This window comes from Parvivirga hydrogeniphila, assembly GCF_023371205.1.
GTDB lineage: Bacteria > Actinomycetota > Coriobacteriia > Anaerosomatales > Anaerosomataceae > Parvivirga > Parvivirga hydrogeniphila.
In genome coordinates, this window is the sequence record NZ_JAMCCO010000002.1 from 187,501 (window position 1) to 302,843 (window position 115,343).

A 115,343-nucleotide genomic window follows, 5' to 3' on the forward strand; every position below is an offset into this window, starting at 1 on the left:
AACCGGTAGTACTTCACCATGAGCTCGTCAGGGATCGACATCACCTTGCCGAACATCTCGGCCGGCTCATCAGTCAGCCCGATGTAGTTGCCGTAGCTCTTGCTCATCTTCTGAACGCCGTCGGTCCCCTCGAGCAGCGGAAGCGTAAGGCACACCTGGGGGCTCATCCCGAGACGCTCCATCAGATCGCGGCCCGCGAGCAGGTTGAAGAGCTGGTCGGTGCCGCCGAGCTCGACGTCGGCCTCGATCGCCACAGAATCGTAGGCCTGCGCGACCGGATACAGCAGCTCGTGCAGCGAGATCCCGATGCCTTCCCGGTAGCGCTTCTGGAAGTCGTCGCGCTCCAGGATCCGGGCCACAGTGAACTGGCTCGTGAGCCGAAGCAGGTCTTCGAACCGCAGGCCGGCGAGCCACTCCGAATTGCGGCGCATCTCCGTGCGCTCGGGATCGAGGATCTTGAACGCCTGCTCGATGTACGTCGCAGCGTTCGCTTCGACCGCCTCGCGCGAGAGGGCCGGCCGCGTGGTGTTCCGGCCGGACGGATCGCCGATGAGCGCGGTGAAGTCGCCGATGATGAGCACGACCGTGTGACCCAGGTCCTGGAACTGCCGCAGCTTGCGCAGCGGGACCGCGTGCCCGAGGTGCAGATCGGGCGCGGTCGGATCCACGCCGAGCTTGACCCGCAGAGGCCGGCGTTCCGCCAGCTTGCGCACGAGGTCCCCTTCGGGGACGAGGTCCGCGATGCCGCTCTTGATGATGTGCAGCTGCTCGACGACGTCCAATCTGCCGCTCCTGTTCGCGAGGTGACGACCGGTTCACGGGTGACTGCCGGGGTTGGCCGCCCGGGCGTTCGACCGTCATACTAGCACGACGGAACGCGCCCCACGGGGCGCCCCGCAGCTCACGAAAGAGGCTGACACGGACATGGAATCCCCGCACGGCCGCTCCTCACGCGGGAGCAGCGACAGACCTGCCCGGCCTCGGCCACGGCCGAGACGCCGCACGGCCGAGCCCACCGTCGGCGCAGCGCGCGCTCGCTCGACGACCGCTGCGCCCCGCACGTCTTCGCGTACCGCCGAGGCTCCGCGTCGGGCCCAGGCGCCGAAGAGCGCTCGGCCGGCGCGGAACAGGGCGCGCCGCGTGACGGCATCTCGGCGGTCGTGGATCAAGCGGCTCGGTGTCGCCCTTCTCGTGCTCCTCGGGGCGGCACTCGTCGCTGCCGGCGTGACGTACGCTGCCGTGGCGCGAGAGCTTCCCGACATCGGCGCTCCGCTCAAGGGCCGCGATCAGACCACCGTCATCTACGACCGCAACGGCGAGGTCATCGCCAAACTGTTCGCGGAACAGAACCGCACCGACGTGCCGCTCGAGAAGATCCCCGCCGAGCTCAGGCAGGCGGTCATCGCCACCGAGGACCAGCGCTTCTACCAGCACAAAGGCGTGGATCCGCTCGGGATCCTGCGCGCGCTGTGGGTCGACATCACGCGGCCGAACGTCTTGCACGGCGGGTCGACCATCACGCAGCAGTACGTCAAGGTGGCGATCGTGACGCCAGAGCGGACGCTCAAGCGCAAGGTGATGGAGGCCATGCTCGCCTACCGGCTCGAACACAAGTACACGAAAGACCAGATCCTCGCGCTGTACCTGAACACGATCTACTTCGGCCACGGTGCGTACGGAGTCGAGGCGGCGGCGCAGACCTACTTCGGCAAGCACGTGAGCGACCTCGACCTCGCAGAGTGCGCGATGATCGCCGGCGTGATCAAGTCGCCCGGCCGGTACTCGCCGTTCATCGACATGGAGGCCGCCAAGCAGCGCCGCGCGACGGTGCTCTCGCAGATGGCCGACCTGGGATTCATCACCGAAGAAGCAGCTAAGAAGGCGTCGGCGTCGGACATCGGGCTTGCGGCTCACAAGAGCGCCGGCAGCGTGGCGCCGTACTTCGTCGAGTACGTGAAACAGATGCTCACGGAGAAGTACGGCGCAGACATGGTCTACCGTGGCGGGCTCACCGTGAAGACGACGCTCGATACGGCGATGCAGAAGGCGGCCGAAGGCGCGATCGCTTCGAGGCTCGACCGCGCAGACGATCCGTCCGCGGCGCTCGTCGCCATCGACCCCGCAACCGGCGAGATACGAGCGATGGTCGGCGGGCGCGACTTCGCCACGCAGCAGTTCAACGTGGCGGTGCAGGGGCTGCGGCAACCTGGGTCGGCCTTCAAGCCGTTCGTGCTGGTCACAGCGCTCGGCACAGGGATCTCGCCCGAGCAGACCTTCGAGTGCGGCCCGCGCTCCTTCACGCTCCCGAACGGCCAGACGTGGAAGGTCACGGGCGCGCCGGGAGGCAGGAAGGGACCGATGAGGCTGCGCGAGGCCACGGAGAAGTCCGTGAACTCGGTGTACGCGGCCCTGGTGCTCGAAACGGGCGCCGAGGCGGTATCGGAGACCGCCAAGTCCATGGGCATCACGACGCCCATCAAGCCGGTCCCGGCCATCGCGCTCGGCGGCCTGGACAGAGGCGTGAGCCCGCTCGAGATGGCCGCAGCGTACGGGACGCTCGCCAACGGCGGCATGCGCACGACCCCGCATGCCATCACCGAGGTGCTGGACGCGAAGGGCACGCCGCTGGAGACTGCGAAGCCTGCTTCGACGCGAGCGATCTCGGCGCAGGTCGCGTACCTCACAACCGACATCTTGAAAGGCGTCATCGCCAAAGGCACCGGCAAGGCCGCGAAGATAGGCAGACCTGCCGCCGGCAAGACGGGCACTACGCAGCAGTACCGCGACGCGTGGTTCGTGGGCTACACGCCGGACCTCGTCGCAGCGGTGTGGGTGGGCTACCCGGACGCGCAGCGCGAGATGCTCTCGGTGCACGGCCGGAAGATCACCGGCGGTTCGTTCCCGGCGGAGATCTGGACAGCGTTCATGAAGCAGGCGCTCGCCAAGACCCCGAAGCGCGACTTCGAGAAGCCTTCTGGCCTCAAGACCGCGAGAATCTGCCTCCAGTCCGGCCAGCTGGCAAGCGAGTTCTGCACGCAAACGGCCTCCGGTCTTTTCCTTGCCGATCACCTGCCCGAGAAGTGCGAGATCCACACCCAGCCGACTGAGATTCAAGTGCCGAACCTGATCGGCATTGCCAAAGAAGAGGCCCTTGCGCTGCTCAAGAAGCTCATGCTGCTGTTCAAGGTCGTCGAACGGCCGAGCTCCACGGTGCCGGTCGGGATCGTCTTCGACCAGAGCCCGAAGGCCGGAAGCGTCGGGACCACGCAGACCGTCGTGACCATCGTCGTCTCGAAGGGCCCCGAACCCAACCAGCCGCCCCAGCCGTCCTTCACCGTCGCGCCCGCGAACCCCCGCGCAGGCGAAGCCGTGACGTTCGACGCATCGGGATCGACCGACGACGGCACAATCGTGACGTACGCGTGGGAGTTCGGCGACGGCAGCCCCATCGTGAACGGCAAGACGGTGCAGCACGCGTACGCCTCGCCCGGGACCTACACCGTCACCTTGTGGGTCACGGACGACCGGGGCGCGGCCCAGAGCAAGACTGCGACCGTGCAGGTGCGCTGAGCCGACGCATCACGAGACACGCCGGAAGTAGTGCCCCGTGGTAGACGGTTCGTACAGCGTCGTCTCGCGCGCGTCCGCACCGCCGTCGATCGCTGCGCGCAGCGTGGCGATAAGCCGGCGGACCTCCTCCGGCGGCTCGACGGACGCGTCCAGGCGGACTGCCGCCACGCCGCTTTCCACCACCTCGGCGAGCACGCGCGCGAGATCGAGCGGCACCGCGTTGTAGATGTGCGAGCGGCCTGCCGCGTCGACGACGATCGGCATCTCGAATCCCTTGCGGTCGCGAAGCGCGGCTCGCCTGCTGCGCGTCGGACACGCCTCGCACGACGGAGAGCAACGGCCTGCCGCGGCGAGCACGCAGTGCTCGGCGACCATGAGCTCCAGGCGCCCCGCGAGAAGCACGCCTGCGGGAACGGGCGACCTCGTCACGACGCTGCGCACGAGCGCGCCCGGCAGCTCCGGAGACAGCCACACCCGGTGCGCGCCGAGATCGGCGAGCGTCGCGGCCGCCCACGGGTTCATCGCATTGAGCGGCCAGTCAGCTTCGGTCTGCGCTCCGGCGCGCACGAGGACGTCGAGCACCCCGAGCGTCCCAGCGAGCGCTCGGGCCGGCACGCCAGCGCGAAGCCACTCGGCGACATCGCCCTGCGGCGTCACGCGCGGGAACGCGGGCCACACCCCGCGAGGAGCGGCGAGCAGGTCCTGCGGGCGGACGACGCGCATGAACACCGCGTCCGCTCCGCCGCGAAGCGCCGCCTCGGCCTGCTCCGGCGTCCACACGACCGCGACGAGCTCAGGAGTAGCGGGCGCGGGCGCTCGTGCCGGAAGGTCAGGCGGCGTGACGCTCGCGGGAACGAGGCGCTCCCGCCACGGACGCAGGCGCGCCTCGTCCAGAGCCTCGAGCGCCTGGCGCCGCACCTGGTGCAGCACCGAGAACCCGATCCCGGCGTCGGGGTCGAGGTCGACCGCCCACGACCGCGGCCGGTACCCTGTCCCGCCCATCCGCCCGACGTGCTCGACGACGTCCTCCACGCTCACGGGGCGCGTGCGTGCCGGCTCGACGACCGGCCCTTCGGCGCGGCCTTCGTGGCCTTCGGCGCGAACGACGATGCGTACCGGCTGCCCGACTTTGAGCGCGACGTCCACGTCCACCTCAGCGACCCGCACGTCGAGGGCAGAGGCCGGCTCGAACGTCCTGCGCGCAGCGGCCGCGAGCGACGCGTTCGCGACGCGGAAGACGCGATCGCCCGGCGCGACCGGCCGTTCCACGGCCACGGTGGCGCGCTCTCCTGCTGGCGCGGCGTTCACGCGCACGCCGCGGACCTCGAGCGGACCGACCCGCTGCGCGTGCCTACCGCGCGTCGTCCAGAACTCGATCGTGTCGTCGGCGTCGAGCGAGCGCTCGAGGGCGATCGTGGCGCGCTGCCGGTCTGCAGCCACCACGCGGCCGACGGCGACGCCCCGGTTGTTCGGACGCGCGTAGGCCATCATCTCGTTGCCGGACCGCCCGTCCAGGTAGGCGTCCGTGAACCCTCGGCTGAACGCCTCCTCGAGCATCTCGAGCTCTGATGGCAGCACAGACCAGCCCTCCGGATCCTCGGCGAAGCGGTCGAGGGCGGCCCGGTATGCCGCCGTCACCACGGCGACGTACTCCGGAGCCTTGGCGCGCCCCTCGATCTTGAGCGCCGAGACGCCAGCGCGCACGAGGTCCGGCAACCGCTCGATCGCCGCGAGGTCTTTCGGCGACAGGAGGTAGCGCCCAGGCGTCGCGACGACCGTGCCGTCGATGAGCAGGTCGTACGGCAGACGGCACGGCTGCGCGCACATGCCGCGGTTCGCAGACCGGCCCCCGATGGCCGACGACAGCAAGCACTGTCCCGAGTACGAGAAGCACAGCGCGCCATGGACGAACGTCTCGACCTCGACGCCTCCGGCACGGACGATCTCGGCGATCCGGTCGAGCGGCGTCTCGCGCGCAAGGGTCACGCGAGCGAAGCCGAGGCGCTCCAGCTGACGCACCGTCGCCGGATCGTGCGCGTCGATCTGCGTGGAGGCGTGCAGGCGCACCTCCGGGAGCGATTCGCGGAGCGCACGGGCCGCCCCGAGGTCCTGGACGATCACGGCGTCCACGCCCGCCGACCACGCGTCGGCCACGAGCGCGAGGAGCTCGCCCATCTCATCTGGCATCACGAGCACGTTCGCCGTGAGGTACACGCGGACGCCTCGTGCGTGCGCGAAGTCGCACGCCCGCCGCAAGGACTCCGGATCGAAGTTCTCGGCGCCACGCCGCGCGTTGAAGCGGGGAAGCCCCAGGTACACCGCGTTCGCGCCGCCATTGACAGCGGCGATGAGCGCGCGCGGACCGCCCGCTGGAGCGAGCAGCTCGGGTATCGCCGTGTCAGGGCGTGGGACCATGGGTAGCAGTCCGGTGTCGGGAGCGCGTCGTACATTCCATCGAGATGCCTCTGCAGGGTATGGTACTCGAATGGCCGAAGCACTGCCTGGCACGGGCTCGGCTTTCCCGTCACAATGAAGCGGACGAAAGGAGGCCTATGTCGCGCAGAGCTCGACTCCGCCGGCGCTCGCAGCGCACGGCTGCCCGCACGGCGCTCACCGTGCTCGCCGTGGCGGCTGCGAGCGTGCTGTTCACGAGCGCTATCGCGGTTGCAGCTGGCGCCACGGTCGTGAGCGGCTGGCTCAAGGGTCTCCCGAGCGTCGACGACAAGAGCGCCTTCGCTGTCGCGCAGACGACGCGCATCTATTCGGCCGACGGCAAGCTGCTCGCGAACCTGTACCTCGAGAACCGCGTGGTCGTTCCACTCACGAAGATATCGCCACACCTGCAGAAGGCCATCGTGGCCGTCGAGGACGAGCGGTTCTGGACGCACCACGGCGTCGACGTCGTCGGCATCCTTCGCGCCGTCGTCGCGAACCTGCGCGCGGGAGGGGTGCAGGAGGGCGCTTCGACCATCACCCAGCAGATCGTGCGCAACACCGTGCTCGCCGACGAGCGCTTCGAGATCTCGCTCAAACGCAAGGTGCGCGAAGCGTACCTCGCCTACCAGCTCGAGAAGCGCATGTCGAAGTCCGACATCTTGAGCATGTACCTCAACACGGTCTACTTCGGTGAAGGCGCATACGGTGCGGAGTCGGCCGCGCTCGCCTTCTTCGGCAAGCACGCTTCTGACCTCACCATCGCGGAGGCGGCGCTCCTCGCGGGGCTCCCGCAAGGGCCGAGCCGGCTGAACCCGTACGACAACCCCGACGCGGCCTTGGCGCGGCGGCAGTGGGTGCTGAAGCGCATGTACGAGACTGGCGCCATCACTGCCGAGGAGTACGAGAAGGCCAAGGCAGAGAAGCTGGCGCTCAAGCGGGCCCCGGCGGTGGCGGAGACCGGGGTGTACGAGGCTCCCTACTTCGTGGCGCACGTGAAGAAGGTGCTGCAGGAGAAGTACGGGACCGCGCTCGTGTTCAAAGGCGGGCTCACGGTGTACACGACGCTCGACACCCGCATGCAGACGCTCGCCGAGAACGCGGTGCGCAACGTGCTCGACAGACCGAACGACCCTGACGCGGCGCTCGTGGCCATCGACCCGAGCAACGGGTACATCAAGGCGCTCGTCGGTGGCAAGGACTGGGCGAAGAACAAGTTCAACTTCGCGACGCAGGCGCATCGCCAGGCGGGGTCCGCGTTCAAGGTCTTCACGCTGGTGACGGCGCTTGAAGAAGGCATGCCTCCCCATCGGAAGCTGGACTCCTCGTCTCCGGCGATCATCAAGACCGGCGGCGCGCCGTGGGTGGTGAACAACGCCGAGGGGCACGGCAAAGGCTACATCACGCTGCAGGCAGCCACCGTCGGCTCCGTCAACACGTGCTACGCCCGGCTCATCAAAGAGCTCGGCGCGGAGAAGGTGGCCAAGACCGCGAAGCGCATGGGCATCGTGACGCCGCTCAAGCCGTACCTGTCCCTGACGCTCGGCGCGCAAGGCGTGACTCCGCTCGAGATGGCGTCGGCGTTCGGCACGCTTGCAGCGAGCGGCCGCCACTACCCCCCTGTCGCCGTCACGAAGATCAAAGACGCAAGCGGCAAGGTGATCTTCGAGGCGAAGCCGGAAGGCGAGCAGGTGCTCGACCGGTCGATCGCGTACGCCGCCACGAAGATCCTCAAGGGCGTCATCACCGGCGGCACGGCCACCCGCGCCCGAATCGGCCGCCCGGCCGCCGGCAAGACTGGAACCACGCAGGACTACCGCGACGCGTGGTTCGTCGGCTACACGCCTGACTTGGTGTGCTCCGTCTGGATGGGCTACACGCCCGAAAAGCCGATGCGCAACGTGCACGGCCGACGGGTGTTCGGCGGCACATTCCCCGCCCAGATCTGGCACGACTTCATGATCCAGGCGCTCAAGGACAGGCCCGTGCGCGACTTCCCGCCCGCGCCCGCCCCGAAGTACACCTGGAAGAAGGAGTGGGACGTCCCCACAACCAAGGTCCCGAACCTCCTCGGGATGACCGAGGCGGCCGCTATCAAGGCGTTGGAAGACGCCAAGTTCGTGGTGGAGGTGTCGCACGCGTACAGCGCGACCGTCCCGAAGGGCAGCGTCATCTCGCAGACACCGGCGGCCGGAACCAAGCTCGCTCCAGGCGAGACGGTGCGCATCGTGGTGAGCAAGGGGCCCGACCCGAACGCGCCGCCACCGCCTCCACCGCCGGAACCGACGAGCACCCCTGAGCCCACGACGACGCCGTGACGAGAACGGCCCCGGAGCTCCTCCGGGGCCGTTGCACGCGCACCGGCGATGCGCGCTCAGAACCTGCGCACGCGCACCATGCCGGAGATCTCGAAGACCTCGATCCCCTTGGGCTCGATCTCGTCGAGCACGAGGTTCATGCCGAGGGTGTCCGACGACACGTGACCAGCGATGACGAGCGACAGTTTGAGCTCTTCGGCGCGCTTGCGGTGCTCCTCCGAATAGTGCATGCCGACGAGCGTGCCGACGCCCGCGTGCGAGAGCCGGTCGAGCGCATCGGTCGGCCCCTCGGTGCCGCCGGTCATGTCCACGACGATCCTGCCGCAGCGCTGCGAGCCGCTGCCCTGGACGATCGCCGGACCGTAGCCTTTCTTGGCCGCGTCGGCGTACTCCGGTATCGAGCGCAGCGCCTTCACGACGTCGTCGAGCGTCTTCGGAGCGGCCTCGTCGAGGTGGCGCTGCACAAACCGGTTGACCGCGTTGTCGGCAGGCGTGTGGCACGACATCGAGGCGAACCCGAGCGCTCGCGCAGCATCGATCGCCCGGTAGTGGTTCACGGGCATGATGCGCCGCCGGATCTCCTCGGCCCGCGGCGCGATGAGCGCATCGGCTGCACCGATCGGCACGCCCTGCGCAGCCCAGAGGTCGGCCTGCATCGCCATCACCCGATGCAGATTCGCGTAGCCGGGCCCTTCGGGGTGGTGCGAGAAGATGAGGTCGATGGGCGCGCCGCGCTCCCGCAGACGGTCGGCGACGAGCACCTCGCCGACCTCCATGTCGATGCCGACGATGAGCCCGCGGATCTCGTCGTCTGGCGACCCCACGCAGATGCGGGTGTCGTCGTACGGGTTCGTCAGCCGCTCCTCGTCGAAGAACGCGCGCTCGGACTCATCGAGCTTCTCGTACTCGGCTCGCGCCGCGTCCAAGACGCGCTTGACGCCGTCCTCTCCCCGCTCGTCGTTGCGCACGCCGACCTCGATGCACGTACGGTAGATCTCGCCAAGCTTCATGGCCTCACCTTTCGTCCGAGCCCCGGCGCGCTCGGCGCCGTGGGCCTGGCCTGGCTTTCGAGACGTACTGGTTGCCGCCCAGGTAGAACCTGAGCTCCGCGTCGTGGCCCGCCGAAAGGCCGATCCGCCCGCTCGTGCGGATCTCCTCGTCGTGCGGCGGCGCGTCGTAGCAGCACAACGCCTTGTCCGGCGCGAGCGGGGCGCCGTTGTGCTCGAGGGTCACGCCGAGCGCGGCCGCCACCTTGCCCGGCCCGTCCGTGCACGCTCTGCCGCTCCTGCCCCGGCGCTCGACCATCACGTCGTGCCCGATCAGCGGCTCGATCGCGCGGACGAGCACCGCGCCCGCGGTGCCTTCCGGCTCTGTGACGAGGTTCAGCATATGATGGTTCCCGTAGGTGAAGTACACGTACGCGTGCCCCGGCGGACCGTACATCGTAGCGTTGCGACGCGTGATGCCCTTCGTCGCAGCGTGCGAGCCAGGGTCGTCCGCACCGAGGTACGCCTCGACTTCCACGATCCTCCCGCCCGTCACGCGGCCGCCGATGCGGCTCACCAGAACCTTGCCGAGCAGGTCGCGCGCGACTTCAGCGGTTGGGCGCGCGAAGAAGCTCGCCGGCAGCGGCCGTGCCGTATGCAGATCGAATCCCGCCATGGCGCTTGATTATACGGGACGGCACCGGTCAGGCGCGCCGGCGCTTCAGCGCGCCGAGCATCTCGGCGAGGGGCCTCGCGTTCAGCACATGCTCGCGCGTCGCCCATCCACGTCGCGCCTGCCATACGCCGTAGCGCACGAACGCCATCTGCGCGGCCTCGTGCGCGTCGGTGTCGATGGAGATGAGCGCCCCCGCCTCGACGGCCATCCGCACGACGCCATCATCGATGTCGAGACGGTCCGGATACGAATCGAGCTCGAGCACCGTGCCGGTCTCGGCCGCTTTCGCGACGACGGCTTCCAGATCAAGCGCGATCGGCTCGCGGCGCCTGAGGATGCGGCCGGTCAGGTGCCCGATGACGTCCACGTACGGGTTCTCCATCGCGGCCAGCACCCGGGCGGTCGAAACCTCCCGGGGCTGCCCCCACCCCGTGTGGAGCGAGGCGATGCACAGGTCGAACCGCACCAGCACGTCCGGCGGATAGTCGACCTGCCCCGCGTCGTCGATGTTGAGCTCCACGCCTTTCAGGAGCGTCGGGCCCGGCTCGTCGCCGTTGAGGCGATCGATCTCGTCCCACTGACGCTCGAGCGCGTCGATGTCCATCCCGCCCACCATCCGCAGGCCGAGCGCGTGGTCGGTCACCGCCACGTACTCGTAGCCGAGATCTCGCGCCCGCTCGCGGATCTGCCTGAGCGTCGAGCGTCCGTCTGTCGCCACCGAGTGCACGTGCAGGTCGCCGCGGATGTCGCCGACCTCGACGAGGCGAGGGAGCGTGCCTGCCTCCGCGGCCTCGATCTCGCCGGAGTCCTCCCGGATCTCCGGCGGGGGCGTTGCGAGCCCGAGCGCGCGGTACACGTCGTCTTCGGACCCGCACGGCAGCGCAGCGCCATCGGATCGACGCGCCAGGCCGTACTCGCTCACCTTGAGGCCCATCCGCTTCGCGCGCTCTCGCAGCTTCACGTTGTGCGCGGCCGAGCCCGTGAAGTGCTGCAAGGCAGCACCCCACGACTCCGGCGGCACCACGCGCACGTCCACCTCGGTGCCGCCCGCGGTGAGCAGCCGGTGGAACGCCTCGCCGCTCGCCAGGACGTCTGCGACGATGGGCATCTCCCTGAGCGCGACCGCGAGGCCGTGCGGGTCCGTGCTCGCCACTAAGATGTCGATGTCGCCCACCGTGTCCTTGCGCCTGCGGATGCTGCCTGCCGGCTCGGCGTGCACGACGCCCGGCACGGACGCGATCGCAGAGGCCACCTTCTCCGCGAGCGGTAAAGCGTCCGCGAGCAGCATCCGTTCGCCCAGCCGTCGATACCGTTCCACGCCCTCCTTGAGCGAGCGGACCGTCGCCTCGCCGAACCCCGGCAGAGCGCGGACCCTCCCGTCGTCGAGGGCACGCTCCAGCTCGTCGATGGTGCTGACGCCGAGTGCGTCGTACAGCGCCCGTGCCGTCTTCGGGCCTACGCCAGGGACCTGCATCAAGGTCACGAGCGACGGCGGCAACACGGCGGAGACCTCGTCGAGCTCGGGGAACGACCCGCGCACGAGGATCGACGAGATCGCTTTCGCAAGCTTGGCGCCGACGCCAGGGACGTCGGTGAGCCGGCCTTCGGCCGCCGTCCGCGCGATCTCCTCGGGCCACGACCGCACGTTGCGCGCCGCCGTCCGGTACGCGAGGTACCGGTACTTGTCGGCGCCAGCGATCTCGAGCAGGTCGGCCGCCTGCTCCAGGACCCGCGCGACGGCTGCGTTGTCGAGCTCGGCCACGCGGGCCTCCTAGGCCGGCGGATGCTCCGCGAGCCACCGCTCGTCGGCCGCGAGCACGGCGCTCGCGTCGGCCAGCTGCTCGCGGACGCGCTCCGGCGCCGTGCCGCCCTCGCTGGTCCTGCGCGCGACCACCTCGGCGATGTCCAGCGCCGCGACCGCGTCCTCGCCGAGGTGCGGAGACGCTGCGGCGAGCTCGGTTGCGCTCAGGTCCTGGAGCCTGCGTCCCGACCGCTCGCACTCGAGCACCAGACGGCCCACGATCTCGTGCGCCTCGCGGAAGGGGACTCCTTTCGAGGCGAGCAGATCGGCGAGGTCGGTCGCGGCCATGTAGCCGCCGAGCGCGGCCGCCGCCATGCGCTCCGTGTCCACCCGCATCGTCGCAAGCATGCCCTCGACCGCCACGAGCGCGTCCGCGTAGGTGTCGAGCGCGTCGAACAGCGGTTCTTTGTCTTCCTGCATGTCTTTGTTGTACGCGAGCGGAAGCCCTTTGAGCGTCACAAGAAGCGCCACGAGGTCGCCGATCGCACGGCCGGTCTTTCCGCGCACGAGCTCGGCGAAGTCAGGGTTCTTCTTCTGCGGCATGATGCTGGAGCCTGTCGACCAGGCATCGTCGAGGACGATGAACCCGAACTCCTCTGTGGACCACAGCACCAGCTCCTCGCACAAGCGCGACAGGTGCACCATGCCGAGCGCGCACGCGTAGATCGCGTCTGCCGCGAAGTCACGATCCGACACCGCGTCCATCGAGTTGGGGACGACCGCCGAAACGCCGAGCTCGGCAGCGACCGCACCGCGGTCGATCGGGAACGTGGTGCCCGCAAGGGCGGCCGACCCGAGGGGCAAGGCGTCGGCAGCGTCGTACGCCGCTTTCAGGCGACGGACGTCTCTGGAGAGCATCCAGAAGTACGCGAGCAGGTGGTGCGAGAACAGCACCGGCTGTGCCTTTTGCAGGTGCGTGTATCCCGGCATGACGGCGCCGAGGTGCGCCTCTGCGAGATCGACGATGGTGGAGCGCAGGCGGTTCGCGAGCGCCACGAGCTCGTGCGCGCGCCGCTTCACGAACAGCCGCACGTCGGTCGCGACCTGGTCGTTCCGCGAGCGCGCGGTGTGGAGCCGCTTGCCCGCCTCGCCGATCCGGCGCGTGAGCTCCTGCTCGATGGCCATGTGGATGTCCTCGGACGCGACGTCGAACTCGAGCCGTCCGGCCTCGATGTCCTCGCGGATCCCGATGAGGCCGCGGACGATCGCCTCGACGTCCTCGTGGGACAGCACGCCTTGCGTGCCCAGCATGCGCGCGTGCGCGATCGAGCCGGCGATGTCCTCGGCGTACAGACGCCGATCGACGGGCAGCGAGGCCCCGAACCGCTGCTGGAAGCGCTCGGGGGTCCGCTCGAAGCGCCCGCTCCAGGGGGTCGCGCCGCCTTCCGGCGCCGCGGGCATCGCCTACACCTCGCCTTCCTTGCCGACCTTGCGGCGCTGGCGCGCCCACACCTTCGTGGGAAGCCCCCACAGCTGCACGAAGCCCGCGGCGGCCTTGTGGTCGAAGGTGTCGGCCGCATCGTAGGTCGCAAGATTGTAGTCGTACAGCGAGTACGGCGAGCGCCTGCCGACCGTCACGCACGACCCCTTGTAGAACCGCAGACGCACGTCGCCCGTGACCAGCTGCTGCGTGGTGTCGATGAAGCCGTCGAGCGCCTCTTTGAGCGGCGAGTACCACATGCCGTTGTAGACGAGCTCGGCCCACTTCTGCTCGACGCCGAGCTTGTAGTGCAGAAGCTCCCGCTCGAGGCAGAGGTCCTCAAGCGCCTTGTGGGCCGTGATGAGCGTGAGCGCGCCGGGCACCTCGTATATCTCGCGGCTTTTCACGCCGACGAGCCTGTTCTCGATCATGTCGATCCGCCCGAAGCCGTGCTTGCCGGCGATCTCGTTCATGCGCACGATGATGTCGTGGAAGCTCATGGGCGTCCCGTCGAGCGCCACCGGAAGACCTTGCTCGAAGGAGATCTCCACGTACTCCGGCTCGTCGCACGCGCCGCCGCGCGAGTCGGCCGTGAGCGTGTAGATGTCCGCCGGCGGCTCGACCCACGGGTCTTCGAGCACGCCGCACTCGATGGCGCGGCCCCAGAGGTTGTCGTCGATCGAGTACGGGCTCGACTTCGTGGTGGGCACCGGGATCCCGTACCGCGCCGCGTACTCCATCTCCTGCTCCCGCGTCTTGAGCTCCCACTCGCGCACCGGCGCGATGACCTCGATGTCGGGGTCGAGCGCGGCGATGCCGACCTCGAACCGCACCTGGTCGTTGCCCTTGCCGGTGCAGCCGTGCGCTATGTAGCGCGCGCCGCAGCGGTGCGCCTCCTCGACGAGGTGCTTCACGATGATCGGGCGCGAGAGCGCGGAGAGCAGCGGGTACTTGTTCTCGTACAGCGCGTTCGCTCGCAGCGCCTTCGCCAGGAAGTCGTTGACGAACTCCTCGCGCACGTCTTTCACGATGGATTCGACCGCGCCGATGGCGAGCGCCTTGGCGCGGACCATCTCCAGGTCCTGCCGCTCCTGCCCGACGTCCACGGCAAGCGCGACGACGTCGACGCCCTTGTTCTCCATGAGCCACCGGATCGCCACCGAGGTGTCGAGCCCGCCGGAGTACGCGAGGACGCACGTGGGTCGTGTCACTGACTGACCGCCTTCCTTCTGCCAGGCCGCGCGAGACGTCGAGGTCCGCGCGACGCCGTCCGTTCCTACTGACGCTTGCCGCGGTAGCGCTCGATGCTCTCGACCACGGCCTGCGCTTCTGCGTCGCTGCGCGCGATGATGAGGATCGTGTCGTCGCCCGCGATCGAGCCGAGCACCTCGTCGAGCTCGGCCCCATCGATGGCCGCCGCCACGCCTTGCCCGGCACCCGCGGTCGTCTTGACGAGCACGAGCTGGCCGGAACGCACCACCGACACGACAAGCTCGGAGATCATCCGCTGCAGGTGCAGGTCCTCCGCCAGCACGTAGAAGCCCTCGGAAAGCTTCCGGAGCCCCATGTCCGCGATGTCGCGCGACACCGTCGCTTGCGTGCAGTCGAAGCCGTGCTGGCTCAGCCGATCGACGAGCTCGCGCTGCGTCTTGATGTGTTCCCGCCGGACGATCTTGCGGATCGCCTCTTGCCGCTGCTTGCGTTTCCGCACGTGAATCGACCACCCCTCCGTCACGAGAGCACCAGCGAGAGCCATGCCCGCTGTGCGTGCAACCTGTTCTCCGCTTCGTCGAACACCACGGACTGCGGTCCGTCGATGACCTCGTCGAGCACCTCTTCGCCCCGGTGTGCAGGCAGGCAGTGCATGAAGATCGCGTCCGGCTTGGCCAGCGCCATGAGCTCCGGCGTCACGGTGTAGCCACGGAATGCCGCCACCCGTGCGTCGTGCTCGGCCTCTTGGCCCATCGACGCCCAGGTGTCGGTGACGACGACGTCGGCGCCACGCACCGCCTCCTCAGGCGAGCGGATCACGCGGATCGAAGCTCCGGTACCGTACCGCTCAGCGAGCGCCACGGCGTCGTGCACGAAGCGCTCCTTCGGCTCGAACCCCGCAGGAGACGCCACCACCACGTCCATCCCGGCGAGCGCTCCGCCGAGCATGAGGGTGTTCGCCATGTTGTTGCCGTCGCCGACGTACGCGAGACGCAGGCCGGCAAGAGCGCCCCTGCGCTCGCGGATGGTGAGCAGATCGGCAAGCACCTGGCACGGGTGGTAGTCGTCGGTGAGCGCGTTGACGACCGGCACTGACGCGTGCAGCGCGATCTCCTCGACGTCTGCCTGCGCGAAGGTGCGGATGACGATGACGTCCACGTACCGCTCGAGGACCTTGACGGTGTCGTGGATGGTCTCGTTGCGCGAGAAGGCATCGCCGGGACCGAGCACCACCGGGTGCAGGCCCAGATCGACGCACGCGAGCTCGAACGAGACGCGCGTGCGCATCGACGGCTTCATGAAGATCAGCGCCGCCGAACGGCCCGTCATCTGCGGCGAGCGCCGCGCGTTCGCCCGTGCCCGCTTCTGCGCGTCTGCCCGGTCGAGCACCGCCGTGAGCTCCTCGGGCGTGAGCTCGCCGAGCGTCAGGAGGTCCCTGCCCATAAGACTTTGCATCACAGCCCCTTCGAAATGTCGTCCATCACGGCTGATAGTGTATCAATTTCGGATTCTGTGCATACCAGCGGAGGCAGGAAGCGGACGATATCGTCGCCGATCGGGTTCAGCAGCACCCGGCGTTCGAGCGCTGCGTCGGCGAGGGTCTTGGCGACGGGACGGGTGAGCGTCACGCCCACCATGAGCCCCGCGCCGCGGATCTCTGCGATCAGCCCGGTGCGTTCGCCGAAGCGTTCGAGCGCATCGCGCAGGTACGCGCCTGCCCTCGTGGCGTTCTCGCCCAGGCGCTCTGACGTCAGCGCATCCAGCGTGGCGAGCGCGGCCGCGCACACCACCGGACCGCCCGCGAACGTGGAGCCGTGGTCGCCGGGCGACAGCACCTCCGCGACCTGCGCGCGAGCGAGCACGGCGCCCGCCGGCAGTCCGTTGGCGAGCGCTTTCGCAAGCGTCATGACGTCCGGACGCACGCCGTACGCGCGGTGCGCGAACACAGGGCCCGTCCGATACAGGCCCGCCTGCACCTCGTCGAGGACGAGCAGCACACCGCGCTCGTCGCACAGCGACCGCACCGCTTTGAGGTACTCGACGTCGCACGGGAACACGCCGCCTTCGCCTTGGACCGGTTCGAGCAGGACCGCGCACACGTCGGGACCAAGCGCGCGCTCGAGCGCGTCGATGTCGTTGAGCGGCACGTGGGTGAAGCCGGGCACGAGCGGCTCGAACTTCGCTTGTTTGCTCGCCTGGCCCGTCGCCGAGAGCGCTCCGAACGTCCGCCCGTGGAACGACCGTTCGGCTGCGACGATGCGGAAGCACTTCTCCCCGCGCACGCTCCTACCCCACGCGCGCGCGAGCTTGATGGCCGCCTCGACGGCCTCCGTGCCGGAGTTGCACAAGAAGACGCGCGACGGCTCGCCGAACAGCGTGCACAAGCGCTCCTCCAGTTCGGCGCGGTGCTCGACGTGGTACAGGTTGCTCACGTGGACGAGCCGTTCGGCCTGCTCTCGGACCGCACGCGACACCGCCGGGTGCGCATGCCCGAGGTTCACGACGCCGATGCCGGCCACGAAGTCCAGGTACTCGGCGCCGTCCTCGTCGTACAGGCGCATCCCCGAACCGCGCACGAACAGCACCGGCTTGCGCGCGTAGGTCGGCCAGGCGTACCGAGCGTCGAGATCGACTGCGCGCGTCAGCGCTTCGCCCACTCAGCTCACCTCGCCTTCAGTCGGCGCGCCGTTGCGGGTGATCATCGTGCCCACGCCCGCATCGGTGTAGACCTCGAGGAGCAGCGCATGCGGCGTGGTCCCGTTCAGGATGTGTGCGCGCGACACGCCGCCTTCGAGGGCCCGGACGCACGCTTGCACCTTGGGCAGCATGCCCTTCTCGACCTCGCCAGCGGTGACCATCGAACGGGCCTGCTCGAGCGACAGCGCGCTGATGAGCGAGCCCTTGTCGGTGAAGTCCGCATACAGGCCGTCGACGTCGGTGAGGAAGATGATCTTCTCTGCGCCGAGCGCCGCGGCGATCTCGCCTGCAGCGGTGTCGGCGTTGATGTTGTACGACGACCCGTCCTCTCCCGCACCGACGGTCGCGACGACCGGGATGAAGCCGTCGCCGATGAGGTTGTCGACCACCGTGGTGTCGATGCCCGTGACCTCGCCGACCATGCCGAGCTCAGGGTCGAGCTGCCGGGCCCGGATGAGGTTCCCGTCGTCGCCTGAGATGCCGACGGCGTACCTGCCGTGGCTGTTGATGTCGCTCACGATGTCCTTGTTGTTCTTGCCGACCAGAACCATCTTCACGACTTCCATCGCCTCTGGCGGCGTCACCCGCAGACCGTTGCGGAACTCCACCGGCAGACCCAGGCGCTGCATGTATGCTGTGATGTCAGGGCCGCCGCCGTGCACGATCACCGGGTTGACGCCGACGAGCTTCATCAGCACGACGTCCTCGGCGATCGATGCGCGCATCGCCGGATCGGTCATCGCCGACCCGCCGTACTTCACGACGACCGTCCGGCCCCACGTGCGCTTGATCCACGGGAGCGCCTCGGTCAGGGTGAGCGCTTTGTCGAGAAGCGTCTGCATGTGTTCGTTCATGAGCGGTACTCCCCGTTGATCCGCACGTACTCGTAGGTGAGGTCGCACGTCCACACCGTCGCCGACGCCTCGCCTGCACCCAGGTCTGCGACGATCTCGACCTCCGGGCCGCTGAGCGCTCGTGCGGCCTCCTCTTCCGAGAACGGGACCGCGGTGCCGTTCTCGCAGGTGAGGACGCCAGCGAACACGATGCGGACACGCGACGGGTCGAGTGCGGCGCCCGACTTGCCGATGGCCATCGCGACCCTGCCCCAGTTGGCGTCACCGCCGAAGACCGCCGTCTTGACGAGCGGCGACTCAGCGATCGCGAAGGCGGCCCGCTTCGCGTCGCTCTCGTCGCGCGCGCCCGTGACGGTGACGGTGATGAGCTTCGTCGCGCCCTCGCCGTCGCGCGCGATCATCCGTGCGAGCTCGCCGCACACGTACTCGATCGCGACTGCGACAGGCGCGAAGCGCGCGTCGTCTGGCGTGATGGCAGCACCGCCTGCCGCCCCGCTCGCCATGAGCACGCACGTGTCGTTGGTTGAGGTGTCGGAGTCCACGGTCACCCGGTTGAACGTCACCTCGACCGCCTGGCGCAGCGCCGCATCGCAGGCGCGCGGGTCGAGCGGGGCGTCGGTGGTGATGAACGCGAGCATCGTGGCCATGTCCGGCCTGATCATGCCGCTGCCTTTCGCGACGCCGCCGACCGCGTAGGCTCTGCCGTCCACCTCGATGCGGACCGCGACCTGCTTCGGGAAGGTGTCCGTGGTCATGATCGCCTCGGCGACCGCATCGCCGCCGATCACGTCGAGGCGTTCGACGGCCTCCTTGATGCCGGCGATCACCAGATCGACCGGGAGCGGGACGCCGATCACCCCTGTGGAGGCGACGAGCACGTCTTGCGGGCCGCACCCAAGCGCGGCTGCGGCCGCCTCGGCCATCGCCTGTGCGTCAGCCCGCCCGCGCTCGCCCGTGCACGCGTTGGCGTTGCCGGCGTTCACGACGACCGCCCGGGCGTGACCGTCCGCGACGTGCTCGCGAGAGACGAGCACCGGCGCTGCCGCCATCGCGTTGCGCGTGAACACGGCGGCCGTCGGGCAACGGTCCTGCGCAGCGATCACGGCGACGTCGCGCTTGCCCGACCGCTTCAGCCCGGCGCTCACGCCGGCCGCCAAGAAGCCCTGCGGCGCGAGCACGCCCCCGTCCACGTATGCGATTCCTTCCAGCACGCCAGACCTCCTCACACCACCGGAGCCGGGACGTCGAGCCCGCGCGTCTCCGGCACGCCGAGCACGAGGTTCGCGCATTGGACGGCCTGGCTCGCGGCACCTTTGCCGAGGTTGTCGATCGCGCAGGTGGCGACGAGCATGCCGACGCGGCCGTCGAACGCCAGGCCGATGTGCGCGCGATTGCTGCCCGTCACCTCGCGCGTCTGCGGCATGCGGCCGGCAGGATGCACCGTCACGAAGGGCTCGCCCGCGTACGCCGCCTCGTAGACCTGCTGCACGCGCTCGAGCGTGACGCCGTGCTCGCAGCGCAGGTACACCGTCGAGAGCAGGCCCCGCGACATCGGGACGAGGTGCGGCACGAACGTGACGGTCGCACGGGAAAGCCCGCAGCGCGCGAGTCCCTGCTCGATCTCCGGTGTGTGCCGGTGCGCGACCGCCTTGTACGCCGCCACGCTCTCGTTCGCTGCGACGAAGTGCGCGGTCGCGCTCGGGGCGCGCCCGGCTCCGGAAACGCCGGACTTCGCGTCGACGACGACGTGAGCGCTGGACACGAGCCCCGCCCGCACGGCCGGCGCGGCCGCGAGGAGCGTCGCCGTGGGGTAGCATCCCGCGCACGCGACCAGCCGCGACCCCGGCAGCCGGTCGCGCCAGAGTTCCGGGAGCCCGTAGACCGCTTGCGCGAGCAGATGCGTCGCCCGGTGCGGAACGCCGTACCACTGCTCGTAGGTCGCTGCGTCTTCGAGCCGGAAGTCCGCCGAGAGGTCGACCACACTCACACCCGCTTCGAGCAGGCCCGGGGCAAGGGCCATGGCAGCGGTGTGCGGCACCGCCAGGAACGCGAGATCGGCGGCCTGGGCGATCGCGTCGACCGAGGGCTCGGCGAACGTCAGGTCGCACGACGCCAGCGCCGGATAGAGGTCCGAGACCTTGCGACCGGCATCTGCGGTCGACGTGACGAGCGCAAGCTGCATGTCCGGATGGGCAAGGACGAGCCGGACGAGCTCGGCGCCCGTGTATCCGGCAGCTCCGACGATTGCGACGCGCACCATGCGGCTTCCCTCCGGACGTACGACCAGTCCGCGGGCAGTGTACCACGCGCAGCGAATGAGCGTCAACCTTTATGCAATTTCGATGTAATATATGCCGAACACTATTCCACAGTAGCGCAGATTCATGCCGCCTGTGCGCACTCAGGCCCGCAACGTCGCACCGACCTTCGCGCAGACGCGCTCCACCAGCCGGTCGTGCACCGCCCTGACCTCGTCCTCCGAAAGCGTACGGTCGGCGGCGCGATACTCCAGCGAGAACGTCAGGCTCTTCGTGCCCTCAGGAAGCCGACGCTGCTGCGCTCCGTGCGGGTCCTCGTAGACGTCGAAGAGGCGCACGTCCGCCAGAAGCGGCTTGCCGAACGAGCGGATGGCCGACGCCACCGTCTCAGCGGCGACCTCGCGCGGCACGACGAGCGCGACGTCGAGCTTCACCGCCGGGAACCGCGGGATCTCCTCGTAGCGCGCCACGGACCCGCCGGCGCGCACGAGCGCACGGACGTCGACCTCGAAGGCCGCGACGGCGCCATCGACCTCGAAGGTCTTGAGGACGTGCGGCGCCACCTCGCCCAGCCACCCGATGACCTCGCCGCGCACCACGACGTCGGCGGAACGGCCCGGCTGCAGCCAGGCGTGCTCGGCAGCGTCCAGACGCCAGCGCTCGATCCGCAGGCTCTCGAACAGCGCCTCGAGGACGCCCTTCGCGTCGAAGAAGTCGAGCGGCCGGGGACGCTCGTACCACTGCTGGCGGTCCCACGAGCCGGAAAGGACGGCGCCGAGGACCGTGCGCTCCTTCGGCAGCTTGCGGCCTGAAGACGTGCGGAAGACCCTGCCGACCTCGTATAGGTGGACGTCGCTCACGCCGCGACGCTGATTCCGTGAGACCGCCTCGAGCAGCCCCGTGAGCGTGCTGACGCGAAGGTGCGACTGCTCGTTCGACATCGGGTTGAGAAGCTCCACGAGCGCTTCGTCGGGACCGAGCTCGAAACCGCACGCCTCGACCCGCCGCGGGTCTTCGAACGCTAGCCCGATGTGCTCGTTGAGCCCGGCGGCGCGCATGGTGGCGCCGATCCGACGCTCGATGCGCTGGGACGCGTCAAGACCGCCCACGCGCTGCCGCCCGCCCGGCAGCGTGGACGGCACGCGCTCCATGCCCCAGATGCGGACGACCTCCTCGTACAGGTCGACCTCGCGCTCGAGGTCGGGGCGGAACGTCGGCACCGTGCACGCGAGGTCCTCGCCGGTGGCCTCGGACGCGATGCCGAGCCGTCGCAGGATCGCCGCGGCCTCGTCACGCGCGATGGCGGTGCCGAGGAAGGCGTTCATGCGCCCGCACCGCAGCGTGATGCTGCGGTGCGTCACCGGGCTCGGGTACACGTCGATAAGGCCGGGGGCAACCTCGCCGCCGCCGAGCTCGGCGATGAGCGCCGCCGCCCGTTCCGAGGCACGCGCCGCCAACTCCGGATCGACACCTCGCTCGAAGCGTAGGGACGACTCCGAGAGCAGCCCGAGCGTCCGGCTGGTCTTCGAGACGCTCGCGCGGTCGAACGACGCGGCCTCGAGCAGCACGTCCACAGTGCGCTCCGAGACCTCGGTCGCCTCCCCGCCCATCACCCCGGCGAGCGCGACAGGGCCGTTCGCGTCGGCGATGACGAGCATGTCGGGAGAGAGCACCCGGTCCTGGCCGTCGAGCGTCCGCAGCCGCTCTCCGTCGTTCGCGCGACGGACGATCACCTTCGCGACGCCACCGGGCGCGGCGATCGTCGCAAGGTCGAATGCGTGGAGCGGCTGGCCGAGCTCGAACAGGACGTAGTTCGTGACGTCCACGACGTTGTTGATGGGCCTCGCACCTGCCGCGACGATGCGTTCGGCCAGCCAGTCCGGCGACGGCCCGATGCGCACACCGCGGATCAGGCGAGCGGTGTAGCGCGGGCAGAGGTCGGGGTCTTCGACCACCACGGAGACGCGCTTCTCGACGGGCTCGCCGCTCGTCCGCAAATCCCACTGGGGGAAGCGAACGTCGCGGTTGAGAACGGCGCCGACCTCGCGCGCGACACCGGCCATCGACAGGCAGTCGGGCCGGTTCGGAGTGACCTCGAGCTCGAGCACCGTGTCGGCGAGGCCAGCGTACTCCGCGTAGCTCGCGCCGACTGGCGCGTCCTTCGGGAGGATGAGCAGGCCCGACGCGTCGCTTCCGGCGCCGAGCTCGCGAGCGGAACACATCATGCCTTCCGACTCCAGGCCGCGGAGCTTCGCGCGCTTGATGGTGACGCCGCCCGGCAGCGTCGCGCCGACGAGGGCCACTGGCACTTTGTCGCCTTCGGAGAAGTTGGTCGCGCCGCACACGATGCGCAGCGGCTCTTGTGCCCCCACGTCGACCTGGCAGTACGAGAGCTTGTCAGCGTTCGGGTGCTGCTCCTTCACGAGCACCTGGCCGACGACGACACCGTCGAGCGCCTGCCCGGTCTTGATCACGCGCTCGACCTTCGTGCCGGTCATGTCGAGCCGGTCGACGAGCTGCTCCACTGGCATATCGACGTCCACGAGCTCTTTCAGCCACTTCAACGACACGCGCATGCTTCGATCTCCTCGATCCGGGTTGTCCGTCAGAACTGCCGCAAGAACCGCATGTCGCCTTCGATGAGCAGGCGCAGGTCCGGGATGCCGTGCTTGAGCGCAGCGATGCGCTCGGCTCCCATGCCGAACGCGAAGCCCGAGTACCGCTCAGGATCGATCCCGACGTAGCGGAAGACGTTCGGGTCGACCATCCCGCACCCCAAGACCTCGAGCCATCCCTCGCCACCGCACGAGCGGCACCCCTCGCCGCCGCACATCGCGCACGACACGTCTACTTCCGCGGACGGTTCTGTGAAGGGGAAGAAGTGCGGACGCAAGCGCACGCGGCGCTCCGGGCCGAATATCTCGCGGACGAAGTGCTCCAGCGTGCCCTTGAGGTCGCCGAAGGTGATGCCCTCGTCGACGACGAGGCCCTCGATCTGCGTGAACTGCGGCAGGTGGCTCGGGTCGGCGACGTCGCGGCGGAAGACCTTGCCAGGCGCCAGAACGTAGATCGGCGGTCGCTGCTTCTCCATCACGCGGACCTGCACGGGCGAGGTGTGCGTCCGCAGCAAGACCTCCGACTCGATCGGCCCGCTCGGCGCGTCGGCTGAGAGGTCCCTCACGTAGAAGGTGTCCGTCGCTGCGCGCGCAGGATGCTCGGGCGGGTGGTTGAGCGCCGTGAAGTTGTAGTAGTCGAGCTCGACTTCGGGCCCCTCGGCGATCCGGTAGCCCAGACCGACGAACACGTCCACGATCTCGTCCACGATCTGGTGGATGATGTGCTGATGACCGAGCGGCCTGCGCCTGCCCGGAAGCGTCACGTCGATCGCCTCGGCGGCGATCCGGCGTTCGAGCGCCTCGCGCTCGAGAACGGCGCGGCGCTCAAGAAGCGCCTGCTCGATGGCATCGCGAGCCTCGTTCGAGACCTTGCCCACGGCCGGCCGCTGCTCAGCAGGAAGCTCGCCAAGACCGCGCAAGACGGCGGTGAGCTCGCCTTTCTTGCCGAGATACGCGACGCGGACAGCCTCGAGCGTCTCGAGGTCGTTCGCCGTGGCGATCCGTTCGAGAGCCTCGTCTTTGAGCTCGACGATCCTCTCGGCGATACCCATGTGCGCTCCTTCTCTTCGGTCGGACGTCCGATCCTGCAATAGAAGAGCCGCTCCGCCTCAGGAAACCCCAAGGACGGGAGCGGCTCCCGCGGTACCACCCTGGTTGGCGCTCGATGCGCCCGCTCTGTGCGCGACGTCGCGCTGCTGGCCTCGCGCCAGCCGCCCCGTATCGGGGGGACCCGGCTCGCCTACTGGGGCCCTTCTCGCCCGTTCAGCTCGCTGCTGGTGGAGTGAACCGCGCTCGCGTGCTCGCAGGACCCTCTCAGTCGGCGAGGTCCCTCCCTGGTCGAGCTCCCGTGCGAACGCGCCTCTCCGTCATCGCGTTGCAGTCTTCGATTGGCGGTTGAGTATAGCACACCGGTCGATGCGCTCATGTGCGTACTGGCTGACGCGACCTATCGGCACGACCGCGCACACCACGCCTCGCACCTGCGACCGCGGAACGGGATCGCGGTCAGGCGCGGGATTCGCGTCGCCTTGCGTCCTCAGCAGCCCGCCAGGCAGCACTGCACGCACGCGGTGGATGACGCCTCCGGGCCATCCGTCGTGTTCGAAGAGCACGGCATCACCGACGCGAATCGAGACTGGGCCTCGCCGGTACACCGCCACGTCGTACGGCACGAGCGCCGGCTCCATCGACGATCCGCGAACGACGGTCGCGCCGTACCGCGTCAGCACGAGCGCCCACACAACAAGCGCGACGGCTCCGAGCGCTCGCCGCACGAACACCGCACTTGCACGCTCGCCCGATCCCATCAGTGGACCTGCTCCGCGTCGAAGTACAGCGTGAGCTTCACGTAGTCACCGGCCAGGTCGTTGCCAGCAGAAGCCGGAAGCCCCACCGCGAACGTCATCCGCGCACGCGCCCCGGGAGCGATCTCGAACGGCACCGTCCTCAGCTCGGCGAGCGGCCCGCTGTAGACCGGGACGCCATCGGCCGTCACCTCGCACGTGAGCGCGTTGTAGAAGTCCGTGATGCCGGCCTTCTTCGCTCCGGTGACGACGACGGTGCTCGGAAGCGACCCCGTGTTCGCCACCGTCACGACGCGTTCACACGACCCGCCCGGCGCAAGCGCGTCGATGGAAAGCGCGGCAGACGTCGGTTCGGCGGACACCGCTACCGCACCTGCCCGGATCACATTCTCCGGCACCTCTGCCCGGCCCGTGAAGAAGGCGCCCGCGCCTCCCAGGCACGCGAACCCTAACGCGACCGCACACGCTGCAACCACGATCCTCCGCTTCATCGTCCTCCCCTTCCTGTCGTGCCGCCCGAGGGGAAGACGGCGCCTGTCCTGTGGCCGCGCCTGCGGCCGGGCTCAGTGTCGCACCCGGCGCTTACCGAAGCCTTTCCGGGCCCTGAACCGCGTGCGCGTCCCGCACCTCACCTTCCGGGCCCTGAACCGCCTGCGAGGCCCCGCAGGCCACGCGAGCGAACGGCAACGCAAAGGGCCCTGCGCGATGCAGGGCCCTCTCTCAGCGCTCCGTACGTGCGCGGCCACAGGATCGGCCGCTACGCGCTCAGCTTCTCCTTCGCGAGCTCCACCAGCTTCGCAAAGGCAGCCGGATCGTTGATCGCCAGGTCGGAGAGCACCTTGCGGTCGAGGTCGATCTCGGCGCGCTTCAGCCCGTTGATGAACGCCGAGTACGAAAGCCCGTTCTGGCGCGCCCCGGCGTTGATGCGGGCGATCCACAGCCTGCGGATCTCGCGCTTCTTGTTCCTGCGGTCTCGGTACTGGTACTGCAGCGAGTGCTGGACCTGCTCCTTGGCCGCCCGATACGACCGGCTCTTGGCACCGTAGTAGCCCTTCGCACGCTCGAGCACCGTGCGGCGCTTCTTCTTGGCCGTGACTCCACGCTTCACTCTAGGCATTGCTCATCACTCCTCAGGTGCGTGGCTCGGGTCACCCGATGCCGAGCTTCTTCTTGATGACGTTGGTGTCGGCCGCGCTCACAAGCGACGGCTGGCGGAACGCGCGCTTGCGCTTCGGGCTCTTCTTCTCGAGGATGTGGCTCGAGTACGCGTTGCCGCGGCGGATCTTCCCACGGCCGGTCAGGCGAAAGCGCTTCGCGGCGCCCCTGTGCGTCTTCATCTTCGGCATGGCGTTGCTCCTTCTCTTCTTCCGTCAGTCCGCGTCGACGGGGGCTCCGTCGTCTTGCGCGGCCTCGTGCTTCGTGCTCTTGGCGGGCTCCCGTTTCACCGGAGCGAGCACCATCAGCATGTTGCGCCCCTCCAGTTTGGGCTCGCTTTCCACCGTACCGAGATCCCTGACGTCCTCAGCCAGGCGCTCGAGGATCGCCAGCCCGCGCTCCGCGTGCGCCATCTCGCGACCGCGGAACATGATCGTCACCTTCACGCGGGCCCCGCCCTCCAAGAACCGCACGACGTGCCGCTTCTTCGTCTCGTAGTCGTGCGTGTCGATCTTGGGACGGAACTTGATCTCCTTGACCTGCACCGTCGCCTGATGCTTGCGCGCCTTCTTCGCCTTGATCGCCTGCTCGTACTTGTACTTGCCGTAGTCCATGATCTTGCACACGGGCGGATCGGCGTTGGGCGCGATCTCGACGAGGTCCAGGCCCTGCTCGTCTGCGATGCGCAGCGCATCGAGGGTGTTGAAGATGCCGAGCTGCTCTCCTTCGGCAGAGATGAGCCGGCACCGCGGCGTCCGGATCCTGTCGTTGATCCTCGGCTCGGTCGTGCTGATAGGCGTTCCACCTCCATCGTCAGCGGTCTTCCTCGGACCGCCCCTGCAACAAGAAGTCCCTGTGCGACGCATGCACAGGGACAAGGCGCCCGTCTCGGCGGACGTTCACCTCGACCGTACAGCTGCACGATGCGCCGTAGGGTGGGAGCGCGCTGCGCTCCGCTTCACCTCTATTCGATTGGCTGCGCGAGTATACGCGGTGATGGTGCCGCCTGTCCAGAGCAGCGGCAACGCTCGTCGCCATCAGGTCGCGCACGGGAGCTCGAGCGTGAAGGTCGAGCCCTCGCCGGGCGTGCTCTCGACCGTGATCCGCCCGCCGAGCAGCTCCGCGAGACGCTTGGAGATCGCCAGGCCGAGCCCCGTGCCAGGCGAATCGCCTGGCGGCCTGAACCGCGTGAATGCCTCGAACGCCCGCTCGACCTGCTCCGGCGTCATGCCCGGCCCGGTGTCGGCCACCGAAAGGCGCGCCTTCGCTCCGTCGCAATCGACCGCCACGCGCACCGACCCGTGCTCGGTGTACTTGATCGCGTTGCTGAGCAGGTTCCAGACGATCTGCCGAACCAGCTGCGGATCCGCTCTGCACACCGCTCCGGTGCGAGCGCGCACTTCGAGGGTGAGCCCTTTCTCGTCTGCAAGCGGCCGCACCGCGGCAGCCGCATCACGAGCCAGCGCGCCGAGGTCCACCTCGGCAAGGTCCACAGACACGCGGCCGTCTTCGATCCTCGAGAGGTCCAGCACGTCGTCGACGAGCGACAGCAGGTGCATCCCCGCATCGCGGATCATGCGCACCTGCACCTTCTGCTCGTCATTCAGCGGCCCCGGCAGCTCCTGCTCGAGCAGGCGTGAGAAGCCGATCACGGAGTTGAGCGGCGTGCGGAGCTCGTGGCTCATGCTTCGCAAGAAGTCGTCCTTGGCCTCGTTCGCGCGCGCGAGCTGCTCGTACGCTTCCTCGAGCTGAGCGGTGCGCTCTTCGACCTCGCTTTCGAGGCCCGCGCGGTAGCGTTCGAGCTCGCGCTCGGCACGCACGCGGTCGGTGACGTCCACGACGATGGTGAACAACAGCGTCTCGCCCTCGAAGACGAGCGGCGTCGCGTAGACCTCGACGTCGCGGGCATCGCCTGACGCCGTCTTGTGGCGGTATCGGCCGACCTGCTGCCGCTCCTCGACCGTCTTGCGGACTTCTTCGAGCACGGCGTCCAGCGGATCGTCGGCGCTGAGGTCAGCGATGGTCATCGCGCGCAGCCGCTCGCGCGGCGAGCCGTAGAACCGCTCGGCGGCGGCGTTCGCATCGACGACCCGCGCACCGTCAGCGGACACGAGCAGCATCGGCTGCGCGCTCGCCTCGAAGATGGTCCGGTAGCGGCGCTCGCTTTCTTCGAGCGCGCGTTGGGTCTCGACCGCGCCGGTGACGTCGTGGACGATCGAGTACAGCCACTGCTCCCCGCCTGGACCGGGCACCGGGCCGGAGTACACCTCGACGTCGCGGACCTCGCCGGAAGCGAGCCGGTGCCTGAAGTCGAAGTGGTTCTTCTTGAGCGTCCGCGCCCGCTCCATCTCCTCCTTCACCTCGTCGGGCGAAAGCGTGTTGATGTCGGTGATGCGCATCGAGGTGAGCCGCTCGCGCGGCGAGCCGTAGAACCGCTCGGCGGCAGTGTTCGCGTCTTTGATGCTGCCGTCGGACGGGTCGATGAGCAGCATGACAGAGGCGCTGTCTTGGAAGAGCGACCGGTACCGCGCTTCGCTCGCCGCCAGACGCGCACGAAGCTCGGCCGTGTAGCCGATGACGAGGCCGAACGCGACCACCACCGCCAGGACCGAGCTCAGCAGGTAGCCCGCGTAGCCGAACCACGCGGGCAGCACCCATCGGAGCGGGTAGTCGAACGCGTGGACGCCCCAGATGATGAGCCCCACCCCAGGAAGCAACCGATACGATCTGGTGCTCTGGCTCGTCTGCAACCACACCGCGCCTGCCACGATGCGGCAGACGCCCTGCAGCCCGAACGAGGGCACGAGCACGACGAACTGCGAGAACCGGGCCCGATCGAACAGAACGAACAGCACGGTGGCCGCGACACCCGCCGCCAAGAACGTCTGCCATCGCGCCCTGCGGCCCGCGAGCGCAAGCGCTCCGGCAAGCATCAGGAGCGCAGAGGCCACGGACGCCGCTTGCACCGCGTAGCGAAGCCACGCAATGCCCGGCCACGCGACGAGAAGCCCTTCTGCTGCGAGCCGCGCAGCGTACGCCGCCCACGACCAGCCGATGAGGCGCACGGCCCGCTGCTGCTCAGACCGCGCGAGCGCGAAGAAGATGGCGGCCGCAACGACAGCTGCAGTGAGCGGCGCAGCGATCGCTGCGATCATCCACGCCACACGTTGCCCCCTTTTTACGGATGCTCGGCGGCGACCCTCTCGACGAACGAATCGATGCCCATCGCGCCCAGATCGCCTGCGCTGCGCTCCCGCACGCCGACGGTCCCCGCCTCGACCTCCCGGTCGCCCACGACGAGCATGTACGGCACCTTCTGCTGCTGCGCCTTGGCGATCTTGATGCGCATCGGTTCGTTCTCAGCGTACACCTCGGCTCTGACACCTGCACGCCGAAGCGTGGCTGCGACCGTCTCGCAGTACGGCAGGTGCCGGTCGGCGATGGGAACGAGCACGGCCTGCACCGGCGCAAGCCAGGTCGGGAACGCGCCCGCGTAGTGCTCGATGAGGATGCCCAAGAAGCGCTCCATGCTCCCCAGGATCGTCCGGTGCAGCATGAACGGGACCGCCTCCGCGTTGTCGGCGGTGCGGTAGGCGAGCCCGAACCGGGACGGGAAGTTGAAGTCCACCTGTATCGTGGAACACTGCCAGGTGCGGCCGATGGCGTCTTTGAGCTTGATGTCGATCTTCGGGCCGTAGAAGGCGCCGTCTCCTTCGTTGATCTGGTACGGCAGACCGTGAGCGTCGCAGGCCGACATGAGCGCGCGCGTCGCGTGCTCCCACATCGCATCGTCGCCGATCGACTTCTCGGGCCGCGTGGAGATCTCCGCGCTGTACTCGAAGCCGAACACGTCCTTGAGCACGTAGTCCACCAAGTCGAGCATCGCTACGACCTCGTCGTGCACCTGCTCCGGCATGCAGAAGATGTGCGCGTCGTCCTGCGTGAAGCCGCGTGCGCGCATCAGTCCGTGCACGACGCCCGACATCTCGTGACGATAGACCGTGCCGAACTCGAAGATGCGCATCGGCAAGTCGCGGTACGACCGCACGTCGTTCGCGTAGATGAGCACGTGGCCCGGGCAGTTCATCGGCTTGACGCCGTACTCGTTGATGCGGCCATCGCCCTCGTCGACCTCGAAGAAGTACATGTTCTCGCGGTAGAAATCGTAGTGCCCCGAGATCTTCCAGACGTCGGCCTTGTAGATGTGCGGGGTTATCGCCTCGACGTACCCGCGCTCGTACAGCACGCCGCGCAGCCACTCCTGCAAGATGCGCAGGATGCGCGCGCCTTTCGGGTGATACACCGGCAGCCCGGCCCCCGCCACCTCGTGGAAGCTGAACAGGTCGAGCTCGCGCCCGAGTTTGCGGTGGTCGCGGCGCTCGGCCTCTTCCAGGCGCTCGAGGTATGCCGCAAGGTCCTTCTCCGAGAACCACGCCGTCCCGTAGATGCGCTGCAGCATCGGCCGCGACGAGTCGCCGCGCCAGTAGGCGCCCGCGACTTTCATGAGCTTGAACGCCTTGATCCATCCGGTGTGCGGAACGTGCGGCCCGCGGCACAGGTCGGTGAACGAGCCTTGCGTGTACACCGAGATGGGCTCGCCTTCGGGCAGCTCCGCGATGAGCTCTTGCTTGTACGGCTGGCCTTCGAACGCGTCGCGCGCCTCAAGGCGGTCGAGCACGGCGCGCTCGAACGGCTTTTCTTCGGCGACGATCTCGCGCATGCGCTCCTCGATGGCCGCAAGGTCCTCCGGCGTGAACGGCCTCTCGACGTCGAAGTCGTAGTAGAAGCCGTCCTCGATCGACGGGCCGATGCCGAACCGCACCGTCGGGAACAGGTCTTTCACCGCTTCGGCCATCACGTGCGCGGCCGAGTGCCGCAGGACGCTCAGCGCCTCGGGGTCGCGCTCCGTGACGATGGCCACCTCGTCGCCGTCGTGCACGGGAGCGTCCACGTCCACGAGCCTGCCGTTCACCCGCCCCGCGAGCGCCGCCTGCGCGAGCCTCGGCCCGATGGCGCGCGCGACGTCTGCGACCGTCGCCCCCTCGTCGACGTCGATGCTGCTGCCGTCCGGGAGCCGGACGCTCATCCGAGCCATGCGACAACCTCCAGTGCGATCGAGCCAGCGCCCGGCGGCGCTCACTGCTTGGTCTTGCAGTACGGACAGACGGTCCAGTCGAGCTTCAAGGGCCGTCCGCAGCCTATGCACTCCTTCTTGAGCTTCTTCATGCATGAGGGACAGATGAGGTAGTCGTCCTCGACCGGCTTGAAGCATGCAGGGCACACAGGGAACTTCCGCTGCAGCTCTGCCTCGCGCGCACGGATCTCGAGCTCGCGCTCGCGCGCATCGGCAAGCGATTCGGGCGGGCGCACGACCATGTACACGATCCAACCGGGGACGTTGAACAGGAGCACCACCAGGGCCCAGAACCACGACATCGCACCTCTGCGCTCCGCGTCGCGCCACGTCCAGAAGACGAGCGCGAGCGTGAAGATGAAGAAGAACAGCCAGCACAGCCGCTGCGACAGCTGGACCAGCGGATTGTCGAGCACCGGTTGAAGCAGCTCGCTCACCATCGGCTCCCTGCGCTCCCCTCCCGCGGCGCTGCGCGGATCTTCGGCACGGTCATGCGCGATTCTAGCGCATCCGGGTGACGCGCACACCCGAAGCATCGCACGCGGGCAACGGCTATCATGGTCGCTGCGCGCATTGCACCGCCTTAGAGAGGCCAGAGACGTGGAACAAGCAGGCCCGCAGCGCATCAGCGTGAATCTCGTGTCGGAGACCGTCGGCGGCACGACCGGCCACGGCGTGCACACCGCCTTCACGCAGACGCTCGAAGCGCTCACGCGTGCGGGCATCGACGTACGCGTGAACTCGACCGAGCCGTGCGATATCACGCACGTCGAGACCATGGGCCCCGCCGGGCTGAAAGCGCTGCTCGCGGCGAAGGGTCGGGCGGTCGTGACGGCCCACATCGTGCCTGAGTCGCTCGTGGGCAGTTTCGCGTTCGCGCGGGCGTGGCTTCCAATCGCACGGACGTACATCCGTTTCTTCTACTCGCGCGCGGACCTCGTGCTCGCTGTCTCGCCAGCAGTCGCAGACGGCCTCGCGCGCATGGGCATCGACGTCCCGATCCGGGTGGTGCCGAACGCGATCGACCTCGAGCGGTTCCGGCCGCGGACGGAGTGGCGCGCCGAGGTCCGCGACTCGCTCGGGATACCGAACGACGCGTTCGTCGCGATCTCGACGGGGCAGGTGCAACCACGGAAGGGCGTCGACACCTTCGTGCGCGCCGCGAAGCAGTGCCCGGAGGTGACGTTCCTGTGGCTCGGGGGCATGCCCTTCAAGGCGCTCACCGCGGGCTTCCGGCAGATGATGCGCGCCACGAAGCACGTCCCTGGCAACTGCCGCTTCCTCGGCCAGGTGGAGCACGAAAAGGTCCCCCGGTACCTCGCGGCCGCTGACTGCCTGCTCTTCCCCTCGCGCCAGGAGACCTTCGGCTTCTCGATCATCGAGGCGGCCGCGGCCGGGCTGCCACTCGTGCTGCGGGACCTCGACGTGTACCGCCCGCTGTTCGGCGACGCGTACATCGCCTGCGACGAGGACGGCTTCGCGTCGGCCGTCAGGCGGCTGGCCACGGATCCCGCCCTGCGTGCCGACTACGCTGCTCGGGCCCGTTCGATGTCCGAGCGGTACGGCCTTGGGCCGCATGCGGAAGGGCTGGTGGCGGCCTACCGCTGGCTGCTCGCGGGATACGAGGCGACGACCTCGCCTGCGACGTACAGGCTCCCGGTGCACAGCACGCCCGAGGAAGAGAGCAGGCGCGCCGCCTCGACCGCGGTCGCGACGGAGGACTCGACCGCGTAGACCGCCCCGCCCGCCTCGCTCACGAGCCGCGAGAGCTCAGCGGGATCCAGGGCGCGCGGCGAGACGCTGCGCGTGCAGACGAACCCGCGCGCGACGGGCACGAGCGCGTCGACGATACCGCGCGCATCCTTGTCCGCCATCACGCCGAGCACCACCACCGGCGCACCCGGCATGAGCTCGCGGACAGCATCAGCGAGCACGCCGGCCGCCTCAGGATTGTGCGCGCCGTCGACGACGAGCGGCACGCTGGGGTCGAGCACCTGGAATCGTCCAGGAAGCCGCAGCCCGGCGAACGCCGCGCGCACCGCGCGCTCGTCGAGCGGACCGAGCGCCGCTTCTGCGGCCGCCACGGCCGTCGCGACGTTCGGCGCTTGGTACGTGGGCGCTACGAGCTCGATCGCGCGGTAGGTGCCCTCCGCACCGAAGACATCGAGCACGAGCGGCTCGCCGAGCGCTCGCGGACGGGAGCGCACGCTCCACGCGACGTCGTCCTCGCCTTGCCCGACGCGGACTGTCGGCGCTCCACAGGAAAGCGCCCGCTCGAACAAGACGTGCTCGACGCCCGCGCAGCCTGGCCCGAGCACGGCGATGCTTCCCGGCTTGATGACGTGCGCTTTGTCGGCGGCGATCTCCTCCCGCGTCGCGCCCAGCCTGTCGGTGTGATCGAGCGCGACGCCCGTGATCACGGCCACCTGCGGGGACACGACGCTGGTGGCGTCCCACCGGCCGCCCATGCCGACTTCGAGCACCGCCCAATCGACCCCGGTCCGCGCGAAGATCCGAAGCGCGCCTGCCGTCAGGATCTCGAACTCCGTGAACTGCGCGAGCGCACCGCCGGCGTCGAGCCCGAGCGCTTCTGCGGCCCCCGCAGCCACGCGGTCGGCGGCGTCCAACGCGACCGACACGCCCTCGGCGAACACCGACGGCGCGACGGGCTCGCCGTCGACTTCGACGCGCTCCTCGTAGCGCACGAGGTGCGGGCTCGTGTACGCGCCCGAGCGCGCGCCGTGCGCGGCGAGCAGCGCGGCCGTCATGCGCGTGACCGAGGTCTTGCCGTTCGTGCCGGTGACCTGCACCGCCCGGTAGGCCCGCTCGGGCCGTCCGAGCGCGTCTGCGAGCGCCTGGATGCCGTCGAGCGACGGGTTGATGCCGAACTTCAGCGCCCGCTCAAGCTCCCCGACGACCTCTTCGTAGCTGCGCGACACCGCAGGCAGCCTCAGTCCGCGAGCGCAGCCAGCTGCTCTGCAAGCCGCCCGACCGTCTGCGCGAGCTCGGCGGCTCGCGCGCGGTCCTTCTCGACGACCTGCGGATCGGCTTTCGCGAGGAAGTTCTCGTTCGTGAGCTTCTTCGTGAGCCGGTCGAGCTCGGCTTCCGCTTTCGCCAGCTCGCGCGCGACGCGGTCGCGCTCGGCGGCGAGGTCCACCACGCCTTCGAGCGGGACGAAGACCTCCATGCCCGCAGCCACCGCGACGGCCGCGTGCGGTGGGCGCTCGGCAGCAGCGTCGATCACGAGGTCCTCCACGCCTGCGAGGTCATGCAGGTAGTGGCGCTGCGACTCCACGAGCATCGCGTCGGCGCCGGACGCGCGCACGATCGCGGCGATGCGCGCCTTCGGCGGGATCGCGTACCGCGCGCGGATCGCCCGCACTTCGGTGACGAGCTCCTGCAGCACGCGCATCGAGGACTCGGCCTCCTCGTCGCGGAAGCGCTGAAGCCCGCTCGGCCAGGCCGCCACCATGAGCGCAGGCGCAGCGTCGTGCTCGGGAAGCGGCAACCTGCCCCAGATCTCCTCGGTGATGAACGGCATCATCGGATGGAGGAGGCGAAGCGCCTTGTCGAGCACGAACACGAGGTTCCGTTGCGCGACCAGCGCGGTCTCGCCGCCCGCTGCGAGACGCGGCTTGCTGAGCTCGATGTACCAGTCGCAGAACTCGCTCCAGAAGAAGTCGTACAACGCGCGCGCGACCTCGCCGAACTGGAACGGCTCCTCGCCTGCGGCGCGCGCGACTTCCGCGTCAAGCCCGCGATCGACCGCGTCGGCGAGCGCAGCCAGCCGCGACAGGATCCACCGGTCCGCGACCGTGTCCGCGAGAGGCGGCCCTGGCTCGTATGCTTCGCCGAGGTTCATCAGCACGAAGCGGCTCGCGTTCCAGATCTTGTTCGCGAAGTTGCGGCTGCTCTGGAGCTTCTCCTCTGAGAACCGGATGTCTTGGTTGCCCGTGGTCTGCAGCATGAGTCCGAACCGCATCCCGTCGGCGCCGTACGACTCCATGAGGTCGAGCGGGTCCACGCCCGTGCCGAGCGACTTGCTCATGCGCTTGCCTTCGGCGTTGAACACCGTCGGATGGATGATGACCTCGGAAAACGGGACGTCGCCGACGAACTTCAGCCCTTGCATGATCATGCGGGCCACCCACAGGAACAGGATGTCGCGCGCGGTCGAGAGCACCGTCGTCGGGTAGAAGTACGCGAGCTCGGGCGTGTCGTCCGGCCATCCGAGCGTCGCGAACGGCCACAGCGCAGAAGAGAACCACGTGTCGAGCACGTCCGGGTCCTGCCGCACCGGCCCGCCGCACTTCGGGCAGGAGTCGAGGTCCTCCACGCTCGCCGTCATCTCGCCGCAGGCGTCGCAGTAGAAGACAGGGATCTGGTGGCCCCACCACAGCTGCCGCGAGATGCACCAGTCGCGGATGTTCTCCATCCAGTGGTAGTACACGTTCGCCCAGCGCTCCGGGCTGAAACGCACGAGCCCCTCACGGACCACGGCGATGGCAGGCTCCGCGAGCGGCTTCATGTCCACGAACCACTGGTCCGACAGCCACGGCTCCACCACGGTGTGGCACCGGTAGCAGTGGCCGACCGAGTGCACGTGGTCGTCCACCCGCACGAGCAGCCCCTGCGCTTCGAGGTCCGCAACCACCCGCGTGCGCGCTTCGAACCGGTCGAGCCCCGCGTACGGCCCTCCCGCCTCGGTGATGCGGGCGTCCGCCGTGAGCACGTTGATCTTCTCGCAGCCGTGCCGCTCGGCGATCTCGAAGTCGTTAGGGTCGTGCGCGGGGGTGACCTTCACGGCCCCGGTGCCGAACGCGGGGTCGACGTACGCGTCAGCGACGATCGGTATCTCTCGGCCGAGCAACGGCAGCACGACGGTAGCGCCAACGAGCTCGCGGTAGCGGTCATCGTCCGGGTGCACCGCGACGCAGGTGTCGCCGAGCATCGTCTCGGGCCGCGTGGTCGCCACCACCACGTGGTCGCGACCCGCCACGGGCTCCTTCAGCGGGTACTTGATGTGCCAGAGGTGGCTGTCCAGCTCCTCGTGCTCGACTTCGATGTCGGAGAGCGCCGTTGCGCACCGCGGGCACCAGTTGATGATGCGCTTGCCGCGGTAGATCAGCCCCTCGTTGAACAGGTCGACGAAGACCTTTTTCACCGCCCGCTGGTAGTCCGGGTCCATCGTGAAGTGCTCGTCCGAATAGTCGCAGGAGCAGCCCATCGCTTTAAGCTGGCTCACGATGGTCGACCCGTGCTCCGCACGCCACTCCCAGCACAGCTCCACGAACCGCTCGCGCCCCACGTCGTAGCGCGAGAGGCCCTCTTTGGCGAGCTTCTGCTCGACCTTGTTCTGCGTGGCGATGCCGGCATGGTCGGTGCCTAAGATCCAGCGCGTCGGTCGGCCCGTCATGCGCGATCGGCGGATGAGCACGTCTTGGATCGTGTTGTTGAGCGCGTGTCCCATGTGGAGCGAGCCGGTGACGTTGGGGGGCGGTATCGCGATCGTGAACGGCCGCTTCCCTTCGACGACCGGCTGCGTGAAGAACGCTCCCTCGAACCAGCGCTCGAGCACCCGCGGCTCGACCGCCTTCGGATCGTATGCCTTCGGCATCTCGCTCATCTGCGTTCCCTTCCGTCCTGGTGGTGCAGATTCTACGCGAAGGCGAGCAGCGCCGCAGCAGGACGCGCGCGCCACCTCCACGGCACTTCGTGCATGTGAATACTTGCGCAAGACGTCGACGTAGGGCTATCCTTCACATGACACAAGACCCCGACATCGGAGGTGCCTCGTGGCCGACTGCAAGCGTCTCGCGACGTGCCCCTTCTTCAACGACCAGATGGCAGACATGCCGTCGATGGCGAACATCATCAAGCAGCGGTACTGCCGCGGCGACAGCTCGCAGTGCGCACGCTACATGGTCGCCGAGGTCCTCGGGCGCGAAGGCGTGCCCGCCGACCTCTACCCGAGCCAGGTCGACCGCGCAAAGGCCATCCTGGAAGGCCGTGCCTGAGAGAACCGGCGAACCTGCGGGGCTCTGACGAGCGCCCGCTTGCGCGTGCGCTCACGCTGATGCGTCGCGCCTGAGGTCTCCGATCTCGAGCACCGGCTCGGCTTCGCCGCGCACTGCCTCGGCCGTGACCGTCACGCTCAGCACGTCGGTCCGGCCCGGCAGCTCGTACATCAGGTCGAGCAGCAGCGACTCGAGGATCGATCGCAGGCCGCGCGCGCCGGTGCCGTGCTTGATCGCCTGAACCGCGACCTCCCGGAGCGCCTCATCGGTGAAGACGAGCTCGACCCCTTCGAGCGCGAACAGGCGCTGGTACTGCTTGACGAGCGCGTTCTTCGGCTCCGTCAGGATCCGGACGAGATCGTCCTCGGTGAGCTCCTCTACGTGCGCGATCACCGGGATGCGGCCGACGAACTCGGGGATGAGCCCGAACTTGTGGAGGTCCTCGGGCAGCACCTGCGCGAGCAGCGTGCCGGTGTCGTGCGTCCGGGAATCGGTGAGCTCGGCGCCGAACCCCACACCCTTCTTGCCGATGCGGTCGGCGACGATCTTCTCGAGCCCGACGAAGGCGCCACCGACGATGAACAGGATGTTCGTCGTGTCGATGCGGATGAGCTCCTGCTGCGGGTGCTTGCGGCCGCCCTGCGGCGGCACGGCCGCCTCGGTGCCTTCCAGGATCTTGAGCAGCGCCTGCTGCACGCCCTCGCCGGAGACGTCGCGCGTGATCGAGAGGTTCTCCGCCTTCCGGGCGATCTTGTCGATCTCGTCGATGTAGACGATGCCGACCTCGGCCTTCTCCACGTCGAAGTCCGCTGCCGTTATCAGCTTGAGCAAGATGTTCTCGACGTCTTCGCCGACGTAGCCGGCCTCCGTGAGCGTGGTGGCGTCGGCGATCGCGAACGGCACCTTCAGGATGCGTGCGAGCGTCTGCGCGAGCAGCGTCTTTCCGCATCCCGTCGGCCCTAAGAGCAGGATGTTGCTCTTGGCGATCTCAACGTCTTCAGCACCGTCGCACGGTTTGCAACGGATGCGCTTGTAGTGGTTGTAGACGGCCACCGACAGCGTCTTTTTCGCGAGGTCCTGCCCGACGACGTACTCGTCGAGGATCGCCATGATCTCCTTCGGCGTCGGCAGGTCCTCTGGCGTGAAGTGCTGCTCCCCGTGCACGACGTCCTCGTCGACGATCTCGTTGCACAGATCGACGCACTCGTCGCAGATGTAGACGCCAGGCCCGGCGATCAGTTTGCGGACCTGGTGCTGCGGCTTGCCGCAGAAGGAGCAGTGGAGCTGCTCGGTGCCTTCGGGTCGGTCCATCGAGCCTTATCCCTCGACCTTCTTCTCGCGCGTCTCCATGACGGCGTCCACGAGGCCGTACTCCTTGGCCTCGCTCGCGATCATGATGTTGTCGCGCTCGGTGTCCACGTGGATCTTCTCCACCGGCTGCCCGGTGTGCTTCGCCAGGATCTCGTCGAGCTGCGCGCGCATGCGCAGGAGCTCTTTGGCCTGGATCTCGATGTCCGTCACCTGGCCCTGCGCGCCGCCCCACGGCTGGTGGATGAGGATGCGGCTGTGCGGAAGCGCGTAGCGCTTTCCCGCAGCGCCCGCGGCGAGCAGGACGGCCGCCATCGACGCGCACTGGCCGATGCAGATGGTGGACACGTCGCAGCGGATGTACTGCATCGTGTCATAGATGGCCAACCCGGCCGTCACCGACCCGCCCGGCGAGTTGATGTACAGGCTGATGTCCTTCTCGGGGTCTTCGCTTTCCAGGTGCAGCAGCTGCGCGATGACGAGGTTCGCGACGACGTCGTCGATCTCGTGCCCGAGGAAGACCACGCGGTCGTTCAGCAGGCGCGAGAAGATGTCGAACGAGCGCTCGCCGCGCGCGGTCTGCTCGACGACGATAGGGACGAGCCCCTTGGCATCCGGCATCATTCCGCGGATCCCTCCTTGTCGGCGGCCTTCTCCTTCTTGGCGCGCCGCTTCTTCGGCTTCTCTTCCGCCGGCTGTTCGGCAGGCGGCTCCTCGTCTTTCACCTCGAGGTTCGCCATGAGCCACTCGAACGCCTTGGTCTGACGGATGCTCTCTTTGAGGATCGGGAGCGTGCCGGCGCTTTCGAGCTGCTCGCGCAGACGGCGCGCCTGCTCCGAGTCGCCATCGGCCATGCCGAGGATCGCCTGCTCGATGTCCTCGTCGGTGAGCGCGAGCCCCGCGGCCCGGAACAGCGCCTCGAGCGCCAGCTCCTCGCGCACCCGCAGCTCCGCCTGGCGGCGGATGTCGGCCTGGATCTGCTCGACCGTCACGCCGGTGGCCTCGACGTAGTCCGACAGCGTGATGCCGCGCTCCTCGAGGGTCTCGAAGAACTCGCGCGTCATCGAGTTCATGCGGTTCTGGATGAGCTGCTCGGGCACCTCGCCGTCGAGGCGCGACGAGATCAGATCCAGCGCGAGCACCTCGATGCGCTTCTGACGGCCGGTGGCCTTCGCGCCGTCGAGCTTCTGGCGGATGTCCTCGCGAAGCTCCTCGAGCGTGTCGAATCCGCCGACGGAGGTGGCGAACTCGTCGTCGAGCTCGGGCAGCACTTTCGCCTTGACCTCGTGCACGTCGATCTCGAACCGCGCCTGCTTGCCCACGAACTCGGGCACCGACGACGTCTCGGGGATCTCGAACTCTGCGACGACCTTCTCGCCCGCCTTCGCGCCCACGAGAGCGCGCTCGAACTCCTCGGGCATCAGGCCGCGGCCCGTCTCGTACAGGTAGCGGTCGACGGTGTTGCCCTCGTACGGCTCGCCATCCACGGTGCCGACGAACGACAGGTCGACGAAGTCGCCGGTCTGCACGCCGCGGTCGACCGGTTCGAGCGTGGCGAACCGCTCGCGGTAGTGCTCGATCTGCGCATCGATCTCCCGCTCGCTCGTCTTGGCGGGGCCGGCGTACACGACGAGCCCGTCGATGGACTTGAGCGAGAGCTCCGGCCGCACGGCCACCTCCGCCGTGTAGGTGTACGGCTGGCCAGGCTGGAGCGCGTCCAGCTCGCCGGTGTCCGGCGGCTCCATCGTATGCAGGTCCTCAAGCGAGAGCGCCCGCATGTAGGTGTCGTCGATCAACCGCTCGAGCGCGTCCGCGAGCACGGCCTCGCGGCCGACGTGCGTGTCGATGATCGGCCGAGGGATGCGGCCCTTGCGGAAGCCGGGGATCCTGAGCTTGTTCGAGAACTCCTTGTACGCGGCGTCGATGGCCGCGTCGACAGTCTCGGCCGGCACGGTGACGGTGAGCCGGACGCGGTTGCCTTCCAGGCGCTCTACGGATGTCTGCAATGCTCCTCCTGTCGTGCAGGGATGCCTGTCGGGGCGTGGTGCGGGCGAGAGGGGTCGAACCTCCACGAGTCGCCTCACCGGGACCTAAACCCGGCGCGTCTGCCAGTTCCGCCACGCCCGCACGCACCGGCGCAAAGCCGAGGAACCACTATAGCAAAAAGGCCGGGCGGTTTCCGCGCCGACCTTGTGTGCGCTGGTGGGCCGTATAGGGATCGAACCTATGACCTTGGGATTAAGAGTCCCCTGCTCTGCCAGCTGAGCTAACGGCCCGAGTGCGTGGTTATTCTAGCGCCTGCGCCACGGAATGCAAGCAGGGGCGGGAGAGCTAGGCTGGCGAGGGGCTCGCGGACTGTACGCCGCCTCTTGGCATTCGGGGCATTATCTGACGATGGCACGCGGACACCCTTCACCGGTGCGCACGCAAGGCCTTCTGCCACCACCTCCGCTGCGCCACTATAGCAAGCGCCAACAGTGTGGCTTCGACACATCGACGTTGTTGCGCTTCAGCGGAGCGCGCCTCGCTTCGGCTTCCTTGCCTGATACTGCGCGGAAGACGCGCTTCTGCTGGAAGTGCTTGTCAGACCCACCTTAGTCATCCGCGTCACCGAGCTCGAACAGACGTCGAGCGTGGAGCACGGCCAGAATCGTGACCTGCCGCTCATCCCGGTGATACAGCACGCGATACGGATCCACCAGGACTTCACGGATCTCCGGTCGCTGCAGTTCAGGGACGATACGTCCGAGGTCCGGGAAACGCTCAAGGGAGCGCACCAGCTCCATCGTCTCATCAAGCCAGCGCAGCGCGGAGGCCGGCCGCTCTGCAGCGATGCAGTCGACCGCCTCATCAAGCATCGACTGCGCCTGGCGTGTCCAGACGACTCTCACCGAGCGAGCCTCGCACGCACGCGCGCCTCGACCTCGCCGTGCGGTGCAACGTCACCTTGGAGCATCTCCTGCTCCCCGGAGCGAACGGCCCGCAGGAGTGCGATCTCGTCGAGCAGCCCCTCGTACAATTCGACATCCATCAGCACAGCAGCGCTCCGACCATGCTGTGTCAGGATCACCGGCCGCTTGGTCGCGCGCAGCTGATCAAGCACGGCAGACGTGTTCGCGCGGAACTCAGTGACCGGTCGAACATCGGTGGACGGACGGAGTTGAGCCATAGGACACCTCCGATACGATACGTTACTACGTACAGTCTACCGTATCCTTAACGGGACTCAAACCGCCCGGCATGGTTGGGTCTTAGGGTTATGGCCGTTCCGCCGACAACGATCATTCAGCTCGGATTACCAGGTACGGGTTCATGCTCACGGGGTCGGAAAGCTCGCCGGGCCAGATGTCGCGCGTCAGGAACCGCGCGAGCGCAGGCGCGTAATAGCGGTTCCAGCACCAAGAGAGGCCGGCCGGGGCGTCGCAGCGGCAGCTCGCGTGGCGGCAGGGGCCGGGCAGGGGCTCGTGCGCAGGAAGCGGGGCGCCCCACGGGTCGGAGGTATGCGCGTTGACGACAGCGCCGGAGGAGCCGGCAAGCGCCACCACGTCGCCCCGGGCGTCCAGGCGGTAGAAGTGCGTGTCGCCTCCCCTCCTCATCGAAAAGAGCCTGCCAGACGCATCGCAGGCGTACGAGGCGAGGATCGCGCCTGATGAGGCGGTCTCGGCGATCACGCGCGCTGAGCCCGTCGTAGCGGCAGCAGGCGGTCGCGGTGCCTTCTGTGGCCGAGACCCTGCGGTTGAAGGCGTCGTAGGCGTGGAGCCCCGATTGTTGGTCGCACCAACCGTATTGCTCGCGGTTACGAAAGCGCCGCTTCCGAGGAGGTCGTCGGCGCTCGAAAGCCACCCGCTTCGGGTTGTAGCAGGAAGATTGAGCACCGGCCCCTCCACGGGTCGCCGACCCCGGGCCGATGCCCCTACGTTCAAGCGAAGACGCAGGCCTGGCCTGCGGGTCTGTCACTCGCAGGGAGCGATCCGGCACGGACCAGGTCTTCAGTGGATGGGCTATTCAATTCCTTCGATACGCGCCAAGGACATCTCCAGTTCCCTGATGACGGCGTCGTCATAGGCTTCGTTCTTAGCAACCGCCATGGCGAGCGAGTACCAACCGCGAGCCAAGGCCAGATCACCGGTGGAATAGGCAATCCAGCCGAGATCCGAGTACATCTCGACACGTCGATCCTGCACGATGCCCTTTGAAGTCATTCGCAAACGAAGCGGGGCGTTCACCAAGACCAGACCTTCTAGGTCGGCGGATTCGAGAGCACGCTCATAGCAGTCGACTGCTGCAGCATAGTCGCCCTTGTCCATATGCGCCCTGCCCGCCAGGTAATCCCAGTTCCCGCTCAGGTACAGGCCAGCCAGAATCACGCTGAGGATGCCGATTGCGCAACCAATAAGTCCGGCAACCCGAAGCGACCGCTGACTTGACACCAAGGCCAGATGCAACGCAGCGGCCACGTTCGCCGCGCTGGCAAGGAGAATCGCTCCGAGGAGTACCCGATGATCAACGCATGCCCATGCAGCCCCCAATAATGCAACATTGATTCCAATCAGCGTCGCCAGTACTCCTCTTGCTGTGGGCGGTTTGCTGATTTTGTTGCTCCCATCCGTCAAGCTCGGCTCACTTTCGCAGTCCTGGAATCTCTTTGCCCGACAAGGTCTCGCCCAGAATCTGGTACGTGGATTCCTCGATTGTCGTTGCCCTGTACGTCGCATCGTCGACGTCTTGAACCTCCTGGATGAACAGCTGTCTGCATTTCTCGTTCGCGGCGTCTTCTGCCTCCGGGGTGCCCGCAGTTCGTGCCGCGTCTCGAGCTTCGTTGGCCGCAGGCACTCTTACAGAGGCACCTCCTGTAACATACGCGATCAGTAAGACCACCGGTATGCATGCAGCACCCACCGCGACAATGCCGAGGACGGCGACTGCTGGATTCATCCCGCTCGGATCGACGTTGTTCACCGGGTCAGCGCCGCAGTACAGGTACGGGTTGAGGGTCACGGGGTCGGGAAGCTCGCCGGGGTAGATGTCGCGCGTCAGGAACCGCGCGAGCTCAGGCGCGTAATAGCGGTTCCAGCACCAATAGAGGCCGGTCGCGGCATCGTAGCGGTAGCTCGCGTAGCGGTAGGGGTTGGGTACGGACTCGTGCGCAGGAAGCGGATTCCCCCACGGGTCGTAGGAGTACGTGTTGACGATAGCGCCGGAGGAGTCGGTAAGCGCCACCACGTCGCCCCGGGCGTTCAGGCGGTAGAAGTACGTGTCGCCTCCCCTCGTCATCGCAAAGAGCCTACCAGACGCATCGTAGGCGTACGAGGCGAGGATCGCGCCTTCAGCGTCGGTCTCGGCGATCACGCGCGCGCTTAGCCCGTCGTAGTGGTAGTAGACGGTCGCGGTGCCTTCTGTGGCGGAGACCCTGCGGTTGAAGGCGTCGTAGGCGTAGGAGACGATGGTGGTTCCGGTGGATGCATCGACGACGGCGGTCAGGCGCCCTGCGGCGTCGTAGGAGAAGCGGCGCTTGCCGTCGCAGGTGAGGTTGCCTGCGGCGTCATAGGTGAAGCCGGGGTTCGTGATGCGGCATGCGGCGTCCACGTCGAAGCTCGCCGTCGTGCTGCCGTCGACCGAGACGGAGACGAGGTTGGAGGCGGCATCGTAGGAGTACGTCGTCACCGCACCTCCGGGCGCGGTCCAGGAGACGAGCCGGCCTGCGGCGTCGAAGGCGTAGGCGCCTGCCGCATCGGACGTGACCTTGCCTGCCGCGTCCCGCGCGTAGGCCTCGGCGATCGCGCCAGAGGCCGTGGTCGTCACGATGCTCGCGAGGCGGCCTGCGGCGTCGTAGGCGTAGGCGGTCTCGACGCCGTTCGGGAGGCTCGAGCCGACAAGCGCGCCTGCGGCGTCATAGGCGAAGGTCGCGGCGCCAAAGCCGGAAAGCGCAAGGGAGGTGAGGCGGCCTGCTGCGTCGTAGGCGTAGGTGATCGCGGGGGCGCCGTCCGAGCCGAGCGCAGTGACGCGCCCGGCCGCATCGTAGGCGTACGTGGTCTCGAAGCTCCGCTCGCCGGAGGTGTCGGCTGCCCTCGTGAGCCACCCCACCGGGTTGTAGGAGAAGGACAGCGTGCGGCCGGCTGCGTCGGTCACGGAGGAGAGCCGGTGCGCGGGCGTGTAGGAGAAGCTGTACGACTCGCCTGTGGAGTGCTCGGCGCGCGCGAGCAGGCCGTCTGGAGTGTAGGTGCGGGCGACAGAGGTCCCGTTCGGCTGCTCGGAGCGGAGCAGGTTGCCTGCGGCGTCGTAGGTGAAGCGCCACGTGTTGCCGAGCGAGTCGCGGGTCTCGGCAAGCAGGTCGTTCGCCGAGTACGTGTAGCGGGTGGTGGCGCCTTTGGGGTCGGTGACCGAGGCGAGGTTGTAGTTGGGGTCGTAGGTGTAAGTCCAGGTGTTCGACAGCGGGTCAGTCACGCCCGAGAGCTTGTCCATCACGTCGTAGCTGAACCTCGTGGTGTTCCCGCGCGAGTCGGTGATAGAGGTGCGGTTGCCGTTCGCATCGTACGCGAAACGCGTTACCCCGCCCGCCGGGTCGGTGGCTGTGAGCACCCGGCCCGCGGCGTCGTAGGTGAAGCGTGCTACGCGCCCCATGGGGTCGGTGGTGGAGAGAAGGTTGCCGGCGGCGTCGTAGGTGAACGCAGAGACCCCTCCCAGCGGATCGGTGACGCTCGTCAGCCGTCCCGCGGCGTCGTACGAGTATCGCGTGGTGGCACCAGCAAGCGTCATCTCCGAGACGAGGCCATTCGCGAAGTGGCCGTAGACGATTTCGAAGACCGGATTCGAGACCCGCTCAAGGTAGGTCCCGGTAGAGTCGTATGTGTAGGTCGTCCGAACGCCCTCGGCGTTTTCTTCCCACCGGATGTTGTTGTTGGACAGGTCGTACGCCGCGCGCGTCGTGTGACCCGCAGCGTCGGTTGCGCTCGTGCGGTTCCCGTTGGCGTCGTAGGTGAAGGCCTTCCTGTGGCCGTTGGCGTCCGTCACGCTCTCCACGAGACCTGCGGAGTTATACGTCCGGCGCGTCGTATTGCCCGCTCCATCAGTCTCGGCAGTGAGGCGGAACTCGCTGTCGAAGGCGTGGACCTGCATGTAGCCCCGGTTGTTGGTGATCGTCGTCGCGCCTTCGGCGTACGACAGCGTGCCAGTATTGCCGTAGCCGTCGTGCTGTACCGCCACGCGGTTCTCGGCATCGTACGTGTGCGAGACGAAAGGAGTGGACGGGTGCTTGGGCGACGCGACTGCGACGATGCGGTGCTGATCGTCGTACGTGTAGCGCGTCGTGCTGCCAGCAGTGTCTGTGACGGCGAGCAGGTCGCCGGATGTCGAGTACGCGTACGTCACCTGGCGGCCGGCGTTGTCGACGACTTTGGTGAGCAGGTCGCCTGTGTAGGTGAAGTTCACGAACCGCCCGCCTGCACCTTCGATGCGCGTGACCGCGCCAAGAGAGTTGCGCGTGTAGGTGACCGTATTTCCATAGCGGTCCGTCACGCTTAGCAGAGAGCCGTTCGGCGCGTACGTGTTGACGGTGCCATCGAGGTACGTCAGCGTCCAGCCGCCGCCTGAGCGCGCTGCGAGCTTCTCGAGCGTCCCCTGTGGGGGGACGTAGCCGTCTGCGCCGTCCGGGGAGAAAGTCTTGCGCGCGCCTCCGGGATACACCACGAGCGCTGACCCATCATCTTGCTGCTGCACGTACGACTCGCTGTCGAGCATCCACCCATATCCGAGCACGGTCCGCAACTGGGCATCTTGGTGGTTGTACGTCCGGCCGACAATGATGGCGGGACCCACACCGGGCAACGTGAGGTCCACGGCCTGGTAGTAGAAGTTGCCCGTGGAGGTGTTCACCGGCTCGCCCCAGCGGCCGCACGGAGTCCTCCCACCCAGTACTTGAGCGCTCTTCGGTGTCGCGAAAGGGCTCCAAAGCCATGGTTCGCATTGGGCATACGTGAATTCTACGTCCCGGGGGCCAGAAACCCGACCCCAATAGTTGCGCAGAGCGTCGATGGGGCTGCCGGCAGGGGCGACGAGGTTGACGACGCCGGAAGCCCCATTGCCATAAATGTCGTTGTAGTTGATGCGAGCGGTAACGCCGGGACCGCTAACGTAGATGCCTGCGTAGCCGTTGCGGAGTATGAAGTTGCGCTTCAGAGACGGTCCGCCGCTGGTGATGTGCACACCATAGTACCTGTTGTTCGACAGCGCCGAGTCCGTGACCGATGGCGATCCGGACTGCACCTCGATGCCGGTGTCGCAGCCGCGGATCGCAAGGCGCGACATCGCCGGGGAGGCGGCGGCGATCCGCATCCCGCTGTTGCCGCAGTCGCGGATCGTCAGGTCGTGGATGTCTGGAGCGGCCCCGTCTTCGATGGGCATGACGGTGTAGCGGTTGTACGCGTCGAAGACCCACTGCCAGCCGGCGTAGCGGATCTCGGCGTTCGCAAGGACGCTTCCGCTCGACGCGGCCCCGGTGAAGCCGACGCCGCCCCAGTCCTTCGGCGCAGGCGTGGCGACCGCGTTGTCGGTGTCGCCGCCCACCGAGTCGTCTTTGATGGACGTGAAGACGATGGGGGCGTCGGCCGTGCCGCGGGCATCGAGCGTCCCGAGGACTTTGATGCCTGATGTTGATGACGTATAGCCGTTGGTGGAGGGCGCAAACTTGACTACAGTCCCAGCCACGATCGCCAACCGGCGACCCTCTGGAACAATTACCGTCTGATCTACGACCCATACGGCATTGGGAGTCCAGGTCGCGTCGGCAGACAGAATCCCGCTGACACGGACGACCCTGGGCGGCAGACTGCCAGTCACATCGAATGCGTCCACGTTGATCGCCGTGGACGACGCTTTCCTGTTCTTCGTCCCGGTCCACGAGATTGTCAGCGTGTGTCTGCCAAGCGGAAGGTCCGGTGTGCTGTAGACGGCTTGCTGATACGCCGGGGAGCTAGCATAGAGGTCGACGGGCACCGGAGAGGTTCCGTCGAGAGAGACATTCATGATGCCGTTGGCAGGACCTCGGGCGGCCAGCACCTGCGCCTTCGTGCCATCGAACGTCAGCGTGCACGAACCGGTCGCGTTCGTCATCCGGTATGATCCACCAGACGCCGCTGCATCGACCACGTCCGTCCATGCTCCAGAGAAAGCGATGCGCGCGTCATTCGATTCGTAGCGAGCGGGGGTTGGCGCCTGTGCCAGCGTGCCGGTGACGTCGAGCGCGTCTATGTTGATCGTCGTTCCGGTGGCCTTCTTGTTCTTGAGACCGGTCCACGCAATCACCACCGTGTGAGTGCCCTCGGCGAGCACGGGCGACGTGTAGACCGCCTGCTGATAGCTCGCGGATGCCGAGTACAGGTCCACGTTGACCGGACTGCCTCCGTCGATCGCGACGGTCATGATGCCGTAGGCCGGCCCCTTCGACGCAACAACCACCACGGCGGTGCCCTGGAACACAGCCAGAGCAGAACCGGCCGCGTTCGTGGTGCGGACCGACCCCCCGGATGCAGAAGCGTCGGCAACATCGGTCCAGGTGCCGGCATAGGCGATGAGCGGGTCGGATGATTCATATCTGGTAGTTGACTCTGCAGCAACCGCCTCGCTCGCCCAGGCTCCGCGCGGACCCTTCGTGCTGAAAACTCCGCGCGTCGCTGCAACAAGCCGAAGCGGCGGCGTGACTGCCATGACTGCTGCGAGCGTCGTGCACAAGACGAGTCGCGAGATGGCCCGAGACGAAGCCCTGCCGGATACGCTCATCGATTCCCTCCCCCTGTTTAGGACGGCCCCCCCGCACCGACGCCAGACCGTCTAGCGCACTTGTAGCACAGCGGCTCGCCCTTCTACAAGTTTCGGCGGGAAAGTCTGGGACGCGAATTCATCCCCGCGCATACCTGGGGCTATAGCAACAGCGCTGGCTGCTTCTTGCAGACTCGAAATGTAAGCCGGGCTTGACAATACACTGCGCCATACGCCAGTTCGCGCTCACGAGAGACGCCCTCAGCGCCTCGCCACACGCAGAGGCGTGCGCATCGAGCAGCAAGCCGCTAGGGTCTCGCACCAGCGCGCCGGGGCAAGGACCATGTTCGACGTGAGAGGAGGAATCGCGACGCCCGACTCGTCACAGAAGCCCATCGCGTTGAGAAAGACGGCCCCGCCCTCACCCCTCGTCGAGGCTCCGGGCGCCACTTTCGTCGCCTGCCGCCGCGCCGTCAAGCCGCCTGAGCTCGCGCAGGATTTCCAGCCCCGGCCTCCGATCGAGCAGCGGGTACTTGCCGCCCATAGCCTTCATCCGCTCCAGCGCGCCAAGGACGCGGCGCCGGCGCGCCTCGGTCTTTCGTCTCTCGCGCGCGGTCACGGCCGCTCCCCGCACGCCCCTACAGGTCGATGCCGTTCGTGACCCGCTTGTCCTCGGCGCGCTTGGCCATCTTCGTGAGAAACTCCATGTTCGACGAGGTCTGCTTGAGCCCCTTGATGAGCATCTCGAGCGCGCGCTCGGGCGAGTCGACGCCGTGCAGGATCCGGCGAAGGCCCCACACGAACGGCGCCTCCATCGGATCGAGCAGCAGCTCCTCCTTGCGCGTGCCGGAGGCCACCACGTCGATGGCCGGGAAGATGCGCCGGTCGGCCATGTTCCGGTCGAGGCGAAGCTCCATGTTGCCGGTGCCCTTGAACTCCTCGAAGATGACCTCGTCCATCTTCGAGCCCGTGTCGACGAGCGCGGTGGCGAGGATGGTAAGCGATCCGCCGTTCTCGATGTTGCGCGCGGCGCCGAAGAACCGCTTGGGCGGATACAGCGCGGTCGAGTCCACGCCGCCGGAGAGGATGCGGCCGGACGCCGGCGTCGCCAGGTTGTACGCACGGGCGAGACGCGTGATCGAGTCGAGCAGGATCACCACGTCGTAGCCGCTCTCGACGAGCCGTTTGGCGCGCTCGAGGACGAGCTCCGCGACGGCGATGTGGTTCTCGCTCGGCATGTCGAAGGTCGACGACACGACCTCGCCGTTAATGGAGCGCTCCATGTCGGTGACTTCCTCGGGACGCTCGTCCACGAGCAGGCACATCAGGTAGACCTCGGGGTTGTTGGCGGTGATCGCCGCAGCGATGTCCTTGAGCACAGTCGTCTTGCCCGCCTTCGGCGGCGAGACGATGAGCCCGCGCTGGCCTTTGCCGATCGGCGCCACGAGGTCGATGACGCGCGCTGTGATGAACTGGGGCCCGTGCTCCAGCCGCAGCCGCTGGTCAGGATAGACCGGCGTGAGGTCGCGGAAGTCCTTGCGGCTGCGCGCCTCCTCCGGATCGCGGCCGTTCACGCGATCGACCTTGATGAGCGCCGGGTACTTCTCGGACTCGCGCGGCGGACGCACCTGGCCATGCACCATGTCGCCGCGCCTGAGGTCGTGCTTGCGGATGAGCGACATCGAGCAGTAGACGTCCTTGTCGCCCGGCAAGTACCCGCTCGTGCGCAGGAAGCCGTAGCCCTCTGGCAGGACGTCGAGGATCCCGTGGACCTCGACGAAGCCCTCGGCGCGGACCTTGGCTTCGTAGACCGCCTCGACGATCTCGTCTTTCTTCTTCAGCGCCTTCGTGTCGACGTCGAGCTCCGCTGCCATCTGCCGGAGCTCGGCCACGGTCTTGGACGCGAGCTCTTCGCGGGTGACAGACGGTGCGACTTCCTGCGGTGCGCCGCTTCGGCGTCCGCGCTTGCGGGGGCGTGCGCTCATGCGTTCTTCACTCTCTCCCAGTCGGCAAGGAAGGCCTCGAGGCCTCTATCGGTCAGCGGGTGCTTCACGAGCTTCTGCAGCACGGCGAACGGCACGGTCGCGATGTCGGCCCCCATGAGGGCCGCCGCGACGACGTGCTGGTTGTGGCGGATCGACGCAGCGATGACCTCGACCTCGTGCTCGAAGACGTAGTTGCGCAGCGCGGCCACGATGTTGCCCAGGTGCTCGAGGCCGTCTTCGGAGATGTCATCGAAGCGTCCGACGAACGGCGAGACGTACCGGGCGCCTGCGCGTGCCGCCATGAGCGCCTGCGGGACCGTGAAGCACAGCGTCATGTTCACGGCGATCCCGCGCTCGGCAAGCGTCTTGGTGGCGGCGAGCCCCTCGGGCATCACCGGCACCTTCACGACGACGTTCGGCGCGATGGCAGCGAGCTCCTCGCCCTCGCGCACGATCCCTTCGCGATCGAGCGAGACCGTCTCAGCCGAGACGGGACCGTCGCAGATCTCGCAGATGCGCTTGATGTGCGCGTGGAAGTCCGAGAGCCGTCCCCCGATCTTCGCGTACAGCGTCGGGTTGGTCGTCACCCCCGCCAGCACGCCCCACGAGGCCGCTTCTTCGATCTCGCCGATATCTGCTGTGTCCAGGAAGAACTTCATGCCGTGTGCGCTCCTTCGTGCGTCTCGCCCGCTTCGCGGGGCCTTCTCTCCTCGTCGCTTCTGATCGCGGCGTTCACGATCAGCTCCAGCACTTCGGCCACCGTCTTGTCGAGCTGGTGGCTGTGCACGATGGGGATCCCGTGCTCCACCGCCAGGTCCTCGATGTACCTTCCGAGCAGCCGGATGTTCCCGAAGTTCGCCCGGTACTTCTCGAACGGCCTGGTGCCGTCCGTCTGTATCTCGCGGATGTAGAAGCGGCTCCTGTGCGCCTCTTCGTCGTCGACCGTGATCAGGATCTGGACGACGACCGCGTTGGAGAACTGCGAAGGTTCGATGTACCCGGGGACGATGTGCACGCCCTCCACCACGACGCTCTCGCCTTCGATGGTGGCGCGCTCCACGAGCGAACGCACGCCGGTCGCGACGACTGCGGTCTGCTCCCGGAAGCCGACGATGACCGGATTCGCCCCGTGAGGCACTGGAACCCGGAGCCCGCGCCACGCGTTGAACGAGGATTCGTAAATCGCCGGCATGAGCTCCCGTGCAAAGATACCACGCATGACCTCTCTGATGGAATCCGTCGACACGATCCTCGTGATGCCGAGCCGGTGAGCGATCTCCGTGGCGATGGTGGACTTGCCCACGCCGGTGGTGCCGCCGATCATGATCACGAGCGGCCGCTCCAGCTTCGAGAGCTCGATGAGCTTCACGTAGCGGTCCGCGTACTCGGCTCCTGCGTGCTCGCGCAAGACGCGCTCCGCCATCTCTTGGAGCTCATGCAGCGTGATCTGCCGGACGCCTCGCTCGACGAGCTCGTCTTGCAGGCGCTGGGCGGCCACGTACGCGCGCGCCGGCGACAGGCCGGTCGCGGTGAACGACTGCGTCATGAGCCCGCGGCTGTAGGGAAGCCCGTGCTTCTCGTCTTTGATGAGGATCGGCGGGACGGAAGGCGGCATCGTCACGCACCGCCCTTTCCACCGCGCTGACGGGCCTGCTCGGCAAGCGCGACGATGAGGCCATCGAGATCGTCGTCGCCGACGGGCTCTGGAACGTTGTCGGCGAGCACCGTCTTGATGCCCATCTCCTCTCCGAGAGCAGCGACGACGTCGACGGCCGCGGCCTTGAGCTCGGTGACGAACACGTCTGCCCTGCCCGCCACCGCTGCGACGTCTTCCCGCAGTCGAGCCCGGTTCGAGAGGTTGGGGCTTGCGGCGATCACGGTGCAGCCGTACGTTGCCTCCAGGTGCCGCGCAAGGTGCTCCAGCAGTGCAGCGGGCGCAGTGGACGCGAAGAAGACCCTCGCGCCCTCGATGGGCTCCAGGGGGCGCGGCCGGAAGACCACACGCACCACCGGGACGCCCGGGCGCAGCCGCTCGATCGATGCGACGAGCGCGTCTGTCTCTTCCGCGGACGCGACCGGCTCTTCTGCTCCGGCCACGACGACGCCGTGGGCCCGCGCGAGGCGGAACGGCCCGAAGTACCCCTCCACGTACCGCGGCCCCTGGCCAGCGCCGACCACGAGCAGCGTCGCGTCAGCCGCGACCGGCGGGATGGCGGCGCCGGAGCCTTCGAGGACCACGACGTCCTTGCCGAGGGTGTCCGCGAGCCGTGCGCCTTCCGCGACGTTGCTGAAGAACGTCTCGCCAGCGAGCCCTCCGCCGCACCGGCGGCATCCCACGGTGGTGACCCGGCTCATCATCGCGTCCTCGTAGTTGTCCGAAGCCGCGTGCTTGCCCTGCCTCGCGAGCTTGAGCAGATCGGCGGTGGTGAGCTCGATCTCGTCTCCCCGGATGAGCTCGGGGGCCACGGGGCCTCCCCTGCCCATCGCCACCACCACGACGTCGACGCCGCGCTCTTTCAGCCGCCGCGCGACGTGGGCCGAGACCGCCGTCTTGCCGACGCGCTTCCCCGTGCCGATGATCGCCAAAGCCGGCGTCCGCAAGTCGAGCTTGGCGCGCGGCGGCGAGAAGGTGAAGTCCGCGCCGCGGTACTCCACGCCGTGCGCGAGCGCGATCGACGCCAGCCGGAACCGATCGTCGGCAGAGAGGACCGGCTCGTCCGAGAGGTCCACCACGGCGTGCGGCCGGTACCGCTCGATGGCAGCTTCCAGCGCTTCGGCGGCCGATGCCGCGCGGATCACCGGGACGCCGTAGACCTCGTCGTGACCGGCGTCGACCTTCTCCGTTCCGCCGACGAACGCCGCCGTGACCACATCGAACTCGGAAGACAGCGCGGCGAGCGCCGAGCGGACGACCGGCGGATAGTGCTCACCGTCGATGAGAGCCACGACCGTGCTCACGTCAGCCCTCCTCGGTTCGGGAGACCGCCGCACGGCGCGGGACTTCGACGGTGCGCGTCGCGCGCGGGAAGTCGGCGACGACCTCAGGCGCGTCGAAGGGGCGCTTCAGGACGACCTTCACGCGGCTCTCGTGGATCTCCACGATGTTGTAGCACGCCTTCGCTTTGCCGCGCAGGCGGTAGGTGCACGCGGTGCCGGCGTTGACGACGACCATCTCTTCGAGCCTCCACACGTTCGGGACGTGCTTGTGCCCGCACAGCACCATGTCGCATCCGCAGTTGGTGAGGACGCGAAGCAGGTCGCCCGCGTCGTGCACGATGTTGCGCTCGCGTCCCGTTCCTGGCACCGGGAGCAGGTGGTGGTGGAGCGCGGCGATCTTGAACTCCTCCGGCTCCGAGAAGCGCTCCTCGATCCACCGGTAGCGCTCACGACCGACGCGGCCCGTGTCCAGGTCGGGTTCCGACGAGTCGAGACCGACGATCCGCACGCCGTCGAACGCGATCTCGTTCGAGCGCGCGCCGAAGAGCTCCTCGAAGTGCATGTCGCCCACGTTGCGCGCGTCGTGGTTGCCTGGCAGCACCATCATCCGCGACACGCGGATGCGCGAAAGGAGCCGCTTGGCGGCCTTGAACTCCTGCCGGAACCCCATGTCCGTGAGGTCCCCCGTGACCACGACCGCGTCCGGTGCAAGTTCGTTGATCTCGTCGACCACGCGCGTCGCCAAGCTCGGTATGTGGTACTGCGAGCCGAGATGCAGATCGGATACCTGCACGATGATGATCGGGAAGCGGTCGGTCACGGAATCCTCCCGGTCGCACGCGGTGTGAGGGGGACATGGGAGCGGGGACGTGCGTCTATTGTTCCCAGAACGGGGCCGCTTGCGTCAAGTGGGATCTCACGCGCGGGCAGCCGAGCCGTTCGTCGCCTTGAGCCACATGGCTTCCCGGACAGCGGCCGCAACCAGCCCGAGCACGAGCCCCAGAAGCGACGCGGTCGCGACGGACGAGCCCCGGCGGCGGGCCGGTGCGACGTCTTTCGCAGAAACGTTGCCGTTGTAGTAGTAGGTGGACCGCATCTGCCTGAGAGCGAGCTTGTCCTCGTACAGCTTCATGCGCATCTGCCACTGGGTGGCGACGATGTCGAGCGACAGCTCCGCGGTCCGCCGGCCAGAGGTACGGTTGTCGATGGCGCGCACCGCTGTCAGGCTCTTGTCCGTGTCCTCGATGCGCTGCTCGAGAGCGCGTATCTCCGCACCGCCCATCTCGATGGCCCGCTCGGCAAGAACGGTGGCTGCGGCCGTCGCTGCCTGCACCGCCTCGCTCTCGTTGCGCGAACGGAACCGCACGACCAGACGGCTCTGGGGATCGTCGAGCGTGTAGACCGCGAGCCCCGCCTTGAGCGCCTCGGTAGCCACGCCGGACGCCTCGGCCACGCGCGCCACGACGCTGTCCTTCTGCGCTTCTCGCATCACGTGGTCCGGCCTCGGCAGGTCGGGGTACTTCTGCAAGAAGCTCGAATCGATCGCGATGACCGCTTCGGCTTCGTACATCGGCGTGCCAGGCCGGCTGGCGAACGCGAGCGCAAGCGAAGCTCCGATCAGCACCACCACGAGAGGGACCCACCACTCGCGTCGGACCACCGCGTCCCACGAACGCTCGTCGGGTTGTCGCTCGGTCATCGGACGCTCGCTTCCTTGAAGCTCGCTGCGGCCGCGAACAGGCCGAACCAGATCCACAGGTACTCGAAGAACAGATAGTACTGGAAGAGGGACTCTACGACCAGGACGAGCGTCGCCGTTGACGCGGCAGCGGCGTACGGCTGCCATCCGGCGCGAGCCATCCGGCGACCGGCGGCGACGGCGGCCGCGAAGCACGCCGCGAGCGCGAGCAGTCCCACGAGCCCGGTCTCCGCGACGAACGACACCGGGACCTGGTGCGGATGCGTGATGCGCGGCAGCGCTCCGGGAAGGCGGTAGGCCGGGTACACGGTATCGTGCGCACCTAGCCCGATCCCAGCAGGCGCGTGCTCCACGAACATGCGCGCGTCGGACAGCGCCATGAGGTAGCGCGTGGAAAGCGAAGTCGCGCTCGCTGGCTGCAGGAGCTGTGCCATCCGCCCGTACACGCTTCTCGGAACGAACGGGGCGGCCGCGAGGACGACGACGAGCAGCGCAGCGGCCAGGACGTTCCGGCGCTTCGGAGGCGCAGTCGCCACGACGAACAGCGCCCCGATCGCAAGGCCGACGAGCGCAGATCGCGACGCCGTCACGAGCACGCCGGCTGCGCACACGCCTGCACCGGCCAGCCACGGCAGCGCCTCGCGCGCGCGCCTGGCATGCGCAGCCAACGCAGCTGCAGCGACCGCGCACGCCGAGAGGTAACCGCCCAGGAAGTTCGGGTCGCGGAAGAACGCTGCGGGACGGACGATCTCGTTGGAGAGGCTCAGCCCTTGCACGGCAGCGCGGCCGATCCCGAGGCCCGGGAAGAGCAGCTGCACGAACGCGACCCCGGCCATCGCGCACCCGACCACGACCAGAACGGCGTGCACCGCGCCGGCCCTGCGCGGCTTTGAAGCGGCGCTCGCGACCATCGCCGCGATTCCCCACATCAGCACGAGACGTGCACTCGTCGCAACGGTGAGCGCCGGGTCGGGCGAACCTGCAGCCGAGAGGAGGCCCGCGACGGGCAGTGCGGCCAACGCGGCGAGCAGCGGCGCTGCCGCCTTCGGCAGCTCAGGACCGCGCCCGAGCGAGCGGACGACCCATCCCGTGAGCGCGCCCGCAAGCGCCGCATGTCCCGGGGTGAGGGGCAGCCCGGCAGGGCCGAGGACCACCGCGTCGAACAGCGGAAGCAGGCACAGCCACACGAGCAGTCCTGCGTACGGCCAGACGACACCGATGGCGAACAGCACGACGGCCGGGAATCCGGCGGTCTGCGCCGCGCCGAGCGACCACTGCGGGCCCGCTGTCGCAGCCGCGGCCGCAGCGTACCCGCTCGCGAGCACGACAAGCGTGATACCGATGCGGCTCGCAAGCGGGCGTTCGGCAGGCACACGTCCTCCTTCAGCGCGCAGCGTGGACAGACGCCCCGTGCCGGTCTCCGCTCATCACGAGCGCGCGGCGTCCAGGGGGGAGCTTCAGGCTCCCCGCTGCGCTCCGTGCTCGCTCAAGGGCGTCCGCGTCGTCCGAACCGGTGAAGATGCCGAGCACCGTCGGCCCCGCACCTGACAGGACCGCCGCGTCGGCACCGGCCGCCAGCAACGCGGCGCGCGTCGCCCCTGCGTCGGGGACGAGCGCAGCGCGGTACCGTTCGTGCAAGAAGTCTTCCGCCCCCGCACGCACGAGCTCCCGCCGCCCCGTGGCCACGCCGAGGGCGAACAGCGCCGCCCGGGCCGCATTCGCGGCCGCGTCAGCGTGCGGCACCGTGGCGGGCAGCGCTCGCCGCGCCTCGGCCGTGGGCAGCTCGCGCTCGCTCAGCGCCGCGATGACGGCCAGGCCGATCGCCGGCTCGAAGTGCTCAGCCACGAACCCATCGGCCTCGCGATGCGCTATCACGAAGCCGCCGTGAAGCGCCGCGGCCGCGTTGTCGGCGTGTCCCTCGATCCCGCTCGCGAGCTGCAGTATCTCGCGAGCCGAGAGACCTGCGCCGACAAGCCCGTCCGCGAGCAGCAGCCCGCCGACGATCGCGGCAGCCGACGAGCCGAGGCCCTTGCCGACGGGGATCCGGTTCTGGCAGCGGACGTGCGCAGCGCCGCGGAACCCCACCGCATCGAAGACGCGTTTCGCCGCCACCACGACGAGGTTGCGCTCGTCGCGCGCGAGCTCGCTTTCGCCCTCTCCCGCGACTTCCACCGTCCACTCGTCGGCGAGCTCGGCTTCGAAGACGTCGCTGAGATCGAGCGCGAGCGCGAACGCATCGAACCCAGGCCCGAGGTTCGCCGAGGTGGCCGGAACGCTCGCGGTGGCTCTCGCCGGTCCGTTCACAGGCGCTCCACCCTGATCACGCTGGCGACGGCCTCGACCTTCTCGAGGCCCGCGATCTCGTCGAGGGCCGCTCGCACCGCGCGTTCCGAGGCCTCGTGGGTGAGCCACACGATCTCAGCAGACGCATCGCCGACCGCGCGCTTCTGGATCACTGACGCGAGCGAGACGCCGTGCTTGCCGAAGACCGCGGCGACAGACGCCAGCACGCCCGGCTCGTCCAAGACGTGCAGCCTGACGTAGTACCCCGTGACGAGCTCGCCGAGCTCGCGCACTGGCAAGTCCTCGGAGCAGGTGCAGCCCACGAGCGCGACGCAGCCCGTCTGCATGTGCCGCGCGACCTCGATCACGTCGCCGACCACCGCAGAGGCGGCCGGCAGCGAGCCTGCGCCCTCGCCGAAGAACATCGTCTCGCCCACCGAGTCGCCGACCACGTAGATGGCGTTGTACACGCCAGAGACCTTCGCCAGCGGATGGTCGGCGCGTATCATCGCCGGATGCACGCGTACGTCGATGCCCCCAGGCGTCCGACGTGCGACGGCCAAGAGCTTGATCGCGTACCCCATCTCCGCTGCGTACCCGATGTCGACCGGCTCGATCGAGCGGATGCCCTCCGCTGGGACCTGGCTGAACGTCACCCGCGAGTTGAACGCGATCGATGCGAGGATGGCGATCTTGGCGGCGGCGTCCAGGCCATCCACGTCCGCGGTCGGATCGGCCTCGGCGTACCCGCGCGCTTGCGCTTCTGCGAGCGCCTGCGCGTAGTCGAGCCCGTCTTCGGCCATGCGCGTGAGGATGTAGTTGGTGGTGCCGTTGACGATGCCGTACACCGCCTCGATCTCGTTGCTCACGAGCGAGCGCTTGAGCGGCAAGATGATGGGGATGCCGCCGCCCACCGCCGCCTCGAACATGATGTCGACGCCTGCCTGCTCGGCGGCCGCCATGACCTCCTGCCCGTGCGCGGCCATGAGCGCCTTGTTGGCGGTGACGACGCTCTTGCCGGCCTTGAGCGCGCCGAGCACCACCTCGCGCGCCGCACCGGTCCCCCCGATGAGCTCGATGACGATGTCGAGACCGGGGTCTGCGAGAAGATCGGCTGCATCAGTGGTGCACGCCTCGGCCGGCAGACCGAGCTCGGCGAACCGCTCAGGATTGCGATCGGCGAACCGCGCAAGCACGACGTCGACGCCGGCCCGCGTGACGAAGTCGTCGCGATGCCGTCGGAAGATCTCGACCACGCCGCTGCCGACGGTGCCGAGACCCACGAGCCCGACTCGGATGGTGCGCATACGTTCCTCCAGACGACGGATGTCCTCGCGGGTATTGTACCGGAGCCGCAGCGCTCGGCCGCCGCCAGCCGCTCAGCCGAGGTCGGTCGCCATGAGGTCGTCGTACGTCTCGCGGCGCACCGACCACCGCCACGACCCGTCGCGCACGAACACGATGCCCGGTCGGACCTGCTTGTTGTAGTTGCTCGACATCGAGTAGCAGTACGCGCCCGTGGCGCACACGCACACGACGTCGCCCACCTCCGGCTCTTGCAGCGGCGCGTCACGGACCACCACGTCGCCGCTCTCGCAGTGCTTCCCAGCGATGGTGACCACCACGGAGCGCGGCCGGTCGGCCTTGTTCGCGACGAGGGCCTCGTAGTGCGCGTCGTACAGCGACGTCCGGATGTTGTCGCTCATGCCGCCGTCGACCGCCACGTACGTGCGGATGCCCGGGATCTCCTTGATGGCCCCGACCGTGTACAGCGTCACACCGGCGTTCGCCACGATGCTTCTGCCCGGCTCGACCGCCATGCGCGGCACCGCCAGGCCGTGCTTCTCGCACTCCTCCTTGATGCCGTCGACGACGACCTTGCCGAAGTCCTTGATCGACGAGGGCTCGTCCGGCACGCCGTACTTCACGCCGAGCCCGCCGCCCACGTCCAGCATCTGCACGACCGCACCGGTGCGGTCGCGGATCTCGCGCATGAACGCCACCATCACCTCGATGGCCTTCGCGAAGCTCTTGAGCGCAAAGATCTGGCTGCCGATGTGCATGTGCAGCCCATCGAAGTCCACGCCAGGAAGCGCGAGCGCCCGCTCGACCGCCTCCATCGCGAGCCCTTGGTTCAGCCCGAAGCCGAACTTCGAGTCCTCGGCGCCCGTCATGATGAAGTCGTGGGTGTCCGCCGCGATGCCGGGCGTGACGCGGATGAGCACCTTCTGCGTGAGGCCGCGTTCGACGGCCATCGCAGAGATGCGTTCCAGCTCCACGAAGTTGTCGACCACGATGCGGCCGACCCGCGCATCCAGGCACTCGGCGAGCTCCTGCGGCGTCTTGTTGTTGCCGTGCACCTGCACGCGCTCAACCGGGAAGCCCGCACGAAGCGCGTACGCGAGCTCGCCGCCGGACGCGCACAGCAAGCAGCAGTCCTCTTCCTCGATGATGCGCACCATGGCGAGCGTGAGGAAGGCCTTGCCCGCGTACACCACGTCCACGTCAGGCCAGTGGTAGCGTGTCCAGCGCACGTACTCGCGGAGCTGGTGCCGGATGGTGGCCTCGTCCATCACGTACAGCGCCGTGCCGGCCTCGCGCGCGAGCGCGACAGTGTCCACCCCGCCGATCCACAGGTGCCCGTCGCGCACCTCTGCGGTCATCGGCAGCACCGCTGCGAGGTCGGCGGCGGTGCGCTGGTCGGGCTCTGCCGGCGGACGTGGCGCGGACGGTCGTGCGGACATCGGGCCTCCTTCACATCCTCACGGGCGCACTCACGCCGAGAAGGCCGAGCGCGGCCGCGATCGCGAGCCGCGTCGCGTCGCACAGCGCCAGCCGCGCAGCGCTGAGCGCAGGCGCCTCGGGGTCGACGACGCGGCAGACCGTGTAGAACTGATGGAACGCGGTGGCGAGGTCCTCTGCGTAGCGCGTGATGCGATGCGGAGCCCGCTGCTCGGCCGCACCCGCCGCGACTTCCGGGAACTCCGCGATCTTGCGCAGCAGCGCGAGCTCGGCGTCCTCTGAGAGCAGCGCCAGGTCGACGTCTGCGGGCACGAGACGCGCCGCGAGCGCGTCGACGTCGGACGCCCCTTCCTCGCCGGCCGCCTTCCGCAAGATCGAGCAGATGCGAGCGTGGGCGTATTGCACGTAGAACACCGGGTTCTCGTTGGTCTGCTGCTTCGCAAGCCCGATGTCGAAGTCGAGCGATTGGTCGGTCGAACGACGGAGGAAGAAGTAGCGGGCCGCGTCAGCGCCGACTTCGTCGAGCAGCTCCTCGAAGGTGACCATCTCGCCCGTCCGCTTGCTCATGCGCACGACTTCGCCGTTGCGGAACAGGTTGACCATCTGCCCGATGATGACCTCGAGCTGTCCAGGGAAGCCGAGGGCAGAGCACGCCGCTTCCATGCGCTTGACGTACCCGTGGTGGTCGGCGCCCCACAGGTCGATGACGCGGTCGAAGCCGCGCACGCCGAACTTGTCCCAGTGGTACGCGACGTCTGCCGCGAAGTACGTGTACGAGCCGTCGGCCTTCACCAGCACGCGGTCCTTGTCGTCTCCGAACGACGTCGAGCGGAACCACACCGCGCCTTCGTGCTCGTAGACGTGGCCGGCCTCGCGAAGCCGCCCGATCGCGCGCTCGATCTCGCTCGGGCCTCCGTCTGGCGCTGGAGCGTGCAGCGCGCGCTCCGAGAACCACACGTCGAAGTCGACGCCGAACGCGTGCAGCACGCGCTTGAGGTGCTCGAGCACCTGGGTGTACGCGCGCTCCTTGAAGTGCGCCTCGCGCTCCGCGGCCGGCCGATCGGCCCACGCCTCGCCTTCGTCCTCGAAGATCTCTCGGGCGATGTCGGTGATGTAGGCGCCGCGATAGCCGTCCTCTGGGAACTGCACCTCGCGGCCGCAGAGCTCCATGTAGCGGGCAGAGACGCTCGCAGCGAAGATGTCCATCTGCACGCCGGCGTCGTTCACGTAGAACTCGCGCTCGACGTCGTAGCCGGCGTGCTCGAGCAAGCGGGCGATGCTGTCCCCGAGCGCGGCCCAGCGGCCGTGCCCGACGTGCATCGGACCGACCGGGTTCGCCGACACGAACTCCACCTGCACACGCTCGCCCCGGGGCGGCTGCGCGCCGTACCGCTCGCGCTCGCGGCGGACCCGCTCGACCTCGCGCTGGAACACTGCAGGAGCGAGACGGACATTGATGAAACCAGGGCCCGCGACCTCGACGGACGCGATGTCCGGATGCTCAGCGATGCGAGCGGCGATGAGCGTCGCAAGGTCGCGCGGGGGCCGGCCGGCCGCTTTCGCGGACTTGAGCGCCACGTTCGTCGCCCAGTCGCCGTGCGACGGGTCGCGCGGCCGTTCGACCTCGATGGTGGGCGGCTCGGCGAACGAGACATCCCCGGCTTCGATTGCGCGCGCTACGGCCTGCGCGAGCATGCGTTCGACGACGTCACGCACCTGCGGCTCTCCTTCGTCCTGGCTTCCGTGTGGCTGTCCAGGATACCGCAGGGACCACCTGACACCAAATGGCGAGAGCCGCGCCTTCGCGTCGGGCGGGCGTGCCTACCGGTGGTACGGCTCGCCGCGCACGATGCGGAAGGCGCGGTAGACCTGCTCCAGCAACACGACGCGCGCGAGCTGGTGCGGCAGCGTCATCTTCCCGAGCGACAGCACCTCGTCGGCCCGCTCGAGCACGGACGCGTCGAGGCCCGCGCTCCCGCCCACGACGAACGCCAGGGTCGAGCGGCCGCCGAGCCCGAGCGCCGACAGCCAGGACGCGAACTCCTCGGAGGTGCGTTGCGCTCCGCCGGCATCCAGCGCGACCACGTGCGCGCCATCGGGAAGCGCGCGCAGCACGCCTTCTGCCTCCGCACGCCGCGCACGCTCCTCCCCGCTCGCGAGGTCGCGATCGGGGACCTCGATCTCGCGCAGGTCCGCGTACGGCCGCAGCCGCTTGAGGTACTCGTCGGCCGCCGCGCGGAAGTACGGCTCTTTGAGCTTCCCGACCGCGACGATGGCGATCCTCATCGCCGCCCCGTGTCCGATGCGAGCGTCGCTTCGAGCGTGAGCCGCTTGGAACCTCGCACCACTACGACCTCCACCTTCTCGCCCACCTTGTGCGATCGCACCGCGGCGAACACGTCCTCGACGCTTTGGACCGTCGCGCTGCCGATGCGCACGATGATGTCACCAGGCCGAATGCCCGCGGCTTCGGCAGGCGAGCCGGGCACGACGCTTTGCACGTACGCGCCGGCCGACACCGGCAGGCCGAAGCGCTCGGCGGTGGACTCGTCGATGGTCGCTGTGCCCACGCCGAGGAACGGGTGCGTGGCGCGCCCGGTGGCGATGATCTCTTTCGCGACGCCCATCGCGAAGTCGATCGGGATGGCGAAGCCGATGCCTGCGAATGCGCCAGAGGTCGACTGGATGAGCGTGTTGATGCCGATCACGCGGCCTTTCGCATCGCACAGCGCGCCTCCGGAGTTGCCCGGGTTGATGGCGGCGTCGGTCTGGATGAGCGAGGTGTACGCCGTCAGCCCGCTTTCGCTCTCAGCGATGCTCGACCGGCCGAGCGCCGAGATGATGCCGGACGTCACCGTCTTCTCGAGCCCCCACGGGGCACCGATGGCTACAACCGGCTGCCCCACGCGCAGATCCGAAGACGAGCCGATCTCCGCCGCTGGCAGCCCCGTGCGGTCGACCTTCACGACGGCGAGGTCCGTCGACGGGTCCGTGCCGACCACGGTCGCCGTGCAGTCCTCGGCGCCGATGGTCACGACAAGACGGTCGGCCCCGGCAACCACGTGGTTGTTCGTGAGGATGTAACCGTCCGGCCGGACGATCACACCGCTGCCGTTGCCGACGGCGCGCGCCACCGTGCGGCCGGTGTACGGATCGAACCGCAGCTGCTCGATCTGCACGAACACGACCGAAGGCGTCGCTTTGGCCGCTACCGCCTCAGCGAACGCCACGTCCCCGGTGACCTCGATGCTCACCGGCGCGCTGCGCGCCGCCGGCTGCCCAGAGCCGGACGGTTCGACCCGCTGAGCGGGCACCACGAGCGTCAACAGCACGACCGCGGTGAGCGCAGCGCCCACGACCACGCCTGCAAGCCCGAAGAGGAACGAGCGCCTGGCTGCGTCCGTGCGCGGTGGCTCAGGCGCCGCTGGCGTCGACGGGATCCACACGGGCGGCGGCGCGATCGGCGAAGCCGGCTCGTGAAACGTGGTGTCGTCGTCAGACATCTGCCACCTCCGAGAAGCGAACGGTGCATCTCTCGCGCTGTTGTGTCCGCGCGAACGATGATACCCCCCCGCACGAGCGTAGCGCAGGCGGCTTCCCAAGCTCTTCACTGAATCTTCGCGGCCTGGACAGAGCTGGCGTGGATCGGGAGGCCCTACCCGCCTACGCCCGGCAGCGAGAGCGCGCCGGCGGACGCGAGGACGACGGCGAGGAGCAGCGTGGCAGCGGTCGCGATGCCGATCGTCAGACCGGACGTCCAGCCTGGCCGCACCCGCTCTTCGGACGCGATCAGCACCGCCTGTCCGAAGAACGCCTGCCGTATGAGCTTGAAGTAGTAGCCCGCGGACACCACGCTCATCACCACAGCGACGACGACGAGCGCCGTCCGCCCGGCATCGAGCGCCGCGCCGAAGACGGCCACCTTGCCGAAGAAGCCCGCCATGGGCGGCACGCCCACGAGCGAGAGCAGGAGCACGACGAGCGCCCACGCCACCGCCGGCCGCCGCTGGACGAGGCCGCCCCAGTCGTCGATAGCCGTCCCCTCTTCGCTCGCGACCACCATCACCGCGAACGATGGGACGGCGTAGATGATCGCGTACGCAAGCGCGCTCGCGCTCCCCGCGCCGAGGGCGAGCAGCACGTAGCCGCTGTGCGCGATGCCCGAGTACGCCATCAGCCGCCTGACGTCGCGCTGCGGGTAGGCGCCGAAGTTGCCGAGCAGCATCGAGGCGAGCGCCGCCGCCCCGAAGTACAGCGGCAGAAGGTCGCCTGCAGAAAGCGCCGCCGACAGCCTCAGGAGCGCCGCGACCCCCGCGATCTTCGGGACGGTCGACACGAAGGCAACCGCCGAGGCAGGAGCCCCCGCGTACGCGTCAGGCGTCCAGAAGTGGAACGGCGCCGCCGAAAGCTTCGCGAACATCCCGCTGAGCGCGAAGACGATGGCGAACGAGCCCAAGAGCCCCTCCGGCGACAGCGCCCCTGCGTGATCGAAGCGCGTCGTCCCCGAAAGGCCGAAAAGCAAGGAGAAGCCGTACAGCATCACGAGGCTCGTCGTCATCGAGAGCAGGTAGTACTTCAGCGAGCCCTCGAGCGCGCGGGCGTCCGAACGCTCGTAGCCCATCATGACGTATGCCGGCATTGTGCCGAGCTCGATGGCGATGAACAGCGTCGCGAGGTCCTGCGCCGAAGCCATCAGCATGCCGCCGAGCGCCGCGAACTGCGCGAACGCCGCCATCTCTCGCGTCCGCTCGATGCTCGAGCCCGACAACCACAGCAGGTACAGCGCCGTGAGCGCGCTCACCGCCACGCGCGCATCGCGCGCTATCGCGTCGTACGCGAGCGTGCCCCCAGCTATCGGCCGCGTCACGCCGATGGCCGCTGCCGACAACGCGGCCGCAAACGTGAGCGCCGCTCCCAGCCGAGCGCCCGTGCGGTCGCCGCCGGGCAAGCGCTCGGCGAAGAGCGCTGCGAGCGCTCCTACAAGGACGAGCGCTTCAGGCACGAGGACGGCGAGCTCGGTCACGATCCCATCACCTTCTGTGCGAGCTCGGCCGCCGCCGGCGCGACGTAGCGCAGAAGCGAGTCCCACCACACGCCGACGGTGAGCGTGAGCGCCGCGAGCGGCACGAGCACGCCGATCTCGCGGAGCGTCAGGTCTGCGATGCCTGCGACCGCTTCCGACGGCTCGCCCAGCACGACGCGCTGCACCATCGTCAGCATGTACGCCGCCGCAAGCAGCACGCCGACGGCCGAGACGATCACCCAGCCGCTCGGCACGAGCGCGGACTTCCATGCGCCGAGGAGGCTCAAGAACTCGCCGACGAACCCCGAGAGCCCTGGCAGCCCGAGCGATGCGAACGACGCGAATGCGAGCAGACCGCCGGCGACCGGCACCTGCACCGAAAGCCCGGAGACGTCCTCGATCATGCGGGTATGCGTGCGCTCGTACACCATGCCGACGAGCAAGAACAGCATGCCCGTGACCACGCCGTGCGAGAACATGACCGCGACGGCCCCCGAAATCCCTTCAGGCGTGCCCGCAGCGATGCCGAGCATCACGAAGCCCATGTGCGAGACGCTGGAGTACGCCACCAGCTTCTTGAGGTCCGTCTGCGCGAACGCGAGCGCCGCGCCGTACACGATCGAGATCGCGGCGAGCGCTGCGACCACCGGGGCCCACGCGCGCGACGCTTCGGGGAGGATCGGAAGCGCTGCACGGATGAAGCCGTACGTGCCCATCTTGAGCAGGATGCCGGCGAGCAGGACAGATGCCGCCGTCGGCGCCTCGACGTGCGCGTCAGGCAGCCAGGTGTGCAGCGGGAAGACCGGCACCTTCACGGCAAAGCCCAAGAAGAACGCGGCGAACACCCACATCTGGAACCGCTCCGGGAAACCGCGGCCAGCAAGCGCCACCATGTCCAGCGTCCCTCCTGCGGGGTGCAGGTACAGCGCGATGATGCCGACGAGCATGAACACCGAGCCGAACAGCGTGTACAGGAAGAACTTCAGCGAGGCGTACTGGCGCCGCGGCCCGCCCCACCACGCGATGAGGAAGTACATCGGCACGAGCACGAGCTCCCAGAACACGTAGAACAACACGAAGTCGAGGGCGACGAACACGCCGTTCATCCCGACTTCGAGGAGCATAAGAAGCGCGAAGTACGTCTTCGGACGCTCGGCGACGTTCCACGAAGCGACCACCGCGAGCACCGACAGCAGGGCCGAGAGGGCCAGCATCGGCAACGACATGCCGTCGACGCCGAGGTGGTACTCGCTGCCGATCTGCGGGATCCAGCGGGCCCGCTCGACGAACTGCATCCCCGCATGCGGGTCGAATGCCGCCACCAGCCACACGGTGAGCGCGAGGACCATGCCCGAAGTGACGAGCGCGAGCGCACGCGACGCACGAGCGCTCGGCACGAGCGCGCACACCGCAGCACCCGCGAGCGGAAGGAAGACGATGGCAGACAGCAGATGGGAGGTCACAGCTCAGACCCCTTTCACGACGAGCAGCACCATGACCAGCACGATCGCGCCGAACATCAGCGCCTGATACGCCTGCACGCGTCCGACCTGCACAGCGCGCGCACGTTCGCCTCCCGCCACGACCGCCGCCGCAGCGCCGTTCACCGCGCCGTCCACCACGGTGGCGTCGAACCAGGAACCGATGCTGGAAAGCACGCGCCAGAGCCGGCCGGCCCCGTTCACGACGGCGTCGATGACGCCGAGGTCGAAGCGGGCGAGCCGCTCAGCGAGCCTCGCGTACGGCTTGACGATGAAGTGGTCGTAGGTGAGGTCGAAGTACAGCTTGAGCGTGAGCGCGGTATACAGCGCACCGGCGCGCTCCTTGAGCGGGCGTGTGTTCAGGACCATCGTCCGACGGCCGTACACCCACCAACCCGCAGCGAGCCCTGCGACGGCGACGCCCACAGACAGCGCAGCCACGCCCGGCTGCGGCCACGGAATCTCGTGCCCGAGGAACTCGCCGATCGCCGGTCCGGCGAACCCGATGACGGCCGTGATCGCGGCGAGCACGACCATCGGCGCCAGCATCTCGACGTGCGCCTCGCGCAGCCCCTCAGTCTGCGGCGGACCTGTGAACACGCGGAAGAACAGCCGCGCGACATAGAACGCCGTCACGAAGGCCGCGACGAGCGCCACAGCAAGCGCGAGGTACTGGTGCTCGTGCACGAGCACGGTGAGGATCTCGTCTTTGCTGAAGAAGCCGGACAGCGGCGGCACGCCGGCAAGCGCAAGCGCGCCGGCACCGAAGGCGGCTGTCGTCACGGGCATGTGCTTGGCCAGACCGCCCATCTCTCGCATGTCTTGCGTGTGCGCCGCGTGGATGATCACGCCTGCGCCCAAGAACAGCAGCGACTTGAAGAACGCGTGCGTCACGAGGTGGTACATCCCGGCGGCGAACCCGCCTGCCCCGAGCGCCACGAACATGTAGCCGAGCTGGCTTATCGTCGAGTACGCGAGGACCTTCTTGATGTCGTGCTGCACGGCTGCGAGCAGGCCGCCTACAAGCGCCGTGAGCGCTCCCACCACGAGCGTGACGGTGAGCGCCACGCCGCTGGCCTCGAAAATCGGCAGCGCTCGGCCAACGAGGTACACGCCTGCCGCCACCATGGTCGCCGCGTGGATGAGGGCCGATGCGGGTGTGGGACCCGCCATCGCGTCAGGCAGCCAGACGTGCAGCGGCAGTTGCGCAGACTTCCCCATCGCGCCGAACAGGAGCAGGAGCGCCACCGCAGTCGCGGCCTTCGGCTCCCACGCGTGCCCGTGAAGCACCGTGGCGAAGTCGAACGAGCCGACGGTCGCGTACATGACGAGCAGACCCAGCAAGAAGCCGATGTCGCCGACGCGCGTGGTGAGGAACGCCTTGATGGACGCGGTCCTTGGCCCCTCTTGCTGGTGCCAGAAACCGATGAGCAGGTACGAGCACAGGCCCATGACCTCCCAGGCCATGAACAGCTGTAAGAAGCTGTCGGCCAGCACGAGCGTGAGCATCGCCGCGGTGAACAAGGACAGCACTGCGAAGTACCACCCGATGCGGTCCTCGCGGTGCATGTATCCGATCGAGTACACCTGCACCGCCGTCCCGACGACGGTCACGACGAGCGCCATGAGCGCGCCTGTCGGATCGACGACGATGCGGAACGGCAGTGCTGCATCGCCTACGTGCGCGAAGGCCGTCGCGAACGCGACGACCGGCTCGACCTCGTGCCCGCCCGGCCACACCTGCGCGAACGCAGCGGCCGCAAGCGCGAGCGAGCCGAACACGGCTGCGACCGAGAGCGGCACGAGGCGGTTGCGCCACGCGCGCGGAAGCGGTGCGAGCACCGCGAACGCCAGCGCGGGAAGAAGCGGTATGAGCGCCACGTAGCCCACGGCCTACCCCTTCAGCTCTTCCATCGCCTCGAGCTCGATCGTCTTCTTCTGCCGGTAGATCGCCAGCACGAGCGCAAGGCCCAGGCCGATCTCCGCGGCGGACACCACCATCGAGAACACCGCGAAGTACTGCCCCGTCATGGCCGCCGGGTCGGTGAAGCGCGAGAGCGAGACGAGATTGAGGTTGACCGCGTTGGCCATCAGTTCGAGCGACATCAGCACCATCACGGCGCTCTTGCGCGAGAGCGCGCCGTACAGGCCGAGCGAGAACAGCACGGCCGATAGCGCCATGAACTGCGCCGCGCCCGCCGGCGCACCGATCGTCATCGCCGGTCACCTCCCGACCACCACACGGCTCCCACCAGCGCCACGAGCAGCACGAGCGACGCGATCTCGAAGGGGACGGCCCACTCGGTGAACAGCACGCGGCCGAAGTCGGCCATCGTCGGCACCGACTCGGGCATCACCCCGACCGGCAGGGGCGCTCGCGAGATGGCGAGCAGCATCGCGCCGCCGAAGAGGGCCGCAAGCGCAAGCGCGCCCCACCCTGGCTCGAACGGCCGTACGGCGTCCTCCCTGCGCCGCAAGGTCAGCATGATCGTGAACAGCACGAGCACCGACACCGCGCCGGCGTACACGAGCGCCTGCACGAGCGCGAGGAACTCCGCGTCGAGCAGAAGGTACAGGCCGGCCGTGGCCAGCATCGTCTCGAGCAGCCAGAGCGCAGCGTGCACCACGTTGCGCGTCGAGAGCATCATCACCGCCCCGCCGATGCTCGCGAACGCCAGAAGGAAGAACGCGACGCCGTTGACGGTCTCAGCCATCAGCACGATCACCCGCCTCGTCCGAGACAGCGCCTTCAGACTTCGCCTTTTCTTCGCGGTGCTTGGCGGCGCTCGCCGCGTCAACGTCCTGAAGCAGCGTCCGGCGCAGGCCCGCAGGATCGGTCACCGCCAGCTCGTACTCGTGGCTCATCTCGATGGCGTCGAACGGGCACGCCTCGACGCACAGGCCGCACATCATGCACGCGCCGAGCTCGTAGTCGAAACGCACGATGTGCTTGGACTTGTCCTCGCGCGTCTCGACGTCGAGCGAGAGGATGTGGTCGGGGCAGGTGCGGACGCAGGTCATGCACGCCGTGCAGCGCGGCGAACCGTCCTCGAACCACCGCGGTGCGACGGCCCAGCGCGCTCGCTCGGGAAGCTCGACCTTCTCGTGCGGGTACTTCACGGTGATCGGCCCGCGCAGCATGTTGCGCATCGTGATGCGGAGCCCGTTGATGAGTCCTGCGCCCCACATCTCAGCCCACCACCCTCGCGAGTGCAGGCAGCGCCTTGATCACGACGCCCATCACCACCACGAGCACGAGCGAGACCGGGATGAGCCGCTTCCACCCGAGCTCCATCAGCGTGTCGATGCGCACACGGGGGTAGGTGCCGCGGATCCACATCATCACGAAGATGCCGACGTACGTCTTGAGCAGGAACGTCACTGGCGCGAGCGCCGCACTCACGCTCTGGGGAACCCACGGCAGCGTCCACCCGCCGAAGAACAGCGTGACCGCAAGCGCCGAGATGATGAAGTGGTTGCTGAACTCGGAGAGGAACAGCAGCCCGAACTTCATCGCCGAGTACTCGGTCGCGAACCCGGAGACCAGCTCGGACTCCGCCTCCGACATGTCGAACGGCGTCTGGTTCGATTCGATGAGCGCAGCGATGAGAAAGACCGCGAACGTCGGGAGGAGCAGCGGGTCGAAGATGAACCATCGCGGCACGAAGCCCGCCCACACGCCGCTTTGCGCCTCCACGATGCGCCCGAGGTCGGCCGTGCCCGTGAGCATCACGATCGGAAGGACCGACAGCAGCAGCGGCACTTCGTACGCGATCTGCTGCCCCGCGGCGCGCATGCCGCCGAGAAGCGACCACTTGTTGCCGGACGCCCACCCCGCGATCAGGATGCCGAGCGGCACGAACGAGAGCGCCGTGAACGTGTACAGCAGCCCCGCATCCAGGCGGACCGCCCGGACAGACGACGAGAACGGCAGCGCTGCGTACGCCGCAAGCGAGGGCACGAAGACCACGAGCGGCGCGAGCCAGAACAGCGCCTTGTCGGCGGCGCGCGGCATCACGTCTTCTTTGGTGAGCAGCTTGAGCACGTCCATCGTCGTCTGGAAGATGCCGGAAGGCCCCATCTCCAACGGCCCGTAGCGCAGGTGCAGGTGGCCGAGCACCTTGCGGAGCATCCAGATCATCACCACGCCGTTGGCGAGCATGAGCGCGAGGCACGCCAACACCTTGAGGACCGATGCGATGACCGGGCTCATCGGTCGATCTCTCCCATCATGACGTCGGTGGAGCCGATGATCATCACCACGTCCGCGATGAGATGCCCCGGCAGGATCTCTTCCAAGGCCTGGAGCGCGAACAGCGACGGTGCCCGATAGTGGAAGCGGTATGGGCGCTCGCTCCCGTCAGAGACGAGGTGGACCCCCGTCTCCCCGCGCGAGGACTCGACGGCGGCATAGACCTCCCCGGCCGGCGGTCGCAGCACCTTCGGCACCTTCGCCATGTGCGGACCTTCGGGCATGCCGTCCACCAACTGCCGTATCATCCGCGCGGCCTGGCGCATCTCTTCCATGCGCACGACGTACCGGTCCCACGCGTCGCCCGCCGTCCCCACTGGGACGTCGAACTCCAGCTCGGGGTATGCGGCGTACGGGCGGTCCACGCGCACATCGTAGCGGACACCGCTCGCTCGCAGGTTAGGACCGGTCAGGCCGAAGGCGAGCGCCTGCTCGCGCGTGATGACCCCGATGCCTTTCACCCGAGACTGGAAGATCTCGTTGCCGCCGAGCAGCGCGTGGTGCTCGGGCAGGTAGACGTTCTCGAAGGTGTCGACGAACGCCCGGATCTTCGCGTCGATGCCGGCCGGCAGGTCCCGCACGACGCCGCCAGGCCGGACGTAGTTGAACATCATGCGCTGACCGCTGATGGCCTCAAGGATGTCCAGGAGCGCTTCACGGTCGCGCATCGCGTACAGGAACTGCCCCATCGCCCCTGTGTCGAGCCCGAACGTGCCGTACCACACCAGGTGGCTCGCGATACGGTTGAGCTCGCTTGCAAGCGAGCGCAGCCAGTGCGCCTTTCGCGGGACCTCGACCTCGAGCAGCTGCTCGGTCGCGAGGGCCGCCGCAAGCTCGCCCATGATGCCGCTCACGTAGTCGCCGCGGTCCATGAGGGTACCGAGCGCGTCGTACCGTCGATGCTCGGCGACCTTCTCGATGCCGCGGTGCAGGTAGCCGATGGACGCTTCGGCGGTGACGACCTCCTCGCCGTCGGCCTCAACGAGCATGCGCAGGACGCCGTGGGTGGACGGGTGCTGGGGGCCCATGTTGATGACGAGGTGCTCCGTGCGCAGGCCGTCCACACCGGAAGGCGCACGCCGAAGACCCGCCGGCAGCACCGGCGGTTCGTGCATGCCCTCGCCGATCAGACCGGCGTCGTAGACGTCGTAGCGAGGATCGCTCATCGCGTGAACTCCTCTGGCGATCGCACCGGGACGTCCTTGCGCAGGAGGGGCGGAACGCCTTCGGTGGTCAGCAACCGCTTGGGGTTCGGATGGTTCGTGAGCCGAAGACCGAAGAGCTCGGCCGTCTCTCGCTCCGGCATGAGCGCAGCGGGGCAGGTCTGCCACACGCTCGCAAGCTCGCCGTCGTACGGCACGGCCGTCTTGACGAACACGTCCTGGCCGGCCTCGTAGGAGCGGAGGTGGTAGGTGATCTCGATGTGCTCGCCGGTATCGGTGCCCAGGAGGTCCACAAGCGAGTCGAGGCCTGCCTCCTTCAGCCGCCCGAGCGCTTCTTCCGCCTCGCCGCGGCCGACGCGCGCGACGACGCCGAGACGCTCCTCGGCGACCGTCGCGCCCTCGATTCCAGCGAGCAGCCGCTCGACGTCAGCCACGTGCAGCATCGACGCGCTCCTTCGCACGCTCGGCGATCTTCTTCTGCAGCTGGATGAAGGCGTACTGCACGGACTCCGGACGCGGCGGGCAGCCCGGCACGTACACGTCGACGGGCACCACCGTGTCGACGCCGAGGACCACGTTTGGGTACTCGCGGAACGGGCCGCCGGTCGACGCGCACGCGCCCATCGCAACCACCCACTTGGGCTCCGGCATCTGATCGTAGAGCCGTCTGACGGTCTCGGCCATCTTGCGGTTCACCGTGCCGGCGACGATCATCACGTCGGCCTGGCGTGGGCTTGCGCGAAAGAACACGCCCATGCGGTCGAAGTCGAACCGAGGGCCGCTCGCGTGCATGAGCCCCTCGATCGCGCAGCATGCGATGCCGAACGCGAGGTACCAGAGCGAATTGCGCCGCGCGTAGTCGAACAGCTGCTCGCTGCGGGCGAACAGGACGGAGTTCTCGCCAGTCAGTCTGTCTAGCGCCACTTGAGCGCGCCCTCCTTCCAGGCGTACGCGAGCCCGAGCGCGAGGATGGCGATGAACAGGAGCATCTCCGCCAGCACGAAGACGCCCATCGCGTTGAAGGCGACCGCCCAGGGATACAGGAAGACCGTCTCGATGTCGAAGACGACGAACAGGAGCGCGTATACGTAGTACCCGATGCGGAACTGCACCCACGGAGGACCCACCGGCTCGACGCCGCACTCGTAGGTGGACGTCTTGCGCGCGTCAGGCTTCGAAGGAGCGAGCAGGCTCGAGGCGAGCACCGCCACGGGCACGAACAGCGCCCCGACGACGATGAACGCCGCCAGCGTCAGATGATCAAGAGCGGACGTGTGCACGGCACTCCGCACCTCCTCCCCGGAAAGACGCCTGCCGCCTCCCACAGCATACCCGTGGCACGGCAACGCCCGCGGCGGGCACCGGGGGAGACCCGTCCGGGGGCGAGGTTGCCGCACTGTAACACGGGTTACAATCCTCGCGCAAGACTTCTTCGCGAGGCCAAGCCCGCGCCGCTCCGGCGTAGGGGGCACGCAAAGGGCCCGCTCATTACGAGCGGGCCCTCTCGTTCCTGTGGAGCCGACGAAGGGACTCGAACCCTTGGCCTGCGCATTACGAGTGCGCTGCTCTACCAACTGAGCTACGTCGGCGTATTCCCCGCATCCTTGTCCTGGCTCTTCGGTTTGCGCCGCCTCCGCTTGCGCGGTGCGGGGCGCTGTGCATCCGGCTGCTTCGGCGGCTCCGGAGCCGCGCTCTCCACCGGCCCTGCGGTCCGGCGCCGCCGCTTGCGCCTCGCTGGTGAGCGCTCGCCTTCCACAGCGGCTGCTTCGGCCTTCGCCACCGTCCCGGACGGCGCTGCGAGGCTCTCGAGCACCGCGGCGACGGCCGGCACGGGTGCTTGGATCGCCTCGGCACGGACCCTGCACGGACGTCCGCCCGCCGCGTCGCACTCCATCGCCGACAGCGGCACCTTGAGCTCGGAGCCGTCCTCGAGCTTGATGGCGACGATCTCCTTGGGCGTGTTGAGCGCCGCGACCTTGCCTGGCCCTTTCGGGGTTTCAACGATCGACCCGCACTTCGGGGCACGCTGCTTGAAGTCCTTGTATGCATCGTACTCGTAGCGCAGACAGCACATCAGTCTGCCACACAGGCCGCTGATTTTCAACGGATTGAGCGGCAGGTCCTGCTCTTTGGCCATCCGGATCGAGACCGGCTCGAAGTCGCCGCGCATGCGCGCGCAGCACAGCTGCTGGCCGCAGTGGCCGACGCCGCCCACGATGCGCGCCTCGTCGCGGACACCGATCTGCCGCATGTCCACCCGCGTCTTGAAGGTCGAGGCGAGCTCGCGCACGAGCGCGCGGAAGTCCACGCGCTCTTCTGCCACGAAGTAGAAGACCTTCTTCGAGCCGTCGAAGAGCGTCTCGACAGCCACCGGCTTCATGTCGAGTCCGTGTCGCTCCACCATCTGCCTGAAGGTCTCGAGCGCGCGCTCGTCTTCTGCAGCCAGCTCCGAAGCGCGTTTGACGTCGGACTCGTCTGCGAGGCGCACGACGGGCTTGAGCGGCGCGACGACCTCGTCATCTGCGACCTCCGTGCAGCCGAAGACGACCGTGCCGAACTCCTCCCCGCGCTCCGTCGAGACGATGACGGGATCGCCAGGCTGCGGCTCGGTTCCGGCGGGATCGAAGTACAACACCTTGCCAGCGTATGCGAGCTTCACTCCCACTACCGTGGGCACTTGAGGACCTCCTGAAGATCGAACAGCATGGCCTCGATGGCCACCTGGGGGTTCACATTATACGAGACCCGCTCGCGCGCCGCTTCCACGGCCCGCACCGCGCGCACCGCGGCCGCCGGCGACATCACCCGAGCGACCTCCTCGATCGCGTCGGCCTCGTCGGCGTTGGCGGCGAGGTCCTCGCGGCCCGCTCCCACAGCGAGCGCGTCGCGGACCCAGCTCGCCATCGATCCGAGCAGAAGCGCGACGCTCTCGCGCTCCCTCGCCGTGAGCTCCCGCCTGTGCCGCTCCTCGAGCGGCTTGACCGACGCGTCCGTGCCGAAATACTCGCGTCGCTCCGCGATCTCGGCCGCCTGCGCCGCCTTCACGTCCTCGAGCGGCGCGCGCACCGCGGCCAGCAGATCACGGGCCGCGAGCAGCACGTCGTGCCCGTCCATGTATGGCAACCGCTTGAGGATGTCGAATGCGAGAACACGTGTTGCAAGGAGCATCGGCGAGCGCAGCAGCGCCTCCGCCCGAGCGAGCACGCCTCCGGCGGCCGCGAGCGCAGCGCGCGCCTGATCGGGCGATGCGCCCGTCCGCTCGACGAGCAGCGCGACCGCGGTCGGCTCCGGAACCGGCGCGAACCGCACCACCTGGCAGCGCGACGCCACCGTCGGGAGAACGGATTCGTAGGAGCGAGCAAGCAGCACGAGCAGGGCGCTTGGCGGTGGCTCTTCGATGGTCTTCAGAAGCGCGTTGGCTGCGCTCGCACCGAGCCGGTCAGCGTCCTCGATGACGTACACCTTCTTCGCGCCCGCAACCGGCCGCAGCCCGACGTCGTGCACGAGCTCCCTCGCTTGCTCGACGGTGTAGCCCGCAGATCCCTGTGGCTCCAACCGGACGAGATCCGGGTGGCTCCAGTTCCACACGCGCGCGCAGGTGGGGCACGCTCCGCAGCCGCCGGACTCGCACAGAACGGCGCACGCCAGGGCCTGCGCCATCAAGAGCGTGCCCGATCCCGGCTGTCCCACGAACAGGTACGCGTGCGACACCTTGCCCGACTCGACCGCGGCCTTCAGCCGCTTCGCGATCGGCCGCTGCAAGGCCACGCGGTCCCATGCACACCCGCTCGTCATCGGCCGTCCTCGCCGATCCTGACACCGATGCGCTCAAGCACCGGAGCCGCCAGGCGCGCGACCTCGCGCCACACGTCGTCCACCGACCCGCGGGCCACGAGCCGCACGCGCTCCGGCTCGGCCGCAGCGATAGCGGCATACCCGTCCCGTACCCGCTCATGGAAGGCGATCTCCTGCCGCTCCATCCGATCGGGCCCGCTGGCGCTCGCGGCCGCAACCCCTTCGCGAGGCTCGACGTCGAGCACAAACGTGAGGTCTGGGGCCAGTCCGCCTGTCGCCGCGTCGTTCACCGCGCGGACCAGGCCGAGATCCAACCCTCGGCCGTATCCCTGGTACGCGGTCGTGGAGTCGGCGTACCGGTCGCACAGCACGACTCTGCCGGCCTCGAGCGCCGGGCGGATGACCTGCGCTGTGAGCTGAGCACGGCTCGCCGCGAACAAGAACAGCTCCGCAACGGCGGTGAGCTCGTCGTGCGCGGGACCCAAGAGGATCTCGCGGATGCTCTCGCCGGTGAGCGTGCCGCCGGGCTCCCGGACGGTCACCGGCTCGACGCCGGCCCGCAGCAGCGCCTCGGCGAGCAGGCGCATCTGCGTCGTCTTGCCGGCGCCGTCGCCGCCTTCGAACGTGATGAACACGCCGCTCATGCGCGCTCCTCGTGAGTGCCTCTCGCACCGGAAGCATAGAGGTCCCGCCCGCGTGCGTCGATGCCGACGAACACCGGCAGGTCGCGGACCTCGAGGCGGATCAGCGCTTCGGGACCAAGCTCGCGGTACGCCACGGTCTCAGCGCTCACGACCCGCTCGCCGAGAAGCGCCGCGGCGCCGCCGACGGCCACGAGGTACACGGCCCCCGTCTCCGCGCACGCGAGGCGCACCGCTTCGCTGCGCGGGCCCTTGCCGATCGTCGCGACGATCCCAGCGCGCAGGAGCTCGGACGTCCAGGCGTCCATGCGGCTCGCCGTCGTCGGGCCGACGGAACCGGCCGGCCTTCCGGGCCTGGGAGGCGTCGGACCCGCGTAGAACAACGCCTGGCCCGCGAGGCCGTACGGGAGCTCGCCGGTCCGCGCGAGCTCTGCTGCCAGCCTCTCATGCGTGGCGTCCCGCGCCGTGAACAGCACGCCCGAGAGCACGACCTCGTCGCCCGCGACGAGACCGCGAAGCACGTCTCTTTCGTCAGGCAGCAGAATCCGGACGGGCTCACGCATCTGCCACCTCCGCCGACGCAGCCGGGCGCCGCCACTCCAGCCGGCGGTACCCGTTCCATGCAGCAGCGAGCACGAGCGCCGAAGCCAAGAGCAACGTGAGCCGCGGCCCTGAGAGCCAGACGTGTGCAGGATCGATGCCGCGAGACTTCACGAGCGCCGCTATCGCCGCGTTGACGAGGTCGCCCAGGGGCGCCACCACGGCCATCGACACCAGCAGCGACACGCGCACCACCGCATCGAGCGCGGTGAACACCCTGCCGCGCAGCTCGTCGGAGACGGTGAGCACGACGTAGGTGTTGCCCGTGACGCTCAAGGCGGCGATGCACAGCCCGGCCACGAAGGCGAACACCGCCGCGATCCAGTACGCGCTCGACAGCGCGAAGACCACCATCCCTGCCCCGAACACGCTCACCGCGCCCAAGAAGAGCGCCTGCAGCGGGATCCGTCCGGTCAGCCGCGGCACGAGAAGCGCGCCGGCGACCATCCCGAACGCGATGAACACGAGCATGAACGTCTGCGGGGCCGCGACGAGCCGGCGGAACAGCTCGATGCGGTCGAGGAACGGAACGCCCCCGACGAGATTGCTCTGCACGTGCACCAGGCCCACCGAGATGAGCGACCCGCCGCCCATGAGCGCGAGGGCCACGGTCACGAGCAGGCCACGGAGCTCCACGCGCTCTTTCAAGAACCGGAACGACTCCACGACGTCGCGGCCGATGAGCGTGAGGTCGAAGCGCCGGGCCTCGCCTGCACGTGCGCGGACGCGGATGCTCAGCACGAAGGCCGCTGAGGTCACGAAACTGAGCGAGTTGAGCACGACACCTGCGCGCGGACCGAGAAGCGCAGGAGCAAGCGGGCCTGCGAGCGCGTCCACCACCGGCAGCTTCGCGCGCAGCACCGCGCGCACGATCGCCTCGAACGCCGCAAGGATGGCGCCGGAGGCCGTCAACCCGATGAGCATGCTCGCCTGCTGCGTCGTGTACGAGAGCCCGTTCGCGACGGCGATGTCCTCCTCGTCGACGAGGTACGGCACGAGCGCGTTCTTGGCGGGGTTGAAGAACAGCGAGGCCATCTCCATGAAGAACACGATCGCGTAGATGACGGCAAGCGAGTTCGTGAACAGCAAGCCGAGCGTGAGCACGGCCCGGACGGCGTCGCACACGATCATCAGCACGCGGCGGTCGAACCAGTCGACGAACACCCCGACGAACGAGCTCAACAGAAGCGACGGCAGGATCTTGACGATCATGATGCCCGCGACTGCAGACGCCGATCCGCCGGACAGCGTCGTGACGAGCGGGATGAGCAGACCGATGACGAGCCAGTCGCCGATACCGCTCACGAACTGGCTGATCCACAGCCGGCGGAACCGCTTGTTCTTCAACAGCGGGCCGTAGCGTGCGCTCGACAGGTCCACCAGGGCCGTCACGCGCCCCTCACCTCCACAGACGTCGCGCGCATCGCGCAGCAGCCGAGGTTGACGGCCACAGGCAGCGCAGCGATGTGCGACGGCGCCGAGACGAGCCGCACGCCGAGCGCGGTCGTGCTGCCGCCGAGGCCGGCCGGCCCGATGCCGGTGGCGTTGACGGCCACGAGGATGCGCGCCTCGAGATCGCGGACGCGAGGATCGGCAGCAGGCGCATCGAGCGGCCGCAGGAGCGCTCGCTTCGAGAGCTTGCCCACGGTGTCGAAGGTCCCGCCGACCCCGACGCCGATGACGAGCGGCGGGCATGCGGACGCCCCTTTCGCTTCCACGGCGCGCACCACTGCATCCACGACGCCGTCTTCGCCCGCGCTCGGCGGAAGCATCTGCACGACAGAGGCGTTGTCCGAGCCGCCGCCTTTCAGCATGACGTGGACGGTCGCCCCGCTTCCCGGACGCCACGACACGTCGAGGAGCGCCGGCGTGTTGTCGCCGGTGTTCGTGCGGTCGAGAAGCGCGTCTTTGACGACGCTCATGCGAAGCCCGCTCTCGCGGTAGGCGTCGCGCACCGCGGCGTCGATCGCCTCAGGCAGTCCGGCAGGCACGCACTCGTCCTCGCCTGCCTCGACCCACACCCAGACGGTCCCGGTGTCCTGGCACAACGGCGCGGCGTCGCGTTCGGCGACGGCCGCGTTCTCAAGCAGCATCTCGATGACGCGCCGGCCCCGCTCGGAGGTCTCCGAGCGCAGCGCCTGCTCCAGCGCTGAGCGGACGTCCGGGCGAAGCGAGCAGGCGAGGCGCGCAACGGCCTCTTTGACGGCGTCAGCGATGGCGCGCGTCGAGAGCACGTCACTCCCCGAGGCCGAGGGCGGCGATGCCCTGCGAGACGCCAGCGGCCGAGGCGCGCAGCGCAGCGAGCTCATCGTCGGCAAGATCGAGCTCGAGCACCTCGACGACGCCCTCGGCACCGATGACGGCAGGCACGCCGACGCTCACGCCGCGAAGCCCGTACTCGCCGTCGAGCACGGCGCACGTCGGCATGACGCGCCGGGCGTCTGTCAGCACCGCCTCCACCATCGCCGCTACCGACGCGCCTGGAGCGTAAAACGCGCTCCCGGACTTGAGCAGCGCGACGACGTCTGCCCCGCCGTTCACCGTGCGACGCACGACCTCCTCGATCGCGTCTGGCGCGAGCACCTCACAAAGCGGCCTGCCAGCGACGGTCGCGCGGCCCACGAGCGGCAGCATCGTGTCGCCGTGGGCGCCGATCACCATCGCATCGACGTCCGCGACAGGCACTCCCGCCGCCTCGGCGATCGCATGCGCGAACCGCGACGAGTCGAGCACGCCGCCCATGCCAAGGACCCTGCCGCGCGGCATCCCGGAGATCCTCCACGCCAGGTAGGTCATGACGTCGAGCGGGTTCGTCACGCAGATCACGACGGCCGTCGGCGCCACCCGCACGACCTCGGTGATGACCGAGCGGACGATGTCGCCGTTGGTCTTCAGCAGGTCCTCCCGCGTCATGCCGGGCCTGCGCGGCAGTCCCGCCGTGATGACGACGACGTCCGAGCCTTCGCACTCGTCGTAGCCGTTCGTCCCGACCACGCGCACGTCGAAGCCGCCGACGCGCCGGGCGTGCATCATGTCGAGCGCTTTTCCCTGCGGGACGCCGTCCGCGACGTCCACGAGCACGACGTCTGCGGCTTCCTTGAGCGCGAGCAAGTACGCGGCGGTCGCGCCGACCTGGCCTGCTCCGACGATCGTGACCTTGCGACGCGACACGGGCGCTCCCTTCGTCGTGACGGCGTGCGGGATCGAGCCGGCTGGCTCGGGGAGCATTCTAGCACTCGAACGGGTCGCTCGCGTCCGGACTGAGCGCGCTACGAGAGGTCGGCGAGGTAGTCGGTCTCGGGCTTCTCGCCGCGGTGCCGCGCCAGGCGCTGCTTCAAGATGAGAGGCGGCTCCAGGTCGGGCGCGCTGGCGTCGATCGGCGGCGCCGGGACCGGCACATCGGCCAGCACGAGGTCCTCGGTGCCGAACGCCTCAGCGACCACTTCCCCGGCCACGACGATCGCGCTCCCGCCGTGACCGGGCGCTCCGATATCGCCGCCGCCGTGCTCTGCGACGATGACGATGCTCGCCACTGAGACAGATGCCGCGATGGCGAGCTCAAGCACGCCTTCTGCCTGCAGCTCCGATTCAGACCCCGCCATGAGCACGAGCGCTGCCGGCCGCTCGCGTCGCGCCTTCGCAAGCTCCACAGGATCGATCGCGGCGTCGCCTTCGAGCACGACGACCGTGCCGAGCAGGTCGATGCCGTCAAGCAACGGAGATTCGCCGCCCACAGGAGCGGCGATGAGGACCTCGGCGCCCTGGGCGACCGCGCGCGCCCTCAGTTCAGCGAGCGACCGCGCCTGCGAGTCCCGGTCGGCGCGGATCGCGGACTGCAAGACGGCGACCCTCATGACGACCTCCTCGTGACTTCAGTGAAGCGTGCATACAGTGGATGCCCGAAACCAGCGTTCCCCTCACGCGCCCGCCGCTACCCGCGCGTGCGCCGCCGGGAAGCGCCCGTGCGCTTGGGGCGCTCCTGCTTCGACGGGCACGACGGGTCCGCGCATACCCGCCATGGCCCGCGCCTGGTCTGCACCACGACGATGGGCGCTCCGCACTCGCAGGTCTCGCCGGTGGGGGCGATCTCCCCGCTCTGGGGCAGCGGGTAGCTCACGTGGCACTCGTCGTAGCGCGTGCACCGAGCGAAGCGCTTGAGCGTCCGCGCGGAGCGCTGCGCGATGATGCGGCCGTCCCGCCCCGCCGCCGCGCACACGGGGCACGCCCCGATGTCGAGCGGCTGCTCGGCGTTGGTCGGGCACGCCGGATCGATGCAGCGCACCTCTGGCTTGCGCCGCGCTTGGATGACCTTGATCTTCGGAGCGCCGCAGACCTCGCACGGCTCGTCCACCGGCTCGATCTTGCCGGCAGGCAGCGGGTAGGTGACCGTGCACTCGGGATAGCCGGTGCACCCCGCGAACTGGCCCTTGGTCTTGGCAGACGACCGCACGACGAGGTCCTTGCCGCACGAAGGGCACGCGCCGACGCGGGCGTCTTCGAGCGAGGCCTCTTTCAGCATCTCGCCGACCTCGCTCGCGTGGTCCAAGAGGTCTTGGAGCGCATCTCCGAGCATCCGCCGCGAGTGCGTCACCACCGCATCCTTCTTGCCCTCGCCGTTGGCGATCGCGTCCATCTCCGCCTCGAGCTCTGCCGTCATGTCCGGAGTGGTTATGCGCTCCGCGAACGCGCTCAGCGCCTTCACGACCGCACGGCCGAGCGAGGTGGGCGCCACCGGGTCCCCGGTGATGTAGCCCCGGTCGTACAGGGTCTGGATGATCTCGTGGCGGGTGGCCTTCGTCCCGAGGCCGCGCTTCTCCATCTCCTGGATGAGCGCGCCTTGGGTGTAGCGCTTCGGTGGCTGCGTCTGCTTGCTCTCCGACGACGCTCCTTTGAACGCCACCTGCTCGCCCGTCTCGACCGCCGGCAAACGCTCGTCTCTCTTGGCGCCGTAGGGGTAGATCTCGCGGAACCCGGGCTCCACCACGACGTCGCCGCGCGCGACGAATCGCTCGCCGCCGACTTCGACCACGAGCTTCGTGACCTCCACGACGGCCGGGTCGGAAAGCGTCGCCAAGAAGCGGCGGGCGACGAGGTTGTAGAGCTTCCACTCCTCGGCGGAGAGCTTGTCTGGGTCCGCCACGCCGGTCGGGTGGATCGGCGGATGGTCGGTGGTCTCCTTGGCGCCGCGGGTCGCGCGAAGCGTCGGCCGTCCGAGCAGCCGCTTCGCGTAGTCGCGGTACGCGGGCACCTCGCGCAGCATCCTCAGCGCGCCGACAAGATCGAGGCTCGGCGGGTAGACGGTGTTGTCCACGCGCGGGTACGAGATGAGGCCGTTCATGTACAGCGTCTCAGCGATGCGCATCGTGCGCGCTGGCGAAAGCCCTTCGGCAGCAGCGGCCGCCTGAAGCGCGGTGGTGTTGAACGGCGCGGGCGGGTTCACCGTCCGCCGGGTCTTCTCCGCCTCGGCGACGGTGCCTGCGTCATGCCCGTCCACCGCCGTGAGCACGCGCGCCGCGTCCTTATCGGATGAGAACCGCTCGGTCTCGTGCGTTGCGGAGAACTCCTCGCCGCGCGCCTCGAACAGCGCCTTGACGACCCAGTACGTCTCCGGCACGAAGGCCTCGCGCTCCACCTCGCGCTCCACCACGAGGCGCAGCGTCGGGGTCTGCACGCGGCCCACGCTCCGGGGTCGCCCGACGCCGGAGAACTTCACCTTCGTCAGGTACCGCGTGAGCACAGCGCCCCAGATGAGGTCGATGTCCTGCCTCGTCTCGCCCGCAGCGGCGAGCTCCTCGAAGATGGCACCGACAGAGGAGAACGCTCGCTCGATCTCGTCTTTCGTGATTGCGGAGAACCGCGCACGGCCGATCGGCACGTTCGCGTTCACGGACCGCACGATCGACCGGGCATCAGCGCCGATGAGCTCGCCCTCGCGGTCGTAGTCGGTGGCGATGACGACGGCGTCGGCCTGCTTCGCGAGCGACTTCAGCGCCTCGACGATGTCGCGCTCAGCGACGTGCTTGCCCACGGGCGCCCACACCAGGTACGGCAGCGACTGGAGCTTCCAGGTGGCGAGGTCGACGCCGTCCGGCAGGTACGGCTTCGAGCGCTTCTGCCACGGCGGCGCCGGGAGCTCGCGAGGCAGCTCCGCAGGGGTCGCTCTCCCGTCCGGCCACTCGGCCGTCCACCGGCCGTCTCGGTGCCTGAGGGCAAGCGGGAAGTCGACGCCGAGGATGTGGCCCTTGAGCCCGATGCTCGCCCACTCCTCGCCGTTTCGCTTGAAGCGGTACACCGGAACGCCGTGGACCTGCTCGGTCTTCGGCTTACCGGTAGCAAGGATCTCTGCGATACGCCGGGCGGCTATGTTCTTCTCGGAGACGATCAGACGCATGAGCGCGGCTCCTGTCTCGGCGACGGCTCATGCGAGTATAAACGCCGCGTCAAGCCAGGCGCCCCGCTCCTACAGCCCGAGGGCCTCCGCGTGCGCCTGCATCGTGGCGAGCGAAAGGGCCAAGAACTCGTCGCGGTCGAGTCCGAACTCGGCGCACGACGCCATCTGCTCACGGCTCGCGCCCCGCGCGAACGCCTTTTCCTTCCAGCGCTTCTTCAGGCTGGAGACCTCGACTGCGGCAAGGGACTTGTCCGGACGCACGAGCGCCGCCGCGACGATGAACCCGGTCACGGGGTCGGCCGCATACAGCGCCTTGTCCATGAGGGACTCCCGCGGCGCTTTCCTCGCGTGGGCGAGGATCGCGTGCGCCATCTCCTCGTCGATGCTGCCTTCGAGCATCTCGACTGTCACGCGGCCGTGGCGCTCGAAGTCGTCGGCCGTCGTCGCGTAGTCGAGGTCATGCACGATGCCCGCGACCTCCCACCGGTCCGCGTCAGCGGGCGCGACGCTCAACCGCTCGGCAAGCGCACGCATGATCCAGCCGACCGCAAGGCAGTGGTTCTTGAGATTCGGGGCAGGCACGTGCTGCTCGAGCAGCGCGACGGCCTCATCGCGCGTCATGGGACCCGCCTCCTTGTGCTGACTCGATGCGCTCGCTCAACCACGCGACCCAGGCTTCGACGCCCTCACCGGTCTTCGCGGACATCGGGAAGATCGGTGCACGCGGATTGAGCCGCCCCACCACGGAACGGAATTCGTCTTCGTCGAAATCGAAGACCGAGCGCGTGTCGTACTTGTTCAAGATGACGGCCTCGGAGATCTCGAAGATCCCGGGATACTTGTACGGCTTGTCGTGCCCCTCGGGGACCGAGAGGATCATCACCTTCGCGTGCTCGCCCAAGTCGAATTCCGTCGGGCACACCAGGTTGCCGACGTTCTCGACGATGATCAGGTCCAGGGCATCCAAGTCGAGCTGGTCGATGGCGCGCCGGATCATCGCAGACTCGAGATGACATGCCCCGCCTGTGTTGATCTGCACGGCCGGGATGCCGTGCTCCGATATCTTCTCTGCATCCACGCGCGACGCGATGTCGCCTTCGATCACCGCGATGCGGTACCGATCTCGGAGCGCGGCGATCGTCGCGAGGATCGTCGTGGTCTTACCCGCGCCCGGGCTCGCCATCAGGTCCACGACGAACACGCCCGCATCTGCGAAGCGCCGCCGGTTCTCGTCTGCAAGCGCGTCGTTGCGCGCGAGCACGTCTTTGGCGATGTCGATGCGCACCACGCCTCCTTACTCGACGTCGATCGCGTCGATGCGAAGCTCGCGTCCCTGCACGAGCGTGATCACGTACGAGCCGCACTCGGGGCACTTCGGGTCGAACCGGTCGTGTCGGAAGACCGCGCCGCACTCCGTGCACTGCGATCGCGCCTCGACGTAGTGCACGACGAGCTCCGCGCCTTCGGCCATCGTGCCCTCTTTGAGCGCTTCGAATGCGAAGCGCAAGGCGTCGTCCATCACCTCGGTGAGCTCGCCGATGCTGACCTCGATCCGCTCGATGCGCGAAGCGCCGCTCTCAGTGGCGGCCTGGACAGCCGACGTGAGGATGCCATCGCAGATGCCCATCTCGTGCACGGGCGGTCACTCCTCGTCCAGCGCGAACGCCTCGCGCTGGCTGCGGATCTTGCGCGCGAGCAGCGCCCTGAGAAGCAGCATCGTGCCCTCGAACAGCCCGATCATCGCGATGGCGAGAAGCCCCATCGTCACCGGCGACCAGTCCGGCGTGATCATCGCGGCAACGGTGGCGAGCACGACCCACACCACCCGCCAGTTCTTCCGCAACTTGTCGTACGGGATGACACCGAAGTACACGAGATAGAACACCAGCACCGGCACTTCGAAGGCCACGCCGAATCCCAAGATGAAGTACATCGCGAGGGTGACGAGGTCGGCGCCTGTCGGCAGGTAGCTGAAGATGTCGCCATTCTGCTTCGCGAGCCACTGCGCGCTCGGATCGAGCACGACAAAGTAGCAGAACGCAGCGCCGGCCAAAAACAGCGCGACGGCCGCAATGAACGTCCAGATGAACCACACGCGCTCTTTCGGCTTGAGCGCCGGCAGGAAGAACGCGAGCGCTTCGTAGATGATGACCGGGCTCGAGACGACCAGGGCGCCCCATACGCCGAGCTTGAAGCGGATCCCCATCGCTTCGAGCAGCTTGAGCGTGACCGCCGGCTTGCCTTGCAGCACCGGTTGAAGCGGCGCGACGAGGAACTTGTAGATCGGCGTGGCAAAGAAGTAGCCGGCAAGGGCCGTGACGCCCAGAACCACGACGACCACCGTCAGCCGGTTGCGCAGCTCGGCGAGGTGGCTCATGAACGGCATCCGCTTGGGCGAGATCGGCATGGCGTGCGCAGGCGTCGCCATCAGGCGTCCGCCTCGACCTCCTCCCCACTCTGCTCGGTCTCGTCCGGCAGCTCGATGCCCGGAGCGCCCGCTGCTCCCGGCGTCCACACGGTATCGGCAAGATCCGGCGCAGCAAGCTCCGGATCGTACTCCTCGTCCTCGAGGACGGCCTCGGCGGCGCTCTCGCCTTCGGTGTCGGCTCCGGACGCCTGCGGCTCCTGGCCGGGAATCGTCGTTCCGGCCTTCTCGCGGTACTCTCGCGCAGCTTTGAACGGATCCTCTTTCGCCGACTTCGTCGCCGCTTCGGACTGTGCTGCGTAGACCTCCGCGCGTATGACGGACTCCATCATCGCCTGGTAACGCTTGAACTCCGCGGTGAAGCGGCCGATCGTGCGGGCGATCTCAGGCAGCTTGTCAGGCCCGAACAGCAGCAGCGCGACGGCCGCGATGAGAACGAACTCTGTACCGCTGATGCCGAACAACGTTGCGTCGCTCCCTGGACGGAAGGCCGTGTGCTCGCACGAGTCTACGGGTGCGGCACTCGCCGCACAAGCGCTAGAACTCCGCGGCCTCCTCGACGCTCGACATGATCGGAAAGACCTTGTCGAGCCCCGTGATGCGGAAGACCTTGAGGATGCTGTCCTTGGTGCAGACGAGGCGCAGGCTGCCGGAGCGCTCCTTCACGCGCCGCAGGCCGCTCACGAGAGCGCCGAGCCCTGAACTGTCGATGAAGCCCACACCGTCGAGATCGACGACGATGTCGAGGCACCCTTCATCGATGGCCTCGGCCAGGTGCGATTTCAGCAACGGCGACGTGTACACGTCCACCTCGCCACGCACCGTCAACACGCAGGCGGAGCCGTCCTTCTTCACGTCGATCGTCAGCTGCATGGCCGCCCCTTGCTTCGCTCGTGCCCGTGTCACGATTGTAGCCGTCCTCTGGTCCCGTGAGAAGCCGCACAGGTTCGGGTATCAACTGGCCAGTGTCCGGGACGTAGGAGGTGTGGCCGTGTCGCTTTCAATCAACGTCGACCCGCATGACGACCACTGGGTCCTCACGCTTTCCGGCGACCTCGACTACAGCGAGTGCGCCAGTTTCCGCATGACGGTGGACCGCGTGCTCAGAGACGCGCCCCCGAGCGCCATCATCGACTTGTCCGGCATAGAGTACCTCGACAGCTCCGGGCTCGGGCTTCTGTTGTCGCTCTCGAAGGAGTACGGTGCAACGGGCGGCCGGCTGGTGCTCGTGACGAACGAGGTCGTCGACAACATCTTGGAACTCACCCGGCTCTCCAGCATCTTCTCCACCGCGCCTGGCGTCGAAGAGGCACGCCAAATGCTCGCGGACACCGCTCGCATGTGAGCCGTGGCGTGGTCTCTACGGCGTGCTCGTCGTCCCTGACGACTGCGTCGCAGGAACGCTGGCGCCGATCTGCGACAGGTACTGCTTTGCAGCGTCGATCTGCTGGGCGAGGTTCGGGTCGTTCGTCGCGATGAAGCGCTTGAGCGATTCCGCTGCGTCCGGAGCACCCGAGTAGTACGCCGCGAACGCGCGGTCTCCGAGCACCTGCGCGTCGTCAGGGCGCTTCGCGAGCACCTGGTCGTAGTAGCTGATGGCGACCGCCCAGAGCGGCTGCGCCGCGTCTGCCAGCCCGGCGTTGGTGAGCTCAGCGGCGTAATCGTAGTACGCGTGCCCGAGCTGCGTGATGATGTCGATGTCCTCTGGCTTCGCCTTCTGCGCCGCAAGCAGCGCGTCGATCGCAGGCTGATGCTTGGCTGCGATGGACGACTGCGTCGCAGCGGCATCATTGGAGCTGCTCGACGATCGGCTCGCGCCGCCCGAGCCGATTGCGGCAAGCCCCGCAACGGATGCCACGAACGACAGCGCCACGGCGATGATGACGACCTTCACCCACGTGGGCGACGAAGTCTTATCGATGGCCATGAGCCACCCTCGCTTCCTGCTGTGACGGCGACCGGCCGCTCAGGCCGGTCGCAGAGACGATCATCAGTTGCCGGTTCCACTTGTCCCGGTACCGGTGGCGGGCTGGCTCGTGCCCGTCGCGGCCTGGCCGCCGGTCATGCCGCTGATGTCCGGATGCCCTGGCGGGAGCTGGCCCGACTGCAGCTGCTCCGGCGTGAGCTGCGGCGCGACGGCACCGGTGTCGGTCGTCGTGCCCGAACCGCCGGTCGGGATGAGGATACCGATGATGACGCCGAGCAGAAGCGCGATGACGGCCACCAGCGCCGCGACCGTCATGCTGACGCTCTGCTGGAAGACCTGCTGCTTGGCAGGAGCCACCGTCTTCTGCGCCGGCCGCGCGCTTGCGGCCTTCTTCTCTGCCTTCTTGGGTGTCTCGCTCTCTTCTTCGTCGAAGAAGAAGTCCTGGTCGCTCACTCGTACCTCCTGTCAGTGGCGTCGCCGTCGTGACGGTCGCCTGAACCTGTGTGAACGGGCGCGATTATAGCACGCACGAACGGAGCGAACTCCTCCTTGCGAGCCAGCTCACGCTCACGGAAGAACACGGCCGCGAGCACGAGTGTGGCGCTGCCGATGCCGGTGAACGCTCCGACGGTATCAGGATCGCCGTCACCACCAGATGCAAGCAAGAATCCGGCCAAGTAGCCCGCAAACAGCGCAAGGAGGGGCGCTACGTAGATGGCGAGCGCCGCCTGCACCCGCAGGCGCTCGGGAATCTCGATCTCGACTTCGTCGCCGACGCTCGCGCCCACCCGGTCGAGCACGTCAGCCAGCAGCATCTCGCCGCTCGCCGAGCTCAGAGAAGAGCACGCCTTGCAGCCAGCACACGCTGCCGTCTGGCCGAGCGCCACGTCTGCCCGGCCGCCGCGGACAGCGACCACCGTCCCACGTTCCCTCACGCGCCGCTCCAGTTTCGCAGCTTGGCCTGCACGCGGTCAGCGCGCCCGACAAGACCGGCGAACGCCTCCGCGTCTGCCGCCGAACGATCGAACACGACGGCGCCGTCGATCATGGTGAGCAGGACGTCGTCTTGGTTCGCGGTGTGCACGACAGCGCCGTACGGGTCTTGCGTCGGCACCTGGTGGCTGCGGGAAAGATCCACCGCCACGATGTCAGCTCGCTTGCCGGCCTCGAGGCTTCCTACAAGGTGGTCGAGCCCGAGCGCGCGGGCCCCCTCCAGAGTCGCCATCCTGACGAACCGCTCGGCCGGATAGAACCGCGCTTCGCCCGCGAGCCCTCGCTGCACGAGCAGGCCGATCCGCATCTCGTCGAAGAAGTCCATCGTGCTGTTCGACGCGGGCGAGTCGGTGCCGATGCCGACGAGCACGCCGGCGTCCATGAGCTCCTGAAGCGGCGCGATGCCCATCCCGAGCTTCAGGTTGCACCGCGGGCAGTACGCGACGGCCGTGCGCGTCTTCGCGAGAATCCCGACGTCGCCTTCATCGAGGTGCACGCAGTGCACCGCGAGCATCCTGGGTACCTCGAGGATGCCCCACTGGTATACGTAGCGCACCGGGCTCACCCCCGTGGGGAGCCAGCCGATGCCCGACCAGCCCGACGCCTCGCGGTAGTCCTGACCGAGGAGCGAAGAGCCGTACTTCACGAAGTCGTGCTCGTCTTTCGAACCGGCGAGGTGCATCGCCACCGGCAGGCCGCGCTCGGTCGCCGTCTGCGCGACCGCCTCGAACAGCTTCGGGTGGCACGAGTACGGCGAGTGCGGCGCGAGACCGACCTCGATGCGATCGGACACCGCCTGCTGCCAGCGCTCGACATCGTCGAGCGCGTCCGCGAGCGCGCGCTCGACCTGCGAGCGGTCCATCGTGGCGACCTCGCGGTAGATGACGCCGCGAAGCCCCGCGGCCGACGCCGCGCCGACTGAGGCGCCGGAGTCCGTGATGTCCGCGATGGTGGTGATGCCGGAACGGACCGCCTCGGTGGCTCCGAGCTCGGCGGAGACCGCCCAGTCCTCTGCGTCGAGCGCCGACTCCTTGCGCATGACCTGCAGCTTCCACTGCGAGTACGGCGCGTCGTCGACCATCCCGCGGAACACGGCGTACTCCAGGTGCGTGTGCAGGTCGACGAAGCCCGGCATGAGCGCCGCTTGCCCGAAGTCGCGCTCCTCCTCGTCCGGGTAGCGGGCCTTGAGCTCGTCGCGCAAACCGACCTCGACGATGAGGCCGTCGCGCACGAGCACGGCGCCGTTCTCGATGAACGGTGCGCTCACAGGTAGGACGTAGCGGGCCGAAAGCAGCATGGGCGACCTCCGTGACGACCAGGTGCTCAGGACATCCTAGCACGCGCGCGGGACGGCCGTGGGCGCAGGGCCTCACACCTCCGCGACGTGCACCGCCACGATGCCGCCAGTGAGGTTGCGCCACCGCACGCGGGAGAAGCCCGCCGCCTCGAGCTCGCGCGCGAGCTCCTGCTGGCTCGGGAACCGGCGGATCGACGCGTTCAGGTACTCGAACGACGCCCTATCGCCGGCGATGAGCGCACCGAGCGCGGGGATGACCCGCTCCAGGTACGCGTGGTACACCGCGCGGAACGGCGCGAACGGCGGCCTGCTGAATTCGAGGATGACGTACCGCCCCCCCGAGCGGAGCACACGCCGCACCTCGCGGAAGTTCGCTTGCCGGTCGGGCAGGTTCCGCACGCCGAAGGCGATCGTCACCACGTCGAACGACGCGTCAGAAAACGGAAGCGCCTGTGCGTCCGCATGCGCGAATGAGATGCGCGTAGGGCCGTGGTAGCGCGCCGCTTTCTGCTTGCCGACCCTGAGCATCTCTTCCACGAAGTCGGTGGACAGGACAGACGCTGGGCGCCCGTACCGCGCGATTGCAAGCGTCAGGTCGCCCGTGCCCGCCGCGAGGTCGAGGACCTCGGTAGACGGCGTGATTCCCGCCATCCGCACCGTCGCGCGGCGCCAGAGGCGGTCAAGCCCGAAGCTCGACACGAGGTTGAAGGCGTCGTATCGCGGCGCGATCCGCGAGAAGATGCCACGGACGCGCTCGGTCGTCGGAGTCCCGCGCGAAGGGTCGAGCGCCTCGCTCACGCCACGCCTCCCTCGCGGGCGAGCCTCCGCCTGCGGATCGCCGGGAAGAGGATCTCGGCGTTGACCTTGAGCCACAGGTGCGCATTGGCGATGACGTGCGTCGGCCGAACGCTCCGAGGCCACTGCAGCTCGGACTTCACGCACACCGTGTTCTCGTTGAGCTGGTCGATCTCGCGCTTGAGCGCAGCGAGCCGCCGTTCGCGCTCCTCGCCCTCGCTCGACTCGACGATCGCATCGATCCGCCGCATCGTCTGGCGCGCTTCGCGGATGCGCATGTCGGTTGCAGCGGCCGTCGCAGCGTCCAAAATGCCGATCTCGCCTTTGATGCGGTTGAAGCCGAGCGCCGCTTCGTAGGTGCTCTCGACGAGCTCGTCGCGCGTCATGCCGTCGGGCTCGTAGTTCAAGATGTGCTTCCACGACGGTTGGAGCAGGAGCTGCCGATGCTCTTCCAGCGTCCGCCCGCGCAGGCGGTACCCGTACGCGTCGGGGTTGTCGAACACCATCGAGCCAGGGTCAAGGAACGGCGCCATCGGCGAGATGAACGCGAGCAGACGCGTATCGTTGCCCACGCTCTCATAGAGATCCCGCACGGCAGGGACGGTGTCTCGCACCGACTGCGCGGTCTGCGTCGGGATGCCGGTCATGAAGTAGAGGTCGAAGCGTGAGCAGCCGTGCTTGAACGCGTGGCGGACGGACGTGGCGACCTCCTCGAACGCGTAGTGCTTGCCGAACGCCGCGCGCACCGCATCGTCGTGGCTCTCGCACGAGACCTCCACCGACCAGTCGTTGAGGTTCTCGCCCAGAAACGCGCAGAACTCCTCAGTGGGCGGCGTGAAGAACTCGAAACCGATGGGGTTCTTGAAGTCGATGCGCCTCAGGCCCTTGATGAACGCCTCGACGTAGTCCGGTCCGGCCTGCTGGAAGTCGTTCAGCACGAACACCGGCCCCGGGATGTGCTTCGCCACGTGCTTGATGTCAGCCACCAGGCGCTCGGGGTCGCGGAACGCCGGGCGCGTGCGCCCGAAGTGCTGCGCGAAGGCGTACGCCGATCCGCCGCACGTGGGGCACTGCTTCGTGCACCCGCGGCAGACGAGCGAGGCGGTCACCGGATAGCCGAGCCATCCCCGGAACGGCAGCGAGCTCGTGAAGTCGCGGTCGCGGATGACGGAGCGCATGTTGAAGCTGTAGTCGAGCTTGACGTGGTCGAAGGTGTCCGGAGCCCACGAGAGCTCGTTGATGACCACGTCCCCGGCGGCGGTCTTGTAGGTGAGGTTCGGGATGCCTGCGACGCTCCCGCCCCGTCTGAGCGCGTACACGAGCTGCGTGAAGGGCTCTTCGGTCGAATCGCCGCGGAGCACGTAGTCGACGCAGTCGTAACGGATGAGCTCCTCGTGGAAGTAGGAGGCGGACAGACCTCCCATCACCACGGGAATGTCGGGGTGCAGCCGCTTGCAGATCCGCGCGACCTCGATGGCGCCGTGCGCGTGCGGCAGCCAGTGCAGGTCGATGCCGAACGCCACGGGCCGCATGGACCGTATCGCCGCCTCGACGTCAAAGCGGGGCCTGGCGAGCATGTGCATTGCGAGGTTCACGATGCGCACGGAAAGCCCGCGCCGCTCCATGTACTCGGCGAGCGTCGTGAAGCCGATGGGGTACATCTCGAAGATCGGCGTGGAAGGCACAAGGTCCGAGACCGGTCCGAACATGATGGACCGCTCGCGGAAGTCGTACACGCTCGGGGCGTGGAGAAGCACAAGATCGGTGTGAGGCACGACGCTCCTTCTCGCACAGGCCGCCTGCGCGGAGCGGCCCCAGACCGTGCGGATGATACCACAGCAGAGGATTACGGCACGGGCAGCGCGGCTTCCTGCAAAGACAAGCGGGGGCCCGCTTTCGCGGACCCCCGCCGGAGGGGGGACGTATGTCACGCCCTCGAGGCCACGCCGATCAGCTTACGGCAGACCGCGGAGCAGGAGCTCCGAATCCATGGCCGACGAACGATCGGTGGTGCCGTTCCAGTAGGTTGCGTCGCCGTGGCAGTCGATGCACACGCTGTCGAGGTTCTCGGCAGCCGCATTAAGCAGCGCACCGTCGTCGCTCTGGACAGCTGGGATGCCCGACGAAGCGTTGGCCGACGTGTCGTCGTATGACAAGACGACCGTACCGATCGCCGAAGCGCCGCGTACCACACCGACCGCGATAGGGGTGCCATCGAAGTCAACGCCCCACAGCTCGTCCTTCAGCATGTTGTAGCCAAGCGTGCGGTGCGGCCAGCTGAAGCCGCCGTCGAGGCACTTGCTGCCGACTGTGGTGGCAGAGGTCTTGATGAACGACTGCGCGGTGTAGTTCGTCTTCCCTGACACCGGCGCGGTGAAGGTCGCGGTGTAGGCGCCACCGGAGGTGCCGTGGCACTGGTTGCACGAGCTCGCACCGGTGTGGCAGTTACGGCAGTGAGGACCATAGTTGTTTGAATCACCCGGATTCAAGATCATCTGGCGCGCTCAATGCCTCGGCTGCGCATCGTGCGAGTAGGCGACCGTGTAGGTGCCGGTCGTGGTGTCGCTTGCGTTCGGCTGCCAGACCTCGGCGGCCTGGGTGGACATACCGGCGGTGCCGTCGTGGCAGTCGGTGCAGAACTCAGACACGGACAGGAAGCCGTCAGTCGCCCACGGGAAGTCGGCATCCGGGTCGTTGTCCTGGACCCCGCCATACGCGGCATCCGCTGGACCGAGCGGCTCGTCCCAGTCGATCGCGATCTTGTTCTTGCCGTCAGTCGCGTACGGATCCGAGCCGTATGTGGTCGTGTCGCTGCCGTCGGAGTGCGGGTCCTTCAGCAGCAGGAAACGGCCCGTCGGCCAGATCGGCTTCGCGGCAACAGCACCGCTGCTGAAGATCTTGAAGTTGCCCTGGTTCGGGTCGATGCCCCACTCGCCTGCGGTGTCGAGTGTGCCGTCTGAGCTGTTGCCGGAGCCAGGAATGACGCTCGCTCCCGTGCCCATCAGACGACCCGGGTTCGCAAAGGTCGTCAGCACGCGCGCGGAGTTGCCGTGCGGCGTGTGGCAGTCGAAGCAGCTGAAGCCCTGTGTGTCCGAGTACGCCGGCTTGATGTCGGCCGGGGCATTGCCCTTGTAGCCCAGCGTGTGGCCAGTGCCGTAACCCATGGTCTCGGTCGGGATGGCCGACGCCTGCGACGGGTCATACGAGCCGCTGCGGTAGTCGTTGTCCATCATGATGTTGATGGTCGAACCGCCGCCGCCGCCGTGGCAGTAGTCGCACGCAGCCTCCCGGCTGTTCGCGCGCAGCAGCATGAAGCTACCAGAAGCGTAGTGCGTCGAGTGGCAGTCCTGGCACTTGTTCGTGGTAGTCGTGTAGCCGCCGTGCGGGCCGGAGAAGTAGCCGTTGGCGCGGGTGTACTGGATGGGGTTGTTGTACCCCTCGGCGAAGGCCGGCGCCGCCACCAGAAGCACGAGCACGGCCGCGGCCGCAAGGACGATCATCGTGCGTCGTGACATTGCACCCTCCTTGTGTGTTCGCTTGCTTACGAAGCTCGTCATATCTCGTTCCACCTCCTCTCTCCCGACGAGCGCGAAACCGCGTCTGCGGTGATCGCCTTGTTCACAGTCGAACCTGAAGTTCGTTATCGTGCTCGCAATCACGATTCATGGTACTCAAGCATGCACCCGTTGCCAATGGGTTTTCGTTATCATTTTCACTAATAGCTGCATAAGCGGGGCTCATGGGAGCCCCGCCTGCCAGGTTATTCCTCGATGCGGTATCGCTCTGCGAGCTCAGCAAGCGTCAGCGTGCGCTTGACGCCTTTCTCCTGCAGAGCGGCCGCCTGCTCGTCGTCGGCGACCAACACGACGCGACGGCCGACGCTCGACAGAGAGCGGACGCGCGGCTTGGAGGCGTCCGCGAGCACCGCATGCGTGTCCTCGTCGGTGGAATCCGTGTCCAGACGCACGAGGAAGTCGCCCATCCTCACCTCGCGCTCCGTCACTTCGGCGAACCGTTCGTACACCTGAGGCAGCACGCGGACACGTTTGAGAGCGCCCGCGACGAGCCGAAGCTCCTCGCGCTCGGCAGCAGCCTCCAGCGCCTCGCCGGTCGCATATGCGCGCCGCCGCAGCAGGAGCCACAGGAGCGGCAGCAGGAGCAGCGGAACGAGCAGCCACTTCAGCCACGGCGAGCGCGCGATGACCGTGTTCTCCTCCGGCAGAAGGAGCCGTACGATCTGCACACGGTCGTTGTAGGTGTCAGCGATCGCGAAGGTGCGGTCCCCGAGGTACGCGATCTGCGTCGGGAGCCGGAACAGGCCGTCCGCTTGGCCTTCGAGGTCCTTGAACTGGTAGATGGTCTTGCCGGTCTCAGTGTCGATGACCGTGATGGTGTGGCGGAACCCGTCCAGCACGAATGCTCGACCGCGCTCGTCGACGGCCACGCCCGACGGCACGCCGAACAGCGTCTCGGGGTCGTCTTGGAACCGCGGTGGCGTCCCGAGCACCCACAGCGCGGTCGCGGTCGCCTCGCCTTCCAGCCGCAGCCGCTGGACGCGGCAGTTATTGGAGTCGGCGACCACGAGCGAGCCGTCCGGCAGCGCCGCTGCAGCACGCGGGTAGTCGACCATGCCTTTCTCGTAGCCACGGCTGCCGACCTCTTTGATGAGCTGGCCCTCGCTGTCGAACAGCGCTATCGGCCCGAAGCTCAGCACCGCCACGCCGTCTTTCGTGAGGACGGGTGCCAGCGCGTTCAGGACGGGCACCTCCCAGAGGTACCGCCCCTGCGTGTCGTAGGCGATGAGGCGCAGGCGCATGCGGTCGGTCACGTACACGTGCCCGGACAGCCGGTCCACCGCCACACCGAGCGGTGCCATCAGCTGGCCGGCCTGGAGCCCCCGCTCGCCCCACGAACGCACGTAATCGCCGTTGCGGTCGAATTCGAAGACTTTCGCGCCGTCTTTGAGCGTCACGAAGAAGTTCCCCTGCTCGTCAGCGCCGACCCCCACCGGGCGGTAGAGGTTCTCACCGTTGGCCATGTAGATGCTCTTCACGGGGACGAGCCCCGTCTGAGCAGGAGGCTTGGCCTTCTCGGCCGAGGCCGCGTCCGGCCTGCCTCCTGCGAGGTAGACGTAAAGCCCTCCCAGCCCGAGCAGCACGAGCAGGAGGACGACGATGACGATGACTAGGCGTCGGTTCATGCAATCCAGCCTCTCTTCTTCGGCTTACTGACCGGGCGTGCCGGTGGCATGCGGGCTCGAGGTGGTCTCCTCGGGCTTCACACCGAGACGCTTCAGTCCTGCGAGCGCGCGCTCGTCGCCGGGCAAGAACTTGAGGGCCGCCTGGAACTGGGTCGCTGCCTCATCTCTCTTGCCCGCCTTCTCGAGCACCTCGGCATACACGAGGCGGACGTCTGCGTTGACCGGCATGATCTCGACCGCTTTCTCGAGCGCTTTGAGCGCCGCATCGAGGTCGCCGAGATCGCGCTCCACCTGGCCGAGGAGGAAGTACGCTTCTCCGTCGTTGGTGCCGTCTCCGCCCTTGAGTTCCGTCTCAAGTGCGGTCTTCGCTTTCTTGATCTGGCCGTCGCGCACGTAGAGCGCCGCAAGCCGCACGCTCCACCCTTCGGGATCCTTCGCGACCTTCACGGCCCGCTCGGCATGCGCGATCGCGTCCGCCTTCTTACCGAGGTCGTACTCCACTTCCGCAAGCGTCATGAGGATCGCTGGATCGTCCGGGTTCTTCTGCAGACCATCGACGAGGAGCTGGTAGTCGCGCTCTGCATCGGACTTCGGCCCCGCGTCGAACACGCCTTCGCTCGCAAGCAGCGCGACAATGACGCCGACGAGCAGGACAGCCACGCCCGTGAGGATCCACGGCATCGCCTGCTGCGGCGACATGACCCGCTTGACTTTCGGTTTCCGGGCAGCCACGCGATCGACCTCCGCACTATGTTGGAAACAGAACCTAAACTTCGTTCATGCGCGAGCAAACATCGTACCAGCGGCGCAGACCGAGGGCAACCACGACCCCGGCGTATTTCCCGACGGCCTATGCAGTATTCGTCGTGCCGCCTCAGAACACCGGCTTGTCGTGGCAGAACCCGCAGAACGATGCATCATGGCAGCGGCAGCCGCCCGGGCCGTTCGATCGCGCCATCGGACCGTGCAGCGGGAACCACTCGCTGTACGTGCCGTGCACGTTCACGTCCTGGTGGCATCCGCACGCGATCCTCGGTGACGCCTGCTCGTGGCACTTGGCGCACAGCGACGGCGAGCGGTATGAGAGCCCTGCGTGCTCCGACATGAATCCCGCGGGGTGCGGCAGCTCGAGCCCGTGGCAGGCCACACAGCGCCGAGCGCTTTGCTGCGTGTGGCAGCCGGTGCACCGGGTCGTCAGCCGAACGACGGAGGTCCCCGTGGTCTCGGCCGTATCGAGCGGACCGCCCGACGCATGGCAGGTGCCACAGCCGGCGGGTGCCGCTTGCCCGTCGTGGCACGAGAGACACGCGTTCATCGCAGACTGCTGGATGCCGCCCGGGCTCTTCGGCGTCTCATGCCCCGCGTGCGGATGGCAGGAAACGCACGTGTAGCCGGCATCGAGAACATCAGAGTGGCGCATGCGCACGCGCTTCCCGACCACACCGCTGCGTATGTTCCGGTGGCACGACAGGCATCGCTGCGTCGACACCTGCACGGGCGCTACCGTGGACTCTCCGCTTCCGCGAAGGTACCGCACACGCGCGAGCGAGGACGCCGCCGCCCCCAGAGGCCCCGGCTGCGCGTGGCACCCGTAACACGAGACGCTGGCGTGAGCCCCCTGCTTCCACGCGGCCACCTCCGGCGCGATGGCGTGGCAGGTCGTGCAGCGCTTCGAGACGACGGTGAGCGTAGGGGCCGCCGAGATCAGCACCACCACGCCGGCTGCCACCAGAGCGACGGCGGCGAGCCGCCTCGCCGCGGCCCCCTTGCGCCGCACCCGCAGCCGCTGCGCCTTGGCCGCATCGGCGACCACGAACCCGGTGAGCATCACGAACACGATCGCAAGCGCCACGAGAGCCGCAAGAATCATCGTCTCGCGCGGATACGCGCGCGGGTCCTGCAGAACGCGTGGGAACAGCCGAACCGCAGCTGACCATCCGTTCACGATGCGATCGATGAGCGCGTCGGGCTGCATTGCTCACCGCGTCCTTCCGTGGGGCGAGATTCCCGGGCGCTTCAGGTGCGCACCAGCAACGTGGCACGCCTCGCAGTCCGTGAGGAGATGGCACTTCATGCAGGTCTCGTAGCCGTGCCGATCGACGTCTTCATAGTGGGTCTTGATGAACCCCGTGGGATGCGGCATCGGGACGCCGCCGTGGCACGCTTCGCACCACGATGCGGCATGGCACTTGTAGCACTTCGAGCGCTGCGGTTCGCCAAGACCGCTGCCGTGCGTGGCCTTCCACCCGTCGGGGTGCGGGACCTGCACGCCGTGGCACTTGGCGCACTTGTCGCGCGTGTGGCACGCCGCACAGGTGTCGAGGTCGCCGAGCCCGTGCGTCTTCTCCCATCCCGGACCGTGCGTCACACGCCACGCCGTCCGTGCGGCGCGCACCGCGGTGTCCGAGTCATCGACGTGGCAGAGGTCGCACGACGCCACGTTCGTGGGGCTCGCTTTGTGACAGGTCAAACAGTCGTCCATCTCCGGGTGCTTGTACGCGCGGTCGTCCACGCGATGCCCCGTGCCGCCGTGGCAGTACGAACACCGCGTGGCCGCGAAATCCGAGTGTCTGACGGCGATGCCGCGCGACCGCACCACCGAGCCCAGCGCGTCCGCGTGGCACGACACGCACCCGCGTTCGTCGATGGTCGCGGGCGAGGGCCGGTGGAAGGTCGCAGCTCCGCCGAGCATCCTTGCCATCCGCGCGCCATCGGCGAGAGCAGCCAAAGGCCCGGCGCTCGAATGGCACGCTCCGCACCGCTGCGATGCGTGCTGCGTCTGCAGATGGCTGGCCGAGTACGGTCTCATCGCATGGCAAACGCCGCAGCGCGTGCTCTGCTCGAAGTACACGCCACCGAGCGCCGCAAGAACGAAGGCGACCGCAGCGGCGAGGCCCACGATGATGAGCGCTTTCGCTCGTGCTTCGCGCCGCAAAGCACGTGTTCTGAGCGGGACGGGCGTCATCGCGCCGCCGCCCCGACGACTGAAGCCGCCTGCGGATCGTCGGGTATGACCCTCAGGATCTCCGAAGCGAGACGCTGTGCGTCCTCGGTGCGCCCGGCCTTCAGGCACACGTCGATAGCCTCACGACGAACGGCGATGCCCATCGGGTAGAGAGACGCAGCCGCCACGTGCGCATCCACAGCCTCCGGCGATCCGTCGATCCGCGCGAGGCGCGCCCGCGCCAACGCAAGATCGTACGATGCTGGCTCGAGTTCGAGGCCCTTCTCGATGATAGCACGCGACGCCGCCCGCTCATACGCCCCAAGGTATGCGGCCGCGTCCGAGCAGGCGACGCGGTAGACGTCCGTGAGCGGGTCTTTGCGCACGGCACGCTCTGCGAGGGAAAGCGCGGTCCGCATGTCACCACGCTCGAACGCTTCCACGCTGTGCTGGTACGCCACGTCCGCTTGCAGGTGCCACGCACACAGCACGACTGCAGCGAGGCCGAGCGCGACACCGGCCCAGCGCGCTCCGTTCACGGTGCGTCTGCCCGGCGCCTGCCATGTCGCTCCCGCGAAACCACCCCCTGCGAGCATCCCGGCAAGAAGCCAGCCGAGCCCGTCGACCTCGATGGCGTGGACGCTGAACGCGGCCTGTCCGAGGTAGGCCGCAAGCCCTGACAGGAGCACCAGCGCGTGCGGCGAGCGCTTCTTCGCCCCAGCAGCGCCAGCAAACGCAGCCGTCGCGAACACGGCGATCCAGGCCAGCGCCGCCGGGACTCCCGCCTCGGCAGCCAGGTGCAGCGGCCGGCTGTGCGCCTGGTCCGCCCGCACGTCGAGACCCTCAACGCGCGCGTGCTCGACCGGCTCGTACTGCGGGAACGCATACAGGAACCGCCCTGGCCCAGCACCGAGAAGCGGCGCGTCTGCCACGAGCGCGACAGACCCGCGCCAGATCTCGAGGCGCGCTGACGCGGATCCCGCGCTGAGGCTCGCCGGCGATACCTTTGCGGCAGGCTCCCCTCCTGCGACGACTGCGCCCAACACGACTGCAGCGACAAGGACGCCAGCGAAAAGCACCTCGCGCGGCTTGCGTCGCACGGCGACCGCTGCGACGAGCGCCGCCGCAAGACCTGCCCACGCGCCCCGAGACCCGGCGAATCCCAGCCCGGCGGCCCCGAGGACCGCAGCGCCCCACAAGAACGTCCGCCATGCGCCGCGCTCTGCGATGCCGCCAGCGAACGCGAGCGCAACGCACACCGCAAGCCACCCGCCAGCGATCGCTTGGTTGCCGAACGAGCCGCCCGGCTGTGCGTGCGCTGCAGTCTGCGCAGCCAGCGCGAACGTCTGCGCGACGACGCCCACTGCCGCAAACCGAGCCACGTCGCGGGCCCTGGCCGCACCCATGCGCCAGCCAGCGATCCCGGCGACGGCCGCGACCGCCCACGCGACGAGACCGTCGAACCGCCCCTCGACGCCCCACACAGCAGACGGTAAGCCGTTGACTCCCGCAGAGACCCCGAGAAGCGCGAGGAAGACCCCCACGGCGACGACCCAACGCCGGTCTCCGCCTGCCGAGGGAGCAGCGAACAGCAGCGCGACCGCCGACGCCGCCACAACGAGGGTTCGGATCGGCTGATACGGGTCGCCGGCTGCTCTGAGCGACACGAACGCTGCAACCAGCACGAGGGCGAGCGCGACACGCTCCGCCACGACGCGCACACCTGTCGACGTCTGATCACGCACAGAGCCGGACACGCTGCCCGCCCTTCGTTCGGCCGCCTCGCAGAAACATCAGGTTCGTGCTCGCGTGCACGAACTCTGTGCTAGTATAATCGCGTTTCCCGCTGTTTCCGTGATGGAGGTCGATTGCGCGTGCAAACCACCAGCCGTGCTAGACGTGCCCTTCTTGCACTCGCGATTCTCGCATTCGCCACACTGCTCGCAGCCACGACCGGATGCGCCAAGAAGGTGACCCTGGTCGACGTCTCTGACCCGAACGCCCTGTTCCACTTCAAGATCCGCTCGGATTGGCAGAGCACCACGGTCCAGGGGCTGACGCTCGTCTACGCCTCGCCCGAGCTCCCGAAGAGCGACAAGCTCGCCGATACGCTCACGCTCGCGGTGTATCCTTCGTACGACGCCACCGACGTCCCGCTCCCCGAGCAGCTCAAGGGCGTTATCGAGCGCAGGTCGAAGAACAGGCACTGGAAGTCGTACGAAGCGAGCGAGCCGACGAGCATCACCGTCGGCGGCAGACCAGGCGTGTCAGCCGATGTGAGCGGCACAGATGCGAACGGCACCGCATTCGACGCGCGCTTCTACCTCGTGAGGACCGGCGACCAGCAGGTGGGGTTCTTCGCCGTGGCGCCGAAGGGCACGCTGAAGAGGTACGAGGCCGAGCTCGCCGCCATCATGAAGGACCGCTGGTACTGGCACCGGCCTGAGAGCGAGACGACCGCAACTCCCTGAGGCCCGCGCGGTGCACTAGTCCGTGGGGCGCCCCGCTCCGACCGGCACCTGGCACTTGCACGCCAGCGACTTGATGTCGCACGGCATCCGCACCTGGTGGATCTGCATCCCTTCAGGCTTGCGGACGTGTATGACGGGCGTGATCAGCAGCACGCCTGTGACTCCTGCGTTCGCGAGCAGGTCGAGCGTCACCTGCACCCATCCTGGAGAGCACGCGACCAGCGCCACGCTCACACCGAGATCGGCATCGAGCCTCGCGAGGTCGGTAAGGTGCTGCACCGTCAGGTCGCCGATCCTCGTCCCGGCGTCTTCGGGAATCTCCGAGAACAGCGCCACCGGCTTGACGCCGTAGCGCTCGGACGGGAAGACGACTTGCAAGGACTCCAGCATGCGCGCCGTGCCGACGAGGACGATCGGATACTCCTCGGACAGGCCGAGATACCGCGTGATCTCGCGGTAGAGGTCTTCCGGCCGGTACCCGGCGCCGGGCCGACCGATCTCGCCGACGAACGAGATGTCTCGGCGCACGCTCTCCTCTTTGATGCCGAGCTCTCGTGCGAGCTCGGACGAGGTGATGCGCTCCGGAGCGCCCACGCGCAAGAGCTCGCCGAGGTAGCAGTGGTAGAGCGAGAGCCGGTAGAGCGTCGCGTCAGGCGCGTTGCGGCCGTCTGGCATCGGACGAGAGACCTCCTCGCGTGGATACGCCGGAATCGTCTTCGGTTAGCATACCATAATCGCTGATGCGATTGGTAACGAATTCACGACGCGATACCATGCGTTACCTGCGATGACAGGCGCCAGGACGGTTCACGCACTCGCGTCTTCAACGCCGCCGATAACGAACCTCAGTAGCCGATGAGGTAGGCGCCGTGTATGGACTTGTAGACGAGCGCCACGCCGACGAGCGCGAACAGCATGACCGGGAGCGCCCCGATCGCCGCCCATGCGAACCGTCGCCCTCGCCATCCGAGCGTGAGACGCGCGTGCAGGACCAGGGCATACACGAGCCACGAGATGAGCGACCACGTCTCGATCGGGTCCCATCCCCAGTACCGGCCCCACGCCTCGTTCGCCCAGATGGCTCCGGCCACGATCATGATCCCGAGGAAAAGGAACCCGGCGGCCACGAACTTGTATGCGAGGTCGTCGAGCGCTTCGGGCGCGAGCTTGCCGAGAAGCGGGTCGCCTTCGGTCCGACGCTTGTCCCGCACCAAGAAGAGAACAGCAAGGCAAGACGCGGTGATGAACGATCCGTACGACAGCTTCGCGAACGCGACGTGGATCGCGAGCCACCAGCTCGCGAGGGTCCCGGTGATCGCAAGGTCGCTCTTCGGCGCGAGCATCGCCCCTCCGAGCGCGAGGAACGCGATCGGCATCACGGCCGCAGCCAGCGGCTGAAGCGCGCGCTTGCGCGCGACGAGAAGCAGGAACGCCGCCACGCCGACGAATGCGTACGACGAGACGACTTCGTAGAAGCCGAGGAACGGCCCGTGCCCGACACGCACCCACCGGTAGCCGATCCCTGCGGCGTGCACGAGAAGACCCGCGAGCGCGATGAAGGTCGCGGCTCGCTCGAAGGCCGGCTTGCGGAATACGAAGCCGACGATGGCCGAGACCGCCGAGACTGCATACGCCGTCACCGCTACCCACATGATGATGATCTCAGTCGTCATCACGAGACCTCCTCTCGCACGACTCGCACGAAGCGCTGAAGGCGCGCTCGACCGACGCTCGGACCCGCTGCTGGAAGCTGGGGTCCCGCCGGGCGTGACGCGCCCCGATGCGCACGGTCGCGCCTTCAGGCCCTTTCTGAACCAGCGCAGCCGCTTCCCGGTACGGCGCGAACAGCGCCACCGCCAGCGCCAACACAGCCAGAACGAACACCGCGTACATCGGATAGACGCTCCAGTCGTCCGCCACCGAGAGCCGTGCGTAGTATCCCACGCGTGCGACCGCGATGGCGAATCCAGGAACCGGCTCGAACCGCTCGCCAGGCCGCACCGAACCGCTCCGGCGGCCGGCTGGACCGGTCGCGGTCCACTCGATGCGCGGCTCGCGCGGAAGCGCACGCACGCACCTGCCACCCACCGTCTCCAGCGGTATGGAGAGGTGGAGAGCAGTGACGCCTCCCGGACCGGCCGCTTCGAGAGTGGATGTGGCGACGCACCGTGCCTCGTCGAAGTCGAGAAGCGCGTCTGTCTCAGTGCCATCAGGGGAGATAAGCTTCACGGCAAGCCCGATGTCGTTCGAGTGGACGATGAGCGACTTGTATCGGAGCGGATGGTTCGGGTAGACGAAGCCGCTCTCGAGCCGCTCGGGGCCGTCGTACAGCTCCACGTACGGCGTCGGCCCCCGATCGATGCCGTCCACCACGTGCGTGAGCTCGAGCGAGGGCACCGCGACCGTCAGCATCGTGAAGCCGCGGTGCAGGGGGCCTTCGCTCACGATGCCGTACGACGCGCGCGTGTCGAGACGCGCGCCGCCCACGGGCACGCCCATGAGCCCCTCGGCCCTCGTGAGCTGACCGGCAGCGATCACGACGATGAGCACCGCGAGCAGCCAGTGGAATGCCGGGCTTCCCCACACGCCGAGGCGCGACGATGTCGCGAGCACCACCTCGCTCGAAGCAGTACGCACGCGAAGCCCGGCCTCGCGCAAGGCCGCGCTTGCCGTCTGCACGGCCTCGGCGGGATCGGCGGCCTCGACCACGAAGTCGCAGCGCGCGCCGAGCCGCCGTGCGTGCGCTTCCGGCCGGTCGGCCCGCCGCCACAACCGCACGGCGGCCGCGGTTCGCTCCAGCGAACATGCGACCGTGGACACGAAGAGCGCGGCCGCAAGACCGATGAACACCGGCGAGCTGAACGCGTGGTCGAGGCCGAGCGCCCGGACGAGCCAGTCTCCGGCGCCCTGCAGAGTGCGCCCTCCTGTCGAGCCCTTCTGAGGGACGAGGGTCGCCAGGCCCGACCACGCAGCGAGCGCAGCCAGCAGCACCGCCGCAAGGCGACGGGAGCGCACGAGGTCATAGACGCGAGACACGATACGCATGACGGCGCCTTAGGGAAGCGGGGCCGGAGTCGTGTCGCCTGACTGCGACAGAACCTTCGTCCGCGCCACAAGCCACCCGGTGCCGCTTCGCGCCAGCCCGTACTCGACCTGGTAGACCGTGTTCGCCCACTGCGTCGACGGCGCCCGCTTCGCAAGGCTCCAGTACCGCCAGCGCCAGGTCTCGTTCGTGCGCACGACCGCAGACGTCGCAGCTTCGGACGGCTCGTCAGCGGCCAGCACGGCAAAGGCCGTCATCCGCATCTCCAGTGCCCGGCCCTCCTGGCGGTTGAGTTCGATGTACGCGTCTTCGCGCACTTCCTGCTCGTCGGTGACGTACGGAGCAACGATGCTCGTCTCAAGGCTGAAGTACGCTTCAGGCACAGCTGCAAGGTACGCGGTGACGGCCTGCTTCGGCGTGCTCGAGGGTAGGCGCTCCACCGGCTTCTCGTCGATCGGCATCGCAGTGGAGGACGGCTCCTGAGCGGGAACGTTCCTCGCGCGTGCGCACCCCGCTGTGAGCAAGAGCGCAGCGCAGCACGCGACGCACACGAGCGTTCGTATCTGGCGGGATCCCATGCCCTGCATTCTACGACACTCCAATGAGCGCGGGCCGGGGCAAAGGCCCGCGGCCCGTGCTCGCACGATGGATCGAACGGCCCCTACTGGAACACCCTGAGCTCGGCGATCCCGTAGCCGTTGTTGCGGCCGGTTCCGGTCCTCCGGCACTCGACCTTCAGGTAGCGCGCGTTCCTGGCGCTGAAGGTGACCGTCGAGGTCCCCTTGGGCGCCGAGGTGGTGGAGTAGACCTGCGTCCAGTTGCGATTGTCGGTGGACACGTAGATGCGGAACTCCTTGGCCCAGTAATCTCCGTACCACGCGACCTCTGCCTTGCTCACGCTGTACTGCGCACCGAGGTCCACGGTCAGCCACTCGGTGTCAGACGCTCCGCCGTCTTTCTTCGACCACCAGTAGGTGCTCTCGCTGCCGTCACCGGCCTTGGCCGGCGCGTACGAGCTGCTCTCGTACCTGGAGGCGGTGAAGGTCTTGTTCAGAGCGAGATTCGTGCCGCCAGAGGCCGACGGCGTCAACGCCACGTTCACGGTGGTGGTGATGCCGTTCGTGACGGTCACCGTGGACGACCACGTCTGATAGCCTGCCGCGCTGACCGTCATGGTGTACGCACCACCAGCGATCCCAGAGATCGCGTACGAGCCATCAGAGGCCGTGGTCGCGGTCTTGCCAGCCACGCTCACGGTCGCGCCAGCGACAGGCGCTCCGCTCGAAGCGTTCGTGACCGTCCCGGTCAAGCCGCCGGTCGTCGGCGCAGTCGGATCCAAGACGAGCGGCCACTTCGGAGAGACCGAGCTCCCGTGCTCGCCGCAGGAGGTCGAGCAATCGCCCTCGCTCCACGAGCCGGGCACATAGCTCTTGAGCTTCAGGCCGGTCAGGCCAGTGCTCGCATACGGGGCTCCGTCCGTGGTGTACGCCAACATGCGTGGCCGCTTCCACCCGTGCGGCACTTGCGCGTGGCAGAGGATGCACTTCCCGCGGCTCGAGCCCTGGTGATCGCCCTTGGAATGCACCCCGTTGCTCCAGGAGCCCGAGGTTCCATTCAGGTCGTGGCACTTCGCACAGATCACCGTCGTCGAGCTCATGCCGTTGGACGTGTTGCTGAGGTATACGGTCTTCCAGCTCGTCGGGTACGACGGATCGATGTTGACCTTCATCGCGGACCCGTGCGGACCAGTCGCCCCGCTGTACGTGTGGCACGCATCGCAGCCCATGACCGAATCCGTCGCCCAGCCGCTCTTGAGGAAGGACGATGCGGCCGGCAGCGTCCACGTGTACGTCGTGCCGTTCACGTTGAACGACGACTGCATGCCGGGCAGATCGCTCGAGACTCGGTGGCCTGAGGACGTCTTGGACGTGAACTCCCATGCCTGTCGCGCGTTGTGCGGCGAGTCCGGATGGCAGGTCAGACACCGGCGATCGCCTGCAGCGATGGCGGCCTGCACGGTGGTGTCCGTCGAGCCGTGGCAGGTCTGGCAGGTGTACCCGAGCGCAGAGTGCTCGTCATCGAGGTACATGAAGTGGCAGCCCTTGCACCCGCTCGGATTGGAGCCGGAGGCGTTATGGGCCTCGTGGTGGTTGGGCCCGACACCAGCGTGGCAGACGGTGCAGTCGGTCGTGGTGGCCGGCTGATCCGGGCCTTTGTGGCACACAGAGCAGCCTCCGCCTGGCAGACCGGCGTGGATGTTATCGACGTTCGATATGTCGTGACAGCCGGTCCCCGCGCACGCAGTGTTCGTCGCCTGGTGCTTGGTCTGCCTCTCCGCATGCTTCACGGGATGGCAAGCGCCGCACGTCTTGTCCCAGGGAGCGGTGAACGCGTCGACTTTCTGCTCGTGGCACTGCACGCACGTCACACCGACTGTCGGCTTGAAGTGCTCGGCCTTCATGTCTTTGTAGTGGCACTGGCCGCAGCCCGACTCCGCTGACGCGTCGTGCGCGGCAGGTGGATAGTGGCTCGGATCCACCGGACTGAGCGCGCCGTGGCAGTTGGTGCACTTCGTCGATGACGGCAGCGCGACCTGCTCATTGTGGCAGTAGTCGCATGACGCGTCCTGGGTCGCGCCGTGGATGCTTCGCACGTCAGCAGTCTCGTGGCAGTCGACGCACTCCTGGCTGTCCGGAGCCGTGTGGATGGTCGCTATGTCGCCGTGCACCTCGTGGCAGGTCGAGCAATCGGCGCTCGCACGGCTCCAGTCGATGCGGCCAGGATCGGCGTTCTGGTGGCACAGAGCGCACGTCGTCGCGTACTGCGGGTAGCGCGAGAGGTACGGCTCGTGCACCTCGGGCAGCGTGTTGGCTGCGTGGCAACGCGAGCCGATACAGCTCGAGGGCATCGCGTTGAAGGTGTGCGCGCCAGGCAAAGCGCGGTGGTAGTCGGTGCCAGCAGTCGTATGGCAGCTTGCGCACGCGGCCGTCTTCGCGCTGATGTCTGGCACCCGCGTCGGATTCGCGTGACAGACCGCGCATCCGCCGAGGGCGGCGTTCTTGTGCACGACCGTCACGTCGAGCGGCTGCCCCGCGACACCGTGGCACGACGAGCACCCATCGATGCTCGCGTCGTCGCGAGCGGTGTGCTTGCTCGTGGCGCCGGCGTGGTACTCGGCGTGGCACGCGGTGCACCGCGTGTCGTTCGCCACCTCGATCGCGAACTGCACCTGCTGCCCGCGCTCGCCTTCGTAGTAGCCATGGCAGACATCGCACCCGCTGAGCGGCTTCCCGCTTGGCGTCGTCGCAGTGACGCCATCGTGCACGTCCACGAGCGACGCTGCGTGGCACCCGCTGCACCCCTGGTCGCCAGATGGCGTGTAGGCGCTCCGATGAGCGCCTGATATCGGGGCGTGCACGGGGTGGCACGCCTCGCAGTTGGTCTTGCCGGTGGCGATCGCGTCAAGCACCTCGAGCTTCGAGGACTTGTGGCACGAATCGCAGTCGAGCGGCGTCCCGTCCGACGTGTAGCGCGGCAACCTCGTCACCACGCCGTTCGAGGTCCCCATGTGTTCGTCGAGGAGGTTCGACGTGTGGCACATGATGCAGTCGTTCGTGGGCGCCGTCGACGCCGAGCCCGTGTAGTACCCGTAATGCGGACCTGCGGCGTCGACGAGCGGCGGCTGCGCCCAGTGGATCGAGCGGTGCGCATCGCCGGCGGTCGCGTCGTGACACGCCCCGCACGCCGTGTCGCCCGCCGCGATCGCCGCAGCGTACCGCGGGTCGGAGGTGTTGCCGTGGCAGAGCGTGCAGCCCTCGCCCGGCCTGCGGGCCTCGTGCTCGGCCACCAGATCGCGCGAGTCGTGGCACCCTGACGCGATGCAGCCGTCCATGGACCACGTGCTCAGGTGCGTGTCAGGCGTGTAGTGCTGGTCGAGCGGCTCATGGCAGTTCGTGCAGGCAGGAAGGTCGGCGCCCGACTCGATCGCGGTCTTCGGGTGACACGCAGACGCGTAGCACGTCACGGGGCGCGTTCCGTAGTTGAACGTGCTCTCGATAAAGACCGCGCCTGCGGCTCCCGTGCACACCTGGCTCGCGACCGGCGCGTACGAAGCGACCGTAGACTGAGCGACTACGTGGCCGCCGTGCGTCGCAGGCGCCTCGTGACACGCGTCGCACGACGCGGCGAGGTGGCAGTTCTTGCACCATTGGCTGGTGAACACGCCGCTCGTGACCCAGTCAGCATCACCGTGGATCCGGTGAAGCTCTTCTGGCGACGTCATGAGGGACGCTGACGACGCGAATCTCCCAGCGACGGGATCGTAGTACTGCCCGAGCCACGCGGTGTTCGCGTCTGTCCGTCCGTGACACTGGCTGCACCACGGAGAGTCGACCGCTTTCTCGTGTATCCCAGCGTCAGGACTCATCGCGTGACAGGCGTTGCACTTGGCGAACGAGACCGGCGCGCGGAAGTCGACCGCTTTCGAAGAACTGCCTCCGGACACGGAATGGCACCCGAGACACACCGAGTTCTCTGCTGGAGCGGCCGCGTACGCGACACCGGTCACGGCGGCGCACACGACGAGCACCGCTACGGCGAACAGCACTGTCCTTCTCATGACTCCCCTCTCGCCTCACGCCGACCACGTTCGGTGCTGTCAGCGCGGCAGAGGGGCTCTTGGCTGGTCACGGCACCCATGCGCTGCCCTGCTGACAGGCATCGGCCGGTTGCGCCACCAGCTCATCGCCGCCCAAGGCGCCCAAATCACGGGCAGCGAGTCATCGCTTCCGAACCGCGCACCATCGGTGCGCCCCTCACTCCCGGAGACGCGGTACGTGAATTATGAGCGGACTCCCTCCGGCATGTCAATAGTGACGTACGTCACGAGTGACTGCGCTCGGACGGCAGCCGCCTTTCCGCTTGAACAGCGCACGAGCCGACACGCGTGCAGCACACGGTGGCTCGCTAGAAGTCGATTCCGACCCGCTTGCCCGGCACCACGCGATGGCAGATCAGGCAGTTCCCGTCCTTGGGGAAGTCGTAGTTGCGCAACATGTAGTTGTGCTGCGTCCCATGCGGATTGTGGCAGGTCGACGTGCACGTGAGCGGTCTGCGCGCCTTCACGTCGTAGTGCGTCGGCCGGACGGGATGGTTGTTCCGGTACTCGGTGGCAGACGACTCGTCGAAGTACGTCGGCGCATGGCACTGGAAACAGACCTCGGGGTTCGGCTTGATCAGCAGCGGCGCCCAGTTCGAACCGTGCGGGGTGTGGCAGCGCACGCACAGCGTCTGGAAGTGCGCGCTGCGATCGTACGTCGCCTGGATGGCCGCCTTGTGGCACTGGTAGCACATCGCGTTGTTTCTCGCGGAGAGCAGCGCTGGGTAGTCCGCTGCGTGCGGGTTGTGGCAGTCCGCACAGTTCAGTTCGACCGTTCCGACCGGGTGATGGCTTGGCTTCAAGAAGTCGTACTTGATGCCTGGATGGCACCGGTAGCACAGCCCGGGCTGGTATTCGATGAGAAGCGGCGTGTAGTCGGAGCCGTGCGGCTCGTGGCAGCCCGTGCAGTTGTCGTATAAGAACGGGTGGTGCTGCACCGGCTTGAGAGAGAGCGGAGCGACCGATGGGTGGCAGGTGAAGCACAGGTCGCGCTGGTTGTCCACCAGAATGCCCCGATATCCCGACGCGTGAGGATCGTGGCAGTTGAGGCACCAGCGGCCTCCTGCTGGCGGATGGACCTGCTCGCGGTTCAGCTCTCGGCCGATCGGATGGCAGGTGACGCACAGGTCGCGCTCGTCTTGCGTCAGCAGCGCGCGGAACTTCGACGCATGCGGCTCGTGGCATTCTGTGCAGCGGCCTTCCTCGAACGGCACGTGAGGGTAGTCCTCTGACAGCAGCGGCCCCATGTCGCCGTGGCACATCCAGCACAGCTCGTTCTTCGGGAGGGTCGGCTCGGAGTCCTTGCCCTTCACCTTCTTCTCGGTCTTCGAGACGACCTGCCCGCCCTGGTCCTCCCCGACCTTGCTCTCGCCGGTCGAGAAGACGTCGAGCACCACTTTGAGCGGCAGCCACTCGACGAGCGTCTTCACCCGTTGCCACACCTGCTTCGCGCCAGCGATGACCGATGTGACCTCGACGTGGCCGTGAGGCGTATGGCAGGTGGTGCAGTCCTTGCGCATGAAGGGATCGTGCACCGTCGGATACGAGAACTGCGGGATGAGCTCGGAATGGCACTGCAGACATTCGAGGTTGCGCGTGATGCGCTGTATCTGCTCGGGAGTCTTCGTCGTGTACGTCTGGACGATGGTGGTCACGCCGCAAGCCAAGAGCAGCACGAGCAGCGCAACGCCGAACGCGAGCCGGCCGCGTCGCTCGGCTGTTCGATCGCGCTGGTCCTCAGACGCAGGACCAGATGTGACCTCGGCGTCGCTCACCCACCCTCCTCAGGCGCACCGGAACCGCTCATGTGAAGTCTATCACGCGATGCCGCCTCGGCACAGCACCGCCTGACAAGGATTCCTAACGTCCCGTCAGTCTCACGCACTGCACGCGACCGTTCTCCTTATCGGCGATCACCAGGAATCCCCTGAGACGCTCGACATCGTTAGGGAAGTTGAGCTGCCCGGGCTCGGTGCCCCGTTCTCCATAGCGTGCAGTCACCGTGTGCTCTTCAGAAGAGATGCGCACGAGCTGGAAGGCGAACGAGTCGGCAACGAGCACGTCGCCGTCGGAGAGCACCGTCAGACCACGCGGAAGCTGGAGCGGTCGTGAAGAGCGGTCGTTCAGCCCCTTCGGCGGAGTCCCGACCGTCCACAGCGGTGTGCCGTCTGGGCTGAACGCGGTCACGCGCGCGTGGTTGGAGTCTGACACGTAGACCGTCCCATCTGCGCCGACCGCAAGCCCGTTCGGATGGTCGAGGTCGCCTATCTCCATCCCCGGCTTGCCCCACTGGCGGACGAACGTGCCGTCCCGCTTGAACACGAAGACCTGCCACTGGTCCGTAGCGAACACGTAGTCGCCGCTCACTGCGACGTCCGTGACGGCGATGCCGCCGCCCTCTTGGCCGGACGACCCGCGACCGACCGGCTTCGTCGGGTCAGGGAACCGCCGAAGCGGCTTTCCGTCCGGGTCGTACACCTCGATGGAGTCGTTGTAGAAGCTGGCGACGTAGACGTTGCCGTCCTCGTCCACGTCGATCCCCGCCGGGTAGTTGAGGCGTCCTGGCTTGTACGAGTACGTACCGCCCGGAACGGGCTTGGCCACACCGAAGCCGCCGAACTCGAACAGGAACCTGCCGTTCGCATCGAACACGCACACCCGGTTGTTGCCCGAGTCCGTCACGTACACGCGGCCGCTTCGCCCCACGGCCACACCCATCGGACGGTCGAAGAGCGGCTTGTCGCCTACGCCCGGCCCGTACACCTGCCACACGGGCCTGATTCCCTCCTTCGGCGGAAGCGATCCGAGCGATTCGGGCCGGCCCAGGAAGTACAGGAGATAGACGAGAAGGGCGATGAGCAGCAGGAAGAGAACCACGGCCAGCACCATGAACCACTGACGCGGCGTGAGCCGGATGCCGCGCCTGAGGGATCCCAGCGGGTTGACGCGGCGTACGCTCACTGGCTGGCCTCCAGTCTCTTCAGCCCCTCTTTCGCCTCGGTCATGTCCGGGGCGTACTTCAGCGCCGCGCGGTAGTATGCGATCGCTGCTTCGCGCTTCCCCAGCTGCTCGCTCGCATAGCCGGCGATGTACTGCAAGTCGGCGTACTGCGGCTGGCTCTTCAACACCGGCTCCACGGTGAACAGCGCCGACTTGTAGTGCTTCTGGCTCAGGTACAGCTCTCCGAGCGTCTTGGCGGCAAGCACGTGGTCGGGCGCTTCCTTCAGCACGTCCCACAGCGCTGCCTCGGCCTCTTTGGGCTTCCCTTCCGCAAGCAGGGTCACGCCGCGGTTGTACATCGCCGCCAGGTTCTTCGGGTCACGCTTCAGGACTTCTTCGTACTGCTTGAGCGCCTCGTCCCAGCGCTGTTGCTGCTGATACGCGTAGGCGAGGTTGAGACGCGCCTCGATGTCTTCGGGATCGCGCTTGACCGCGGCCTTCCACGTCTCTTCGGAGACGGTCGCGGGCGTCGCCTGCTTGCCGCGCGTGAGCACGCCACGAAGCACGAAACCGCCTGCCGCCGTGACCGCAAGCAGAAGGACGAGGACCAGCAGCGCAAGCCACCCCGGAACGAGGTCCTCCTCATGCGGGCCGTCCTCGACGCCCTCGCCCGAAGCGGCATCGGGTGCGACGTTGTCTGCGATGCTCGGCACAGCCTGGGCAACGTCCTTCGCGATGCCCTCCGTCTTGCGCGACCGCGTCACCGGGCCCCCTCCTGCTGGGAAAGCCAGAAGGACAGTATCTGCAGGTCCGTGGACAGACACACTGAACGGACGTTCACGTCGTCCGGTACGATCAGCCGCGTGGGAGCCATGTTGAGGATCGCCTTCACGCCGCCTTCGACGATGGCGTCGGCGGCGATCTGGGCGCCTTGCACCGGCGTCGTCAGGATCGCGATCTCCACCCCGAGCTTGCGCACGACCTCGGGCGCCGAATCGACGTGATAGACCTGCACGCCATGGAAGTCCTTGCCGACCTTGGCGGGGTCGATGTCGAAAAGCGCGACGATCTCGAACCCGCGCTCAGCGAATCCCGGGTAGCCGTGCAAGGCGGAGCCGAGCTTGCCATACCCGACGATGGCCACCTTGCGGCGCTCCTTCACACCCAGCAACGTCGAAAGATGCTCGATGAGCGCGGACACTTCGTACCCGATGCCGCGCGTGCCGAGCTCGCCCAGGTACGAGAAGTCCTTGCGGACCTGCGCGGGGTTCGTGCCGCACAACGCCGCAAGCCGCTCGGACTTCACGAGCGGAACGCCCAGCGCCTGCAGCTCGACAAGGCACCGCAAGTACTGCGGCAACCGCTCGACCGTGCTGGCAGGGATCTCGTCGATACGCCGTTCGCTCATCGTGTCGTCTCCTTCGCCGTGAGGCTCGCCACGACCGACTGCAGCGCCTCCTGCGCGTCCGCCCTTCCTCCAGAGAGCTGGACGGCCCGCTCGAACGCGGCCTTCGCGCCGGTAAGGTCACCGAGCAGCCGTTTCGCGTCGCCGAGCGCCATCCACGCCTCGACGTAGTTCGGGTCCTGGTCCGCGGCTTCAGCGGCCTGCATGGCCGCCTCCTCCACGTCGCCTCGCGTCATGAGCGCGAGCGCGAGCTGCACGCGGATCGCGGGTCCGAACGGCTCCACCTCGACACCCTTGCGGGCGATCTCAACAGCCTTGTCCGCGTACGTTCCGCCGAGGTAGTACGACGCTTGATTGTACAGGTTCGCGAGGAAGACGTAGTTGTCGTACTCGGTGGGCACGAAGTCGATCACCGAGAGGAACTCCCGCTCCGCCTGAGACAGGTAGTACAAGGCGCGCTCGCGCGACTGCGCGTCGCCGACGCCCTGCATCAGCTGCGAGATGAACAGGTCCTGCCACGCGAGCCCGACCTCGGTGCGGTACATGTCGTTGTAAGGGTTGAGCTTCACGGCTTTCTCGGCGTACTCCACGCGGGTCATGCCTTGAGAACCGATGCGGGCCATGAGGTACATGTTGTCGGCTCGCAAGTACACGACGTTACCGATGAACAGCGCAGCGCACACGCCGCAGACGGCCGCCGCCATCGGCACCCCGAGCGAGGGCGCCTCCACCTCACGCACGCTCGCGTGCGGCGAGAGCAGCAGCCCGAGGCTCAGCCACAGAAGCACGGTGGAGCCGGTGATGGAAAGCCCGAACGTGAGGTGCACGATGTAGCCGAGCGCCGCCGCCCAGAAGCCCGCGAGCACGAGCCGCTCCGTGCCGCTTCCCTTCACGAACACGGTCTTGAACGAGCGGGCGAGCGTCCAGAAGAAGAAGCCGTACAGCATGAGCAGCCCGGGGATCCCGATGGCCGAGGCGAGCTGAAGCGGGTAGTTGTGGACGTTGTCAGCGACCGAGAGGTAGCCAGCAGTCCCGGTGTAGGCACGCGGCTTGAACCGCGGGAAGATGAGGCGGAACGTGTCTGCGCCCCACCCGAGGACCGGCCGCTCCTTGATGGCGGCCCACGCGGCCTGCCAGATCTGGAAGCGCGTAAGCGCGCTGCCCTGCCCGAACTCGAAGATCGACTTGATGCGCGCCACCACGTTCGTTACGCCGTCGGTGGACGACAGGCTCCGGACGGTCTCGACGACCGCAAGCACCGCGCTTACGCCCACCGCGCCCCAGTCCTCGGCCGTCCACGGCACGCGAGCGACTGTGGCGGCGAGGGCGATGGCGGCGATCGCTACCGTCCCACCGATCCATGCGCCACGCACGTACGACACGAGCAGGCAGAACCCGATGAGCGCGAATGCGGCCCACCACCCTATCCTCGCCTCGCGCCGCTTCTCCGACAGCGCCAGCGAAAGCGCCACCGCCAGCGGGAAGATGAGGTAGCCGCCGAGCAGGTCTGGGTTCCCGAAGGTGGAGAACGCGCGGCGCTGCTCGAAGGGGAGGTTGCCCCACGTGGCCGGGTCGATGCCCAAGCGCTGCGCCACGCCGTAGCCGGCCACAAGGACGCCACCGATCACGAGCGAGCGCGCGAGCGAGCGGATGCGCGACGGCCGGTCGGCGAGCTGCAGCGCCAAGAAGAACCAGCCGCCGTAGGTGATGAAGGAGAGCAGGCCCTCGAACCTGCGGTACTTGCCGAAGATGGCGGTCGGCGGGTGGACGGAGGTGATCGACGTCAGCAACACCCAGCCAAGGAACACCAGCACGAGCCACTCGACGCGCGTGAAGCGCACGCGCCCGCCACGCGTGAGCACGCCCGTGAGCCACGCGGCAAGCGCGACGAGCAGGAGCGCTCGCATGGCGAAGACCTTGACGATGTCGAACTGGTCGTAGGAAAGCGGCATCGCTTTGATGCCGATGACGCTCGGATTGGCGACTGCGAGCGGCACGAGGACCACCATGAGGTGCATGCACGCCCAGGCGATCCGATCGAACGCGTCCATCGGCGCCGCGGACGCGTGCGGTGTGCCGCGCTGCGCGCTTGTGGCAGCGCCAGGCTTCGCACCTGCGGACGTCTTGTTCGCGGCACCGCGCTTCACGTCGCCAGGCGCCTTCTTGGCAGCCATGAGCTTCGCATCGGCAGGTGCCTTCTTCTTCGCCACGCGTCCTCCTTAGCGGGCCCCACGGCCGGTGA

101 protein-coding genes, 3 tRNA genes, 2 pseudogenes and 1 riboswitch (2 of these 107 only partly in view) are annotated in these 115,343 nt (G+C 68.0%); of the genes and pseudogenes, 6 read left to right on the forward strand and 100 right to left on the reverse strand.

The window, feature by feature from the left end; all coding sequences use genetic code 11:
• On the reverse strand, nucleotides 1–782 hold the 5' portion of the coding sequence (gene tyrS, locus MX659_RS06535) for a tyrosine--tRNA ligase (RefSeq protein ID WP_267192674.1). It extends 424 nt beyond the left edge of the window; the window shows 782 of its 1,206 coding nt (coding positions 1–782); it begins with the start codon at nucleotides 780–782; the stop codon falls past the left edge of the window.
• 358 nt (nucleotides 783–1,140) lie between these two features.
• Here tyrS and MX659_RS06540 point away from each other — a divergent pair, with 358 nt between their 5' ends.
• The gene (locus MX659_RS06540; RefSeq protein WP_267192675.1) at nucleotides 1,141–3,570 is read left to right on the forward strand and encodes a PBP1A family penicillin-binding protein; all 2,430 of its coding nucleotides are present in this window, start codon (nucleotides 1,141–1,143) and stop codon (nucleotides 3,568–3,570) included.
• A gap of 9 nt (nucleotides 3,571–3,579) precedes the next feature.
• Here the strand turns inward: MX659_RS06540 and MX659_RS06545 are convergent, their stop codons facing one another.
• A complete protein-coding gene (locus tag MX659_RS06545; protein ID WP_267192676.1) occupies nucleotides 3,580–5,985 on the reverse strand; it encodes a DUF3656 domain-containing U32 family peptidase in 2,406 nt (801 codons plus the stop codon).
• Between the two features lie 137 nt (nucleotides 5,986–6,122).
• Here MX659_RS06545 and MX659_RS06550 point away from each other — a divergent pair, with 137 nt between their 5' ends.
• Nucleotides 6,123–8,321, forward strand: a complete 2,199-nt coding sequence (locus MX659_RS06550; RefSeq protein ID WP_267192677.1) for a PBP1A family penicillin-binding protein — start codon at nucleotides 6,123–6,125, stop codon at nucleotides 8,319–8,321.
• A gap of 56 nt (nucleotides 8,322–8,377) precedes the next feature.
• On the opposite strand, the gene MX659_RS06555 is transcribed toward MX659_RS06550, so the two are convergent.
• The 21 genes from MX659_RS06555 to MX659_RS06655 form a co-directional block, all read right to left on the reverse strand.
• Nucleotides 8,378–9,331: an NGG1p interacting factor NIF3 gene (locus MX659_RS06555; RefSeq protein ID WP_267192678.1), complete on the reverse strand. Its 954-nt coding sequence runs from the start codon at nucleotides 9,329–9,331 to the stop codon at nucleotides 8,378–8,380.
• A 4-nt stretch (nucleotides 9,332–9,335) separates the two neighbouring features.
• Complete coding sequence (locus tag MX659_RS06560) at nucleotides 9,336–9,983, reverse strand: DNA-3-methyladenine glycosylase (protein ID WP_267192679.1); 648 nt, start codon at nucleotides 9,981–9,983, stop codon at nucleotides 9,336–9,338.
• A gap of 28 nt (nucleotides 9,984–10,011) precedes the next feature.
• Complete coding sequence (polX, locus tag MX659_RS06565; protein ID WP_267192680.1) at nucleotides 10,012–11,745, reverse strand: DNA polymerase/3'-5' exonuclease PolX; 1,734 nt, start codon at nucleotides 11,743–11,745, stop codon at nucleotides 10,012–10,014.
• A gap of 9 nt (nucleotides 11,746–11,754) precedes the next feature.
• Complete coding sequence (gene argH, locus MX659_RS06570) at nucleotides 11,755–13,185, reverse strand: argininosuccinate lyase (RefSeq protein WP_267192681.1); 1,431 nt, start codon at nucleotides 13,183–13,185, stop codon at nucleotides 11,755–11,757.
• A gap of 3 nt (nucleotides 13,186–13,188) precedes the next feature.
• A complete protein-coding gene (locus tag MX659_RS06575) occupies nucleotides 13,189–14,415 on the reverse strand; it encodes an argininosuccinate synthase (RefSeq protein ID WP_267192682.1) in 1,227 nt (408 codons plus the stop codon).
• Nucleotides 14,416–14,480: 65 nt separating this feature from the next.
• Nucleotides 14,481–14,915: an arginine repressor gene (locus tag MX659_RS06580; RefSeq protein ID WP_323745497.1), complete on the reverse strand. Its 435-nt coding sequence runs from the start codon at nucleotides 14,913–14,915 to the stop codon at nucleotides 14,481–14,483.
• A 20-nt stretch (nucleotides 14,916–14,935) separates the two neighbouring features.
• On the reverse strand, nucleotides 14,936–15,871 hold the full coding sequence (gene argF / locus MX659_RS06585) for an ornithine carbamoyltransferase (RefSeq protein WP_267192684.1): 936 nt from the start codon (nucleotides 15,869–15,871) through the stop codon (nucleotides 14,936–14,938).
• Entirely contained in the window at nucleotides 15,871–17,073 is a 1,203-nt protein-coding gene (locus MX659_RS06590) for an acetylornithine transaminase (RefSeq protein WP_267192685.1), read from the reverse strand. Before MX659_RS06590 ends, argF begins: the two co-directional genes overlap by 1 nt.
• Nucleotides 17,074–17,967 carry an acetylglutamate kinase gene (gene argB, locus MX659_RS06595; RefSeq protein ID WP_267192686.1) on the reverse strand — a complete coding sequence of 298 codons (894 nt, stop codon included), beginning with the start codon at nucleotides 17,965–17,967 and terminating at the stop codon, nucleotides 17,074–17,076.
• Nucleotides 17,964–19,178, reverse strand: a complete 1,215-nt coding sequence (gene argJ, locus MX659_RS06600) for a bifunctional glutamate N-acetyltransferase/amino-acid acetyltransferase ArgJ (protein ID WP_323745498.1) — start codon at nucleotides 19,176–19,178, stop codon at nucleotides 17,964–17,966. The genes argB and argJ overlap by 4 nt, the downstream gene beginning before the upstream one ends.
• Before the next feature lie 11 nt (nucleotides 19,179–19,189).
• Nucleotides 19,190–20,227, reverse strand: a complete 1,038-nt coding sequence (argC, locus tag MX659_RS06605; protein ID WP_267192687.1) for an N-acetyl-gamma-glutamyl-phosphate reductase — start codon at nucleotides 20,225–20,227, stop codon at nucleotides 19,190–19,192.
• 141 nt (nucleotides 20,228–20,368) lie between these two features.
• Nucleotides 20,369–22,801, reverse strand: a complete 2,433-nt coding sequence (pheT, locus tag MX659_RS06610; RefSeq protein ID WP_267192688.1) for a phenylalanine--tRNA ligase subunit beta — start codon at nucleotides 22,799–22,801, stop codon at nucleotides 20,369–20,371.
• A gap of 29 nt (nucleotides 22,802–22,830) precedes the next feature.
• On the reverse strand, nucleotides 22,831–23,892 hold the full coding sequence (pheS, locus tag MX659_RS06615; RefSeq protein WP_323745499.1) for a phenylalanine--tRNA ligase subunit alpha: 1,062 nt from the start codon (nucleotides 23,890–23,892) through the stop codon (nucleotides 22,831–22,833).
• Between the two features lie 315 nt (nucleotides 23,893–24,207).
• The gene (locus MX659_RS06620; RefSeq protein ID WP_267192689.1) at nucleotides 24,208–24,648 is read right to left on the reverse strand and encodes a signal peptidase I; all 441 of its coding nucleotides are present in this window, start codon (nucleotides 24,646–24,648) and stop codon (nucleotides 24,208–24,210) included.
• Entirely contained in the window at nucleotides 24,648–25,136 is a 489-nt protein-coding gene (locus MX659_RS06625; protein WP_267192690.1) for a TasA family protein, read from the reverse strand. Before MX659_RS06625 ends, MX659_RS06620 begins: the two co-directional genes overlap by 1 nt.
• A 266-nt stretch (nucleotides 25,137–25,402) precedes the next feature.
• Nucleotides 25,403–25,762 carry a 50S ribosomal protein L20 gene (rplT, locus tag MX659_RS06630; RefSeq protein ID WP_267192691.1) on the reverse strand — a complete coding sequence of 120 codons (360 nt, stop codon included), beginning with the start codon at nucleotides 25,760–25,762 and terminating at the stop codon, nucleotides 25,403–25,405.
• A 31-nt stretch (nucleotides 25,763–25,793) separates the two neighbouring features.
• Nucleotides 25,794–25,991: a 50S ribosomal protein L35 gene (gene rpmI, locus MX659_RS06635; protein WP_267192692.1), complete on the reverse strand. Its 198-nt coding sequence runs from the start codon at nucleotides 25,989–25,991 to the stop codon at nucleotides 25,794–25,796.
• Between the two features lie 24 nt (nucleotides 25,992–26,015).
• The gene (gene infC, locus MX659_RS06640; protein WP_267192693.1) at nucleotides 26,016–26,678 is read right to left on the reverse strand and encodes a translation initiation factor IF-3; all 663 of its coding nucleotides are present in this window, start codon (nucleotides 26,676–26,678) and stop codon (nucleotides 26,016–26,018) included.
• A gap of 159 nt (nucleotides 26,679–26,837) precedes the next feature.
• On the reverse strand, nucleotides 26,838–28,955 hold the full coding sequence (locus tag MX659_RS06645; protein WP_267192969.1) for a sensor histidine kinase: 2,118 nt from the start codon (nucleotides 28,953–28,955) through the stop codon (nucleotides 26,838–26,840).
• Nucleotides 28,956–28,978: 23 nt separating this feature from the next.
• Complete coding sequence (thrS, locus tag MX659_RS06650; RefSeq protein ID WP_323745500.1) at nucleotides 28,979–30,895, reverse strand: threonine--tRNA ligase; 1,917 nt, start codon at nucleotides 30,893–30,895, stop codon at nucleotides 28,979–28,981.
• 41 nt (nucleotides 30,896–30,936) lie between these two features.
• Entirely contained in the window at nucleotides 30,937–31,371 is a 435-nt protein-coding gene (locus MX659_RS06655; RefSeq protein ID WP_267192694.1) for a zinc ribbon domain-containing protein, read from the reverse strand.
• Nucleotides 31,372–31,534: 163 nt separating this feature from the next.
• On the opposite strand from MX659_RS06655, the pseudogene MX659_RS06660 reads away from it, so the two are divergent.
• Nucleotides 31,535–32,473, forward strand: a pseudogene (locus MX659_RS06660) (glycosyltransferase); the annotation flags it as partial.
• A 59-nt stretch (nucleotides 32,474–32,532) separates the two neighbouring features.
• Here the strand turns inward: MX659_RS06660 and MX659_RS06665 are convergent.
• Complete coding sequence (locus tag MX659_RS06665; RefSeq protein ID WP_267192695.1) at nucleotides 32,533–33,873, reverse strand: bifunctional folylpolyglutamate synthase/dihydrofolate synthase; 1,341 nt, start codon at nucleotides 33,871–33,873, stop codon at nucleotides 32,533–32,535.
• 11 nt (nucleotides 33,874–33,884) lie between these two features.
• Nucleotides 33,885–36,560, reverse strand: coding sequence for a valine--tRNA ligase (locus MX659_RS06670; protein WP_267192696.1), 2,676 nt, complete (start codon nucleotides 36,558–36,560; stop codon nucleotides 33,885–33,887).
• Nucleotides 36,561–36,729: 169 nt separating this feature from the next.
• Here MX659_RS06670 and MX659_RS06675 point away from each other — a divergent pair, with 169 nt between their 5' ends.
• A complete protein-coding gene (locus tag MX659_RS06675; protein WP_267192697.1) occupies nucleotides 36,730–36,951 on the forward strand; it encodes a hypothetical protein in 222 nt (73 codons plus the stop codon).
• A gap of 51 nt (nucleotides 36,952–37,002) precedes the next feature.
• Here the strand turns inward: MX659_RS06675 and clpX are convergent, their stop codons facing one another.
• The 51 genes and pseudogenes from clpX to MX659_RS06930 form a co-directional block, all read right to left on the reverse strand.
• The gene (clpX, locus tag MX659_RS06680) at nucleotides 37,003–38,262 is read right to left on the reverse strand and encodes an ATP-dependent Clp protease ATP-binding subunit ClpX (RefSeq protein ID WP_267192698.1); all 1,260 of its coding nucleotides are present in this window, start codon (nucleotides 38,260–38,262) and stop codon (nucleotides 37,003–37,005) included.
• Nucleotides 38,263–38,268: 6 nt separating this feature from the next.
• The gene (gene clpP, locus MX659_RS06685) at nucleotides 38,269–38,883 is read right to left on the reverse strand and encodes an ATP-dependent Clp endopeptidase proteolytic subunit ClpP (protein WP_267192699.1); all 615 of its coding nucleotides are present in this window, start codon (nucleotides 38,881–38,883) and stop codon (nucleotides 38,269–38,271) included.
• Nucleotides 38,880–40,265, reverse strand: a complete 1,386-nt coding sequence (gene tig, locus MX659_RS06690; RefSeq protein ID WP_267192700.1) for a trigger factor — start codon at nucleotides 40,263–40,265, stop codon at nucleotides 38,880–38,882. Before tig ends, clpP begins: the two co-directional genes overlap by 4 nt.
• Nucleotides 40,266–40,301: 36 nt before the next feature.
• A tRNA-Leu gene (locus MX659_RS06695) sits at nucleotides 40,302–40,386 on the reverse strand.
• 73 nt (nucleotides 40,387–40,459) lie between these two features.
• Nucleotides 40,460–40,535 (reverse strand) — tRNA-Lys (locus tag MX659_RS06700).
• Between the two features lie 318 nt (nucleotides 40,536–40,853).
• Nucleotides 40,854–41,150, reverse strand: a complete 297-nt coding sequence (locus MX659_RS06705) for a type II toxin-antitoxin system RelE/ParE family toxin (RefSeq protein ID WP_267192701.1) — start codon at nucleotides 41,148–41,150, stop codon at nucleotides 40,854–40,856.
• Nucleotides 41,147–41,428, reverse strand: a complete 282-nt coding sequence (locus MX659_RS06710; RefSeq protein WP_267192702.1) for a type II toxin-antitoxin system Phd/YefM family antitoxin — start codon at nucleotides 41,426–41,428, stop codon at nucleotides 41,147–41,149. Before MX659_RS06710 ends, MX659_RS06705 begins: the two co-directional genes overlap by 4 nt.
• A gap of 112 nt (nucleotides 41,429–41,540) precedes the next feature.
• On the reverse strand, nucleotides 41,541–41,855 hold the full coding sequence (locus MX659_RS06715; protein WP_267192703.1) for a hypothetical protein: 315 nt from the start codon (nucleotides 41,853–41,855) through the stop codon (nucleotides 41,541–41,543).
• A gap of 405 nt (nucleotides 41,856–42,260) precedes the next feature.
• Nucleotides 42,261–42,872 (reverse strand): tetratricopeptide repeat protein, encoded by a 612-nt coding sequence (locus MX659_RS06720; RefSeq protein WP_267192704.1) that lies wholly within the window; start codon nucleotides 42,870–42,872, stop codon nucleotides 42,261–42,263.
• 7 nt (nucleotides 42,873–42,879) lie between these two features.
• A complete protein-coding gene (locus MX659_RS06725) occupies nucleotides 42,880–48,033 on the reverse strand; it encodes an RHS repeat-associated core domain-containing protein (protein ID WP_267192705.1) in 5,154 nt (1,717 codons plus the stop codon).
• A 400-nt stretch (nucleotides 48,034–48,433) separates the two neighbouring features.
• The gene (locus tag MX659_RS06730) at nucleotides 48,434–48,631 is read right to left on the reverse strand and encodes a hypothetical protein (RefSeq protein ID WP_267192706.1); all 198 of its coding nucleotides are present in this window, start codon (nucleotides 48,629–48,631) and stop codon (nucleotides 48,434–48,436) included.
• A 19-nt stretch (nucleotides 48,632–48,650) separates the two neighbouring features.
• Nucleotides 48,651–50,015: pseudogene (gene rho / locus MX659_RS06735) on the reverse strand (transcription termination factor Rho); the annotation flags it as partial.
• Complete coding sequence (fsa, locus tag MX659_RS06740) at nucleotides 49,994–50,656, reverse strand: fructose-6-phosphate aldolase (RefSeq protein WP_267192707.1); 663 nt, start codon at nucleotides 50,654–50,656, stop codon at nucleotides 49,994–49,996. The gene fsa and the pseudogene rho, both read right to left, overlap by 22 nt.
• Complete coding sequence (locus tag MX659_RS06745) at nucleotides 50,653–51,612, reverse strand: ATP cone domain-containing protein (protein WP_323745509.1); 960 nt, start codon at nucleotides 51,610–51,612, stop codon at nucleotides 50,653–50,655. The genes fsa and MX659_RS06745 overlap by 4 nt, the downstream gene beginning before the upstream one ends.
• A 2-nt stretch (nucleotides 51,613–51,614) precedes the next feature.
• The gene (locus MX659_RS06750; RefSeq protein ID WP_267192709.1) at nucleotides 51,615–52,955 is read right to left on the reverse strand and encodes a DUF1611 domain-containing protein; all 1,341 of its coding nucleotides are present in this window, start codon (nucleotides 52,953–52,955) and stop codon (nucleotides 51,615–51,617) included.
• A gap of 1 nt (nucleotide 52,956) precedes the next feature.
• Nucleotides 52,957–53,754, reverse strand: coding sequence for a metallophosphoesterase family protein (locus MX659_RS06755; protein WP_267192710.1), 798 nt, complete (start codon nucleotides 53,752–53,754; stop codon nucleotides 52,957–52,959).
• Nucleotides 53,755–53,850: 96 nt separating this feature from the next.
• Entirely contained in the window at nucleotides 53,851–54,633 is a 783-nt protein-coding gene (locus MX659_RS06760; RefSeq protein WP_267192711.1) for a hypothetical protein, read from the reverse strand.
• Nucleotides 54,630–56,006, reverse strand: a complete 1,377-nt coding sequence (locus tag MX659_RS06765; protein ID WP_267192712.1) for an O-antigen ligase family protein — start codon at nucleotides 56,004–56,006, stop codon at nucleotides 54,630–54,632. The genes MX659_RS06760 and MX659_RS06765 overlap by 4 nt, the downstream gene beginning before the upstream one ends.
• Before the next feature lie 10 nt (nucleotides 56,007–56,016).
• Nucleotides 56,017–56,937 carry a homoserine kinase gene (gene thrB / locus MX659_RS06770; RefSeq protein WP_267192713.1) on the reverse strand — a complete coding sequence of 307 codons (921 nt, stop codon included), beginning with the start codon at nucleotides 56,935–56,937 and terminating at the stop codon, nucleotides 56,017–56,019.
• On the reverse strand, nucleotides 56,934–58,223 hold the full coding sequence (locus MX659_RS06775) for a homoserine dehydrogenase (protein ID WP_267192714.1): 1,290 nt from the start codon (nucleotides 58,221–58,223) through the stop codon (nucleotides 56,934–56,936). Before MX659_RS06775 ends, thrB begins: the two co-directional genes overlap by 4 nt.
• Nucleotides 58,224–58,295: 72 nt before the next feature.
• Nucleotides 58,296–59,660 (reverse strand): diaminopimelate decarboxylase, encoded by a 1,365-nt coding sequence (gene lysA, locus MX659_RS06780; protein WP_267192715.1) that lies wholly within the window; start codon nucleotides 59,658–59,660, stop codon nucleotides 58,296–58,298.
• 10 nt (nucleotides 59,661–59,670) lie between these two features.
• Complete coding sequence (gene argS, locus MX659_RS06785; protein ID WP_267192716.1) at nucleotides 59,671–61,374, reverse strand: arginine--tRNA ligase; 1,704 nt, start codon at nucleotides 61,372–61,374, stop codon at nucleotides 59,671–59,673.
• Nucleotides 61,375–61,479: 105 nt separating this feature from the next.
• Entirely contained in the window at nucleotides 61,480–61,944 is a 465-nt protein-coding gene (locus tag MX659_RS06790; protein WP_267192717.1) for a 23S rRNA (pseudouridine(1915)-N(3))-methyltransferase RlmH, read from the reverse strand.
• Nucleotides 61,941–63,161 carry a S1C family serine protease gene (locus tag MX659_RS06795; protein ID WP_267192718.1) on the reverse strand — a complete coding sequence of 407 codons (1,221 nt, stop codon included), beginning with the start codon at nucleotides 63,159–63,161 and terminating at the stop codon, nucleotides 61,941–61,943. Before MX659_RS06795 ends, MX659_RS06790 begins: the two co-directional genes overlap by 4 nt.
• Nucleotides 63,162–63,313: 152 nt before the next feature.
• On the reverse strand, nucleotides 63,314–64,681 hold the full coding sequence (locus MX659_RS06800; RefSeq protein ID WP_267192719.1) for an NADH-quinone oxidoreductase subunit N: 1,368 nt from the start codon (nucleotides 64,679–64,681) through the stop codon (nucleotides 63,314–63,316).
• A complete protein-coding gene (locus MX659_RS06805) occupies nucleotides 64,678–66,144 on the reverse strand; it encodes a complex I subunit 4 family protein (protein ID WP_267192720.1) in 1,467 nt (488 codons plus the stop codon). The genes MX659_RS06800 and MX659_RS06805 overlap by 4 nt, the downstream gene beginning before the upstream one ends.
• A gap of 3 nt (nucleotides 66,145–66,147) precedes the next feature.
• Nucleotides 66,148–68,052 (reverse strand): NADH-quinone oxidoreductase subunit L, encoded by a 1,905-nt coding sequence (gene nuoL / locus MX659_RS06810; RefSeq protein ID WP_267192721.1) that lies wholly within the window; start codon nucleotides 68,050–68,052, stop codon nucleotides 66,148–66,150.
• Nucleotides 68,053–68,055: 3 nt separating this feature from the next.
• Nucleotides 68,056–68,379 carry an NADH-quinone oxidoreductase subunit NuoK gene (gene nuoK / locus MX659_RS06815; RefSeq protein WP_267192722.1) on the reverse strand — a complete coding sequence of 108 codons (324 nt, stop codon included), beginning with the start codon at nucleotides 68,377–68,379 and terminating at the stop codon, nucleotides 68,056–68,058.
• On the reverse strand, nucleotides 68,376–68,876 hold the full coding sequence (locus MX659_RS06820) for an NADH-quinone oxidoreductase subunit J family protein (RefSeq protein ID WP_267192723.1): 501 nt from the start codon (nucleotides 68,874–68,876) through the stop codon (nucleotides 68,376–68,378). The genes nuoK and MX659_RS06820 overlap by 4 nt, the downstream gene beginning before the upstream one ends.
• Entirely contained in the window at nucleotides 68,869–69,351 is a 483-nt protein-coding gene (locus MX659_RS06825) for a NuoI/complex I 23 kDa subunit family protein (RefSeq protein ID WP_267192724.1), read from the reverse strand. The genes MX659_RS06820 and MX659_RS06825 overlap by 8 nt, the downstream gene beginning before the upstream one ends.
• Before the next feature lies 1 nt (nucleotide 69,352).
• Complete coding sequence (nuoH, locus tag MX659_RS06830; protein ID WP_267192725.1) at nucleotides 69,353–70,375, reverse strand: NADH-quinone oxidoreductase subunit NuoH; 1,023 nt, start codon at nucleotides 70,373–70,375, stop codon at nucleotides 69,353–69,355.
• Complete coding sequence (locus tag MX659_RS06835; protein WP_267192726.1) at nucleotides 70,372–71,580, reverse strand: NADH-quinone oxidoreductase subunit D; 1,209 nt, start codon at nucleotides 71,578–71,580, stop codon at nucleotides 70,372–70,374. The genes nuoH and MX659_RS06835 overlap by 4 nt, the downstream gene beginning before the upstream one ends.
• On the reverse strand, nucleotides 71,577–72,020 hold the full coding sequence (locus MX659_RS06840) for an NADH-quinone oxidoreductase subunit C (protein WP_267192727.1): 444 nt from the start codon (nucleotides 72,018–72,020) through the stop codon (nucleotides 71,577–71,579). Before MX659_RS06840 ends, MX659_RS06835 begins: the two co-directional genes overlap by 4 nt.
• Complete coding sequence (locus MX659_RS06845) at nucleotides 72,004–72,522, reverse strand: NuoB/complex I 20 kDa subunit family protein (protein WP_407674475.1); 519 nt, start codon at nucleotides 72,520–72,522, stop codon at nucleotides 72,004–72,006. Before MX659_RS06845 ends, MX659_RS06840 begins: the two co-directional genes overlap by 17 nt.
• The gene (locus MX659_RS06850) at nucleotides 72,492–72,857 is read right to left on the reverse strand and encodes an NADH-quinone oxidoreductase subunit A (protein WP_267192729.1); all 366 of its coding nucleotides are present in this window, start codon (nucleotides 72,855–72,857) and stop codon (nucleotides 72,492–72,494) included. The genes MX659_RS06845 and MX659_RS06850 overlap by 31 nt, the downstream gene beginning before the upstream one ends.
• Before the next feature lie 233 nt (nucleotides 72,858–73,090).
• Nucleotides 73,091–73,166, reverse strand: a tRNA-Thr gene (locus tag MX659_RS06855).
• Complete coding sequence (locus tag MX659_RS06860; RefSeq protein ID WP_267192730.1) at nucleotides 73,157–74,254, reverse strand: PSP1 domain-containing protein; 1,098 nt, start codon at nucleotides 74,252–74,254, stop codon at nucleotides 73,157–73,159. Before MX659_RS06860 ends, MX659_RS06855 begins: the two co-directional genes overlap by 10 nt.
• Nucleotides 74,242–75,372, reverse strand: coding sequence for a DNA polymerase III subunit delta' (gene holB, locus MX659_RS06865; protein WP_267192731.1), 1,131 nt, complete (start codon nucleotides 75,370–75,372; stop codon nucleotides 74,242–74,244). Before holB ends, MX659_RS06860 begins: the two co-directional genes overlap by 13 nt.
• Nucleotides 75,369–76,016: a dTMP kinase gene (gene tmk / locus MX659_RS06870; RefSeq protein WP_267192732.1), complete on the reverse strand. Its 648-nt coding sequence runs from the start codon at nucleotides 76,014–76,016 to the stop codon at nucleotides 75,369–75,371. The genes holB and tmk overlap by 4 nt, the downstream gene beginning before the upstream one ends.
• A complete protein-coding gene (locus MX659_RS06875; RefSeq protein ID WP_267192733.1) occupies nucleotides 76,013–76,576 on the reverse strand; it encodes a FumA C-terminus/TtdB family hydratase beta subunit in 564 nt (187 codons plus the stop codon). Before MX659_RS06875 ends, tmk begins: the two co-directional genes overlap by 4 nt.
• Complete coding sequence (locus tag MX659_RS06880; RefSeq protein WP_267192734.1) at nucleotides 76,569–78,005, reverse strand: MFS transporter; 1,437 nt, start codon at nucleotides 78,003–78,005, stop codon at nucleotides 76,569–76,571. Before MX659_RS06880 ends, MX659_RS06875 begins: the two co-directional genes overlap by 8 nt.
• Entirely contained in the window at nucleotides 78,002–78,847 is an 846-nt protein-coding gene (locus tag MX659_RS06885) for a fumarate hydratase (RefSeq protein WP_267192735.1), read from the reverse strand. The genes MX659_RS06880 and MX659_RS06885 overlap by 4 nt, the downstream gene beginning before the upstream one ends.
• Nucleotide 78,848: 1 nt before the next feature.
• The gene (mdh, locus tag MX659_RS06890; RefSeq protein WP_267192736.1) at nucleotides 78,849–79,784 is read right to left on the reverse strand and encodes a malate dehydrogenase; all 936 of its coding nucleotides are present in this window, start codon (nucleotides 79,782–79,784) and stop codon (nucleotides 78,849–78,851) included.
• A gap of 98 nt (nucleotides 79,785–79,882) precedes the next feature.
• A complete protein-coding gene (locus tag MX659_RS06895; RefSeq protein WP_267192737.1) occupies nucleotides 79,883–80,467 on the reverse strand; it encodes a hypothetical protein in 585 nt (194 codons plus the stop codon).
• Between the two features lie 77 nt (nucleotides 80,468–80,544).
• Nucleotides 80,545–83,004 carry a DNA topoisomerase I gene (locus MX659_RS06900; RefSeq protein WP_267192738.1) on the reverse strand — a complete coding sequence of 820 codons (2,460 nt, stop codon included), beginning with the start codon at nucleotides 83,002–83,004 and terminating at the stop codon, nucleotides 80,545–80,547.
• A 69-nt stretch (nucleotides 83,005–83,073) separates the two neighbouring features.
• Nucleotides 83,074–83,625: an HD domain-containing protein gene (locus tag MX659_RS06905; protein WP_267192739.1), complete on the reverse strand. Its 552-nt coding sequence runs from the start codon at nucleotides 83,623–83,625 to the stop codon at nucleotides 83,074–83,076.
• Nucleotides 83,612–84,289 (reverse strand): hydrogenase nickel incorporation protein HypB, encoded by a 678-nt coding sequence (gene hypB, locus MX659_RS06910; protein ID WP_267192740.1) that lies wholly within the window; start codon nucleotides 84,287–84,289, stop codon nucleotides 83,612–83,614. Before hypB ends, MX659_RS06905 begins: the two co-directional genes overlap by 14 nt.
• A 9-nt stretch (nucleotides 84,290–84,298) precedes the next feature.
• Nucleotides 84,299–84,631, reverse strand: coding sequence for a hydrogenase maturation nickel metallochaperone HypA (gene hypA / locus MX659_RS06915; RefSeq protein ID WP_267192971.1), 333 nt, complete (start codon nucleotides 84,629–84,631; stop codon nucleotides 84,299–84,301).
• A gap of 15 nt (nucleotides 84,632–84,646) precedes the next feature.
• Nucleotides 84,647–85,432, reverse strand: coding sequence for a twin-arginine translocase subunit TatC (gene tatC, locus MX659_RS06920; RefSeq protein WP_267192741.1), 786 nt, complete (start codon nucleotides 85,430–85,432; stop codon nucleotides 84,647–84,649).
• Nucleotides 85,432–85,893, reverse strand: coding sequence for a Sec-independent protein translocase subunit TatA/TatB (locus MX659_RS06925; protein ID WP_267192742.1), 462 nt, complete (start codon nucleotides 85,891–85,893; stop codon nucleotides 85,432–85,434). Before MX659_RS06925 ends, tatC begins: the two co-directional genes overlap by 1 nt.
• Nucleotides 85,894–85,966: 73 nt before the next feature.
• A complete protein-coding gene (locus tag MX659_RS06930; RefSeq protein ID WP_267192743.1) occupies nucleotides 85,967–86,302 on the reverse strand; it encodes an STAS domain-containing protein in 336 nt (111 codons plus the stop codon).
• Nucleotides 86,303–86,420: 118 nt separating this feature from the next.
• On the opposite strand from MX659_RS06930, the gene MX659_RS06935 reads away from it, so the two are divergent.
• Complete coding sequence (locus MX659_RS06935) at nucleotides 86,421–86,774, forward strand: STAS domain-containing protein (protein ID WP_267192744.1); 354 nt, start codon at nucleotides 86,421–86,423, stop codon at nucleotides 86,772–86,774.
• A gap of 15 nt (nucleotides 86,775–86,789) precedes the next feature.
• Here MX659_RS06935 and MX659_RS06940 read toward each other — a convergent pair whose 3' ends face one another.
• The 13 genes from MX659_RS06940 to MX659_RS07000 form a co-directional block, all read right to left on the reverse strand.
• On the reverse strand, nucleotides 86,790–87,356 hold the full coding sequence (locus MX659_RS06940; protein WP_267192745.1) for a tetratricopeptide repeat protein: 567 nt from the start codon (nucleotides 87,354–87,356) through the stop codon (nucleotides 86,790–86,792).
• 63 nt (nucleotides 87,357–87,419) lie between these two features.
• On the reverse strand, nucleotides 87,420–87,809 hold the full coding sequence (locus MX659_RS06945) for a hypothetical protein (protein ID WP_267192746.1): 390 nt from the start codon (nucleotides 87,807–87,809) through the stop codon (nucleotides 87,420–87,422).
• Nucleotides 87,806–88,291 carry a SoxR reducing system RseC family protein gene (locus tag MX659_RS06950; protein ID WP_267192747.1) on the reverse strand — a complete coding sequence of 162 codons (486 nt, stop codon included), beginning with the start codon at nucleotides 88,289–88,291 and terminating at the stop codon, nucleotides 87,806–87,808. The genes MX659_RS06945 and MX659_RS06950 overlap by 4 nt, the downstream gene beginning before the upstream one ends.
• Nucleotides 88,288–89,646, reverse strand: a complete 1,359-nt coding sequence (locus MX659_RS06955; protein ID WP_267192748.1) for an amidohydrolase family protein — start codon at nucleotides 89,644–89,646, stop codon at nucleotides 88,288–88,290. Before MX659_RS06955 ends, MX659_RS06950 begins: the two co-directional genes overlap by 4 nt.
• 72 nt (nucleotides 89,647–89,718) lie before the next feature.
• Nucleotides 89,719–90,444 carry a bifunctional demethylmenaquinone methyltransferase/2-methoxy-6-polyprenyl-1,4-benzoquinol methylase UbiE gene (gene ubiE / locus MX659_RS06960; RefSeq protein WP_267192749.1) on the reverse strand — a complete coding sequence of 242 codons (726 nt, stop codon included), beginning with the start codon at nucleotides 90,442–90,444 and terminating at the stop codon, nucleotides 89,719–89,721.
• A complete protein-coding gene (locus MX659_RS06965; RefSeq protein ID WP_267192750.1) occupies nucleotides 90,441–92,216 on the reverse strand; it encodes a TIGR04190 family B12-binding domain/radical SAM domain protein in 1,776 nt (591 codons plus the stop codon). The genes ubiE and MX659_RS06965 overlap by 4 nt, the downstream gene beginning before the upstream one ends.
• Nucleotides 92,217–92,396: 180 nt before the next feature.
• The gene (locus tag MX659_RS06970) at nucleotides 92,397–92,936 is read right to left on the reverse strand and encodes a hypothetical protein (protein ID WP_267192751.1); all 540 of its coding nucleotides are present in this window, start codon (nucleotides 92,934–92,936) and stop codon (nucleotides 92,397–92,399) included.
• 9 nt (nucleotides 92,937–92,945) lie between these two features.
• Nucleotides 92,946–93,956, reverse strand: coding sequence for a multiheme c-type cytochrome (locus MX659_RS06975; protein ID WP_267192752.1), 1,011 nt, complete (start codon nucleotides 93,954–93,956; stop codon nucleotides 92,946–92,948).
• A 245-nt stretch (nucleotides 93,957–94,201) separates the two neighbouring features.
• Complete coding sequence (locus tag MX659_RS06980; protein ID WP_267192753.1) at nucleotides 94,202–95,641, reverse strand: NHL repeat-containing protein; 1,440 nt, start codon at nucleotides 95,639–95,641, stop codon at nucleotides 94,202–94,204.
• 24 nt (nucleotides 95,642–95,665) lie between these two features.
• The gene (locus MX659_RS06985) at nucleotides 95,666–96,373 is read right to left on the reverse strand and encodes a tetratricopeptide repeat protein (RefSeq protein ID WP_267192754.1); all 708 of its coding nucleotides are present in this window, start codon (nucleotides 96,371–96,373) and stop codon (nucleotides 95,666–95,668) included.
• A gap of 142 nt (nucleotides 96,374–96,515) precedes the next feature.
• Complete coding sequence (locus tag MX659_RS06990; RefSeq protein ID WP_267192755.1) at nucleotides 96,516–97,616, reverse strand: hypothetical protein; 1,101 nt, start codon at nucleotides 97,614–97,616, stop codon at nucleotides 96,516–96,518.
• Nucleotides 97,617–97,619: 3 nt separating this feature from the next.
• Nucleotides 97,620–98,606, reverse strand: a complete 987-nt coding sequence (locus MX659_RS06995) for a hypothetical protein (protein ID WP_267192756.1) — start codon at nucleotides 98,604–98,606, stop codon at nucleotides 97,620–97,622.
• Nucleotides 98,603–100,297, reverse strand: coding sequence for an O-antigen ligase family protein (locus tag MX659_RS07000; protein WP_267192757.1), 1,695 nt, complete (start codon nucleotides 100,295–100,297; stop codon nucleotides 98,603–98,605). The genes MX659_RS06995 and MX659_RS07000 overlap by 4 nt, the downstream gene beginning before the upstream one ends.
• Before the next feature lie 162 nt (nucleotides 100,298–100,459).
• On the opposite strand from MX659_RS07000, the gene MX659_RS07005 reads away from it, so the two are divergent.
• On the forward strand, nucleotides 100,460–101,056 hold the full coding sequence (locus tag MX659_RS07005) for a hypothetical protein (RefSeq protein ID WP_267192758.1): 597 nt from the start codon (nucleotides 100,460–100,462) through the stop codon (nucleotides 101,054–101,056).
• Nucleotides 101,057–101,071: 15 nt separating this feature from the next.
• Here MX659_RS07005 and MX659_RS07010 read toward each other — a convergent pair whose 3' ends face one another.
• The 11 genes from MX659_RS07010 to MX659_RS07060 all read right to left on the reverse strand — a co-directional run.
• Nucleotides 101,072–101,731, reverse strand: coding sequence for a winged-helix domain-containing protein (locus MX659_RS07010; RefSeq protein WP_267192759.1), 660 nt, complete (start codon nucleotides 101,729–101,731; stop codon nucleotides 101,072–101,074).
• 170 nt (nucleotides 101,732–101,901) lie between these two features.
• On the reverse strand, nucleotides 101,902–102,729 hold the full coding sequence (gene ccsA / locus MX659_RS07015) for a cytochrome c biogenesis protein CcsA (RefSeq protein WP_267192760.1): 828 nt from the start codon (nucleotides 102,727–102,729) through the stop codon (nucleotides 101,902–101,904).
• Nucleotides 102,719–104,101: a cytochrome c biogenesis protein ResB gene (locus MX659_RS07020; protein WP_267192761.1), complete on the reverse strand. Its 1,383-nt coding sequence runs from the start codon at nucleotides 104,099–104,101 to the stop codon at nucleotides 102,719–102,721. Before MX659_RS07020 ends, ccsA begins: the two co-directional genes overlap by 11 nt.
• A gap of 9 nt (nucleotides 104,102–104,110) precedes the next feature.
• Nucleotides 104,111–104,677, reverse strand: a complete 567-nt coding sequence (locus MX659_RS07025; protein WP_267192762.1) for a hypothetical protein — start codon at nucleotides 104,675–104,677, stop codon at nucleotides 104,111–104,113.
• 83 nt (nucleotides 104,678–104,760) lie between these two features.
• Entirely contained in the window at nucleotides 104,761–108,717 is a 3,957-nt protein-coding gene (locus MX659_RS07030) for a galactose-binding domain-containing protein (RefSeq protein ID WP_267192763.1), read from the reverse strand.
• 94 nt (nucleotides 108,718–108,811) lie between these two features.
• Nucleotides 108,812–108,897: riboswitch (cyclic di-GMP riboswitch) on the reverse strand.
• Nucleotides 108,898–109,064: 167 nt separating this feature from the next.
• On the reverse strand, nucleotides 109,065–110,531 hold the full coding sequence (locus MX659_RS07035; RefSeq protein WP_267192764.1) for a cytochrome c3 family protein: 1,467 nt from the start codon (nucleotides 110,529–110,531) through the stop codon (nucleotides 109,065–109,067).
• Nucleotides 110,532–110,616: 85 nt separating this feature from the next.
• Complete coding sequence (locus tag MX659_RS07040; protein ID WP_267192765.1) at nucleotides 110,617–111,717, reverse strand: NHL repeat-containing protein; 1,101 nt, start codon at nucleotides 111,715–111,717, stop codon at nucleotides 110,617–110,619.
• Nucleotides 111,714–112,460 (reverse strand): tetratricopeptide repeat protein, encoded by a 747-nt coding sequence (locus MX659_RS07045; protein ID WP_267192766.1) that lies wholly within the window; start codon nucleotides 112,458–112,460, stop codon nucleotides 111,714–111,716. The genes MX659_RS07040 and MX659_RS07045 overlap by 4 nt, the downstream gene beginning before the upstream one ends.
• Entirely contained in the window at nucleotides 112,457–113,104 is a 648-nt protein-coding gene (locus MX659_RS07050; RefSeq protein WP_267192767.1) for a redox-sensing transcriptional repressor Rex, read from the reverse strand. The genes MX659_RS07045 and MX659_RS07050 overlap by 4 nt, the downstream gene beginning before the upstream one ends.
• Nucleotides 113,101–115,311 (reverse strand): O-antigen ligase family protein, encoded by a 2,211-nt coding sequence (locus MX659_RS07055; RefSeq protein WP_267192768.1) that lies wholly within the window; start codon nucleotides 115,309–115,311, stop codon nucleotides 113,101–113,103. Before MX659_RS07055 ends, MX659_RS07050 begins: the two co-directional genes overlap by 4 nt.
• A gap of 9 nt (nucleotides 115,312–115,320) precedes the next feature.
• Nucleotides 115,321–115,343, reverse strand: partial view of a sugar transferase gene (locus MX659_RS07060; protein ID WP_267192769.1) — the end only. 1,339 nt of this gene lie beyond the right edge of the window; only the last 23 of its 1,362 coding nucleotides appear in the window; the start codon falls outside the window, past its right edge; its stop codon occupies nucleotides 115,321–115,323.

Coding starts and splice junctions, on each gene's coding strand:
- MX659_RS06545 (WP_267192676.1), bottom strand. CDS start 5,985: ATGGTCCCACGCCCTGACACGGCGATACCCGAGCTGCTCGCTCCAGCG.
- MX659_RS06550 (WP_267192677.1), top strand. CDS start 6,123: ATGTCGCGCAGAGCTCGACTCCGCCGGCGCTCGCAGCGCACGGCTGCC.
- MX659_RS06555 (WP_267192678.1), bottom strand. CDS start 9,331: ATGAAGCTTGGCGAGATCTACCGTACGTGCATCGAGGTCGGCGTGCGC.
- MX659_RS06560 (WP_267192679.1), bottom strand. CDS start 9,983: ATGGCGGGATTCGATCTGCATACGGCACGGCCGCTGCCGGCGAGCTTC.
- argH (WP_267192681.1), bottom strand. CDS start 13,185: ATGCCCGCGGCGCCGGAAGGCGGCGCGACCCCCTGGAGCGGGCGCTTC.
- argF (WP_267192684.1), bottom strand. CDS start 15,871: ATGCAAAGTCTTATGGGCAGGGACCTCCTGACGCTCGGCGAGCTCACG.
- argB (WP_267192686.1), bottom strand. CDS start 17,967: ATGAACGAACACATGCAGACGCTTCTCGACAAAGCGCTCACCCTGACC.
- argC (WP_267192687.1), bottom strand. CDS start 20,227: ATGGTGCGCGTCGCAATCGTCGGAGCTGCCGGATACACGGGCGCCGAG.
- pheT (WP_267192688.1), bottom strand. CDS start 22,801: ATGCGCGTGTCGTTGAAGTGGCTGAAAGAGCTCGTGGACGTCGATATG.
- pheS (WP_323745499.1), bottom strand. CDS start 23,892: ATGGGTATCGCCGAGAGGATCGTCGAGCTCAAAGACGAGGCTCTCGAA.
- MX659_RS06620 (WP_267192689.1), bottom strand. CDS start 24,648: ATGGGATCGGGCGAGCGTGCAAGTGCGGTGTTCGTGCGGCGAGCGCTC.
- MX659_RS06625 (WP_267192690.1), bottom strand. CDS start 25,136: ATGAAGCGGAGGATCGTGGTTGCAGCGTGTGCGGTCGCGTTAGGGTTC.
- rplT (WP_267192691.1), bottom strand. CDS start 25,762: ATGCCTAGAGTGAAGCGTGGAGTCACGGCCAAGAAGAAGCGCCGCACG.
- rpmI (WP_267192692.1), bottom strand. CDS start 25,991: ATGCCGAAGATGAAGACGCACAGGGGCGCCGCGAAGCGCTTTCGCCTG.
- MX659_RS06645 (WP_267192969.1), bottom strand. CDS start 28,955: ATGATCGCAGCGATCGCTGCGCCGCTCACTGCAGCTGTCGTTGCGGCC.
- thrS (WP_323745500.1), bottom strand. CDS start 30,895: ATGGCTCGGATGAGCGTCCGGCTCCCGGACGGCAGCAGCATCGACGTC.
- MX659_RS06670 (WP_267192696.1), bottom strand. CDS start 36,560: ATGAGCGAGATGCCGAAGGCATACGATCCGAAGGCGGTCGAGCCGCGG.
- clpX (WP_267192698.1), bottom strand. CDS start 38,262: ATGGACCGACCCGAAGGCACCGAGCAGCTCCACTGCTCCTTCTGCGGC.
- clpP (WP_267192699.1), bottom strand. CDS start 38,883: ATGATGCCGGATGCCAAGGGGCTCGTCCCTATCGTCGTCGAGCAGACC.
- MX659_RS06710 (WP_267192702.1), bottom strand. CDS start 41,428: ATGGCTCAACTCCGTCCGTCCACCGATGTTCGACCGGTCACTGAGTTC.
- MX659_RS06715 (WP_267192703.1), bottom strand. CDS start 41,855: ATGAGGAGGGGAGGCGACACGCACTTCTACCGCCTGGACGCCCGGGGC.
- MX659_RS06725 (WP_267192705.1), bottom strand. CDS start 48,033: ATGAGCGTATCCGGCAGGGCTTCGTCTCGGGCCATCTCGCGACTCGTC.
- fsa (WP_267192707.1), bottom strand. CDS start 50,656: ATGAAGTTCTTCCTGGACACAGCAGATATCGGCGAGATCGAAGAAGCG.
- MX659_RS06745 (WP_323745509.1), bottom strand. CDS start 51,612: ATGCCGCCTTCCGTCCCGCCGATCCTCATCAAAGACGAGAAGCACGGG.
- MX659_RS06760 (WP_267192711.1), bottom strand. CDS start 54,633: ATGACCGAGCGACAACCCGACGAGCGTTCGTGGGACGCGGTGGTCCGA.
- MX659_RS06775 (WP_267192714.1), bottom strand. CDS start 58,223: ATGCGCACCATCCGAGTCGGGCTCGTGGGTCTCGGCACCGTCGGCAGC.
- lysA (WP_267192715.1), bottom strand. CDS start 59,660: ATGTCCGCACGACCGTCCGCGCCACGTCCGCCGGCAGAGCCCGACCAG.
- MX659_RS06790 (WP_267192717.1), bottom strand. CDS start 61,944: ATGAGGATCGCCATCGTCGCGGTCGGGAAGCTCAAAGAGCCGTACTTC.
- MX659_RS06795 (WP_267192718.1), bottom strand. CDS start 63,161: ATGTCTGACGACGACACCACGTTTCACGAGCCGGCTTCGCCGATCGCG.
- nuoK (WP_267192722.1), bottom strand. CDS start 68,379: ATGACGATCGGTGCGCCGGCGGGCGCGGCGCAGTTCATGGCGCTATCG.
- MX659_RS06820 (WP_267192723.1), bottom strand. CDS start 68,876: ATGGCTGAGACCGTCAACGGCGTCGCGTTCTTCCTTCTGGCGTTCGCG.
- MX659_RS06825 (WP_267192724.1), bottom strand. CDS start 69,351: ATGTGGGGCGCAGGACTCATCAACGGGCTCCGCATCACGATGCGCAAC.
- nuoH (WP_267192725.1), bottom strand. CDS start 70,375: ATGAGCCCGGTCATCGCATCGGTCCTCAAGGTGTTGGCGTGCCTCGCG.
- MX659_RS06835 (WP_267192726.1), bottom strand. CDS start 71,580: ATGAGCGATCCTCGCTACGACGTCTACGACGCCGGTCTGATCGGCGAG.
- MX659_RS06840 (WP_267192727.1), bottom strand. CDS start 72,020: ATGCTGCACGTGGCTGACGTCGAGCGGCTGCTCGCTGGAATCGAGGGC.
- holB (WP_267192731.1), bottom strand. CDS start 75,372: ATGACGAGCGGGTGTGCATGGGACCGCGTGGCCTTGCAGCGGCCGATC.
- tmk (WP_267192732.1), bottom strand. CDS start 76,016: ATGAGCGGCGTGTTCATCACGTTCGAAGGCGGCGACGGCGCCGGCAAG.
- MX659_RS06875 (WP_267192733.1), bottom strand. CDS start 76,576: ATGCGTGAGCCCGTCCGGATTCTGCTGCCTGACGAAAGAGACGTGCTT.
- MX659_RS06895 (WP_267192737.1), bottom strand. CDS start 80,467: ATGAGGGTCGCCGTCTTGCAGTCCGCGATCCGCGCCGACCGGGACTCG.
- MX659_RS06900 (WP_267192738.1), bottom strand. CDS start 83,004: ATGCGTCTGATCGTCTCCGAGAAGAACATAGCCGCCCGGCGTATCGCA.
- MX659_RS06905 (WP_267192739.1), bottom strand. CDS start 83,625: ATGACGCGCGATGAGGCCGTCGCGCTGCTCGAGCAGCACGTGCCTGCC.
- hypA (WP_267192971.1), bottom strand. CDS start 84,631: ATGGGCATCTGCGATGGCATCCTCACGTCGGCTGTCCAGGCCGCCACT.
- tatC (WP_267192741.1), bottom strand. CDS start 85,432: ATGGCGACGCCTGCGCACGCCATGCCGATCTCGCCCAAGCGGATGCCG.
- MX659_RS06930 (WP_267192743.1), bottom strand. CDS start 86,302: ATGCAGCTGACGATCGACGTGAAGAAGGACGGCTCCGCCTGCGTGTTG.
- MX659_RS06940 (WP_267192745.1), bottom strand. CDS start 87,356: ATGGCCATCGATAAGACTTCGTCGCCCACGTGGGTGAAGGTCGTCATC.
- MX659_RS06955 (WP_267192748.1), bottom strand. CDS start 89,646: ATGCTGCTTTCGGCCCGCTACGTCCTACCTGTGAGCGCACCGTTCATC.
- MX659_RS06970 (WP_267192751.1), bottom strand. CDS start 92,936: ATGATCTTGAATCCGGGTGATTCAAACAACTATGGTCCTCACTGCCGT.
- MX659_RS06975 (WP_267192752.1), bottom strand. CDS start 93,956: ATGTCACGACGCACGATGATCGTCCTTGCGGCCGCGGCCGTGCTCGTG.
- MX659_RS06980 (WP_267192753.1), bottom strand. CDS start 95,641: ATGAACCGACGCCTAGTCATCGTCATCGTCGTCCTCCTGCTCGTGCTG.
- MX659_RS06990 (WP_267192755.1), bottom strand. CDS start 97,616: ATGCAGCCCGACGCGCTCATCGATCGCATCGTGAACGGATGGTCAGCT.
- MX659_RS06995 (WP_267192756.1), bottom strand. CDS start 98,606: ATGACGCCCGTCCCGCTCAGAACACGTGCTTTGCGGCGCGAAGCACGA.
- MX659_RS07010 (WP_267192759.1), bottom strand. CDS start 101,731: ATGCCAGACGGCCGCAACGCGCCTGACGCGACGCTCTACCGGCTCTCG.
- ccsA (WP_267192760.1), bottom strand. CDS start 102,729: ATGACGACTGAGATCATCATCATGTGGGTAGCGGTGACGGCGTATGCA.
- MX659_RS07020 (WP_267192761.1), bottom strand. CDS start 104,101: ATGCGTATCGTGTCTCGCGTCTATGACCTCGTGCGCTCCCGTCGCCTT.
- MX659_RS07025 (WP_267192762.1), bottom strand. CDS start 104,677: ATGGGATCCCGCCAGATACGAACGCTCGTGTGCGTCGCGTGCTGCGCT.
- MX659_RS07030 (WP_267192763.1), bottom strand. CDS start 108,717: ATGAGAAGGACAGTGCTGTTCGCCGTAGCGGTGCTCGTCGTGTGCGCC.
- MX659_RS07050 (WP_267192767.1), bottom strand. CDS start 113,104: ATGAGCGAACGGCGTATCGACGAGATCCCTGCCAGCACGGTCGAGCGG.